Raw genomic sequence first — 102,602 nt, forward strand, 5'->3', positions numbered from 1 at the left:
CCTCACATATATTCTTTTTGCTAAGTCTTTATTAAGTGCATACTTACTATTATCTACCATGATAATATAATTAACACCATCAAAGAAAAATAATTTTACTTTTTTTCCTTTCACAAAACCTAAGTTTGAAAGGTGAGTTTTTATTTCATCATTTCCCGCTATTCTAATAACTTCTGCTTCTTGATCATTATTTAATAATGTAATTGGCATATCTTCCTTCTTTCTATATACTTGCTATTTATTTTCTATTATTTCAAAGTAATTTTAATTATAGCTTATAATTATATGTTTTACATAATAATAATAGTTAATATCAGCAATTCTTTAAAAAAGAAATTAACTTTAAGCTAGACTTGTGAAATATTTTTATAAATTATAAAAGAATAAAAATTATGTAAAATACTGATACAAATTATCATTATCTTCGAGATTATTATACAACTAAATCTTGATATTAAATATCATTATATTGGTTTTGTTTTATTTTTTGTAAATATATATAAATTTTTTTTGTTTTGAGTATGTTTTTTGAAAAATTAAAAATTTTTTATTCCTATAAATTAAATTTTTGCAAAATAAAAACTCCTAAGAAATAAATTGAAAACAATTATTTAAATAATAATACAGACTGTTGACAAACTAAAATTTTAGCCATTTCGACCAGATAAATAACCGTTGATTTCGGTTGTTTATCCCGATTCATCGTGTGCAACGAGTGGAGAAATCTCATGAGATCTCTCCATGCGTTCGTTTCACTCACACTAAAACACCTTTGCTTCGCAAACTCATTCGTGATTTATCACTTAGTTTTAGGGATAAATGTGCAAAATCAATGCACATTTATCTAGTCGAGATGGGTTGCAGCGTAATTTTATTTTTAAATTAACAATAAATTACTAAACTGACTTTGTCTACGCTCTGAATTACTTAAATAATAATATTTTTTTATTTTCTTAAGAGTTTAACTTTTTTTATTTAAATTTTAAAAATAATTGAAAAATTTGATTAATCAGCTGGAAAAACCGAGCATAATATAACCCCATTTCCCAAATGAACACCTATAACTGGAGTGATATCAATCACATCAAATTTTTCCGCTTTTTCTATCTCTTCTTTTAATCCTTCTTTTAAAATTTCTATTTCCTTATCACTATCTCCACCACCAATTATAAGATGGTAGGAAGGATATTTTTCGCACAATTCCTTTAAATATTCTATAAAAAGTTTATAGGATTTTTTCTTGCCCTTAACTTTTTTTAGAATCTTGATTTCTCCCTCTTCTATACATAAAATCGGGGAAAATGAAATAAGATTTGCAAGTTTTCCTATTGTTTTTGGAAGTCTTCCACCTCTTGAAAGGGCATCAAAGTTTTTTACAACACCACTTACATTACAATATTTTAAATTTTCCTTAGTTTTTTCTACTATAAAATCAAAATCATAGCCTTCTTTTGAAAGTTCAGCCGCCTTTATTATTGGATAAATTGCTGCAGTTGTAGCTGTATCTGTGTCGATAATTTCAATCTTAACATCATCTTTGTCAGCCGAAAAAATTTCTTTTGCCAAATTCATCATTTGGTTCATTCCTGAAAATTTCTTGGTCATAGAAAAACCTATAAAATTTTTATAACCCTTGTCATACTCCTCTTGCAAAATTTCCAAAAAATTACCAATCGACGGCGTTGAGGTCCTTACCCTATCCTTGCTTTTCTTAAATTTTTTAAAAAATTCTTTCCTAGAAATATCTACTAGGTCTATGTAAGATTCGTCTTTAAAATGTATATTAAAAGGAAGGATTCTAATTTCATATTTATTTGCCAAATCAAGATCAATATTGCATCCTGAATCTGCTATTATTTTTACGTTCTTCATATTAACTCCAATTTATATATTATTTACCATTAATTAAATATATATATTTTTCAATCTATAATTACAGCTTTTTATCACTATACTTTCATCATTTCTTAAAACAATTTTTATAATTAATTTTCCTACTAGCTTTCATCTTTTTTATTTTTTTCAATATCGAAAGCTTCTCTAACTTCAAAAAATACTCCAAGCATCAAAGAAATAATTGAACCAACAAGAGCCCCAAGTCCTGGTGAAAATATCAACATAGAAAGTCCTGTGATTAATATAGTAAAAACAGGCTTTAAGCCGATAGATTTTCCCAAAATTATTGGTCTAAGTATTTGATTTACCAAAAAAGTCAATACAAATAAAATCGCAATAGAGATAGAAAGTTTAACATTTCCCATAAAAAATAAAATTACAGACCAAGGAATAAGAATAATCCCACTTCCCAAAAATGGCAAAAGATCAACTAAGGCTATCAAAAATGCAATTAAGATAAAATATTTAATTTTAAAAACGCCAAGGCCAATTGCCAAAATAACAAAATTTATTATAGATGAAAACAAAAGGGCTTTGATCAAATCTTTTAAAGCAAGACCAGTCGCTTTCAAATATCTTTTAAAAAATTCTTTTTTCATTTTCCCTTCCTTATATGTAAGAAAAATTAGGGTATTTATATTATACTAAGAATAAATTTTTGAGCAATTTGTCAAAATAGAAGAGGTGAAATATGAAAAAAGCAATAAAAATAATCTTTTCAATTTTAGGAATTTTTCTTTTAGGATTTATGATCCTTTTATCCTATCTTTGGATAAGAGAATATAGGCCAGAAAAAATTGAAAATTTAAAAGTTCAAGGTATGGGTAAAAAAACTCCAGAAATTGGTGAAAAATACAAAATAATGACTTGGAATATTGGCTACGCTGGCCTTGATAAGGATACGGACTTTTTTATGGACGGAGGAAAAATGGTTTTTCCGATAAATAAAAATCACGTGGAAAAATCTCTAGATCATATAATAAAATCAAGCGAAAAAATAGACGCAGACATCAAATTTTTTCAAGAAGTAGATTTAAATTCAAAAAGAACCTATCACATGAATCAAGTAAAAAAAATTAGAAAAAATTTGGGTGGAAACACAAGTTTTTCTTTAAATTTTAAAGCAGATTTCATTCCATATCCAATCCCACCAATGGGAAAAGTCGAATCAGGAATAATGACCCAAAGTGATTTTAAAATAAAAAAATCAAAAAGATATCAACAAGAAATCCCCCACAAATTTCCAACAAGACTAGTAAATCTAAAAAGAGCCTTCAACCCATCCTATATAGACATAAAAAATTCCGACAAAAAACTTGTCATAGTAAACGTCCATCTTGATGCTTACGAATCTGGAAACAAAGGAAGAGTTGCCCAAACAAAAGAAATAATAAATTTTATAAACAAAGAATACAAAAATGGAAATTATGTCATAGTTGGAGGCGATTTCAACCAAGAACTTACAGGAATTCACAAAAAATTGCCAAAAGGAATTTGGAATCCAAGTCCTTTCCCAGAAAAAATGCTAACAGAAAATATAAAATTATATTGTGATAAAAATGGAAAAACATCAGTAGTAAACGACAAAGCCTATACAGGAAAAGACGCATATCTTTCAACAATAGATGGATTTTTGGCAACGGATAATGTAGAAATAAAAACCATAAAAACCCAAGAAAAAGAAAATTTCCAATACTCCGACCACAATCCCGTTGTTATGGAATTTATTTTGAAATAAGGGATAAAAGTTTTGCACTTTAATTTAAAATAAAAACAAGAGATCTCTCGACTTCGCTCGAGATGGGATTTGTTTATATTTAAATAATTACCAAAGTAATTTCAAAATTAAGAAAAGTATTTGATTATTAACATTAGATGTATTGAAATAAATATAAGCAATTTTATACTGATATTGGGTAAGTTTATAAAAACAATAATTAAAGGAGGTATTATGGACTTTATTGAACTTGTTAAAAGTCGTTATTCTTGTAAAAATTTTAGTGAAAAAGAAGTAGAAAAAGAAAAGCTGATCTTATTCTTGAAGCTGGAAGGCTTGCTCCTACTGCCAAAAATATGCAGATACAAAGAATTTATGTTGCAAAGTCAGACGAAGCACTTAGAAAAATTGATGAGCTTACTCCTTGTAGGTATAAGGCTCCTCTTGTTTTGCTTGTGGCTTTTGATGAAAGCGAAGCTTTTGTTTATCCTGGAGAAAAATATAATTCAGGCATAGAAGATGCCACAATAGTAGCAAGTCATATGGTCTTGGCAGCAGCAAACCAAGGCGTCGATTCTTGCTGGGTAAATTTTTTTGATCCAGACAAGGCTCACGAAAAATTTTCATTGCCAAAAAATGAAAAAATAATCGCAATGATAGATTTGGGCTATGCAAACGAAGGAGTAAAACCTTTAAAAAATCATTATAAACGCAAAAATATAGATGAAACTGTGAAATTCATTTAAAAATTTGATTTAAAGATACGGAATAATTTTCTGTATCTTTTTATTTTAAAAATACGAGAAAAATCAAAAATAAGCTCCTATAATATGGCAAATTTTTTATGTTATAATATAAATGATTATATTTATTACTGTAGAAAAATTAATTATGATATTTTTAAAAAATAAAAAGTGATTATAGAGCGTGTTGAGTATGCATATAGAAAAGGTTAGGAGAAATAATGAAGAATATAAAAATCGTGTTCTTTGACATCGACGGAACACTTGTATCTCTTGATAAAAACGATATTTCAGAAAAGTCGGCTTTTGCTTTGAATAAGCTTAAGGAAAAAGGAATTAAAATTTGTATAGCGACAGGTAGAGCACCAATTCAGATTCCAAAATTTAGGGGGATTGATTTTGATGTTTATTTAAGTTTCAACGGATCTTTGGTTTTTAATGAAAACGAAGATATTTTCAAAAATCCTCTTTCAAAAAATGATATTTTTACCCTACTTGAAAATGGAAAAGCTATGGATAAGCCTTTGGCTGTTGCAAGTAAGGAAATTTATGCTTGTAATGGTACAAATCCTGATTTGGAAGAATATTTTTCCTTTGGAGGAAGTCAGCCAAAAATTTATGAAAATTTTGAAGAAATTATAGGAAATGAAGAAATTTACCAAGCAATTTTGCCAATAAAAGAAAATGAATACGAAAAAGCCATGAATAATGTTTTGACAACCAAAATCGCAGCTTGGTGGGATAGGGCAGTAGATTTGATTCCAAAAAACGGTGGCAAAGGAAAAGCAATCGAGGAAGTTTTGTCATTTTATAATATAAAAAAAGACGAGTGTATGGCTTTTGGTGATGGAAACAACGATTTAGAAATGTTTGAAGCAGTAAAATATGGAATATGCATGGAAAACGGATCAGATGATTTAAAAAATATTTCCTATGATGTGTGTAAAAGCGTAGATGATGATGGGATTTATTATTATTTAAAAGAAAAAGGATTGATTTAGTTGGTTTTGTGGTGTAAATATTTTTATTATAAGAATTAAAAAAAAATTCAAAATCATTACGATTTCAAATTTTGATATAAATAAAATTTTCAATATTTTTACAACAAAAAAGGTCTTGATGTTAATTTATATATCAAGATCTTTTTATTGATTATAATTAAGATTTTATGGATTTTTGATACTGTCCATAAGATTATTCATTGGGTTTCAAAATTTTTCTTGCATTTTCTTATGAAATATACCAAATCGATAATATTAGAAATTTTTATTATTTATTGATAAAATATCTCTAAATAAAATAATTAGTTAGACTCCTTTATCCCGCACCAAATCAAAAAAGGTGGAAACACATTTCAATACATCTAATGTTATCAATCAACTTTTAAATACTGACTTTTTTAGGATTTGTAGGGTATTTCAATACATCTAATGTTAGTAATCAACAAGAAGAATTAAAAGGCGTATAGATTTTCTTACATTATTTCAGTACATCTAATGTTAGTAATCAACCAAAAACAAAAATGGAAAGACGAAGACAGAGCCTAATTTCAATACATCTAATGTTAGCAATCAACTTTAATCTTAATAATGTAGAGGCTAATCCTATAACATTTCAATACATCTAATGTTAGTAATCAACGTTTTTTAAGTCCCGATGGTGTAAGTCCTAATTCTTTATTTCAATACATCTAATGTTAGTAATCAACAGTTTTGCACTTTCAGCACTTCCATCAGCTTCAAGTATTTCAATACATCTAATATTAGTAATCAACCTAGTAGGTATTTAAAAAAGGGCAGTCAGTGTGCAGTATTTCAATACATCTAATGTTAGTAATCAACCTTATGCTGTTAATAATAATGATGTTATTGTATTTCAATACATCTAATGTTAGTAATCAACAAAAGGCAAGGGAAACACTTGGAGATAAAGATGGTGATTTCAATACATCTAATGTTAGTAATCAACCATTGCTGAGGGTGCTGTAAGGGCAGGTAAAACTGTATTTCAATACATCTAATGTTAGTAATCAACTGTAATTTATGGCTAGAAAAGTCAGAGGTATAACAATATTTCAATACATCTAATGTTAGTAATCAACAAAGTTTGTACGAATATTAAATTTAGTCCAAGAGTATTTCAATACATCTAATGTTAGTAATCAACTATAAATTAAGGAGCTATTAATGTTATATTTATTATTTCAATACATCTAATGTTAGTAATCAACGATGAGTTACACGAATATAAAAATGCCAGCAAATAATTTCAATACATCTAATGTTAGTAATCAACATAAATAGGGATTTAAAAAATTACATAGTAATAGATACATTTCAATACATCTAATGTTAGTAATCAACACCTATATTTCTTTTTTCGCAGTTAGTTACAACTTGATTTCAATACATCTAATGTTAGTAATCAACCTGTGAACTCCCTATAAAAAATTTGTGACGTTTATGATTTCAATACATCTAATGTTAGTAATCAACATAAGAACTAATATCAATAATGCTAATTGGTTTGAATTTCAATACATCTAATGTTAGTAATCAACCAATATAAAATACACACTTTAAATATACATCCCATCAATATATTACCCATTTTATGAGATTTTTTGATTTTTTACCAGCTATTTCTATTTTTTTCTTTTCTTTGTTTTTTCAAATTCTTTTATTTTCGCTGGTAATTATATTATTACATCTTCTTCAAGTGATTTGTATTTTCCTATTGTTTCTTCTTCGAAAGTTTCTTTGTTATACATTTTTATTATTGTTACAAAGTCTTCTTCTTTTTTTATTGTTTTTTCAATTTCTCTTTTTAGAGCAATAATTTTTGATGGGCTTATTTCTCCTCTAAATACTGAATTTTGGTGGTGAGTTAAATATTTTTTGCAGACTTTAAATACTTTATTTACTCTTTTTTCTCCAACATCATAGAATAGAAATATATAATTGTAATTTTTTGCCACTAATATTTCCTTTCTAATAAATAAGGTTCGAATTCTTTGTCTTCTAGTATATATTTTATTAATTTATAGCAATCTAACTTTATTTGTGTTTGATAGCTTACATTTCTTTTTAATTTTTCATTTTTAAATTTTGTTTCTATTCTTTTTTCAAAGGCTGCTATAAATATTTTCTTCCCCTCATCGTTTAGGATGCAATAATTTTGCTCTTTTAAAAAATGATCTTCTACTCTAATTTTTCTATTATTTACTAAATCAAAAATTGTTTTAAATACTAGTATTGGCTTGAATGCCTCGCACATATCTAGGGAAAGAGAAAATCTTGATTCACTCGGCTCGTGCAAATAACTTATGGCTTGATTTAAGTGGGTCCTGTAGATTGCTGTTATGGTTTTTGTGTATAAGAGTGAATTTCCAAATGATATTAGGGCATTTATTGGATTATCTGGAGGTCTTCTTACTCTTTTGTTTAAAATAAAATCTTCATTTAGAAAATATTTGAAAGAATCATAAAATCCTTTCCAAATTTTTCCTTCTATATACAAAATTTGTTTTATGTTATTTGATTTTTCAAGCTCATTTGGAATTTCATTTTTTAGATAATCAAGGAAAGTTTTAACTTTCTTTTTATCATGTTTATAGTAGTGATATAGAACTTGATAAATATTTTTCCCTATCGCTTCTACAATTTTTTTAGCTATTTCTATTCTTTTTTCATTATAGGCTTCCACTTGTTTGACTAAAAGTTTTCCGCTTATGTATTTTTCTCTTGGATAAAATGTTCCTGAATAGTTTCCGTAATAATTGAAAAAATGTAGAACTATATGCTTACTTGCAAGAAAATCTAATAATTTTGTATTTATTGTCGTCTCGCTTAGTATGTAAAGCTCTCTTATGCTTTCTATGGGTATATAAATATTTTTTCCATTTACCCTATAAACTAAAGAATTATCTTTTCTTTTTATTTGTCCATCTGTTAAAAGATATTTTGTTCTTCCCATACTTTCACCTAGATTTTGCAATATTCATAATAGGCACATTTTGTGCATCCTTTTATTTTTTTAAATTTTGGAATCTCTTCTTTTGAAATAAATTCTTCTATTTCTTTAAGTAATTTTTCTAGCTCTTTTTCTTTTTTATGGTCCAAGTCCAGATATTCTGTTTTTTTGCCTTGATTGTTTTCAACAAATTCTAATTTTCCTTTTTTGATTATTCCTTTTTTCTTCAATATATAAAGATAATAGTAAAGTTGCCGTCTGGCTGCTTCTTTATCTGCATCTGATTTTTTGATTTCTACTAAATATTTATCTGTAATTTTATCAACCACTATATTGTCTATTTTTATTTCAGCATTTTTCTTGTTTTCGCTTTTATTTAAGTGGATTTCTTTTCCAATTTTCACAAGTTCGCTGTTATCTTCGAAATTTAACTTGTTGGCAAACAAATAGCACTGTCTTTTACAATGAAAATAATAATTTATTATTGTTCCATTCATATTATGTCCCCAAATTCATCATTTCCATCTTTATAATTTAGTCTTTCCTTGTAAATATATCTTTCCCCATCTTCTATATAAACAAGATTTCCTATTATGCCGTTGGCTGTTTGTATATATTTTAAAAAATCTCTTTTTGAAATTCTGTAGATAAAGTCTGACATTTGAGCTTTCTTTTCTGAAAGTTTTACAATTTTTTCGCTATAATCCATGTCTTTATTTTCAATAAGCTTTACATATTTGTCCCAGATTTCAGATCCCCTTATTTCTTTTCCACCTATCTCTAAATTTCTACTTAAAAATAGATCAAGCATTTGCCTATTATCATCTATCAGTTCCATGTGTTTAGATATTTTTTCGAAATTTAATTTAATAAGGTCTTTTTCAAAATTTATATAGGCATATTCGTCCCTATCATTTTTTGCTTTTTGTAATTTTAGGGCAAAATATCTGGAAAAATCTTTTGTTTTAAGATCATCTCTCCTATCTTTATTTCTTAATGTCAAAATATCTTGGGCGTTTTTATAAATTTTCTTTTCATCTGCCATATCAAAAAAATATGCTACAGCATCATTTTTTAAAGCTGACCTTCCAATTCTTCCCAAAAACTGTTCTTCATTTTCAAGCATAGATATATCTTTATAGCCAATGTCCATATCAATATCAACACCTGCTTCTACAACTTGACTTGCAATTAATATAGTTTTTTTATCAATTTTTCCACTTATTTGTCCAATGACTTGGGACTTTCTTTTTAGATTATCATCACCTGTTAAGATTAAAATATTATATTGAGCGAAAAGCTCTTCTTCGTTTAAGATTTTAAAGAAATTTTCTGCATCTTTTTTCCTTATAAATTCAACCAATACTTTTTGGCGATTTCCTATATTCTCTTCCATATGATTTAAAAGATGGTTATAATCAATTTTTTCCAAATCCAACAAATCATAATTTATTTTAACCCTGTTTTTAAATAAAGGTTCATCAAAAATTTCTCTTGGATTTTTAATTAATTTTCCTATATTTTTCTTTTTATCATCATCTAACAAAGCCGATAAATCTGGAAGAGTTGCTGACATTATAATTATTTTTAAATTAAAAATCTTTGCATAAATCTCCAACATTTCTATAATTTCATTCCACAAATCTTCTCTATAAGCTTGGATTTCATCCAAAACAATGACAGAATTTGTAATTTGATAAAGACCAAAAATATTCTTTCTTTTATTTGAAAAAAGCGTATTAAAAAGCCCTACATTAGATGTGATTATAAAAGGAGAGTGGAGAAACTGTCTATCGAGGAGAGATTTTATATAATAATCCCAATCTTTCATAAAATCATCATCTTGGCCTTTTCCAATTGGAGTAATGGAATTTATTATAGAAATATTTTCTTCAATACTGGTTTTTTTATAATATTTTAAGAGAGTATTTTTATTTTGTTCCACTAAAGTATTAAAGGGATAGGCATAGATTATTTTATTAATCTGATTATTTAATAATTTGAAAGATAAATTCATAGCAGTATTAGATTTGCCCGATCCTGTAGGAACTTCTAGGAAAAATATATTTTTGTCCCTTTCTTCTTCCAAATTTTTTTCTGCATTTAGGAAAATCTTTGTCCTAAGGTCGTTTATATTTTCTTTTTTCTCATAAAACTTACTTTCTTGGCTTTTTCTAATATTTTTTATGAGTTTTGAATTGTTATATATTTTTATAAGGTCATTTTGATCTATTTTTTGAAGCTTTGTCTTATATCCATTCATATAATCAGTTGTAGCATAAAAGTCAGCTGCAACTAAGATAGAGTAGATTAATCTTGTGTAGATGTATATTTCTTTGGATTTTGATTTTTTGAAATCTATATAAGAAGAATCCATATCAAAATCATAGATCAGATCCATAATTTCATTAAATATTTCTTCAAAATCATCAAAAAATTCTTCCTTTATATTCTTATCTTTTCTTAAATATTTTAAAGTTTTATAAAATTTACTTCTTTCATCAATAAATAAATCAAAAAAATTATGGCTTGCATATGAAAAATCAGACAAATCACTATGGTGCCTTGAAATTATAAAGGCATTTAAAAAAATAATATAATAAAATTTTTCTTTTAATTCATCATCAATTTTTAAATTTCTAATTTTCCCTACACAAATATAAACATAAATAAATGATGAAAGTATAGAATGTTCTCCTTCTATTCCCAAATCTGTAAGATCTATTTCGAAATTTTTTAATTTATTTCTTTGAAATCTCGAATTTATCTTTCCTAAATCATGAAACAAAATTACTGAATCTATTAGATCTTTAAAATAAGTATATCCATCTTTTTCATCAAAAATACTTAGGAAAAATCTTTCAAAGACTTTTCCCAAGTTTTTTTCATCTAGAATTTTTTGGTAATATCCAAAAGTTTTATTAATATGGTCTTGTAAATTTTCTTTACTATTTCCTACCCCATCTATGTGACCTAGGTATTGATCTGGATTTTTAACTATAAAATCAAGCTTCATAAATTCCTTCTTCACTGTAAAAGACAAGTTTTAAATTATTATCTATATCTTTAAATATTACATTTTTATCTGATTTTTTCCTAACTTCTCCATTACTTGCCAAGGTTTTTTTTCTTATATATCTTTCAGTGTCTTCTTCTAAGAAAAATGGAAGATTTTCTTCATATTTATAAATCTTACTTTTTAACCTTAGTTTAAAATCTTCAGCTAAAAATAGAGAATCTATAATATTTTCATCACTTTTTCCTATATCAACTATTTTACAATTACTAATATTTGCCATGTGATCATTTGTTCCAAGATAAGGAGTAAATATTGTTTTTTTATCTAAAATATATTCTTTTATAAAGTCACTTTGGTCATTTTCTAATAAAATATAAATTAGCCATGAAGGATTTTCTAGCCAAACTTGTTTTACTATTAGATTTCCACCTTCTTCGTTTGAAGCAAAAGCTGTAGAATTATTAAATATTTGCAACTTCTTATCAAAAATTCCATCATTTCCCTCTGGAACTATAGAAATTTTAAGGTCTTTTAATTTTTTATAAAATTCAGGATATTTTTCCCTGTCCTTTTCGTTATAGCCCTTGTATCCAAGAATTGCTCCCAAAAGTCCAAGAAGGGCAATTCTGTGAATTTGCCCATAAGTATAATATAGATAAGTATTTACATCTGGCTGTTTGAAAAAACCTGTTTTACCACTTAATCTAAATCTCAAAGCTTTCATATTAAGCCTCGATTTTTTCTCTTGTGTATATATTATAAATTTCTATATTATCTGGAAAATCAACCAAGTCTATTTTTTCATTATCGTAATAAATTTGAATTTTTTCTATATCATCTCTTTTTTCTAGAATAGTTTTTCCTGTAAAAATTATCTTATCCTTAAAGTTTTCTTCAGAATTTTTTTCAAATTTAATATAATTTGCAATACTTGGAAGATAAGTATCTAATTTTGTTTCAACAAACATAGAAAATTCATTATTTGCTCCTTCTTTTGCATTTGTAGCATAGGAAGTTGCAGAATCAGTTGCAGCTAGTTTGAATTTTTCATAATCTTCGTCGCTATATCCCTCTGTAACCCCCAATTTTTTGTAATCATCATAGGCTTTTGGATTTATTACAAAAGAATAGAAATAATGAGCTTCATCAGATACAATTTTATTTCCCAAAGTAGAATTTTGAGCTTCTTCTCCTGATTTACTTTTTTCTTTTGCATTAGGATCTCTAAAAGGAGATAAGATTTGTTGAACTTGAGCCCTGCTATCTTCATATTTGTTCATTCCTTGTGAAATTTGCACAGCTCCAGTTATTGAAATATTATTTCCTTTTTCTGCAAAAGTGGCCCCGAAATTTTTTACATCTGTTGCTAAAAATAAATTGGTCAGAATTTTTTCGGATTCACCAGATTTTATTTCTGTATCAAAAACTTGTTCATACCTTTCCTTTAAAGTTCTAGGCATCAAGTTTCCCTTATCTCCTATGGTATAACTTTTTATATAAATTACCTTCTCGCCTTGTTCAGACCATTTTTTCTTCATTGTGTATTTTAAAGCCTTATCTGATCCAAAAATTTCACCTGAAGACAAAGATTTTGGAAATCCTGAAAAATCTGCATTCCAATTTGCCATCTTTGATCCTATACCAATAATTCCATAAACTCTTTTATTAAGCTCTGTCATTTTCTTCTCCTTCACTTAGTTTTTTTCCATAAAGATATGATTCTCCTAAAAATCCCGCTGTTATCCACCTATCTTCTGCCTTTTTATTATCAAATTTATGAACAAGTATTTGGCTTACAGTCCTATTAAGCCTTACATCCTTGGCGCTAATATTGTGTGCATAAGTTACAAGCAAATGTTCTAAGTTTTCAATTATCCTGGAAGTTTTTTGTCCACCCAAGAAATTCCTAATAAAGGTTAAATTTTTATCGCCAATATTTGAATAATTAAGCAATTTTCTCAAAACTTGTCCTACAGCAAAGAAGATTTCCTCGTCACCTTCAAGAGAAATATCTCCAGCTGATTCCAACTTTCTTTTCATATTTTCTTGAAAATCCATATAATTTTCCTCCTTTTTTTCAAAATATTCTTTCAAAGATAAATAATAATTAAATTGTGTTATAGCCTTGGTCTTGTAATCATTTACAAGAGAATATTTAATAGAATCTTCCAAAAGTCTATCTAAAATCCTAACTATTTCTTTATTTTTATTATTTATTATGGCAAATTCCAAGCTTTTCCCATAGTTTAAAATTATCATTTTAAAATTCAATTCTTTTATATTCAAATTCTCCAAATTATACTTATTTCTTTGGTAGTAATTATAGAAAAAAACTGAATCTATTTTATTTAAAAGTATATTTTTTTCAGTAATAAGTCCGTACTTTTCTTCCCTTTTTGAAAAATCTTCGGCTTTAGCATTTTCTGGCAAATACTCTTCAATGTATTGGTTAATTTTAATTTCTATATCATCAAAATCTTTCGAATAAATATTATAATCTAAGATAGCCGCCTCATTTTTTTCAGGATACAAGAACAATTCAAAACCTATAAAATTTTTATTTTTTTCAAAACTTATTTCTTTATTTCCTGTATTAAAATATATTCTGTTATTTCCTCTTTTTACAGATGATGAAAGGTAAGAAAAAAATAAATTTTGTAATTTTGCCATATCTGCACTTATTAAATAAGGTTGTTTTACCTTTCTAGATAAATTTTCTAAATAAGGCTTTTTATCATTTATTCCTAAATTATCATCAGAAACTCCGTAAGTTTTGCCATTTACTTCTATATTATATTTATTCTTATTAAATAAATTTGTAAGCAAATACCTATCTTGCTCTCTTTGGTAAGCTTTTTTTGTTTTTTCTTCATCTTCATATATAAAAAATATTTTGAAATAATCTTTTGAATTTTCATCAATATCAAATAATTCTTTCTTGTCAATGTTTTCAATAAGCCACTTCTCGATTTTTTCAGCTTCTTTTACATTTACAGGTTCTAATTTTTCTTCATTTTCCAAATAAAGATTTTTTGCTCTTTTATCCTTATATTTTTTGAGAGGATTTTTTAAAACCAAAAAATACCTTTCAATAGCCTCATTATTAATCTTATCTTCATAAGAATTTTCCTTGAAGAAAAAACTATAATAATTAGAACTATGAATAGCTTTTTTATTGTCAATACTTTTATTCATGTTTAAGAGATTGGAATTAAAATCCAAATCTCTAATAAAAGAATAATTTAAAGGCTGATTTTCGATTTTCTTTTCTTTTTTATCATATTTTATCTTAAAACTTGGGCTAACCTCCCAATCTCCTTCGTCTTTCATAGTAACAAGATAATATTTACCATCTTTAGGAATATACCCTCTCATAACCATGTCAGGATCTTCGTCCAAATTCTTTTTAAAAATCTCCAAACATTCTTCTAGCACATAATCACCTCCTAAATTAAATATTTGTATCCCAAAAATCCTGCCCCATAAGCTGCATTTTCACTAAATGTAACACCAAGAGCAAAATAAGCTAATTCCTGACTTCTCTTATCCATATTAATTTCAAGCTCAAGCTTATCGCCCAAAAGTTTTATATTTTTAAATTTAAAAGCGATTGGCCCTTCATTCAAAAATTTAAGGCTTGTATAAAATTTCCCCTCTTCTACATTTTCATCAATGAAAAATTTGTATTTTTTAATTAAATTGTCTGTAATTCTCTTTTCAAATTCTTCCAAAGTCAAATTATCTTTCCAATATCCAAAATCATTTTTTATTATTATAGGATTTAGGGTAAATAATTTTGAAATTGGTGATTTTGGAATTACCCTAACATCAACAGTTAAATTTTTGAAAACCTTATCCTTATAATCAGAAAAACCATGCAAAATATAATTTACAAATTCTTCATCAACTGATCTAATTCTGTACTGATAGACCATGTTTTTTTTGTAGAACTTTTTTATTGGATAAAGATTGTCGTGGCAGTAAGACTTATAATTTTTAGCTTTGTGCATATCTAAAAATTTTTCATTTTCTGACAAATAAGAAATTATTGCTTTTGAAATAAATTCCAAAGAATCTGACGAATCAATATCTTCTAGTAAGAATGTTCTTATTTTCAGTTCATAAATTTTCATTTTTCACCATCCTTTTCTTAAATATTTCAAACTGATTACTAAAAATAATAATAAATTTTACATCTCATGTTAATAATTAAACTCGTATGTATTTAATTTTTTAATATTCAAAATTTATCAAATTAATAATCAACTTTAATAATATTTTACCCATCATTTAACTAATATCTCATTATTGAATTTTATATTGTTAAATTCAAAATAAAATAATATAATACCCCTAGAGATAGTATTTAAGTTTTAAAACTATACTCTTTTACACCATTATATTTAATTTTTAAAAAAACGAGCTTATATATTTAGTGAGACTCAAAATAATTTGTAATTTGGCAAGGATTTTGGTTTTTTTTTGTATAAACTTTTTCCTTGCTTTTTTTTAGGAGATTTTATGGAAATTGAAATGTTAAAAGGAAAAATTCATAGGGCTACTGTGACTCAGGCTGAACTTAACTATGTTGGATCCATTACTGTTGATGAAGTTTTACTCGAGGGTTCTGGAATTAGAGAGTATCAAAAGGTTCAAGTAGTCGATATTAATAATGGAAATAGACTTGAAACTTATACCATTGCCGGTGAAAAAAACAGCGGAGTTATTTGTTTAAATGGAGCTGCTGCAAGACTTTTTGCACCTGGTGATAAGGTAATAATTATGGCTTATGCCTCTTATAGTGAAAAAGATTTGGAAAATTATAGTCCAAAGGTTGTTTTTGTTGATGATGAAAATAAAATCAAAAAAATTTCATCTTACGAAAAACACGGAACTTTGTTGTAGATAATTTTAGTGGTGTAATAGGCTATCTCTAAATATTTTTAGAGGAGAAGAAAATGAAAGTTATCAAAAAAATTGATGAATTGAGAGAGATTTTAAAGGAATTTAAAAAAGAAGGAAAATCCATCGGCCTTGTTCCTACTATGGGATTTTTGCACAAGGGCCATGCAAGCCTAATTAAAAAGGCTGTCGAAGAAAATGACATCGTTGTTGTTTCTGATTTTGTAAATCCAATCCAATTTGGACCAAATGAGGATTTGGAGGCTTATCCTAGAGATATAAATGCTGATAGCAAATTGTGCGAAGACTTGGAAGCTGATTTTATTTTTAATCCAGACCCAAGCGAAATGTACCATGACAAAAAAGCCTTTGTTGATATTGAAGGTCTTTCTGATAATTTATGTGGATCAAGAAGGGAAGGACATTTTAGGGGAGTTTGTACAGTTTGTACAAAATTATTTAATATTGTAGGACCTGACAGGGCATATTTTGGACAAAAAGATGCCCAACAACTTTCAATTATTAAAAAATTAGTTTTCGATTTAAATATTCCTATTGAAATTGTTGCTTGCCCAATCGTAAGAGAAGATGACGGACTTGCCATGTCTTCAAGAAATACTTATCTTTCCGCTGACGAAAGAAAGGCTGCTCTTTGCCTATCAAAGGCAATTTTTGAGGGAGAAAAAATGGCAAAAGAAGGATCAAGCGTAAAAGAAGTTTTAGAAAAAATGAAAGAGATAATTTCATCAGAAAAACTTGCAAAAATAGACTACATCAGCGCCGTTGACCTTGAAACAATAAAAGACGTAGATAATTTTGACAAAGATACATTGGTTGCCATAGCAGTTTATATTGGAAAAACCAGATTAATTGATAATTTTATTTACGAGGTCTAAAGATGGAAAAATTTTCAAGAATTTCAGATAAAATAACTCAAAATATCGGTTTAATTATTGTAATATTTTCAGTAGTAGCTTATTTTGTACCAGATTATTTTTCTTGGATGACAAATTACACCACAATTTTTCTTGCCCTTGCCATGTTTGGAATGGGAACTTCAATCGAAGCTGATGCTTTTAAGAAAATTTTAAAAAATCCTAGGGATATTTTTATAGGAGCTTTGGCACAATTTACAATTATGCCCCTACTTGCTTGGATTTTGGCTGTAGGTTTTGATGTAAACAGAGATATAGCTTTGGGAATTATTCTTGTTGGTGCCTGCCCTGGAGGAACTGCATCAAATGTAATCACCCACATAGCTGGAGGAAATGTTTCAATGTCAGTTTCAATGACAATTTTATCAACCCTCCTCGCTCCAATTGTCACACCTTTTTTGGTATATCTTTTGGCAGGAAGATGGGTTGAGGTTTCAATTTTCGCCATGTTTAAATCAGTTGTGACAGTCGTTTTAATACCAGTTTTGATGGGAATTTTCGCAAAAAAATTAAGCCCCGAAAAAATGGAAAAATCAAAATCAATTTTCCCATTAATATCATCCCTTGCAATTATTTTAATAATTTCAGGAATAATTGGAGCAAATGCAGAAAAAATTGCAAAATCTGGACTAATCGTCTTATTAATAGTAATGATTCACAATGCTTTAGGACTTTTGTTGGGACTTGGCGTTTCCAAATTATTCAAAATGGATTACGACAAGCAAACAGCCCTATCAATCGAAGTGGGAATGCAAAATTCCGGCCTTGCTATCCAACTTGCAACAGCAAATTTCGCCCTAAACCCACTAGCAACCCTCCCAGGCGCAATTTTTTCAATCTGGCACAATATTTCAGGTTCAATTTTTGCATCAATTAGAAGAAAAGACGTAAAAGAAATTGCCCTTGCTAGGGAAAAATAAATATAAAAAAAGATGAGGAAATTAATCCTCATCTTTTTTTATATTTCTTGTCTTTGAGAGTTTCCTCTTATGTCAACTTCTATTATTTTTTAGGCTCATCATTCTATAGCCGTAAAAATATTTGTTAGCTTTGCTTTTGAGCATGAGTGGTTTGGAATTATTTGGATTTTTTGCCAAACTATAAATCACTTTTATATTAATTTATTAAATAATTAAGATTTAAAATAAAAAGGATTTTTTCTATTTCATCCTAGCCTTATCCCAAATATCAAGATAGGATTTGTAGAAAGAAAGATCTTGGACAGTTTCCAAAACTCCTAAATAATTTCCGTCCTTATCCCTAACTGCATAGTAGGTCACAGCGTGGTCATTGCCCTTTATGTTTTTTATGATTTGAAATTTATCCTTGCTTCCTTCCTTAAATTCACCGATAAGCTTTCTTACAATTGGCTCAACTTGTGGTGGGTGGCATGAATAAACTTCTCTTCCTAAGGATGTTTTTGCCCTTTTAAAAATTTTTTCACCCTTTATATTATTATAATAAGCATTTATATCATTTTTATCTACAAAAGTTATCTCAATTTCTAAAGTATCAAGAAGGGCCTCAAGCTCATCAACTTTCATCTTTCCCTTAGAAAAATAAATATATCCATCCATAGAATCTTTCTCATTGTTTGTATTTTCTCCATCATCCCAAATTTCTTTTTTGATTATATCATCAGGATAATCTTTCAAATCCTCATAAAGTCCCAAAAAATCTTCATTTGAAATCACATCTTCCATCAAAGGATACAAGATATTTTCTTCCTTATAAGTCATCTCCCTTGCTCTTTCAAAAGTCTTTTTCAATTCATCAAAATCAGATTTTTTGAAAGCTCTTTTGAAATTTTTAGAAATTTCTATATCCACGCCCCACATAATTTCAGATGGACCTGGCTTTTTATAATTTTCCTTTAACAAAGGATAAATCAAATCTCCCTTTTTCCTATAATGTGAAGTGATTTTATTAGATATATCCTTAATTTTTTCAAAATCTTGGCTGTTTTCTCCTAAATCGATAAGTTCTTTAATTTTTTCATTTTCCAAAAAGAAAAACCTAAGAGGATGACCAGAAATATTTATTAATTTCAAATCCTTTCCTTCTTCACTTTCAGTTTTTCCATGAAAAAGTGAGGAATGTACATCACAAAGCCTTTGGACATCAGCCCTATCAACTCCCCCTTCAAGAAGAGCTTCTTCAGCATCCATAATTTCAGAAGATGAAACATTTTCGAAATTTTTTACAAAATCTTTTCTAACACTTTCAAGGTCTTCTCCTTCTGACAATCTTTTTACATAAGATTTAATGAGTTCTCTCCTATTTTTTACCTCTAAATCATCATAAGAGTTAATAATTTCATAACCCAAATCTTCTAATTTTTTGTCAACATTATCAATTCCAACCATCTTTGCTCCGCGCCTAATAGACATTTTTTTGCCCATAGTTTTAAGCATAAGGGGATTGGAAAGATTTTTAAAACCAAGATCTATAAGATCTTTTTTCAATTTATCATCACGATTAACTAAATCATAAATCGCCTTATTAATATCAATTTTTTTCGCCATAATATCCTCCAATATTATTATACTCTTCAATTGATAATGTCTATTATTTGCATAAAAAAGAAGAAATTTACTGATATCTAATCTTTTCTATCTTACGATAAAAAAAGACCAAGCAATATTGCTTGGTCAGAGACTGTTGACAAACTAATCCTCATCTTTTTATTTTATATTTCTTGTCTTTGAGAGTTTCCTCTTATGTCAACTTCTATTATTTTTTCAAGCTCATCATTTCTGTAGCCGTAAAAATAATTTGTTAGGTTCGCTGTTGAGCATGAGTGGTTTGGGATTATTTGAACTCTTTGTCCTACTTTTAATCCCTTTTTATCATCTTGAACTTTTCCTACTTCTTCTGATAGGGATTCTATCAAACAATTTTCATGTCCAACTATAACTCCATGACCCTTTATTGAATCATTTCCATGAGCTCCCTTATCAAGTCCCAAACATTTTGCTCCTGCATCTATCATAAAGGTATTTTCTCTTGGATTTGATGTAACTGATGCCAAAACTCTTAGGGCGCAGTCTTCTTCTTTTGCAATTCCCAAAGACATTTGGATTGCATCCAAAAATACATAATTTCCTGGATGAAATACATTTATTGTATCATCTTTTACAGCTTTTAAATATGTTGGAGTTGATCCTGAAGTCACATATTTTATTTCATATCCTTCATCTTCCAAAACTTTTTTCGCATAAGCCAAAGTTTCGATTTCATCTTGCACAAATTTGTCCACTTCTTCTGGAAGAGAGGATGAGTAAACATGACCTGGGTGGGATGAAATTCCTACAAAATTTAAGTTTTTAAATTCTTTCATTTTTTCGGCAAATTCTAGAATATTTTCTTTTTCTATTCCAAATCTATTTAAGCCACAATCAACAATTATAGTGTAGTTGATTTTTGCATTTTCTTTTTTAGCTTTTTCGTTTATTAATTTTCCTGCTTCTAGGTTATCGATCCTAACTATAAAATTAGATTTTTTGGATAAATTTATAATTCTTTCTATGGCAAGTTCATCTGAAACTGGATAGGCATACATAATATTTTCAAATCCAGCTTCAAAAGATTTTTCACACTCGTCCAAAGTTCCACACAAAACTCCACTAGCCTTATTTTCTTTTTGCATTTTTAAAATTTCGCTTGATTTGTGTGTTTTAATCATTGGCCAAATTTCTTTATTATTTTCTATTGCCAAATTGTGAAATCTTTTTATATTATTTTCTAAAGCATCAAGATTTAAAATTATTGATGGGGTTTTTAGTTCATTTAATTTCATATTTTTCTCCTATTAAAGAAGTATTAATTTTAAAATAAATACAACTGCCAAACCTGTTAGGGCTTGAAGGACTGATGCAACTGAAAATGATTTGTATCCAAGTCCTGTATCAATATCTAATGTTGATGTTGCTACCCAGAAGAAATCGTCGTTTGCATGGAAGATCATTGATCCACCAGATGCACATGCAAGCATTGCAATAACGAGTCCCATTGGACTTGAAATTCCCAAAACTCCTAAGATTGGTGCAAGCATACTTGCTGCTGTTACCATGGCAACTGTTCCTGATCCGATTGCTGTTCTAAATATTGCTCCAATTATAAATGGTGCAAGGATTCCTATATCAATTCCTGAGAAAAAGTTTATTAAAATATCTTGAAGGGCTGATGCTCTTAATATTCCACCAAAAGCTCCACCTGCTCCAACTATTAAAACAATTTGTCCTGCAGTTTTTAAAGCTTCACCAAATCCACCATCAAATGTGTGCATTTCTTTGTCGTCTTTGTACAAATTTTTGTAGGAAATAAAGGCAATTACCATTCCTATTAATAAAGCTATCATTGGCTCGCCCATAAATCTGATTATTTCTACCAAAGTATTTGAGCTTTCTGAATCTTTTGTAAGCATATCTGCAACAGTTTTTACTAACATCAAAATAATTGGCAAAACAATTGGTGCAAAGGACATAAATACTGAAGGTAATTTTTGATTTTCGTCAATTTCTATTTCATGTTTTGGTTCAATATAATATTTTTTTCCAATAAAATCTCCATAAAAATGGGCAACCAGCATTACTGGAATTGAAACTAAAGCACCAAAGGCTATTACATAACCCAAATCTGCCCCAACAATTCCTGCAACTGCAAGTGGACCTGGTGTTGGTGGAACAAACATGTGGGTTGCGTGAAGACCCATGGTCAAAGAAACTGCCATGGTTGTCATGGAAATTTTTGTATCTTTACTAATTCTTTTTGCAATTGGTGCAAGAAGAACAACTGCCGCGTCACAAAAAACTGGAATTGATACAAAATATCCAGTAATGGCAAGTCCCAAAGAAGCATGTTTTTCGCCTGTGATTTTCAAAATTGTTTGAGCCATAGTTTCTACAGCACCACTTTTTTCAAGCAAAAATCCTGTAACAGTCCCGATAGCTATAACAATTCCTATTCCTGCTATAGTTGATCCCATGCTTTCTTGAAAAGCATTTAACATATCCGCCAAAGGCATGCCAGAAATTATTCCAAAAGAAAATCCAGCTGCCAAGAGGGCGAAAAATGGATGTAATTTTAATTTTACAGTAGCAAATATCAAAATAAATAATGATAAAAATAGGGCTACTAAAGTTAAAGTTGTACTCATTATATCCTCCAATTATAAGTGAACTTTTAAATATTCTTCCATTATTTCATTTGGCACAAGTTTTCCACCAGTTGCCCAGGAAAAATGATTTATATTTTCTTTAATATCAAGCAAATTATTTTCTTCTAAATATTTTTTACTAGCTTCATATTCAAATAATTTTATTGGTCCTTCAAAAGCAGAGCAAGCTGAAGGTTCAATTTTTATTCCTTCGCTGTCATTTAAATCTCTCATATAATCAAATAATTTGTTGTCATTCATTGTGAAAATTCCAGAAATTATTGGTTCCATTACTTTTCCAACAAAACCTGATGGCCTTCCAACAGCAAGTCCGTCCGCTTCTGTTTTTCCATCAATTCCAAAATCTTGAACAGATATATCTCCGTTTAAGCCTGTAGCCATTCCAATTAACATACATGGAGCGTGAGTTGGTTCAATGTAGAAAATGTGGCAAGAATCTCCAAAAACTTTCTTCAAGCCGAAAGAAACTCCACCTGGTGAGCCACCAACTCCACAAGGAAGATAGAAAAATGCAGGATGGTCTTTGTCAACTTTTATTCCTTGGTCTTCTATTTGTTTTTTAATTCTATTTGCAGCAACTGCATAGCCCAAAAATAGGGTAGAAGAATTTTCATCATCAACAAAATAAGAATTTGGATCTTCGTCAGATTTTTTTCTACCAAGCTCAACTGCTTTTGTAAAATCTCCATCATATTCTACAACCTCAGCGCCCTTTGATCTTAACAAGTCTTTTTTCCATTGTTTGGCATCATTTGACATGTGAACAATAACTTTAAAACCTAAAGTTGCTGAACTAATTCCAATAGATAGGCCAAGATTTCCAGTAGATCCAACTTGGATTGTATGTTTTGAGAAAAATTCCCTAAACTCATCACTTGCCAAAATTCTATAATCATCATCTTCTTTTAGCATTCCAGCTTCCATTGCAAGTTTTTCAGCATGATATAAAACTTCATAAATTCCACCCCTAGCCTTAATTGATCCAGCTACAGCCAAGTGAGAATCCATTTTCAAATATAAATTTCCTTCAAGAGAAGTTTTTTCCTTTAAAACTTTTTCCATATTAGGAATTTTTTTAAGAGGAGATTCAATAATTCCATTTGTCTCTTTAGTATCATCAAAATATTCCATTAATAAAGGAGCAAACCTTTTTAACCTAGCCTCTGCATCTTCAATATCTTTTTCATCAAAAGGAAAATTGTCCCAAACAGCTTCTCCTGTTTTTTTCTTCTTATTAATCCAAACTGTTTCCTTTTGGTTCGCAACATCTTTTAAAACTGGTTCCTTTTCAATAAATTTACTAATATCCATAATTTCCTCCTTTTCTTTAATTATATTAAATTATGTTTAATTTAATTTAATATTATCACAAATGAAAACATTGTCAAGAAAATTATTGAGAAAGTCAAATAAAAAAGTATGTGGTATAATAATAAAATAGACTAAATTAGAAAAGGTGATTAAAATAGATAAGCTAGGTTCAAATATAAAAAGATTTAGAAATGAAAAAAATTTATCATTAAAAGAATTAGCAGAAGAAATTGATGTGTCTTTATCAATGCTAAGCCAAATCGAAAGCGGCAAGGCAAATCCTTCTTTAAATACATTAAAATTAATATCAAAATATCTAGATGTACCAATGTTTACCCTGTTTATGGAAGAAGATAAAAAAGCAGCCTTGGTTGTGAGAAAAAAAGATAGGATTAGAATTACAAGCGGAAAATCCAACTCAAAAGAATACCAACTAAGCTATGATTTACTAAGTCCTGACATGAAAGGTGAAGTTCAACTTTGCGAAATGAAATTATCCGGATTTCAATACAATTCAGATGATTTTAATTTTCACCAAGGAGAAGAAGTGGCAGTTTGCACCCAAGGAAAAATCGAAATAATTTTAGAAGAAGAAAATTATTTGCTTGATACAGGAGATTCAATAAGAATCCCAAGCGGCAAAAAACATAGGTGGAAAAACCCAGCAAAAGAAGATTGTGCAATAATATTTGCCATAAGCCCACCAATTTTTTAATTAAAAAGGTCTTATATAAGCAAAATCATTTTGCAAATATAAGACCTTTTTAAATTTTAACAAAATTACTTAACAAAATTTTTCAAAACACCAATATTTTCAATTTCCATTACAATCTCATCGTCTTTCTTCAAAAATTTTTTTGGATTGTGTGCCATTCCGACTCCTGATGGAGTTCCTGTTGCTATAATTGTTCCTTTTTTTAAGGTCATGACTTCTGACAAATTTTCTATCATTTTATTTACTGGTAAAATCATATTTTTTGTAGAATTTTCTTGTCTGATTTCTCCATTAATTTTTGTACTTAGCTTCAAATTGTCATAATCAAAATTTCCATCATTAATAAGTATGCAAGGCCCCATAACTGATGACCCATCAAAACTTTTCCCGTAATACCATTGTTTATACTTGGTCTGAAGATCTCTCGCTGAAAGATCGTTAAAAATAGTAAATCCAAATATATAATTTTTCGCCTCATCTGCTTTTACATTTTTACAATCTCTACCAATTATTACTCCTAATTCGATTTCGTAATCAAGACATGACGTTATTTTTTCATTTAAAGGAATATTTTCATCGTTTCCAATAATTCTATTTGCTCTCTTAGAAAAATAAATTGTATCAACGTCTTTGGTAAAATCTTTTTTGGAAACAAGCTCCACCTCGTCTTTATGGTCTGTATAATTCATGCCCACACAAATTATATCTTGTTTTGGATATTCTATTGGGCTTAAAATTTTATAATTTTTATTGACCTCTTTTGCCTTTGATAAATCAAGTTTTAATAAATCAATTCCGGATGATATAAGATCATTTATATCATTAAAATTGTATCCCAAACTTTCTAGCAAATATGCTTTTTCTTTTTCTTCAATTAAAATTTTTTTATGATTTTCTATTTCTACATAAAAAACCTTCACTATACTCCCCTATCTGCAAAATCTAAATTTAAATTTTGAATTTTTATTATATCTTCTAAAATTTCTTTTTGTTCCATAAGAACTTTTGCTATTTCTTTTTCTGTATTTTCTGTCTTTCTAAACATAGGATAAGTAGCTGACATAGCCGCCTTTATTTTTCCACTTTCTCTAATTGGAACGGCTACGCAAGATGTATTCATTGTGAATTCTTGATTTTCAACTGCATATCCAATCTGTCTTACTTTATGTATATCTTTTATTAACTCATCTACATTGCTTATAGAATTTTCCGTATATTTTACAAAATCATAATTTTTGTATTTTTCAATTATTTCTTGATCGCTAAAACCTGACAACAAAGCTTTGCCCAAACCAGTATTTATGGCAGGTATTTTTTTGCCAACTGAACTTACAATTTCTATATTATCGCTAGCATTGACTTTCCCTAAATAAAAAACCATGTAATCATCTAAAACACCAAATTGTACAATTTCTCCTATCCTATCAACAACTATTTCCATTTGTTTTATAATTGTAGATAAGCAATCAAGGTGTCCAGAATATGACAAGCCTAACTGAAAAAGTTTAAAGGATGCTACATAGCATCCTTTATCATTTTTTTCTAGAAAATTAGTTTTTTCCAAGGTTTTTAAAATTGGACTTAATGTGCTTTTTGGTATAGCCAGTTTTTTTGATATATCTATTAATGAAATTCCATTCTCATAATTATTTACTAACTCAAGAATTCTTACAACCCTTAATGTGGGATTGTGTAATTTTTCAACCATGATGACCTCACCTCTCATGGTCTATTATAACACAACTATTTTATTTGTTCGTATTCTTGAACTACATCTTCCAAAATTTTTCTACCTTTTTCATAAATATCTTCTGATAGTTGATTATATGGAAAAATTGATTTTGATGAAATATCAACTCCTCTTACTCCCATCAATCTTTTAAATAAGTGTGAAAAATTACTATCAAGGTCATACAAAGGCATTAATTTGTGAATTAAACTTGATAATTCATAAACTTTTTCAAAATTTTTCTCTTTTGTAGCTTTAATTAAATCAGCCCATAAATCAGGAACTAGATTAGCTAATGCACCAATACAACCAGCTCCGCCTGTAGTTAAATTGTACAAAAATTGATCATCAAAGCCTGAATAAACTTTTGTGTTTTTACCTTCTGTACTTCTTAAAAGCCTATTAGTATGGAGAGGATCCATAACAGAATCTTTCAATCCAACAATATTATTATTTTCATTTACTAATTTAGCATAAGTATCTCCAGAAATTGAATATCCACTTCTTGCTGGGAAATTATAAATATAAATATCTCCATCAACTTTTTTAGCCAATTCATTATAATAAATGAACATTTTCTCATCATCAGTTCCAAAATAATATGGCCCAATAACCATAACTCCTTTGTAACCGATTTTTATAGCCTCATTACTAAGCTTAACTGTATCCTCAAATGATGGACAATTACTACCAAAATACAAATCCACTCTACCATTTGTATAATCATAATAATCTTTTGCAAATTGCAACTTATCTTCATAATCAAGTACGGTAAATTCCCCAGTACTACCAAGGACAAGAATACCATCAACTCCACCATTAACAAGAAAATCAATAACTTTTTTATTCTCCTCAAAATCAGGCTTCTCATTTTCACCAAAAACCGTAACAACTGGCACTATTATTTCACACATAAATTCCTCCTAAAATATATTCTAATCTCCTAAAATTTTTATTTTAAACGAAATTGGCTCCTCTTTGAATAGCAAGTTCAGTATATCCCAAAGTTTCTGCCTTAGTCAATTTACCATTACAGAAATCAATCATTTCGTCAAAATATTCATCCGCCAATTCTTCCATTGTTTTTTCTCCGTATATAGTTGGACTTGCATCCCAATCCAGGTTATCTGACATAGTCTTTGCAGTTTCTCTATTTCCAGTTATTTTTACAACTGGAGCTATAGGATTTCCTGTAGGTGTCCCTCTACCTGTAGAAAATACAACTATTTGACATCCACCTGCAATCATTCCAGCAACAGATGATGGATCATTTCCTGGAGTATCCATTATTACTAGGCCTTCTTTTGTTTCTAATTGTTTTGAATAATCATAAACACCATTAACGGTTGTAGTTCCACCTTTATGAATACATCCTAGTGATTTTTCTTCTAAAGTTGTCAATCCACCCTCTTTATTTCCAGGAGATGGGTTTCCTTCTCTTACTTCTTCTCCTGTATTTTTTATTATGTGATCTTCAAATCTATGAACTATATCATAAATTCTTTTTTTAACTTCATCATTTTTAGCTCTTCTTGCCAAAATATGCTCAGCTCCTATAAATTCTGTTGTTTCACTTAAAACAGTTGTACCGCCATTTTCAACCATTTTGTCTGATAAATTTCCGATTAAAACATTTGATGCCAAACCACTTGTAGGATCTGATCCTCCACATTCTGTTCCCATAATAAGTTCAGAAATTGGAACTTCTTCTCTTCTTAGCATAGAAGCTTCTGCTGCAAATTCTTTTGCATATCTTGTAGCCTTTTCTATCGCTTTTAATGTTCCACCTTCTTCTTGGATTATTACAGATTCCATTGGTTTATTCGTTCTTTTTTCAATTTCTTTTTTTACTAAATTTAATTGAGCATTCTCACAACCCAAAGAAACTAAAACAGTAGCATAAATATTAGGATTTGCAGCAAATCCTGCCAATGTATCAAGGGTATACTCAAAATCTTTGCCTAATTGAGAACAGCCCAATTGCATATTAAAAGTAACAGCTTCTCTAACTTGACTTGCAATTATTCTAGTTGTATCAGATGCACATACTGAACATGGTAAAACTAAAATATGATTTCTTATCCCAACTCTTCCATCGCTTCTTTTATATCCCCAAAAAGTTTTTGTCATTTTATTTCTCCTTTTATTCTATAGCCTCAAGATCTTCACGACGACCTTCAGTGTTATGATCATGAACATGTTCACCAATTTTTATTTCTTTTATGGCAAATCCTATATGTTCTCCATATTTTATTACAGGTTGTTCAATTTTTATATTTTTAATTGCTATTTTATGATAGATTTTAATATCATCTAAAGCTTTCAAGCTTTTTATTTCTCCATCCAAATCTTTGTATTCAATAGTTTCACCTTTTTTTATAGGTTCTATAGCTACAATTACATTATCTTTATCATTTATAATTACAGAATTTATCATATCATTCTCCTAGTCTTATTTTGCTTTCCAATCTTTTTTGCTAAAGTCTTGTCCTTGTAGTGGATATTTAGGGCATCCGTATTTTTTTGCCCACCAAGCTGTTATTATAGGTATTAATATAGCTGTCATAACTGTAGATGCCGCAACTTGAGTTGTTGCTGCTGTAACATATGGTGCCCAACTTGCATCAATTGATGCTACTACTGCAGGTACAGCAATCGCATTTCCTGCAGTTGATGAAACAGCCCAACCTGCATAGCCAGGTCTTTTATTGAAAATTCTATCACACAAAACCACAAATGGCCCACTAATACAAACTGTGATTATACCCAACAGTATTCCAGGAGCTCCTCCAGCAACTATTCCCTTTACATCAATACCAGCACCCAAAGTAATACCAACAAATGGTAAAAGTAATCCTATACCTGGCTCTAAAAATTCGCTCATTTTCTTATCTATATTTCCAATTATCATTCCAAAAATTATAGGAACTATTACTGCTATTAGAGAAGTTATAGGAATTTGTGCTAAACCACTAGCTCCCAAAGTAACCAATGTTAAAAATGGTCCATCATTTATAGCTAACAAACTCATTGCTGTTTGATCAACTTCATCTCCATACTCAACATTTAATGCCAAATACATTGAACCATTTGAATTTGTTATGGCACTTATTATTGCAAGAGTTGTAAGTCCAAAAATACCTACCATACCAAAAGCTTTTCCTACAATTATTCCTATGATAGCTCCAATGACATATTTAGATAAAAGTAACACACCACCTCTTCTTACTACTTCCGCTAATTCTTTAACTCTTAATTGAGCTCCCATACAAACTAATTGAACACCCAAAACAGCTGCTGTTCCTGCACTAGTAAAAACAGCCGTAGTAAATGATCCTATTTGTAACATATCTGGGAAAAATGTATTTATAAGAGCTGATAGAAACATTGGCACTATCATCATTCCCGCCGGAACTTTTTTTAAAAATTTTAAAATCATAATTATCTCCTATTATTATATTGATTTTACATAAATACAAACATTTTATTACTTAGTAAAATTTTCTGTTCAATAATATCACTCGTTGTTTACTTATATAGAAATATTTTTACATTTCTTATTAATTTAAATATTTTTTAGTTTCATATATAAGTATAGCTACTTTTCTAACTTTCTAATATTATAAATTTTTGGTAAGTCATAATATTTTATGCAAGTATGCTCAGTATCTCCTTCCATCTTAAATTTAAATTGGCCTTTTTAAATTTGTTCGTATTTGCGTTTTCATATGTATATACGTATTATATTTATATAATAACTCACTTTGAAATCGATGTCAAGCATTTTGATTAATTTTTTCTGCTTCATTTTGTATTATTAATTTAAAAATAAAATCTAAAGAAATAACAAGCCCTCACTATTTGATTTTTTTACTAGTGAGGGCTTTATTATTAAAAATTAATTAATCAAAATAATAGAAACATCATTAACATTTGTTACTGTAGGTTCTGTTATTATGAGTTGATTTTTGCATCTTAAAACTCTATTTTAAACGATACTCATACTAAAATAGTATATTAAATATTTAGAATTTTTATAAAATAAAAATGTATCAGTCCAAAAAAGAACTTGATACATTTTCCAGTATTTTTACATAATATCCTATTAGATCAAAGCTTTATCTTTCAATTTTTCTTCTAACCTATCTAAATTTTCTTTTAGCTTTTCTTTAGGTAGGCCTAGGTTAATTCTTATATAATATTCTGATTCTTTTCCATAATCAAGGCCGTCTGCTGCCAAAAATTTTGCTTCGTGGATTAATTTTATGAAATCATCGTGGCTTATTTCTAGGTCTTTATAGCTAAGCCAGGCCAAAAATGATGATTCTAGATTAGCAAGTTTGAAGCCTTTTTTATCTTTAAAGAAATCTTTTAATAAGTTATAATTTTCCATTATAACTTTTTTCATTTCTTCTTTCCAAGCTTCTGCCTTTTCAAAGGCTGCTTTTGTCGCTACCATGCCCAATACATTTGCTCTTTCTATTCCTCTTGATAGGTTTGTTTGGACAAATTTATCGTATAAGTCTTTATTTTCAATTATTATGTTTGAGCATTGAAGACCTGCTATGTTATAAGTTTTTGATGCTGCATGGCAAATTATTGAATTATCTTTTCCATCTACTAAATTTCCGTAACAAACATGTTCATATCCATCATGTATTACATCTGAGTGTATTTCATCGCTTACAACTATAAGATTGTTTTCTTTTGCTATTTTTGCAATTTTTTCTAATTCTTCTCTTGTCCAAACTCTTGAACCTGGATTGTGAGGATTTGATAGTAAAATTAGTTTTGCTTTTTCATCTTTTGCTAATTCTTCTAATTTGTTAAAATCAATTTTATAGTTTCCATCCTCATCAATAAGTTTGCAGGTTGATAATTTTCTGTTTTGCATCTCAACAACTTCATAAAATGGTGGATATACTGGTGTAAATATTATTACTTTTTCATTTTCTTTTGTATATGATGCAACTGCTGTTGATAGGGCTGTTACAATTCCAGGAACTGTTACTATGGCCTCTCTTTTTGGTTCGTAATTATAATTTTTCTTATAATAGGCTAAGCACACATCTAGGTAGTCTTCTGTTATTCTAGAATATCCAAGCACATGGCTGTCTACATATTTTTTTATTTCTTCTCCTATTTCATCAGCAAGCTTAAAGTCCATATCAGCTGTTGTCATAGGAACAACATCTGATTTTTCATCTAAACCTACGCTTTTTAAACATTGGTATTTGCTTGCTTCTTCTATAAGTCTATTGTAAGTATCTTTGAAATTATACATCTATTTTTCCTTTACTATTTCTTTTGCCATATCTCTCATCTCTTTTGTCCATCCAAAAATTCCTCCTGTATGGATAAATAAATGATTGGCGTTTTTGTCGAACTTGTTTTCAATATTAGAAATAAATCCTTCAAATGCTTTTCCTGTATAACAAGGATCAAATAATATTCCTGTTTTTCTTGCTATATCTAGATAAAATTCTATATCTTCTTTTCTAAATTTAGCATAGCCAGGTCCTATAAATTTGTCATTTATATAGATTTTTGAAGTATCAATTTCATCTTCGCTATCTTTTAAAATTTCTTTTACTTTTTTTATAAAGAATTCTTCACTGTTATTTACAGATATGCCATGAATTTGCTTTTTACCAGCTGATAATTTTTCATTAGCATGATAAATCCCTGCATATGTTCCAGCTGAACCAATTGCAAAAGTAATTGTATCAAACTTTATATTATTTTCATTTTCGTAAGTCAAAATCTCTTTGTATTGGTCAAAATATCCTTTTGATCCAAGATAATTGGATCCTCCCATAGGAATTGTATATGGTTTTTTTCCTATTTCCAAAAGCTTAGCTTTAATTTCCTTTATTGATTCTTCTACATTATTTGTAAATATAATTTTTGCTCCAAAGGCCTTATCCAAAAACAAATTGCCTTCAAATTCTTTTTCTTCGCCTTCTAGTACTAAATAACAATCTAGTCCATACATAGCAGAAACTGCGGCGGTAGCCCTGGCATGATTTGATTGAACTCCTCCACTTGTAATTAAAACATCACATTTTTTATCTATCGCATCATATACTAAATATTCCAATTTTCTTATTTTGTTTCCAGAAACTTCTAAACCAGAAAAATCATCTCTTTTTATATAAATATTTGTCCCATAATAATCAGACAAAGTATCTATTTTATAAATTGGTGTTGGAAAGTTTCCTATTTTCAATTTATTCATTTTTTAATTCACCTTTTTCTATCCAATCTTTTCCTTCAACTATTCTTGCAACCATCATAGATGCTATTGCATCTCCAGATGCATTTAACATTGTCGCTCCTGCATCTACCAAAAATCCTATAGTAGCTATTATTGGAAATGCCTCTTGAGGAAAACCAAATAATGAATATAGAAATAAATACTAATGAAACTATTATTGTAAATATTAGGTTTAAAATATATCTTCTAATAGCTTTAAACTTTACGTTTTCTCCTTAAAAATAATCCCGATTATCAATAATGCAATTATTTCTATCAATTTAAAAAATCGGAAGATTATCTTTTTCTACTATTTTAATACTCCATTATAATATTTCGCTATTAACAGTATAGCAACATTTAATATTATTGTAAAATAACAAGACACCATATATTATATAAATATTTACACAAAAAAATCAGGGACTCGCCCTGATTTTTATTTTTTTATAAATAATATTTTTTGATTACATTTAGATTATCATCTAATTCGTAAACTAGTGGTTGTCCTGTTGGAATTTCTAAATCCATTATGTCGTCATCTGAAATTTTTTCTAGATGTTTTGCCATAGCTCTTAGTGAGTTTCCGTGTGCTGCTACCAAAACTGTTTTTCCATCAATTAAGTCTTTTGCAATATTGTCTGTATAAAATGGAAGACATCTTTCGAGTGTTACTTTTAAATTTTCTGCAACTGGGATTATATCTTTTGGATATTCTTTAAATCTATCCTCACTTGCTTGTGCATTTGCTTCTTCTTCTGATAGAGCTGGTGGAAGTGTATCGTATGATCTTCTCCAAATATGAACTTGTTCATCTCCGTATTTTTCTGCTGTTTCTTTTTTGTTTAATCCTTGTAGTGCTCCATAGTGACGTTCATTTAATCTCCAAGATTTTACAACTGGAACATACATTTGGTCAGAATATTCAAGGGCAAAGTTACAAGTTTTGATTGCTCTTTTTAAAATTGAAGTATAAGCTATATCAAATTTGATTCCTGCTTCTTTGATTTTTCTTCCAGCTTCTTTTGCTTCTTCAACTCCCTTGTCTGATAAATTTACATCTACCCATCCTGTAAATTTATTGGCAAGATTCCATTCACTTTGTCCATGTCTTACGAAAACTAGTTTTTTTGTCATTATCTTCTCCTCATTTTTTCCTTTTTTTCAAGCTGTTTTTGCTTGGCTTTCATTGACTCGTTCTTTTCTTCATCAATATTGTCAATCCAAGTAAGGGCGTTTGCTGTTCCCTTGATTACACATTCTCTTGGATCTTCTGCAATTTTTACATCGATTTGAAGTCTTTCATTGATCCTTTTTGCAAGACCCAATGTTAAGGCTCCACCGCCTGTTAAAAATATACCCCTTTCGTACAAATCTGCAGCTAATTCCGGTGGAGTTTGCTCTAAAACATTTTTTACCCCATTTATAATTTTATCAATAGATGGAAGCAAGCATGAATAAATTTCTCCGACTGGAAGATATATTTTTGAAGGAAGTCCATCGTCAATAAGTCTTCCGACAACTTCGATTGAATCTGTATAATCAGCTTCTTGGGCTTTTATTTTTATCATTTCTGCACTAGCATCGCCTATAAGCATTCTATATCTTTTTCTTATATGGTCTTTTATATTATTGTCAAAAGTATCTCCAGAAATTTCTATAGAGTCACTTGTTACAATTTGTCCCATAGAAACAACAGCAATATCAGAAGTTCCTCCTCCAATATCTATAACCATATTTCCTTTTTCATCTGTAATATCTATATCAGCTCCAATTGCTGCTGCAAGAGGCTCATCAATTAAATAAACTCTGTGAGCTCCTGCGTTTTCTGCAGCTTGAAGGACTGCTCTTTTTTCAATTTGAGTAGCCTTACTTGGAACACAAATCAAAAGATCTGGCTTGAACAAGGACCTATCTAAAGATTTTTTCAAAAAATATTTTAGCATTTCTTCTGTTGCATTAAAATCTGCAATAACTCCATCTTTTAAAGGCTTTAAGGCAATTACATTTCCTGGAGTTCTTCCCAAAATTTTCTTTGCATCTTTTCCAACTGAAAGGATTTTTCCAGTAAGAGTATCTTTGGCTATAACTGAAGGTTCTTCTAGGCAAATTCCCTTATCTTCTACAAAAACTAGGACTGATGCTGTTCCCAAATCTATTGCGACACTTTTTCTAAACCTTGACATGGACTCTCCTATTTATTTTTTAACTTGTCAACTTGGTCTAATTTTTCCCAAGTAAAATCTTCATCATTTCTTCCAAAGTGTCCGTAAGCTGCAGTTTTTTTGAAAATTGGTCTTTGTAAATCTAATTTATCAATTATTGCTTGAGGTCTAAAGTCAAAAACTTCCTTTACAATTTCTGCAAGTTTTTCATCTTCATATTTTCCTGTTCCAAAACTATCTACGTAAATTGATAGAGGTTTTGCAACTCCGATTGCATAAGCTACACCAATTTCACATTTTTTGCAAAGACCTGCTGCCACCATATTTTTGGCTGCATATCTTGCCATGTAAGCTGCTGATCTATCAACTTTTGTGGCATCTTTTCCGGAAAATGCTCCACCACCAGATTTTGAATATCCACCGTAAGCGTCTACAATTATTTTTCTTCCTGTAAGTCCAGAATCCCCTTTTGGTCCACCAACTACAAATTTTCCTGTTGGATTTATATAAAATTTAGTATCATCGTCGATGTATTTTGGATCAATAACTTCCTTGATTACTTTTTCAATTATATCTTTTTTGATTTGTTCAAGGCTTACATCTTCTGAGTGTTGGGTTGAAATAACTACAGAATCTACTCTTTTCAACTCTCCATCATCATATTCAACTGTAACTTGACTTTTTCCATCTGGTCTTAAATAATCTAGAATTTTTTCTTTTCTTACATAAGTTAATCTTTGTGCAAGTTTTTGAGCATAAACAACTGATAAAGGAAGATATTCTTCGGTTTCGTCATCTGCATAACCAAAAACCATTCCTTGGTCTCCTGCTCCGATTTTGTCATACTTATCATTTGTAGATTTAAAATCCATTGAGTCGTTTACACCTTGAGCTATATCAGGAGATTGTTCAATCAAAGAAGTTAAAACTGCTACGTTTTGATAATCAAATCCTAATTTTGGATCATCATAACCAATTTCTCTTATTGTATCTCTTGCTATGCTTTCTATTGGTGCGTAAGCTTTTGTTGAAATTTCTCCAACAACTAGAACAAGACCTGTTGTTGTTACACATTCACAAGCTACTCTTGAATTTTTATCTTGTTTTAAACATTCATCTAAAATCGCATCGGAAATTTGGTCGCAAATCTTATCTGGATGTCCTTCTGTTACTGATTCTGAGGTAAATAATTTTTTCATTTTTTAATCCTTTCTACAATTTAAATTATAAATTTAATTTAATCGATCTTTTCTAATAAAACCACAGCTCTTGCTTCAATTCCCTCTCCTCGTCCTGTAAAAGAAAGTTTTTCTGAAGTTGAAGCCTTGATTGATACATTTTCCGGGTCTGTTTTTAAATGTTTTGCCAATTTCTTTTGAATTTCTTCTCTTTTTGGTGAAATTTTTGGAAGTTCACAAATAATTACCGTATCTAAGTTTCCAATTTTATAGGATTTTTCTTCCATTAATTCTACGACCCTATCTAGAAGTTTGATTGAATAAATATCCTTAAACTCATTGTCAGTGTCTGGAAATAAATTTCCAATATCAGGAAGGTTTAGGGCTCCCAAAATTGCATCCATTATGGCATGAACCAAAACATCTGCATCTGAATGGCCCAAAAGTCCTTTTTCATATTGAAATTCTACTCCACCCAAAATTAGTTTTCGATTATAAACTAATTTGTGAACATCATATCCTATTCCAATTCTCATTTTAATCCTCTAAAAAACCTCTAGCAAATATCAAATCTTCTGGTGTAGTCATTTTTATATTTGAATATTCGCCTTCGACTACCTTTATTTTTTCTTTACTAAATATTTCAAAAAGCTGGCTATCATCTGTTATTGTAAAACTACTTTGTGTATATTTTTGGTAAAAATCCAAAATCATATCCTTGTCAAAAGCTTGAGGAGTTTGAACATTATAAACTTCTTTTCTAAGTGGTGTTGTTTTTACCATTAAATTTTCGTCTACGATTTTCACCGTGTCTTTTGATTTTACTGCACTTATTACAGCCTTATACTCTTTCAAATTTTCTATTACTTTTTCAAATAATTCCTTGCTTGCAAAAGGTCTTACCCCATCGTGGGTTAAGACCAAGCTTGAATTTTTATCTACAGCTTTTAGGCCCTCGTAGGTTGAAAGTTCTCTTGTTTCTTTTCCAAAAACATAGGATATTTTCTTTTCATATTTTTTTAAAATATCTTTCAAATAATTTTCGTCTTCTTTTCTTATTACTACAATTATTTGGTCAATTTTTTCAAGAGTCACTATTGTATCAAGGCTAATTTCTAGAATTTTCCTGCCCATAATTTCTATGTAGGGTTTGGCCTTGTCAGATTTCATCCTAAGTCCGTTGCCCGCTGCCGTAATCACTGCAGATATTTTTTTACCATCTATCATATTATTCCTTTGCTTTTACAAATATCATTTTTCCAGCCGATGTTTGTAAAACACTGGTTACTGTTGTATTAATTTTCTTTCCAATCAAATCTTTTCCATCTTCCACAACAACCATAGTTCCATCTTCAAGATATCCAACTCCTTGGTTTCTTGATTTTCCTTCTTTTATAACTTCAATTTCCATTATCTCTCCAGGTAAAACCTTGGTTTTCATTGCATTTGCCAAATCATTTATATTTAAAACTGTAATTCCTTGAACATCTGCAACCTTATTTAGGTTATAGTCATTGGTAAAAATTTTTGCTCCACTTTCTTGGGCAAATTTCAAAAGTTTTGAATCAACTTCTTTTATTTCTGGAAAATCTTTTGAACTAATTTCAAGATTTATATCCTTATTTTTTTTAATCTCTTTTACAACATCAAGCCCACGTCTGCCCCTTTCTCTTTTCAAATCATCGGGACTATCGGCTATGTGTTGGAGTTCTTCTAGGACAAATTCTGGTATTATAAGTTTTCCTTCAATAAAATTTATCTTTATAATATCCAAAATTCTTCCATCGATTAAAACTGATGTGTCGATTAATTTTAAGGAAGTATCTTTTGAAATTTCTTTTTTATTTTCTCTTCTGTTTGATATTTTTACTTCTTTTACTTTTTGGAATATTTGAGGGTATTTGTCTGGATATTTTGATGCAATTCTCCAACCCAAAAGTCCAAAGCCCAAATAAATAATAATGGATAATAGCACAAAAATCGAATTACCAACTACTGGTAACGACAAAGAGCTTAATGGTTTGGTTGCAAGAAAGGCTAAAATTAAACCTACAATTACCCCGCTTATTCCAACTGCCACACTAAGAGGCGGTAAGTCCTCCAAATATTTTTCTAATTTCATAAATACATCTTCCATCATTTTATAAATAAAACCTGATAGAAAATAAAATATGCCTGCAAATACTAAAGCTATTAGAACATTAAGTGTAATGAAAAAAACAGAACTATCTATTGTAAAATCCACAACAGATAGTACCAATTTTAATACAGAAATGCCTAGAATAGCTCCGATTACAGAAAACATAATTCGAAATATTCTATTTAACATTATCTTCTCCTATTTTTATAGTCCGATTGATTCATCAATCATTTTCTCAGCCTCATCTTTTTCAAGAGAGCCTGACATGACTAGCTCACTAGCCATAATTCTTCTCGCCCTATTCAAGAGCTTTTTTTCCGTTGTTGAAAGTCCCTTGTCATCGTCCAAAGCAACAAGGTCTCTAACCATAACTGCAATTTTGAAAATATCTCCAGTTTTTAAAATTTCTTGATTTTCCCTGTATCTTAGGTTCCAATTTGAATTTAAATCTTCTGGGTCTTCTTCTAAAATTGCAAGTATTTCTTCCCCTTCTTTTTTTGATATAACATCCCTAATATTCATTTTATTGATATTTGCTTTTGGAATTGATATATCCATGTTACCTATAGGCATTTTGAGTATAAAATATTCTTTTTCCTCGCCTAAAAATTCTTTGGTTTGTACAGAATCTATTATCCCAGCGCCGTGCATAGGATAAACTATTTTATCACCGATTTTAAACATTTTGACCTCCTAGGTTCTCTCTATTATTATAACCTTTTTTGGTCAAATAGTAAAATCAAATAATTTTACAGTATACTACCTCTATATTCTTTTGTCAATTAATTTTTTGTTAGAAATCAACTCCTTGCTATCTTTTGAAAATCCAGTCCTGAGTTTAACTGCCCTGTTTAAAACTTTGACTTCACTTTTTTTGTAAGATCCGCCAAAATCTCCGTCCAAAGTCCAATCAATTTTTTCATCACTTTCAACTTTAAAAACAGATCCTGACCTAAAAATTATATTGTCATTTTCTTTTTTGCTTCTAAGTCCATCTATAATTTGGTTTAATTCGATAAGGCCTTTTGGTTTTTTTATCAAAACAGCTTCAAAAACTCCATCATCAAGGCCGATATTTTTATTATAAAAATTATTAAAGCCCCCAACTGAAACAGAATTTGTCGCCATAAAATGGATAAATTCTCCTTCAAAAACTTCATCATCAATTTTTATTTTCGCCTTGTAGGATTTTAAATTTGATACAGTTTTTACTCCTTCTAGAATATAGGCAAATCTTCCAAAAATATTTTTCATTGATTGGTCAGTTTCATAGGAAACTTGGGCGATTGATCCGAAGGCTGCAACGTAGGTGAAAAATTTAGAATTAAATTGCCCCACATCCACATCCATGACCTCGCCTTTAATCGCGTACTTGGTTGATTTTTTTATATCGGAAGGAATTTTTAATGATCTTGCAAAATCATTAGTCGATCCTGTTGGAATGTATCCAATTATTGAATTTTCTTTTGCTTTTAATAAACCCGATACAACCTCATCCAAGGTTCCATCGCCTCCACTTACCAAAATTTCATCATAATCCTTGGCAAATTCTTTGACCTTTTCTCTGGCATCATTTGCTTTTTGAGTTGCATAAACTGTAGGAAAATAAGAATTTTTGCTAAAATATTCGACAATCGAGCTTAAATGATTTCCTATAGTCCTTTGCCCACTCATTGGATTATATATATATAATATTTTTTTCATTTTATCCCTCAATTTTGTAAATAATATATCTACATTTTACTAACTTTTCTTCATTTTTAAAGTATTCTTTGGTCATATTATTTTATATTGTTTTCATTTTATTTCTTAACGTGATATACTTAAAATTGTTATTATATAAAATATAACAGAAAAAAAGGAGTAAAATATGGAGAAAAATAATACGAGATTTATAGTTGAAGGAGGAGTTTCAATCGCCCTTTCCTTTATACTTTCATTTGTGGTTTTATTTAAAATGCCACTTGGTGGTTCAGTAACTCTTGCATCAAGACTTCCAATCGTGATTTTTGCAATAAGATGGGGAGTAAAAAAGGGAATTTTGGCAGCAGCAGTTTTAGGAATTTTGAATATGATTTTTGGTGGATATGTAATTCATCCTGCCCAAGCTATTTTGGATTATATCCTATCCTATTCAGCAATTGCCCTTGCAGGTATTTCTTTTGGAGAAAGCAAAAGCAAATTTTCTTATATCCCTTCAATAATAATTTCTTATTTAGTAAGTGGAGCTTTCAATGTTATTAGTGCTTTTATCTTTTTCAATGATATGGCTACAGCAAGCGCTGCAGGATTTAATAATTTTACCTTGTATGCTTTCGCATATAACTATTCATTCTTATCAGTAGATGCTTTAATTTTGATAGTGGTATTCTTATTAATTTTTGATAGGTTAAAAGCTTATTTAAATAAACAAAATTAAAAGACCGTTTTGCATTCAAACTGTTGAAATTTTTCTTAATAAAATTATAATTTATTTAGTAAAAACAAAACCCATCTCGAGCGAAAGTCGAGAGATCTCAAGAGATTTCTAGGCTCACTAATTTTCTCGAAATGGGTTTATTTTTGTCAAAGTCTTAGGCCATAAAAAGGTCTTTTTCAAATCATTTTGAACTTGATTCTACAATTTCTAAATTTCCTTTAAATGAGTAGGTTTTGGCGTAATTTGTGATTATAAAAAAATCTCCTTTTTTTATTGGATATTTTTCATCATCTACTATGATTTCCCCACAGCCTTTTATTACACTTTCTAAAATATAAGGATCTTTTCTTTCAAATGAAATTTCTTTTTCTACATTTATTTTTTTCACTGTAAAATACTCATTTTTATACAAAATTTCTGTATTTTTCCCTAAATTTTCGTGGATTTTTTCTGTATCAAGACACTTTAAGGCTTTTTTTGATTTTTCTAGGTGTAAATCTCTCTTATTTCCATTTTTATCTTTTCTATCATAATCATAAAGTCTGTAGGTTATATCTGATGCTTGTTGGATTTCTAAAATCAGACTTCCTTTTTTTATGGCATGAACCATACCAGCTGGGACTTTAAAAAAATCTCCTTTTTTTGAATCTTCAACTTTTAATAAATCTTCCCATTTTTCCTTATCTATTAAATCAAGGGCTTTGTTTTTGTCCTTTGTTTTTAGGCCGTAAATTATTTTTGCTTGATTTTCATTTAAAATATACCAGCACTCGCTTTTGCCATAGGAATTTTCTTTTTTTGCCATTTCATCATCCGGATGAACTTGGATTGATAAATCATCATTTGCATCTATTAATTTTATCAAAAGAGGAAAATTTTCTTTTTTTTCATTTCCAAAAAGATCTTTGTGGTTTTGGTACAAAAAATCTAAATTTTCTCCCTTATATTTTCCGTTTAAAATTTTTGATGGAAAATCTTTCATAGCAGAAATAGCCCAATATTCTCCTATATTTTCTGATTCAAATTGGTAGGGAAACTCTTTTTTTAGCCTAGCTCCTCCCCAAATTTTTTCTACAAATTCTCCTTTTAAAAATAATATTTTTTCCATAAGTCACCTCTTTTTCATTATACTAAGAAAAAAATAAAGCCCAAGGATAAAGCTTGGGCCTTTTTCTATGCTACTGTTAGTTTGTTTTTGTGGAAGAAATTTGTGAAAAATATTTGTACCACTGATACTAATATGTTTAAAATAGTACCTAGTCCCATCACTCTTGTCAATTCCTCTACAGTTTCCACATTGCTTAAATAGAAACCAGTTTGTATTTGGCTTGAGCTTTTTGATACATCTATTGAGAATGTTTCTAAAAATTTCACTCCAAATGTTAGGCCTAAAATTGAAATTACTATTGTTATCAAAATAAAGACTACAACCGGTCCGAATTTTCCTAAATCTTTGAAAGTTTTGCTTGATCCAATGCTTATTGACGCCAAAATTCTTGTAAGTGTTGCAAGAAGGGAAATTAAAAGCGTAATAATAAACACAATTATAGTTTTTGATGGGACTTGGCCTAAAAGTGTTTTTATTTGCTCAAATATTTGGCTTATGTCCTCTCCTCTTGCTCCTGTTGTAACGAAAAAGAATCCGAAAAATTCTATCAAAAATACAAGGCCTGCAAGTAAGGCAATAATCATTATATTTAAAATTCTTGATGTGGTTATATCTTTTGATTTTACAGGAAGGACATCATAAAAGGCAGCTTCTTCGCCATAAAACTTTTTATAATCATTTAATATTACTATTATCATAGAAATAGCAAAGGATGAATACATAACAAGCATCGAAAGAACTGTTATAAAATCCATAAAGGCTGAGTCTAAATATGAATTTACATAATTTAATACGACTGATAAAATTAAAGGAATTACCATCCAAGGAAAGATATCCCTAATATTTTCTTTTAATTGGTGTTTTAATAATTTAGCCATTGAAAACCTCCTCGAAATATTCTTCAACTCCCATCTTGTGTTTTTCTCTCAAATCATCAATATTTTCTTCCAAAATAATTTTTCCGTCTGATATAAAAATAACCTTATCCAAAAGTCTTTCGATTTGGCTAATCAAATGAGTTGAAACAATCATAAGACCATCAGAATCAAAATTATCAATTATAACATCCATAATTTTTTTCCTACTAGCAGGATCAATTCCACTCATAGGCTCATCCAAAAGATATAGATCGGACTTTCTTGAAAGAGAAAGAGCAATTTGAACCTTATCTTTCATTCCTTTTGACATATTTTTTATTTTCATATTCATATCAAGTTTGAAATCTCTAATTATTTTTTCAAATTTTTCCTTGGAAAAATCTTCAAAAAATTCGCCATATAAATTTGAAATTTTTGTTAAATCATATGATTTGTCCAAAGGAAGGTGGTCTGGTTGGTAGGATACAAAAGATTTTGTAATATAATTTGGATCTTCTCCACCAATTTTTACCTCACCCTTATAATTTTTTTCAAGACCAGAAAGAATCCTAAGTAGGGTTGTTTTTCCCGATCCATTCGGTCCCAAAAGTCCAACAATTTCACCTTTTTTTAGTGACAAATTCATCTTATCTATAACAATTTTATTTTTATAAGATATAGTCAAATTTTTAATCTCTAACATTAGTCCACCTCCCAAAATTTATCAAGACCATCAAGAGCATCTTCTTTTGAAATTTTTAAATTTTTTGCATTGTTTATAAAATCTTCACAAATTATTTCAAAAGCATTTTTTGATAAAGATTTGATCAAATCCTCATCATCCGTTACAAACCTTCCAGCTGTCCTTTGGCTTTTACAAAGACCTTCTCGCTCAAGCTCAGCCAAAGCCCTTTGGACAGTATTTGGATTAACCTCATAAAGCTTCGCCAAATTTCTTACAGAATCAATTTTTTCGCCAGCTTTCCAAATTCCACTTGAAATTTTCGACTTAAAATCTTCCAAAATTTGAAGATAAATAGGTCTATCATTATCAAATTCCATTTAAGCCTCCTTTTTTTCAATCGCTTGGCCAATAGTTAAACCTAAAAGCATTCCAATAGAAATCCAATATCCCATATCATCGAAAAGACTTCCAAAAGCTGCTCCAAAAACTATTCCAAGCCCTATTCCTTCTGCCAAATAATTTCCATCATTTTTTAAATTTTTTTCTTTTTCATTTTTATAGTTTTTGTCCAATTTTTTTATCAAAAAAATTAAAGAAATTCCTAATAAAATTATTGGAAAAATTATTTTTAAAATTTTCATATTCTCCCTTTTTGTATTTCTGTATTATTGTACCACTTCCTTAATACAATAATATTATAACCCCTCTTTTTATTTTTGTAAAGACTTTTTTTAAAATTTTAAAAATCCTTGATTTTAAAAGCTTTTAGATGATTTTTAAATAAAAAAATTTAAAAAATTATAATTTTTACCTAAATTTTACAAATAATTTCAAATTATTAAACAAAACTTTCCTATTATTTACTTGAAAGAAAAAACAAAAAATATCACCAAACATTTTGGTGCTCTTCCTTATTAATTGTGTTTTTCTTTTGGAAATATTTGATTTAATCCCTCAATTACAAATATTTCATATTTAATCTTGCATTGATTCAGGATTGCAAGATTGAATGAAGTGTAAACTTCTCTTAATACAAATAGCCTTTTGCAAAGAATTTTTTCAAAAGCCTCTTTTTTGTAGAATCTCCACTTAAAAAAGGTCTTAGGATTTCTCCTAAGACCTTTTTGTTTTTATTATTTTATCTAAGACTTACTCTACCAAATGCTGATTTTATATCTAAATCTAGATCTGACTCTTCTGGATCGGTTGAAACTTGATAGCCGTCTTTTGTTTGCAATTTATTTTTAAATTTTTCTGCAATTGAATAAGATGATGACTTAATCAAAGCTTTTATGTTTTTGTTAAATTCATTTGTATCAATAACTACTGATCCAAATTGAGTTGCCATATTTAATTGTTTTGCATCAATAATTTTGAAAATTCTGATTGATCCAGCCTTTGAAGCTAGGTCTACATTTTCCATATTCAATCCATCAATTCTTATAGATCCATTTACAACTTCTACGTTTGCATTTTCACCTGAAACATTTGTAAGATAAACTGATCCATTTACATTTGAAACTTCAAGATTTCCATTGGTATTTCTAATTTCAATTTTTCCATTTGTATTTTTTAGGTCAATGTTTCCTGCTGTATTTATAAGGGTAAATCTTGCATTAGTTGATTCAATATTATTTTCCTTAAAATCAACATCACAAATTTCAACTTGACCATTTATAATATTTACATCAAGTTTGTCGTAAATATTTTTACCCAAATATAATTTTACATTTGCACTCGCATCCAAAGACCTATAATTTTCATTTACATTAATAATAAGTTTATCTTCAACAACGGCAATATTTAGATAATCATTTTTTTGGTCTTCCTTGTTTTTGAAAAATACTTTCTCTTCAATCATGATGTGATTTTCTTGAGCTCTTTGAATATCCAAAGATCCATTTATAAGATTTATTTCAATTTCATTGATATCATCATCAATTTTTGTTTGATTTTCAGCTTTTTGAGAGTTTATGTGGTAAATATTTGGAATATTTACACTATCAAGGTCTAAATCAAAGTCAAAATTTGAAATAGTTTCGCTAGTTTTTTTCATAACTTTTTCAAAAGAAGTTGATAATTTGTCGATAAAACTTTCTTCGTTGTTTTTTGCCTTATCTTTTCCAACAGCTTCCAAAAGATCGCTTGCTTGATCAACAGTAATCTTTCCTTCTTTTAACATATCTAAAATCATTTTCTTTTCTTCATTCATCTTTTAGCTCCTTTAAAAGTTCACTTGCTTGGTCCGGAGTAATTTCTCCACTATTGACCATGTTCAAAATATCTATTCTAGATTCTTGCTTATCTATTTTTCCACCAAGTTTTTTTACAAGCTTGTCAATTCTATTTCTAACAGTCGGGTAAGATATTCCCAAACTTTCACCAACGTCTTTTATACTTCCACGCTTTTGTAAAAAAAGTTCAATAAATTCCAAGTCTTCAACATCAAGCCTTTGGAATTTTCCCATTTCAAATTCTCCACTAACTTCAGTTAAACATGAATTACATTTATAAGATGTGATGACCAAGTCACCACCACAATTAGGACATTTATTAATCAAAACCCGCCTCCTTTATAAAATAAGTATACCACCCTTTTAATTTTTGTAAAGTCATTTTTTAATATTTTTAATATTTTAATTGTAAATCTTAATTAAATTAATATTTTGTTTTAATTAAATAGTTTTGAAAATTGATTTTTTAAATTTCCCCAATAAAAAAGACAAAAGAAATTCTTTTGTCAAAATTTATATAATATTTTTTAAACCAAGTCTTTTGCCCAGTGGCTTTTTAGGCTTCTTAATATCCAAATAATTGTGTTTATAACTATAGAAAGATTAAAGGTGAAATTTAGTAAAACTATAATTTTGTATAAATTGTCGTTTTTTATAAATTTAAAAGGATTTAAAAATGAAATTAGGGCAAATATTAAAAACACTCCCATCCATTTTATAGCCGTTTTTACATTTTCCTTGTAATCTAGGAAAACAAAATGTCTATTTTTGTATCTTTTTATAAAATTATCTCTTTTTTTCTTATAAATTTCCCTATCTTGTCTTTCATTTTTTATAAGAGCAGCATAATAAAAAATCATATCATCATAAGTTGATGAATATTTTCTTAAAGTCATGCATTCTTCTTTAGAATAATCAAGGTCAATTATTTTTTTTGTAATGTTTGCCTTTGATTTATAGGAAATTCTTTCTTCTCTTAATTTTTTTAAATTTTCAATATTTTTTTCATTTTGAATTTTTGATAGAGTTTCATCTTCATATTGGATTATTTTCTTTCTAATAATAAAATAAAAGCCTAATAAAATTAAAAATACTAGAATTTGCCCTGCAAATACCAAAATAAAATTACTTGTATTCAAATTTGTAATAAATAGCATTACAAAACTTGGCAACAAAATTATTATTATGGCAAATATTAAAAATTTTATAATACTTCTCATTTTTCTTCTCCTTTTAAAAGGTCCTCGTAATATTTTTTTAGAATTTTACCAACATTTTCTATAGATTTTTCTTGGGCTATTTTGTAGCTCTCGTTTTTTAAAGAAGGTAAGCTTTTTTCTAAAATTGATTTTATTTTTTGGTAAAATTCTTTCCCGTCTTTCGCCTTGTAAATTTCTTTTCCATCTTCTAAATTTTCATAAATTTCTATATCCCTGATTATTATATCAGCCTTAGTTGAAAGGGCCTCAAGCAAAACTATACCCTCTGTTTCTTCAAAGGTTGGAAATATATATAAATCTGAACCTGAATAGGCTTCTCTTAATGATTCTTGATCAACATATCCTGGAAAATGTAAATTTTTTAAATCTGTTTGGACAGCTTTTTTAATTTTTTCTGGAACAAGCCTTAAGTTTAATTCTCCAAACCAAACAAATTCATATTGGGGAAGTTTTTTGGCAAGATTCACAAAATCCAAAATTCCCTTTCTTTCAATAAAAAGACCCACAGAAATAATAGATTTTTTATTTTTATCAAGCCCATATCTTTGGTAAAAATTTTCCCTATCTTCTTTTTTTTCCTTCCAAAAATCAAGGTCAATTCCATTAGATACAACTTTAATTTCTCTTCCAATTTGATATGATTCTAAAATATTTTTAGAATATTCAGTTGGAGTAAGGATTAAATCTCCTTTTTTATAGCAATAAATAAGCCATTTTTTAAAAAGTGGTGCAAGTTGGTTTGATAAAATAAAAGAATTTTCAAAATCTTCCTTAGTAGAATGGGCATGGTAGACAATTTTTTTCCCTTCTTTTTTTGCCTTGGTCGCAAAGGATGCGGATTTTGGAAAAACTGTATTAATGTGACAAATATCATAATCATCATTTGGATCTAAAGTATAGGAAACCCCAGCAAGGTCTAGGGCTTTTTTTTGGTGGTCAATTGCCTTGCCAACACCAGATTCTTTTACAGTTTCATAATCTTCGTTATATATAAGAATTTTCATTTATCCTACCCTTTTTTATTGCTTCTTCATAAAGATTTACGCAATTTTCTCCAAAAGAATCAATAGAAAAATTCTCAAGAGCATAAGCTCTTGCATTTTTTGAAAGCTCTTCTCTTTTTTTTCTGTCAGAAAAAATAATTTCTAAATCTTTTTTAAAATCATAAAAATCTTCATATTGGTAGCCGTTAAAATCATTAATTATTACATCATTTAAGCACAGGTCTTTCCTACAAATTGCCAAAGTCCCGTTGCTCATAGCCTCATAATAAGTAAGCCCTTGAGTTTCAGACTGACTTGCAGAAACAAAAGCATCCGCCATCCTGTAATAATTATTTACTTCCTTGGGCCTGACCATACCTGTAAAATGAATTTTTTTACCAGTTTTCTTGCCATAAGATTTTAGATTTTTCAAATAAGGACCACCGCCAACAAGGATAAATTTTAGTTTTTCCATATCAAGCCTGTTGTAAAAATCTATCAGTTCCTCAATATTTTTCTCCTCAGCGAGTCTTCCCAAATACAAAATAATTTTATCATTTTCATCAAAGCCATAATAATCTCTTAATTTATATTTATCATCAAGTTTTTCTGGCATTTCAATTCCAGTTGGAATTATTTTTATTTTTTCATCTTCAATATCATAAGATTTTAAAATTTCCATAGTTTTTTTGCTAGGTCCAATTATCATATCAACCCTATCAGCAATCGCCTTAGAAAAAACAGAAATTACTTTTTTGCCAACTTTTTTTGATGGAGAAAAATAATGAGTATAATCTTCATAAATTGTATGATAGGTGTGGATTAAGGGACAAGATGCTTTTTTGGCAATTTTTGTCGCCATCATAAAAGTAGAAAATTCACATTGAGAATGAACAATATCTGGTTTCCAATTTTTTATTTCCTTTATATATTTATTTCTTAAAGTTGCAGAAATTCTTGCCTCAGGATAAATTTTTCCAGCACCAAGACTTCCTATATAATAAACATTTCCTTTTTTATAACTTTCAGTAGAATTTGAAAGAGTCAAAACCCTCACATCAAATCCATTTTTTTCAAGATATGATTTTAAATTTAAAATTGATCTTACTACACCATTTACGACAGGATAATACCAGTCAGATGTAATTAAAATTTTCACACAATCACCTCTTTTGCTAACTTAACTTTCTTTATTATAAACCTAAAAAGTCTACTAATATTGTATGCAAAAAGTAAATATTTTTCAATTTATGTCAATTGGGGTATATTTTATCTAAGCTATTAAAAGAAAGGGTGATAATTTGGGAAATTTAATAGTTGGTGATGTACTTTTATTATTCTTTTCAATTTATGTAGGAATATTTTTCAAAAAATTTCACACAGACTATCCAAAAATGAGAGTAGGTTTTCACATTTGGGAAGTTTGTTACAATAAAGAATGCTGGGAATACGGAAATAATTTTGCAGGAAATCTTTCAATAATTCTTGGAATAATTTTATTTGGTATAATTTATCCCATAATTTTATATTTCAAAATAAAAAGAAATATATGCGTAATCCTTCTAATTCTTTTTACCATCCTTTATTTTATCCTTTTATTTACAATTTTAAGATATCATATGAGAAAAAAATTTAATTTAAAAGATGAAAAAGATGATGAAGATAAAAAATAAAGCTATTTTACTTTTGTAAAATAGCCAAGAATGTCGACAAACTCAATTTACACACATTTCGAGCGAACGTAGTGAGTCGAGAAATCTCATGAGATCTCTCCATGCGTTCGTTTCACTCACACTAAAACACGTTTGTTTTACAAACTTTTTCGTGTTATCACACTTGTTTTAGGGATGATTGTGCCAAATCAAGGCACAATCATCTAATCGAGATGGGTCAGAGATTAATTTAATTCTAATTACTAATTATTTTTTATAATTAGACTTTGTCTACGCTCTGAGCTATTTACTTTTGTAAAATAGCTTTTTATTTTTAAAAAATTTAATCTTCTTCTTTATCTATATATTTTCTTTTTAATCTTATAGCTGATGGGCAAGCTGCAACTCCACCTTCGCCTGTTTCTCTTAGGCTTGCTGGAAGAGCATCTCCAACTTCTTTTAAAGCTTCTACCGCTTCATCAAATGTTACCAAAACTTTTACTCCTGCAATAGCCATATCAGCTGCAGAAAGTGCGTTTATAACTCCTGATGCATTTCTAATATTGCAAGGAAATTCTACCATTCCTCCGATTGGATCGCACACAAGACCCATGATTGATAAAAGTGCAATTGAAGCTGCATCTTCCATAACGTCAATATCACATCCTCTTAAATAACAAATTGCCGCTGCACACATGGCTGCTGCAGAACCACACTCAGCTTGGCATCCGCCCTCAGCTCCCGCAAAAGTTGCATTGTCAGCAATAATTTGTCCAAATTCTGTAGCAACAAGCATGGCTTTTATCAATTCTTCATCAGAATAACCATATTTTTCGCGCATAGCCATTAAACTTGCTGGAACAATTCCTGCAGATCCTGCTGTTGGGCTTGCTACGATTTTTCCCATTGAAGCATTAACTTCTGATGTAGAAAAAGCCATAGCCATAGCCTTTGTTGGCAAATCTCCCATTATTGTATCTTCTGATAGAAAATAATTGTTCATTGATTTTGCATTTCCACCAGTCATTTTTGTCATTGACATTAATTTTTTATCGAGTGCTTTTTGTGAAGAATCTTTCATAACATCAAGAGATTTTTGTAATAAGGCAAAAACTTCTTCTTTTGATTTTTTTGTAAGTTCCATTTCATCTTCAAGAGCAAGCTCCCAAACTTCCTTGTTTTCTTCTTTTAATCTATTTTTAATATATTCCATTGTTGTTTTCATAAATTACCCCAAATATTTTATAAAGTCAAAATTCTTTCCAGCTTCAATTTCCTTGTAAACTTCTTCTTCCAAATCTTGGTCTAATTCTACAATTAGCATAATTGTGTTGCCCTTGTTTATAGTTTTCATATTTTTAATATTATAATTGTGGTCAAACAAAACATTTGAAATAAAAGCTATCATCCCTTTTTGTTCAGGATAGGTGCAAATAATTGTAGGATTTTTTCCGTTATATTCTACTTCATTATCCATTATTTGATTTACCATTATATTTCCACCACCAATTGAAGATCCTCTCAATTTAAAATCGTGGCCGTCTGGATAGTGAAGAACAATTTTTACTGTATTTGGATGAACATCTCCCATATCTTGTGGAATAAAATTATAAGAAATTCCCGCTTCATCTGCTATTTTAAATGAATCTCTCAATCTTTCATCTTCTGGACCAAAGCCCAAAATTCCTCCGACCAAAGCCCTATCTGTTCCGTGACCTTGATAAGTTTTTTCAAATGATCCGTGCAAATAAAAATCTACTTTTGTAAATCCTTCTCCACCCAAATCTCTTGCGATTTTTGCAATTCTGTTTGCTCCTGCAGTGTGGGATGATGATGGGCCAATCATTACAGGCCCAATAATATCAAATACTGATAAATTTGCCATTATACTCTCCTTATTTTTGAAATTTCTTCTGGACTATCTATTATAAGATTTGGCTTTAAATTTTCAAGAATTTTTCTTTCCCTAAAACCCCAAGCACACCCTACAGTAAATACTCCCGCATTTTTACCGCACTTCATGTCGACTTCGCTATCTCCAAAATAAAAAATATCCGAATAATCGACTCCAAATCTTTCTTTTATTATATACATACCCTCAGGTGAAGGCTTTCTTTCTACATCTTCTCTGTATCCTAAAATAAAATCAAAATAGCCTTCTCCAAAAATCTCCCCTATAACTTTTTTGCAAGTAGAATCTGGTTTGTTTGAAAAAGCAACCAAAATTTCGCCTCTATTTTTAATTTTTTCAAGCTCTTCTACTATTCCATCGTAGGGTCTTGTAAGATAAGTTGGATTGTCATCGTATCTTTTGTTATAAAAATTTAAAATTTTTTCTCTTTTTTGAGATTTTTCAAATCCAATATAATCAAGAGTTTTTTCAATCAAAACTTTTGGGCCGTTTCCTACAAATTCCCTAATTTTTTCTGTGGGAACTTGGCTAAGACCAAATTTTTTTAAAGTTTGGTTTATATTATATGATATGGAATCAATTGTATATAAAAGAGTTCCATCTATATCAAAAATATACATTTATATTCTCCTTTTCTTGCTAGCTTTTGCCAAACCATTATTACTATACCTCTTATAAGTGGTATAATAAAAACAATATGTGAAACAAAAAACAAAAGGAAGGAAAATATGCAAACAAGAAGAAATTTATCCATGCTCAGTGATTTTTATGAATTCACCATGGCCTATGGATATTTTGAAAGTGGAATGAAAGATACGATTGCAGTTTTTGATGCATTTTATAGAAAAAATCCTGATGAGGGAGGATTTTCAATTTTTTCTGGCTTAGATGATATTATTGATTATGTAGAAAATATTCATTTTGACGAGGAAGATATTGAATATTTTAGAAAAAATACAAAATTTTCAGAAGAATTTTTAACTTATTTAAAAAATTTTAAATTTACAGGAGATATTTGGGCTTTTCCAGAAGGATCAGCAATGTTTCCATCTGAACCGATTGTTACTGTAAGAGCTCCAATAATTGAAGCACAAATTTTAGAAACTTATTTGCTTCTATCTTTAAATTATGGATCTTTGGTTGCTACAAAAACAAACAGAATTGTAAGGGCTGCAAAGGGAAGAACTGTAATGGAATTTGGGGCAAGACGTGCTCAAGGACCTGATGCTTCTGTAAAAGGAGCAAGATCTGCCTTTATAGCTGGAGCTCCAATCACATCAAATACTCTTTCAAGTCAAATGTATGCTTATCCTGCTGGAGGAACTATGGCACATTCCTGGGTTCAATCATTTGATTCAGAATATGAGGCATTTTTGGCTTACGCAAAATTATATCCAGATAACTGCATTTTATTAATTGATACCTATGATGTTCTAAAACAAGGTTTGCCAAATGCTATGAAAGTTTTCAAAGAAGTTTTAGATCCTTTGGGAATTTCTGGAGGAGTTAGGATAGATTCAGGAGATATTGCCTACCTATCAAAAGAATGTAGAAAAATTTTGGATGAAAATGGATACAAAGATGCAAAAATTGTTGCAAGCAATTCTCTAGATGAATACAAAATAGAATCCCTTCTACAACAAGGAGCAGAAATTGATTCATTTGGAATCGGCGAGAGATTAATAACAGCAAAATCTGATCCTGTTTTTGGTGGGGTTTATAAACTTGTTGAAATTGAGGATGAAAAAGGCAAAACCGCAAAAATAAAAGTATCAGAAAATGTAGAAAAAATCACAACACCAGGTTTAAAAGAAGTTTACAGATTGTACGACAAAAAAACCGGCAAGGCAGAAGCTGATTATATAACTTTAAAAGAAGAAGTTGTTGATGAAAATAAACCACTTGTAATTTTTGATCCACACTTTACATGGAAGATGAAAAGAATGGAAAATTATGAACTTAGAAAAATGCAAGTTCCAATTTTTGAAAACGGAAAAAAAGTTTATAATTCTCCAAAAATCGAAGAAATAAACGAATATTGCAAGTCTGAAGTGAAATCCTTGTGGGATGAGGTAAAAAGATTTGACCAACCTCACAATTATTACGTCGATCTTTCTCACGATTTGTGGAATTTAAAACAAAACCTAATAATGAAGGCTATGAGCAAATAATGATAGCCATAATTACTGGAGCAAGTTCAGGCATTGGCTATGAATTTGCAAGGCAAATTGACAAAAAAAATTATGAAGAAATTTGGCTAATCGGAAGAAGAGCCGAAAAACTTCAAAATTTATCAGAAAAATTACAAACAAGGGCAAGAATATTTGCCCTTGATTTGTGTGAGGAAAAATCTTTTGAAATTTTAAAAAAAGAATTAGAAAATTCAAATAAAAAAATAGGACTTCTAATAAATTCAGCAGGCATGGGAGAAAGTGATTATTTTAAAAACACAAGTTTTGATAAAGATATGAAAACTTTGGACTTAAATATAAAAGCCCTTACAGCAATGACAAAAATTTCCCTAGATTTTTTCCAAAAAGACGGAACAATTTTAAACATAGCCTCATCAGCAGCCTTCATTCCACAAGCAAAATTCGCCCTTTATGCTGCAAGTAAGTCTTATGTATTATCATTTTCAAGGGCTATAAGACGCGAATTTAAAGATATAAAAATTTCAGTTTTATGCCCAAACAGGGTAGAAACAGAATTTTTAAAAAAATCAAACAATAATTCGTCTGGAATTAAAAATTTAGGAAATGAAAAGCTAGAAAAAATGGTAGGAAAAGCCATAAAAAAAATGGGCAAAAAAGACCTAATAACCACCCACCCAAGCGCAAAAATTTTATTAATAATTTCAAAAATCCTCCCCCATTCTTTTATAATGTGGGTTGAGAAAATCTTCGGGATGTATTAAATAAAAAATAATTAAAAACAAAAAGAGCCAAAAAGGCTCTCAGAGCGTAGACAAAGTCTAATTATTAAGAATTATTAGTAATTTAGAATTAGATTAAGATCTAACCCATCTCGACTAAGTGAGTGAAACGAACGCATGGAGAGATCTCATGAGATTTCTCGACTCACTACGTTCGCTCGAAATGGGAAAATTTTTAGTTTGTCAACAGACTGAGAGCCTTCAAGGCTCTTTTATTTTCCAAAAACATCAGAAATTACTTCTTTTATATTTTTCATCTCTTTTATTTCTAGATTTTTGTATTCTTTTTTATCTATTTGAGATTTTCCTATGTAGGCTTTTTTGTAGCCTAATCTTTCAAGCTCTTTTAGTCTGGATTTTATTTGTGGAACTTTTTTCAGCTCTCCTGTTAGGCCCACTTCTGCTATAAAAACTGTTTTATTGTCGACTGGTTTTTTTAAATACGATGAGGCGATTGAAATCATTATGGCAAGATTTACTGATTGCTCTCTCATTTTAAGTCCACCTGTTGCTTTTATTATTACATTTTCATCAAATAAATTTATTCCAGCTCTTTCTTGTAAAATAGAAATTAAGGTATTTAAATCATCTTTTCTTAAGCTATCTCCAATTCTTTGAGGATAAGGCATAAATGATTTTGAGACCAAAGATTCTATTTCAATTTCCAAAAGCCTACTGCCTTCTTTCATCACAGAAATTGCCGATCCCTCGATTCCTGAATCTCTTTCTGTAATAAAATATTCTGATGGATTTGTAATTTCGATTAGGCCCTCTTCTTGCATAGAAAATAATCCAACTTCTCCTGTTGGACCAAACCTATTTTTTGTGCTTGTCAAAAGTCTCAAATCATCTTCGCTTTCTCCATCCAAAACTAAAACCGTATCAACCAAATGCTCCAAGGTTCTAAGCCCTGCCATCTCTCCCGATTTATTCATATGGCCTACCATAATAAAGGCCCTTTTTTTATCAGGATTTTTGGCAAGTTCGACACATTTATTTGCACATTCAATGGTTTGAGTAGGAGATCCTTGCTTGTTATCAAATTCGTTTAAGGCAAAAGTTTGGATCGAATCTAAAATTATTATATCTGCATCTTTTTTCTTTATTTCAATTTCTGCAAGATCCATTGAATTTGTTGATAAAATCCAAATATTTTGGGAAATTTCTCCAATAATCCTATCAGCTCTCGCCTTAATTTGAGATTCACTTTCTTCGCCAGAAACATACATAACTTTAAATCCATCTTTGGCATAAGACGAAGATAATTGTAAAAGCAGAGTTGATTTTCCAGCTCCTGGTCTTGCCGTTAAAATTGAAACTGAATCTTTTACAAGTCCGCCGCCTATTGCCCTATCAAATTCTTCAAAAGATGATTTTATTCTCTCGGACTCATCAAGTTTTATTTCTTTTAATAATCTTGCTTGGTTTTCAAAATCAAGGGAAATGGAATTTTTTGATGAAGATTCTTTTTTTATGGTTTTTTCAATCAAAGTTCCCCATTTCCCACATTCTGGGCATTGGCCCGCCCAAACATTTTGAACATGGCCACAATTTTTACATTCAAAAGCTCTTTTAAGCTTTGCCATTAATCTCACCTAGGGCATAATTTACAGAAAATTTCTCGCAAGCTTTTTTTGGATCTTCCTTGTAAAGTTTTTCAAATTTATCTCTCAAAACTTCTTTTTCATCCATCAATTTTTCTATTGGGAAAAGATAAGTTTTTTCATTTTCATCAAGCCCATCTTTTGCAAGAGAAATAAAATATTTTATCCATTCACAAATAGTTTTACCCTCATATTTTGCATAAAGTCCAAGCTCTTTTGCTTGTGATTTTAAATTTTGACAATTTTCATAGGTCATATTTTTAAAATCATCTCTTAATTTATTTAGATTTTCTTCATTATAAAATAATCCCTTGATTAAGGCAGGGAAGGAAAGATTGTAAGGGTAAGGCACTGCATCAGGCATCCTTATTTCTATATATTTTTTAACCCTAACATCTGGAAAAACTATGGAAAGAGCGTGGAAAATCATCTCATCTGAAAAGTCTTTGTCCATTATTTTTTCAAATTTTGTATCTCCCTTATAAATATCTTTTCCATTTTCGTTTATGAAAATTATGTCTGTATTTAAAATTTTTTCTGCATATTTTTCGTAAGACATATCCTCATCAAAGGCAAATTCATAAAGACCTGTCCTATTTTTATCACAATATTCCCAAATTTCTTGGCGAAGATTTTTGTTTTCGTATGGCTCTCCTTGAAAAATATAGGCGTTATCATAAAGAGTATACATAAAAGGTGCAAGGGCATTTGCCACGAAAAATTTCTTTTTAAAATCTTTTTCAGAAGAAAAATCTATGGCAGATTGGACGCTTGCTGTTCCTCTCATCATATTTAAAGCATATTTTCCGCCAAATTCTCTGAAATATTTTTGCATATATTTGTACCTATCTTTTGGTATAATTTTAAAATCCATTATTTTTGATTTTGGATGATAGCCCAAAGTTTCAAGGTATTGGTTTTTTTCTTCAAAAATCGGAATAATTTCTCCCATAATTTTTTTATAAGATTCATCCAAATCTTTTATATTTTTCTTGGCATCAATTGCTAGCTCAAATTGACCAGCTGGCTCAAGATTTACAGCTATATCATTTTCTCTAAGGCCAAGGATGTATCCATCGTGTTCATTAGTTACAGAAAATCCCTTTTCCTTTAAATCTTTCAAGGTAGATCCAACGCCTTTTTCTCCAAAATAATCGTAAGAAAAAAGCTCATCTTTATCTATCACGAAATGTTCCATTTCTAGACCAACTTTAAAATTTTCTTTTTGGCTTTCGCCAGATTTTATATATTCGACAATCTTGTCTATTTTTTCTTTATAATTCACAATATCCTCCACTTTCTAGATATCTTTCTCTAACTAATAATATACCCGATTTTTTATAATAATTTGACTTTATATTGAGTCTTTAGTATTTCAAATTTTTCAAAAATTTCGACAGTTCAAATAATAAATAATGAATCTTTAAACTTATAAAATTTTAAATATTTTCCTTTACTTGTATTTTATTTATTTAATGTATAAAATAAGTATAAGAAAATAAGATTAGGAGGCCCATATGAAAAAGAAAATTTCTCTTGTCTTTGCCCTTACTTTTTTGCTTTCATCTTGTGGTGGCAGCATGGTTAAGGTTAACCAATCTGAAATTGCACAAAACGAGGCAAAATTGGAGGAGAAAAACAAGAAAAAAGAAATTGAAAAATTAGAAGAGTCAAATGATAAAACAAATGAAGATAAAAAAGAAAAATCTAAGAAAAAAACTAAAAAGAAAATAAAATTAGACAATGAAGATAGTGATAAAAAATCTAAAGATAAATCTTCTGAAGAAAAAAATTCCAAAAATAAAGATAAGGAAATAAAGAGAGTTTATCCTGACGATAAAAAAGAAGAAAGCAAAAATCTTAGCCCAGCTCAAAATAGCAAAAATTCTTCTTCAAAAAACGAATCTTACCTAAGTTTTAGAAATTCTGATACTTCTGATAAGTCTGGGAATTATCCAGAACTTTTGAAAGATTTAAGTGGTAAAAAATTTAGATTTTCATCGGAAGCTGGCGGTTGGCAAACTGTTTTAACTTTTTCTGATAATGGATATTTTACTGCAAAATATGAAGATTATGATTATGATTCTGTGGCTATTTGTGAATTTAACGGGAAATTTTCCGTTGATTCCAAGGTAAATGACACAGCCTATATTTTTAGGCTTGATAAGGCAGATATAACAAGTCCTGTAAATACTGAAGAAGTTAAAAATATAGGTGGAAAAAATATGACAGTAAGATATGTCGACCTTCCTTATGGATTTGCTGTAAATAATGACAGCGACCATTCTTTCCAAGGAAAATTCTCACTCTACCTTCCTCTAAGAAAAAGATCTGAAATGAGCGCTGAGGTAAACGAGTGGCTGGATATTTCTGGTGAAAAAAATGTAGAAAAAGATATAACAAGAATTTACTTGCTTATAAACAACAAAACAATAGATACTTTCAGAGAACAAGTAAATTAATGAAAGCTTACTACAAAAAAGAAAATTTTATTTTTGAAATAGAATACGACAAAAAAATTCAAGCTATAAGAATAGTCGAAAAGGAAAAGTCTGGTCAAAAATCCAAACTAACAGATTTTGCCTTTAAAGAAATCTCTAATTTTCTTGACGGAAATTTGGAAAAATTTTCCTTTGAAATTGACCCTCAAGGCACAGATTTTCAAAAAAGTGTCTGGAAAGAAATCGAAAAAATCCCCTACGGAAAAACATCAACCTACAAGAAAATTGGTGAAAAATTAAATTCAAAAGCCTACCAAGCAATAGGATCAGCCTGTGGAAAAAACCCAATTTTATTTAGGATTCCCTGCCACAGGGTCCTTGGGAAAAATAATCTGGGCGGATTTTTCTACGGCCTTGATTTGAAGAAAAAATTATTAAAAATGGAAAAATCTTGCAAAAGTTAATTTTTGCAAGATTTTTTATTTGGATCAACCATATTGTATGAATCTCTAACATTTCCAGATTTTTTTAAATTTTCAAACATTTTAAGAACATCCCTTGACTCATTTAGTTTTTCCGTTGAAGATTCATAGTCCTTATTTTCAAAAATTTCCCTAAAATAAGAAAATTCATAAAAATACAAATCTCTTTCTTTTTTTATGTCGATAAATTCACTCTTTCCATCTTTAAAAATTTCTATTTTTTCTGCTTCTTGGATATTTCCATAAACCTTTATATAGCCCTCTTCTCCTTGAATTATTATATAATTTTCACTTTTACTATCCTTGGCGTTAGTAAATGATACTGAAAAATTTCCATAAGAAATAAGTCCAGAGCCAGAAATATCAACACCATAATCATTTATATTTCCAAAATAAGAAAATTCTTCTCCCATTCCAAAAAGTTCATAAATCAAATGAAGATTATAAATCCCAAGATCTGCCAAGGCTCCTGCTGAAAACTCACTTTTAAAAATATTTTCAACAATTCCCGCCTTGTATTTATCAAATCTTGATGAATATTGGGAATAATTAATCATACAAGTAGAAATTTTCCCAATTTGTCTCAAAAGATTTTTCAATATACCAAGGCTTGGTAAATATTTTATGGAAATCGCCTCAAACAATAATAAATCCTTCTTTTCAGAAATTTTTATTAAATCATCAAGTTCTTTTGTATTTGTAAAAAATGGCTTTTCACAAATTACATTTTTATTTGCCAAAAGACACATTTTTGCCTGCTTATAATGCAAAGAATTTGGGCTTGCTATATAAACAAAGTCAATATTTTTATCTTCAAGCATTTTATCAAGATTATCAAAAGATTTTTCTGCCCCAAATTTTTCTTTCAAATAATCCGCCTTTTCGATAGACCTAGAATAAGCTCCATAATAATTGTATCCGTCCATTTTTACTACAGTTTTTAAAATATTTTCAACTATAAAATTTGATCCGATTGTTACAAAATTAATCATATAACCCCCTATTTTTTACCCTTATATAAAAAATAATTATAGAAATAAAATAGCAAAAGATAAACAAATACATTAAAGAATATTTTGTAAATATAATTCCTATTAGTAAATCAATTAAAAATGAAGGAAGCATGGATTTAAAATAGGTCAAACCAATGTATTTATCTCCAATCATTGATTTTGGATATTCTGTAAATATAGGCTTATTATGAAATAACAAAACTATATTCTCACTTGCTAGTGTTGCAAGAATTAAAATCAAAATATCAAAAAAATCTTTGATATTTACTAGTTTATATTTTAACAAAAAACTAAGTAGAAAAACTAAAATTACTAGCATAGTCACAAGAATAATTGCAAATAAATTTTTACTTAAAATATATGATAGGATATTATTTTTATCAAGTTTTTTCTTATCCTCAAAATAAATTTCATCCGAAAGACAAACTTCTCTAAAAATAAGAGAGGTCAAAAGTGAAATTGAAAAATAAAATAAAAATATTAGTCCTCCCCCATTTATCAACAATTTCAAAGATAGATATACCATAGCCAAAATTGTAAAAATAATAAATATTAATTTTTCATCAAAATATTTTTTGAATGTATCTTTAAAAAACATAAAGCCTCCCAATGAATTTCTACCCAAAATTTGGGTAGATAAATACAAGGAGGGACTATGAAATATTTTCTATTATTAGGTTTAATAGTATGGATTATCGTTATAAAATCCATACAAAATAAAATAATTATTAAGACCATGTTTTTACCAATATATTATTTTATTTGCCTTGGACTTTTTTTGATTTTATTTTTAATAATTTATAAATATTCTTTTACTTTTCTAGATTTTTCCATAATTTTCTTGGTAAGCTTTGGATTTTTCTTATCTTTAAAAAGTCAAGGACTTACAAAAAATTCTATTATTATTTTTGAAAATATTTTTCCTTTTTTTAAATCTATAAAATTTGGCGATATAAAAAATATAGAAACAATAAAAAATTCAAAATATCCAAAATGTAGAATTTGGGCTTATGGAAATTTTTATGATTTTTACTTTAAAGATTACAAATATATAGTGATTTTTAAAAATATTTTTGAAAATTACATAGATCATAAAATTTAATCTAGTATATGATTAAAAATCTTAAATTTAAAGCCTAGGTAAAATAAGTTAGCATTATACAAAATATAATTCAGAGCGTAGACAAAGTAAGTTTAGTAATTTATTAATAATTCAAAATAAAATTAGGAAAAAATCCATCACGACTAGATAAATGGGCATTGATTTTGCACATTTATTCCTAAAACTAGTTTGATAACACAGAAAAGTTTGCAAAGCAAAGGTGTTTTAGCGTGAGTGAAACGAAGGCATGGAGAAATCCCATGATATTTCTCCGCTCGCTCCACCAGGTCAAAATAGGCAATTTTTTTTACTTTATCAACAGTCTGCATTATACAAAATATAATTTTATTTTACATAAGATATAAATATATAATAAAATTTATAAATTTCAACTATGTAAAATAAAAAGATTAGTTCAAATTTTAAAATTTTTCTATTATTGTCTCGACATTATCAATTCAAATAAAACAAATTTATGTGATCAGAATTCTTATATTTAAATGAATAATTTTTTACAACAGACATTTATTTTTATATTTTACACTAATCAGTTAATAAAAAACTTTTATAATTTTTAGTTTTAACCATAAGCTCAACATTTATTTTCATAATGATTTTACAAGTTTCATTTTTCCAAATATCAAATTTAAAATATAAGTTTTAAAAATTTAATAATAGAAAAAATTTTTATAGCTTAGATTTTAAAGTTTATCCCTATTCATATTGATTTCATTGGTTTTTTTATATTTTCGTAGAGAAGTTTCTTCATCCATTTATTTTAAATTTTTAGAAAATTTTAAATGATAATGCAAATCATTCTTGACATTTGTTATTTTTATTGCTAATATTTAGTTGTCGATAGTTAATTAACTAAAAATACAAATCTAAAAATTAAATAATTAAGGAGAATAAAATGAAAAATAAAAAATCACTTAGTTTAATTGCCCTTTTATCTTTGGGCCTTGTTATGACAGCTTGTCAAAAAGATCAAAAAAATGATGAGACTTCAAATTCAAATGTTTCTCAAGAAATGAAAAAAGATGATGCTTCAAATGTAAGCGATTCTTCTTCAAATATTGAAGAGAAAAAAGAAGACTCAGCAGAGGTAAGTCTTTCTGACTGGGAAGGCGAATGGAATGATATGGGCGGATATCTTGAAAAAGATGAAGTTCAAAATGCTTTTAAAACTTTAGCTGAAAAAGAAAAAGTTGATGAAAAAGAAGCTAAGGAAAATTATTTAAAGAAAAGAAAATGTGATTTTGGTGGTCTTGAAATAAAAGATAATAAAATCAAATTCTTAAAAGATTTCCCTGATAAAAAAGGTGAAGTTATCGGTGAGAGCGAATATAAATATGTTGAAAAACAAGAAGTTGAACATGGTGGCCATAAATTAGAATGGGATATTTTTGAAGCTGTAAATGATGATGCGCCTTATAAATTTATTCTTATGATGCCAATTCACGGAGAAGAAAGCCTAACACATTTCCACATGAGATATGGCGATGACAAAGATAAATTATTAAAAGATGAAGGTTGGTTCCCTACTTTTGTAAAACCAAACACAACTGATGCACAAATAATTGATGAAATTACTGAATAGATTATGTGGGTTGAAATTTTTCAACCCTCTTTCTAAGGAGGAAGAATGAAAAAAAGATATATAAGTTTTTTTGTTTTCTTACTTTTTCTCTTTAGCTCTTGTGCAAAAAAGAATGAGCACTCTTCTGATAAACCTTTGGTTTATACTTCTTTTTATCCTGTTTATGAAATGACAAAAATGATTGGTGATGACACAATAGATGTAAAATCTTTTATGCCCCTTGATAAGCAACCTCACCTTTGGGAACCAAGTCCTAAGGATATGAAAAAACTTGCAAAGTGTGATCTTTTGGTTGTAAATGGTGCCAATATGGAACCTTGGCTTGATAAGGTTAAGGAAAATTTACCAAATCTTGATATTTTAAAATTATCTGATTCTGTTGACCTTATTACTTATAAGGGTGCAGCAGCTATCGGTGATTTTCAATACATGTCCAAAGTAAATTTAAAAAAGGGGAAAAATAAATTTGATTTTGGCCACACTCATGAAGATATGATGAGGGTTGCTTTTATAAAAGATGATGGTACTCGCGGAGAAAATTTGGTAAAAAAATGTAAAGATATAATGAGCCAAAAGGGAGAGTTGATTCACCAAAAAGAAACTTTCGATCTTGAAGAAGGAAAGGTTTATGGACTTGAAATGGGACATGAATCTGGAGAAATTTTCTTTAATATTCCAAAAGATGGAGATTATATTTTTATAAGTGATAGGATAAGCGAAGACCTCCTACCATATAATTTGGTTGGAAGTGATGGTAAATTTTTAAAAGATGAAAAAAAGGAAGAGCCTTTGATGGAGGGCTCATCTTCTGGATTTGATAAAATAACTTATGATCCCCACTCATGGTTATCCATTACCAATGCAAAAAAATATTTGAATGCTATCAATGAAAAATTAACCGAGAAATATCCTAAAAACGAAAGAATTTATAAAAAAAATAAATTAAAGTATGTTGATAAACTTACTGATATTGATGCAAAATATAAAGAAAAATTCTCAAAAATTGATAAAAATAACAGAAATTTCTTGGTAATTCATTATGCCTATGCTTACATTGCAAGAGATTTTGATTTGTTTCAATATCCACTACAAGGATTAACTAGCTTAGAAAATCCTAGCCTTAAAACTATAAAAAAAGCCATAGACTTTTCTGAAAGTAAAAATATTTCAACAGTTTTCTATGAATTTGGACAAAATCCAAAGCAAGCTAAAGCTTTAGCCGAAGAAATCGGCGGAAAAGTATCCCCTCTTGCCTCTATGGAATATGTGAATAAAGAGCAGGAAAAAAACAAACTTAATTATATTGATCTTATGGAGATGAATCTTGAAAATCTCTACAAATCAATGACCGAGGAGGAAAATAATGAAAGCAGTGTCAATTAAAAATTTGAATTTTTCTTATTCACAAACCCCCGTTTTAAAAAATTGCAATTTGAATGTTGATATTGGAGAATTTACGGTAATTCTTGGCGGAAATGGGTCAGGTAAATCGACTTTAATAAAGCTTATGCTTGGAGAATTAAAAAAGAATAGTGGAGAAATTAAAATTCTTGGAAAAAATATTGAAGATTATGTTTCTTTCAAAGAAATTGGCTATGTCCCACAAATAAATATAGTAAATAAAATTGCCTTTCCTATAACTTGCCTTGAGCTAGTTTCATTAAATCTTTATGAAGAATTTGGTTTTATTAAAATTCCCAAGAAAAATCATTACCAAAAAGCAAAAGATATATTAAAAAAAATGGGCATGGAAAATTATATCAACACTCCTGTAAATGAGTTGTCGGGAGGTCTTGCTCAAAGGGCAATGATTTCAAAAGCTATGATAAATAATCCAAAAATTTTGATTCTTGACGAACCAACAGCAGGAGTTGACAAGTATTCTAAGGAGCATTTTTTTGAAACAATAGATTTTCTTTCAAAGAAATTTAATGTAACTATAATTATGGTTACTCATGAATTAAAAGAAATGGAATCTTTAAATATTGAAATGACAAAATATGAAATGATAGAAGGGAGTTTAAGAAAATGCTAGAATTTGCTTTTATGAGAAAAGCACTTATTTTGGGATTTTTACTTTCTATTATGATTCCTATAATAGGAATTGTAATGGTAAATAGAAAAACTTCCATGATAGGTGATGCCCTATCTCACACAGCTCTTGCTGGGGTTGGGATGGGCCTAATATTAGGTTTTGATCCACTTTTAGGATCTTCAATCGTATGTGTTGTCGCTGCTTTTTTGATAGAATTTATCAGAAAAAAACTTCCCCAATATGGTGATATGGCAACAGCCGTTATAATGAGCACAGGGTTAGGGATTGCAGCTATACTTTCAGATTTTGCTCCTGGTGGAAATTCTTTTGAATCTTATCTTTTCGGTTCAATTTCATCAGTTACAGACAGAGATATAATAAATACAAGTATTGCTTTTATTTTGGTTTTATTATTAGCTACTTCAAGATACTCATCCCTCTTAGCTATAGCAATAGACCCAAATACAGCTAGACTTTCAGGAGTAAAAGTGAAAAGTCTAGATGCATCTTTTACCCTCCTTGCTGCAATAACTATAGCTTTATCTGTAAAGATAATAGGAGCTCTAATGGTAACTAGCTTAATAGTTTTACCAGTAGCAACTGCTTTAATTATTGCCAAAAGTTATAAACAAACATTTTTTATTACAATTACACTTGGAATTATTTATATGATGCTTGGCATTATTCTAAGTTATCAATTCGATATAAAACCAGGAGGATCAATTGTTATAAATTCAATAATAGGTATGCTCACCTTCTTTGTTTACAAAAAACTAAGAAGATAAAATATGTAAATTCTTCTAATACAATTTTTACAATTTAAAATTAATAATTTCACCCAAGCGTCATATCAAATACCAATTATTCTTGGGTGAAATTTTATTTATCCTTCTTTAAAATTTTTTAATTACTTTTATAATTCCAATATTAATATTTTTTATTTGTAAATAATTTTTGATTTTATAATCTAGTCACTTGTTTGATTGTAAAAAAATATATATAATTCAGAGTTTATTACAATTAAATTTATTTCATTGAATTTTATTTATCTAGATGATAAAATTAAAATATATTATGTGAAAATTTTGTTGATTGGAGTGAAACTCATGAAAAAAATTATTAAGAAAATATTAATTTTAATGTTAGGCCTTGCTGTTGGTGGGGCAATCGCTTTTTATCAATTTAAGGGAAATGATGGAAATAGTATTTTAAATAAAAAAGACGGAAGTGTTGATACGACAAACGCTGACATAAAAGTTGAAATCAGTGGATTTGATGGATATGCCAAGGCAAAACTTTCTAAAAATGAAATAGAAAATTTGGATGTTGAATCTTTTAATGATGAGTATTCTACTGATGATATTCTTGATAGCCTTGATGTGAGTGTCAATGCTGATAAAAAAGAAAATCTTTCCAATGGTGATACCATAACAATTACCATGAATTTTAAAAATAAATCTGACCTTAATATTGATATTAACAAGAAAAAACTTGTTAAAAAAATAAAGGTTAAGGGGCTTAAAAAAATTGTAAATTCTTTGGATGATTTTCATGAGGATACTCTTGATAGGATGAATGCTGACGCCAATAAAATTTTGGCAGAAGATTATAACGATCCAAAAGAAGGAACTAATCGTAGTTTTTATAATGGTGATAAGGTTAATTATGAATTTACTAGAATAAATATTTTTGAAAAGAAACTTTCTGAATAAGAAATTATGGAAAAAAATAAATTCGACAACCAAAAATCTTATTCAATAGCCATGATATATAAGGTTAAATTTGATGAAGTTAAGGATACAGAATACGATTCAGATTCCGAAAAAAGAATAATTACCAAAAAGGAAGAAAAATCAAAATATGTTGTTTTTGTTTTTGATAAAATCCAAGCAAATAACGGAGGAATAATTTATTCAACAAACAAATCCAATGTTTTTGATAGTGAAGAAAAAGCAATAAACCAAGTAAAATATGACGGCTTTGAATTAGTAGAGATAGAAGAAGATGAAAAAGCAGAAAGTAATGATAATCAAAATTCTAATGAAAAGGAAGATGATTCTTCAAATAAATAATTGATTGTCTTTTAAGGAGATTTATGAAAATAAAATCAAAATTACTCTTCCTCTTATGTCTGGTTTTTATTTTTACTGGCTGCAATTTTTTAAAAAGTGAGAAAAGTTTTAGTGATGAAGAAATAAAAAACGATGCCTTTGTGATGTATAATCCCAAGGGAAAAAAGGAAGAAAGTGTTGAAACTTACAAAAAATCTATGGCAAAAGATCTTTTTGAAACCACCTATGCCTATAAAATTTATGAAAAAAAGAACGAAAATCTAGAAAAAACCAGAAATTATATTATGGAAGAATGTGTAGATTATGCCAATAATTTGTATTTCATTTATAGTCAAGATCTTGATAAAATGAAAAAAAATGAAAGTATAAAGGCAAATCTTCCTAAAGAAAACGGTAAAGATTTTAGGAAAAAAAGTCTTTATAAAACTCAATTATTGGCAGTTTGTGATACATCTTCAAGACTTTATTATGCAATAAATGATTTAAAGCTTGTAAATGATTTAATGGGAAATTCTTATGATGATTTGAAAATTTATGCCAAAGATTTTGTAGAAAAAAACGGGGAAGATTTGTTAGATGAAAATATGAAAAATTATGGCTTAAAATACAACCAAAAGTCCAAAGAAATTATAGAAAATCTAATAATTTCCTATCTCGATGAATTCAAAAATGACATCCCCCACAAAGACGGGAGCAATGAAAATATAAAAATCGAAAAAGAAGTAAAACTTACAATGAAAACTCTTGGCATTTCAAATTATTTTAAAGATTTGAAAAAAGCTCTAAGAGAAGTTTACAGTGAAGATTAAAAAAATAGGCTTAAAATGATTTTTCATTTTAAGCCTTTATTTTTATCCCAAAACCTCGGATTTTTCTCTTGTTTTTTCTTTTTTGTTGGCAAAATTTATTTTTCCTTCTTTTACTGTAAGATTTATTACCATATCTTTTGATAATTTTCCTTCCAAAATTTCTTCTGCCAATTGGTTGTCGATTTTGTTTGTTATGTGACGTTCAAGTGGTCTTGCCCCGTATTCTTTTGAAAATCCGCCTTCTGATAGTAAATCAACTACTCTCTTGTTGTAATTTATTTCTATTCCAAGATTTTTAAGTCTTTCTTTTGTTTCTTCAAGTAAAATTTTTGTAATTTCCTTGATGGCGTCCTTATCAAGAGAATTAAACATTATTATATCGTCAAGTCTGTTTAGAAATTCTGGAGCAAAGGCATTTTTTATAGCCTTATTTATTATTTCCTTATTTGAATCGTCAATTTCTTTTTCAACATCTCCCGTTCCAAATCCAATTTTTGGATTTTGATTTAAGGATGAAACTCCAACGTTACTGGTCATAATTATAATTGTATTTTTAAAATCTACAGTTCTTCCTTGACCGTCTGTCAATCTTCCATCATCAAGAATTTGTAAAAGTAAATTGAAAATATCTGGGTGGGCTTTTTCAATTTCGTCAAATAAAATTACAGAATATGGATGCTTTCTTACAGCTTCTGTAAGTTGGCCGCCTTCTTCGTAACCAACATATCCTGGAGGAGATCCAACAAGCCTTGACACAGCGAATTTTTCCATATATTCACTCATGTCCATCCTGATTAGATTATACATATCTCCAAATAAATTTTTTGCCAAAGATTTTGCAAGATATGTTTTTCCAACTCCTGTTGGCCCTACAAAAATAAATGAACCTATTGGTTTTTTTGGATCTTTTAATCCGACTCTTGCTCTTTTTATAGCATGAGAAATTTTATCAATCGCCTTATCTTGACCTATAACTTCTTTTTTAAGGTCAATATCAAGGTCCATATATCTTTGTTTTTCGTCTTCTGTCAATTTTGTTATTGGAACTTTTGACCAAGATGAAACAATTTTTGCAACTTCATCAAAAGAAATTTTTAAATCTAATTTGTTTTGGTCTTTTTCTTTCTCAAGTTTTTCACGTGCTTCGTTTATTTGATCTCTTAGACTTGCTGCTTTTTCGAAATTTTGCTCATTTATTGCTTGGTTTTTTTCTTCAACAAGCTTATCTAAAATTTCTTTATTTGAAACTTGGTCCTTGTTTTCCTTGTAATTTTTGATTCTTTCTTTTGAACAAGCCTCATCAATTACATCAATCGCCTTATCTGGCAAAAATCTATCTTGGATATATCTTTGAGATAAATCTACAGCAGCTTTTATTGCATCACCTGTAATTTCTACCTTGTGGTGGTCTTCGTATTTGTCCTTTAATCCTTCAATGATTTTTATAGTGTCATCTTTATTTGGCTCTTCAACATGGACTGGTTGCATTCTTCTGGTTAAAGCCTGGTCTTTTTCTACGTGTTTTCTATATTCATCAATGGTTGTAGCACCAATAATTTGAATATCGCCCTTGGCAAGAATTGGTTTTAAAATATTTGCCGCATCCATAGATCCTTCGCTTGCTCCAGCGCCCAAAACCATATGAAATTCGTCAATAAATAAAACTACATCATCCCTATCTTCAAGCTCTTCAAATAATTTTTTTAATCTTTCCTCAAAATCTCCACGATATTTGGTTCCTGCAATCATGCTTGCAAGGTCAAGAGATACAATAGTTTTTTCCTTCATAACAAAAGGAACCCTTCCATCAACAATTCTTTGGGCAAGTCCTTCAATTATGGCAGTTTTCCCAACTCCTGGATCTCCAATTAAAATCGGATTGTTTTTTGTTCTTCTTAAAAGAATTTGAATAACTCTTTCAACTTCATCTTCCCTTCCAATAACTGGGTCAATTTTTCCTTTTTCTGCCAATTCATTTAGATTTTTGGCAAATTTTTTAAGATTTTCACCCAAACTATTAGAAGAATTTGAAGATTTTTCTTCATTTTGCAAGCGAATTAAATTATCTCTGATAATTTTTTTATCAAGACCTGACAACATAAACATTAAATTTGTAAATGAATCATCGTCATTTAAAATTGCAAGAAGAACATCTTCCTCGCTTGCAGAAACTTTTTTTCTTTTTTGGGCAAAAAGTCTTGCTCTATCCAAAATTTGTCTTACTTTATTAGAATATTCCTTTGCAGGCCTTACTGCAGATCCCTTGCCAATATTATTTATCACAATTGATCTTAAAAGTTCGTAATTTGCACCGGCTTCTTCCAAAGCCTTTGTCGCAAGAGAACCAGTTTTCATAAGGGCCAAAAGCAAATGTTCTACACCTATATAATCATGGCTAAGAGAATATGATTCTCTCCTGGCAAGTCCAGTTAGCCTATTTAATTTATTGTTTTCCATTATCTAGCCTCCATATATGAATTTAAAAATTCATATCTTTCACTGTCGCGGTTTCCCTTGTACTTATCCTTTGTAATATTAAAAATTAAATAATCAATTTCTTGATTTGATAATTTTGTCTTAAAACCCAAAACATTATATTTTTTTAAATCGTAAAGACAATTAACCATAGCAGTCATTGTTTTTAGGTTTTTATTTTCCAAATTATCTTCCAAAATTTTTATAGAATCCTTTATATCTTCATCATTTAAACCATTCAAAGATTGGAAATCTCTCCTAAACCTTCTCTCATTTCTTATAATTATATCGAGATTATCTTCAAAATCTTCCAAATATTCATCCATTTTCTCCCTATAATTTCCGAAATTTTTCAAAATATAAATATCGTCATCATAGGATTTAAAATATTCTGGAACAAATCTTGCAAGAAAAATTCCCTCGTGGGCAAGACTTGATTTTAAAGTTAAAAAGGCTTGAGTGTTATCCAAAAGCCCAAATAAAAACAATTTTAGCCTTATCTCAATTCCGCTTCCAGAATTTCTTCCAAAACTTGTCAAATATCCATATTGGGGAGAAAAGGAAAAATCAAATTTTTCATCCAATTCTTTTTCAATTTCCATAGACCTTTCATAGGCAAGTTTTAAATCATCACCAAAATTTGAAATATTTATAGAAATATGGTCGCTGTCATTTATAACCAAAATATAATCATCTTTAAAAACAAGGCCAATCACAGCTTCCTTGTTTTTAGAATCAGGAGAAATTATCCCTGCATTTATGAGTTTGTTCAGGGTATTTTCATCTATCTCATCAAGAAGTATAAGCTCATTTCCATAAATTCCCCTAAATTTTTCAACAATTTCTAGAGAATCTTTTTCCGAAAGAGTAACAGGAAAGTTATATCCTTCAATATTTCTTTTCAAAGATAAGTTATTTTCAAGTATTATGTCCTTGTAATAATCTATCAATTTCTCACCTTCATATTTAATTCATCTATTTTTTCTTTAAGATCTTGAGCCTTCTCAAAATCTTCAATTTCAACTGATTTTTGTAATTCTTCTTGCAAGTTTTTAATTTTTATTGCCACTTCCCTGAAATCTCTTTGTTTTCTTGGGAATTTTCCATCATATTTTTTCAAATTATTTACGGCCTTTAAAATTTCACCCGTAAGTTTTTTGTCAATTTCATAGCAATGTGGACAACCAAAAACTCCACTTTTTATATTTGTAAAAGAATTTCCACACTTTGGACAAGCTTCTTTTTTTAATGATGAAAAATAATCATAGGAAAAATTGTTTTTTGAAATTTTATAATCATAATAAGAATCAATGATTTGATCAAGACTTGGGACAAATTTATCAACCAAGCTCTTCCAATCAAAATCATTTATATCAAGATTTTTAAAATTTCCATCTTTAATATCTTCATCCAAAAGAAGATTGCCATCACCTTTAGATAATTTTTCCATACATTCATTACACAAGTGGAAATCATGTTCTGTGCCATTTATTATTGCTTTTACGGTTACATTTGCCTCGTTATCGCATCTATCGCACTTCATATTTAACTCCTTATTAGAAAGCTTAGTAAAATATTTTTTACTATATCATGCCTTACTAAATTTCTCTTATTTTTTTCTACATTCATAAGGGACTTGTCAAGGATAGCGTAGACTGCAATTCCCAATTCGTTTTCGTCCATATATCCCTTGTTAAAAAGTTCTGTAAAAAAACTTTTCGCCCTTTCTTCTGTCAATTCTTTATCTAAATTTTTAATAATATATTTTATATAATCGTCTTCATCTTCAACTATAGTAATAATTCTTATAAAACCGTTGCCGCCTCTCTTGCTTTCTATAAGATATCCATTGTAAGGGGTAAATCTTGTTGAAAGCACATAATTAATTTGGCTTGGTGAACACTCAAATCTTGTTGCCAAATCATTTCTTCCGATTTCAACAAAACCATCTTGAGTATCTTCCAAAAGAGTTTTTAAGAATTTTTCTATATCAGACGTTAGTCCCGCCATAGATTTACCTCAATTTCTTTGACTTTCTCTGACCTTTCAACTAATAAATAAAGATTCCTATGAATCTTATTTTTATTGTACACTAAAATAGTATAGATTCAAGAATCTTAAAAATTAATGAAAAATAAATAAAAAAACAAGGCCAGATATTTTAAAATTTAAAATAAATAGCCTTGATAAATTTTTTAATCATCTCGTCTGTTTCCAAATAAAATCCAAAGTCTTAAAAATTGAAGGGCAGTTGATAAGGTTGCTGCAACATAAGTTAAGGCAGCAGATTTAAGCATATCTTTTGCATAATCATTTTCAACTCCAACAAGCATGCCAGATTCGTCCAAAACTTTTAAGGCTCTTCTTGATGCATCAAATTCTACAGGAAGAGTTATAATTTGAAAAATTAAGACAAAAGAAAATAAAAATATTCCAATGCTAACTAATTTTCCCATAGAAAGAAAAATTCCCAACAAAATCATAGGAAAAGATAATTTTGATCCAAGATTTACTGCTGGAACTATATAAGATTTTATTTTCAAAGGAATATAGCCTTCCTTAAATTGGATAACGTGACCGCACTCGTGAGCTGCAACTGCAAGAGATGCAATTGATGTGTCTGTCATAGAAGTTTCCGACAAGGCAATTTCTTTGTTAACAGGATTAAAATAATCAGACAAAGATCCCCTAACTTTTTTAATAGAAATATCATTGTAAGAATTTGTAGACAAAATATATCTAGCAGCATCAAAACCTGTTATAGATTTTTGAGTTTTTATTCTTTTATACTTATCAAATTTTCTTTGAATGTTAGCTTGAGCAAGACTACTAATAAGAAGTCCAATCAAAACTAGAACATAAGTTCTGTCATAGTAAAACATAATTTTCTCCTTTTATTTTTTTCAATATACTACAGGGATTTTTTATTTCAATTTGCAAAAAATAAAATGCAAGGAAATTAGAAAATTAAAATATAAAAATAATAAAAGAGATCTCTCCACTCCTTACAGTCGGTCGAGATGGGTGAAGGTTTTATTTATTTAATTCCTAAAGTTTTATTTTTTCTTTTCTCTTGATTTTTATTGATATAAGTGCAATTTATTTTTCTTAATATAGGTGACTATTATTTAATTTGATTATTTATTTTTACTTAATTACATCCATATCAATTAATAAATCTAAAAAAGCACAAACCCATCTCGACTAAAAGAGCAAAGCGACTGCGTGGAGAGATCTCTTGAATTTTTTTGCAAACACTCAAATAAAATCTATGAAAATTTTTCCCAAAATAAAAAGACCCATCATGGGTCTTTTTATAATATAGAAAAGAATAAGTTAGTCCTAGTTTTCTATAGGGAAAACTATAAGGAATTAATAATGAAAAACCTAGCTATTTACTAGCTAATATTATTATAGCATGATTTGATAAAAATGCAAACTTTTTTTCACAAATTTTATATCCTTATAATTTCAATGTTTATCTGTTAAATTTTCGTTTTCCTAAAATTATTTTATTTGTATTTGTCTACTTCTTTTTGAAGTTTTTCTGCGTGCTCGCTGTCTCCCAATAAAACCAGGGTGTCATCTTTTTTTATTTTCCAATTTGTATCTGGATTTATAACCATTTCTCCATCTCTTTTGTAAGCTATAACCATCATTTTATATTTTTTCCTAAAATCTGATTCTATCAAATTTTTTCCAATTATTTCTTTGAAAGCTTTTAATTCTAGCATAGAATAATCATCTGAAAAATGGAAAAATTGAAGGAGGTTTGATCCTGCTATACTTCTTGCAAGTTTTTCTCCCATATCAATTTCTGGAAATATTATTTGGTCCGCTCCAATTTTTTTCAAAATTCTTGCGTGATTTTTTGAGGTTGCTTTTGCTATAATTTTTCCTACATTGTGGTCTTTTGCAAAAAGTGTTGCTGCCATTGAAGCCTCAAGACTTTCTCCTGTTGCAATTACTGCCACATCAAAATTTCCCATTCCCAATTCTTCAAGAGCCTTGTCATTTGCAATATCACATTGAACAGCGCTTGTAACCTTGCCAGAAATATTTTGAACTAAATCATAATTCTTATCAACCGCCATTACTTCCATACCATCTTCAAAAAGTTTTGTTGCAACTCTTTCTCCAAATCTTCCTAGTCCTAAAACTATTACACTTTTATCCATTTTTTTCTCCTAACCTATACTTATATTTGCTTCTGGATATCTTATATATTTTGTCTTTGATTTAAGCCCAATTGAATAAGCCATAGTCATTGGGCCAATTCTTCCCAAATACATACTTAAAGTTATCATAATTTTTCCAATATTTGAAAAATCTCCGGTAATTCCCCTGCTTGCTCCAACTGTACCAAAGGCTGATGCCACCTCATAAGCAATGTCCAATACTTTGAAATTTTCGCTCAATGATAAAATAAAAATAACTAAAAATATTAGTGTTAAATAAACCATTATAATTGCAAGAGCTTTTCTGATTGTCTTTGAGTCAATATGTTTATTAAAAATTGTAACTTCATCTTCTTCTTTAAAAATTGAAATTGTAGATAAAACCAAAACTCCAAAGGTCGTTGTTTTTAATCCTCCGGCTGTTGAACCAGGAGATCCTCCTATAACCATCAAAACAATCAAAAGCAAGACGCTGGTGTCATGCATTTGATTTAATTTTACAGAGTAAAATCCTGCAGTTCTTGCAGAGATTGATTGGAAGGCTGATTGCATAATAGAATTTTTAATTCCTTCTTGGTACAAAACTCCTCCAACTTGTATTTCAATCAAATAAAAAGCAAGAGTTCCAATTACTATAAGAAATCCACTGATTATCAAAACCAATTTGGCGTGAGTAGATAATTTTTTGAAAGATCTTTTTCTAAAAATTTCTGCAGTAACCATAAATCCAAGTCCACCAATCACAATCAGGCTCATTAGAGTTACATTTATCAAATTATCATTTCTGTATGGATAAATTGAATCTCCCAAAAGATCAAACCCAGCATTACAAAATGCAGAAATTGAATGGAAAATTGAATACCACCACCCCTTTGCCATACCAAAAATTGGCACAAAACGAAGGGATAACAAAAATGCTCCCAAAAATTCCACCAAAAATGTAAAAACCAAAACATACTTAAATAATTTCATAATTCCTTGAAGGGTGTCAATATTTAATTGTTCTTTTAAAATTTGCCTTGATTTTAAGCCGATTTTTTTTCTTAAAAGTAAGGGAAAAAGTGTAGCCAAGGTCATTACACCCAGTCCCCCGATTTGAATTAAAAATAAAATCAAAAGATGACCGTAAGAATTCCAATGTTCTGCCGTATTTACAGTAGTAAGTCCTGTTACGCAAGATGCTGAAGCCGCTACAAAAATTGAATCAATTAAATTTGTAGGCTCTCCACTTCTTGTAAAAATTGGCAAAGATAAAATACATCCACCTGTTATTATTAAAATTGCAAAACCCAAAGTCAAATACAAGGGTGGATTTGAAGTAATCTTATCCGATAAATTTTCCAAAAAATTTTCATTATTTTTTCTAATATTTTTCATTTTATTTCCTTATATAAACTAATAAATTAAAGCTTATTTTAAAGCCTATCTCATCTAATTTTATACCCTAGATTATAAATGTCAACTAAAATACAAGGACTTTACAAATAATTTATTTTTTAATTTTTAAATTTTTTTGGGTATAATTTTAGCAAAGAAAGGGAATTTTTATGAAAAAATATTATTTTAAGGAAAAATTTTTTAAACTTACAGATAAGTATCCAATTTTGGATGAAAATGGAAATGAAGCTTATTTTTTTGACCAAGATTTTAAATTTGTAGGATATCAGGCAAAATTAAAAGATATGGAAGGAAATGTTTTGTTTGATATTTCCAAAAAAATACTTTCTTTTCTCCAAACTTATTATGTGGATTTTTATGATGGAAGCCATATGGAAATAAATCAAAAATTATCTTTTTTAAAAAGAAAGGTCAACGCTTTTTATGAGGGAAAAGAATTAAATTTAAGGGGCAATTATCTTGATCATGATTTTGAAGTTTATTTTAAAAATGATTTGATTGCAGAAATGAACAAGAAATTTTTTGCCTTTACCGACCAATATGAGCTTACGGTTTATGACGAAGATTTTACTTTAGTATTAATTGCTCTTTGCCTTTGCATAAATGAAATGAAAAACAGGGATGATGCGGCTGCATCTAGCAATTAAAATTGATTTTTCCTCTATTTGATATATAATTATATCAACAAGAGGGAGTAGCTTAATTATTCAATCGTCATTACGGTTTAACCCGGTTGAATAAACCATCTGGTAGCAAGACTTTTGGCGATTTGCCAGAAGTCTTTTCTTTTTGTAAAGAAAAAATAAAAATTTAAGGAGGTAGGAATGGACTATTTAGGTCAAAAAAATGAAATTGTAAAAAAACTTGACTCTGATAGCTCAAGGGGTTTATCAAAAGATCTTGCGGCTAAACGTCTTGAAGAAAACGGCCCAAATAAAATTGAATCCAAGAAGAAAAAATCTCTTGGCAAAAAAATCGCCGAGCAAATCATTGACCCAATGGTAATTTTATTGATAGTTGCATCAATCGTATCAGCCTTTACGGGAGATAAAATTGAATGCGTAATAATTATTGCCATTGTTATTATTAATGCAATTATGTCAATTATTCAAGAAGGAAGAGCTGAAGATTCTGTTGAGGCCTTGCAAAAAATGTCATCACCCGAGGCAAGTGTCATTCGTGATGGAAAAAAAGTAAAAGTTAAGGCAGAAGACTTAGTTGTTGGAGATATAGTTGTAATTGAAACTGGAGATATAGTTCCAGCTGATATGCGTTTATTAGAATCATCAAATTTACAAATCGACGAATCTTCTCTTACTGGAGAATCTGTAGCAGCTGAAAAAGATTCTGAAGCTATTTATGAAAGTGAAGTGGGAATTGGTGATAGGGAAAATTTTGCTTTCTCATCAACAATAGTAACTTATGGTCACGGAAAGGGAATTGTAACTCAAACTGGATCTGATTCAGAAATGGGAAAAATCGCTTCAAGTCTTCACCAAGTTGAAGATAAGGATACTCCTTTACAAAAACAACTAAACAAATTGTCAAAACTTTTGGCAATTCTTGTAGTTGTTGTTTGTATAATTGTATTTATTGTTGGATATTTTAGAACTGGCGATTCCTTATTAGATAATTTAATGGTTGCAGTTTCTCTTGCAGTTGCAGCAATTCCTGAAGGACTTACTGCAGTTGTAACAATTGTTTTATCAATCGGAATGAACAGAATGGCAGAAAGAAAAGCAATTGTAAAATCCTTAGTTTCTGTAGAAACACTAGGCGCAACAACAGCAATTTGTTCAGATAAAACTGGAACTTTGACTCAAAACGAGATGACCATCACAAAAATTTGGACAAATGAAAAAGAATATGAAGTTGAAGGAAGCGGATACGAACCAAAAGGTCATATAAAGCTCGATGATGAAAAAATAGAAGATGAAGAAAATATAAAACTTCTAATGAAAATTTCAACTTTGTGTAATGACGCCGACCTAACTCGTGAAGATAACCAATATAAAATTATAGGCGATCCAACAGAAGGAGCCATGCTTACATTTTCTGAAAAATGGGGAATTGTTCAAGAAGATTTGGAAGAAAAACACCCAAGACTTGAAGAAATTCCATTTGATTCTGACAGAAAAATGATGACAACCTTCCACAATATTGAAGAAAATTATAAGGCAATGACAAAGGGCGCTCCGGATATAATTATTTCAAATTCTTCAAAAATTTTATTAAATGGAGAAGTTGTAGATTTTACTGAAGATTTAAAGAAAAAGGCAATGGATGAAAATAAAAATCTTGCCAAACAAGCTCTTCGTGTAATGGCTTACGCCTTTAGGGAATTTGATTCAATAAAAAATGAAGAATTAACAAGCGAAAATATAGAAAGAGATATGGTATTTGTTGGACTTACTGGAATGATAGATCCACCAAGACCAGAAGCAAAAAAGGCAGTTGCAGAATGTCACTCATCAGGAATTGATGTTGTAATGATTACTGGAGATTATTTAGAAACAGCCTTCGCAATAGCAAGAGACTTGGGAATTGCAGATTCCAAAGACCAAGCTATCGAGGGAAAAGAATTAAATAATATGACAGATGTTGAAATTAGAAAAATCGCCAAAGAAAAAAGAGTTTTTGCAAGAGTATCTCCACAAAATAAGGTTCAACTTGTAAATGCCCTTCAAGAAAACGGCGAAATAGTTGCCATGACAGGAGACGGAGTAAACGATGCTCCAGCAATCAAAAATGCTGATATAGGAATTTCTATGGGAATTACAGGAACTGACGTTGCAAAAGATACAGCAAATATGATTTTGGTTGACGATAATTTTGCTACAATTGTAAATGCAGTTGAAGAAGGAAGAATAATTTTTGCAAATATCAGAAAATTTGTTTCATTCCTACTTTCATGTAACATTGCAGAAGTTTTGATTGTATTTTTGTCAATTTTATTTGGCCTACCTTCTCCACTTACACCAATCCAATTACTCTGGTTAAACCTAGTAACAGATGCTTTCCCAGCACTTGCCCTTGGAGTTGAACCAGGAGAAAAAGATATAATGGAAAGAGATCCAAGAGATCCAAAAGAATCAATAATTTCTGGAGACTTAAAAAATTCACTAATTGTTCAATCACTGGCAATTACATTTTCAGTTTTAATGTCTTATATAATCGGATTAAAATTAATCTTCCCAGGAAATATAGAAGGAGCTCACACAATGGTTTTTGCAACCTTAATTACAAGCGAGCTTTTGAGAGCATTTTCTGTAAGAAGTACAAAATATACCCTAAAAGAATTGGGAATAGGATCAAACAAGCAATTAATAAAAGCAAATATCCTATCATTCGCCCTACTTTTAATAGTAATGTATGTCGGACCATTAAGATATTTATTTGAATTAGAATTAATAACCTGGCAATGGATAATAATTCTAGCCCTCGCCTTTATCCCATTGATTTTAGGAGAAGTTCACAAAATTAGTGCGAGAAAAAATAAATAATTTTAAAAAGCAAGAGTTTTAATTCTTGCTTTTTTTTGATTAATTAGTATAATGTAATTGACAAAAAGTTATGACAATATAAATGATAATCACAAAAAAGCAGGAGGGCCAACTCCTGCTTTTTTATTTCGGGCTAATTATCATCAAAATATCTATCTAGCCACTTGCAGGTAAAATGACAAATTATTCCTGCCAAAATAGATATTATTAAAGTTATGACATAATCTATGATAATCACCCCCTAACTGTTACCAGTTTAGGTTGACGATAACAAAAATATTATATCATAATTTTTATTTCTCAGTTTTAGCCTAAAAATTTTCATTGATTTTTTATTTTAAATAAGTATATTGTTTTTGAGTAAAAAAATATAGATTCATGAAATCAAAAAAGCAGGATGACAAATCTTGCTTTTTTCTTATGTCTTAGTATAATGAAAATGACTAAGGAACATATAGTTCATTGTAAGACTAAAAAAGCAGGAGGGCCAACTCCTGCTTTTTTATTTGGCTAGTTATCGCAATTGTCATTGGCATCTAACCATTTACAAATAAAATGATCAATTATATTTGTCAAAATGCCAATTATAAAGGAACATATAATTTTCATTGCAAGCACCTCCATTCTGTTATCAGATTGGATGCGATAACAATGTAATTATATCATAATAAATTAGAGGTGGATTTATGAGAAAAAAAGAAAAACAAAAATATTTTATGAAAAAACTTCACGAAATTTACAATGATAAAAGTTTAAATTTAAGTAAATCTTGTAGGAAAAAAATTTTAGACCAATATAAAGAATTATCAAACAATAAAACAAATATAAATTATGCATCATATAAGCTCTATCCATATTTAAGAGATGCCCTTTATGACAATAAGGATTCAAAACTTTTAAGTGATTTTATGAAAATTATTTTGAAATATAGGTGGAAGGCATATTTTGCAATGATTTTACCTACAAAATTTTAATTTCAAAAAAGCAGGAGTATAAATTCCTGCTTTTTACAACTTAAAAATAATTCCAAACAAAGCCCCCATCCCTATTATTAATAGGGGATGGATTTTTTTGTATTTTCTTAATAAAAATAAAAATCCTAGGAACAAAACAAGCTGGATTATTTGAAATAAGTCTAGAAAATTTCCTGTTTTTTCATATAATTTTACATTAAATAAGGAAATTACCATTACATTTAACATAGCTCCCAAAATAAGTCCTGCTGTTGATGGTCTTATATATTCAAAGGCGTTTTTTACAGTAAGAGATGTTTTAAATTTATCGAGAGATCTTGCTATTATCAAAATTATAATTACTGCTGGCAATATTAATGAGAAAGTTGCAAGAATTGCTCCGGTAATTCCATAGGCCTTGTATCCTGCAAAACTTGCCACATTAATTCCGATTGCTCCAGGGGTTGATTCTGAAACTGCAATCATATCTAATAATTCTTCACTTGTAAACCAATCGTAATTTTCTGCCATTTTTTGTAGGAAAGGAAAAGTTGCCATTCCTCCTCCAATTGCAAATAGTCCTGTTTTGAAAAATTCCCACATCAACCTAAGCATATTTTCCTCCAAAAAGAATTCCAAAAATTCCACAAGCTATAACAATAATTATGGGTGAAATAGAAAATATTCCAATAGCAAGAAAGGTTAGGAAAAATATTAAAATTTTTATTTTTGTATCAGCGGTTTTTTTTACCATATTTATTACTGTATTTAAAACTAGAGCTGAAACTGCAATTCTAATTCCAGCAAAGGCGTGTTGGATTATTAATAAATGGGAAAATTCTTTTAAAAAATTTGCAATAAGAGTAATTATTATTATTGATGGACTAATAAATCCTAATGATGCAATTATTCCTCCCAAATTTCCCTTTCTTTTTCTCCCACAAAATGTAGAAGTATTTACGGCAATTATTCCTGGGGTTGTTTGACCGATTGCATAATAATCTAAGATTTCTTCTTGACTAATCCATTTTCTTTTGTCGACCAACTCTCTTTCTAAAAGCGGAAGCATGGCATAGCCTCCCCCAAAGGTAAAGGCTCCTATTTTAAAAAAAGTTAAATAAAGTTCTAATAATATTTTCATTTTAAATTTCTCCTTTTATTTATTATAGCACAAGAGGTTAGATTGGCTAAATCACTTGATTTTAAGCTTTTTTGAAGTACGATTATTTAATACGACTGATAAAATGAAAGGAAATTTATGAATTTAACTTTATCCAATTCTTACATAAATTATTTAGATGAAATTAAAAATTTATACATAGAAGCTTTTCCAAAATCTGAAAGAAAACCAATGGATCAAATTATAAAAGTTTGCCAAAATGGTTTTGGAAGAATTATTCCAATTTTACTTGATGATGAATTTGTTGGAATGTTTATAACTTTAGATTCCAACAAGGATGATACTCTTTTAATTGATTATTTTGCTATAAAAAATGATTATAGGGGTCTAAGTCTTGGTTCAAAATCATTAGAACTTTTGAACAAAATGGAAAATAAAACCATAATTATTGAAATCGAACCTTGTTATAAAGAAGCTGAAAATTTTATCCAAAGAAAAAAGAGAAAAAAATTTTATAAAAATCTCGGTTTTAGGCAAACCGATATAAATATTTCCTGGTTTGGGGTTGATCTTGAATTAATGAGCCTTAATAAAACCATAAATTTTGACCATTATATGTCTTTATTGACTTCTATTTTCCCAAAATCATACATTGAAGAAAACATTAAACTTGCTTAAATTTTAAGGAGGATTTATGAAATTATTATTTGACTGTGACGGAACAATACTTGATTCCATGCACATTTGGCTTGAGCCAATCAATAGACTTTTAAAAGAATATAATTATGATTTAACAACTGAAGAAAAAGGACAAATGGAAGCTCTTCCCTTTGATGATACTATAAAATGGTTAAATCAAAATGTCTGTACTGACAAAAGCGAAAAAGAAGTTTACGATTATTTTTCAAAAACAATAGAAGACGCATACAAAAATCACCTTCTTCCAAAAGACGGAGCTGTAGAAATTTTGAAAAAATTGAAAGATGAAGGCTATGATATGTGCATTTGCTCATCAACTGACAAATTCCACTTGGTAAACGCCCTTAAAAGACTTGACTTGATAGATTTATTTGATTTTATTTTAACTCCAGATAAATTTCCCTACAAAAAAAGCGATAATGAGTACTGGCAAAAAGCCCTAGACAGTTATAAAATCGAAGCAAAAGATGCTGTTTTATTTGACGATGCCCTCTATGCCGTAAAGGCTGCCAAAAAACTCGGCATAAAAACCGTAGGAATAAAAGACTTCCCACACAATAAAAATGAATGGGAAAAAATCAAAAAAGAAGCAGACATGGTAATTGATGATATAAAATATATAGATATGGAAAAAATTAAAAATCTATAAAAATTATAAAAATAACCATCAAAATGTGGTTCAGACTGTTGACAAGCTAAAATTTTCCCCATTTCGAGCAGATAAACAACCGTCGGTTGAACTGACCCCCAAAAGTTGGACTTAAAAATCAACTTAAGGAGGTCAGTTTTTTAATGGCAAAATACAAAACAGAATTTAAGATTAAAGTAGTAAGAGAATATCTAGAAGGAAATATAGGCTACAAAGGATTAGCAAAAAAATACTCTATCCCAGATCATTCTACTGTTAGAACTTGGGTTAATGCTTATGAATCTAGAGGTTATGAAGGATTAAAATTATCAAGAAAGAGTAATAGTTACTCTTTAGATTTAAAACTAAATGTAGTAGACTTGTATTTATCAGGAGAAATGTCCTATCAAAGCCTAGCAAATGAATTTAAAATCAACAATCCATCCATGATAGCTAGATGGGTAAAAGAATTTAGAGAAGAAGGAATTGAAGGACTAAAAGCAAAAAAGAAAGGTATCCCTTCAATTATAAATAATACAGATAAAAATAAAGATATAAAAAACAAAAGTAATAAAACAAAAAAAGAAATAATAATAGAAAAACAAAGAAAAATAAATTGAAAATCTTGAAAATGAAGATAAGAAATTCTAAAAAAAAAGATTCAATTCTCTCAAATGACACAGGAAGAAATAGACAGATATCTGAAGTCATTAGATCACTAAGAGATAAATTCAAACTGAAGGACTTGTTGGAATATTTCAATCTAGCAAAATCAACATACATGTATTGGCAACAACGTTTAGACAGACCAAACACAGATGAGCAAGTAGAAAAGAAGATACTAGAAACTAGAAAAGACAATCCAAACTATGGATATAGAAGAATAACAGCAACGCTAAGAAAACAAGGACTATTGATAAACAAAAAGAAAGTTCAAAGACTAGTACAAAAACTAAAACTTCAAGTAACAAGTTTCTCAAGAAAAACAAGAAAATACTCATCATACAAAGGGACAATAGGAAAAGTAGTAGATAACAAAATAAATAGAAAATTTAAAGTAGATGAACCATACACATATATAACAACAGATACAACAGAATATAAGTATCAAGAAAAAGATAAAACAAGAAAATACCAAACAAAAAAACTTTATCTAAACCCATATCTAGACATGTATAATGGTGAAATCATAAGTTATGAAATATCAAAACAACCAAGGCTAGAACCAATACTAAAAGCCTTAGACAAAGCAATAGAAATAACAAGCACGAACAATGATAAGAGGATATTTCATTCAGACCAAGGATGGGCTTATCAAATAAAACAATATACATCAAGACTAGAAAAAGAAGGGATAATCCAATCAATGTCAAGAAAGGGCAATTGCCTAGATAACTCCCCAATGGAGAACTTCTTTGGGATACTAAAACAAGAAATCTACTATGGCAAAAAATTCTACTCATATGAACAGTTAAAAGAAACACTAGAAGAATATATCCTATATTACAATAAAGATAGAATAAAAGAAAAATTAGGATATTTAAGTCCAATAGAATATAGAAAGTTAAATGCAGCATAAAAATTCCACCCCTAGGGGTGGAAAGTAATAAAATAATACCAGAACAGGTAGTTTACTAGTTCTGGTATTAGGTACAACTTTATGGGGTCACCACAGGTTTCGGTTGTTTATCCCGATTTATCGTACGTAGTGAGTCGAGAAATCTCATGAGATCTCTCCATGCGTTCGTTTCACTCACACTAAAACATATTTGCTTTGCAAATGTATCCGTGCTTTCACACTTAATTTTAGGGATAAATGTGCAAAATCAATGCACATTTATCTAGTCGAGATGGTACGTAGCGTAATTTTTATTTTAAAATAAAATATTATCTACATTCATACTTTGTCTACGTTCTGAATCACCAAATGGTGGTTATTTTTTTGAAATTTTTTACAAAAATCTTATCTAAAATCTGCGAATTTTAAATTCTTTTTCATTTTCTTTTTCAAAAGATAAAGGGATAATAAACCCTTTATTATTGATGTTATGGTCATTGATAACCAAATTCCCAAAACTCCAAAATATGGAATTAATAAAAATGAAATTGGAATTCTTGCTGCATTAAAAATTACAGAAATTGCTGATGGTGTTCTTGTATCGGATAGGCCTTGGAAAATTCCTGTAGATCCAATTTCTAAAGACATCATTAATTGGCTTGCTGAAAGAATTGCCAAATATTTTGCCCCCAAATTTATTGTTTCTAAATCTCCTGGCACAAAAACTTTGAACAAGTGATTTCTAAAGCCAAAAAGAATAATTGTTGCAATAATTCCTATAAAACCTACAAGTTTTAAACTTTCTTTTACTCCTTTTTTCACCCTATCAACCAAACCTGCCCCATAATTTTGGGCAATAAGTGATTGGATAACCGCTTGACAACCCTCGGTTGTTTTCCAAGAAATTGATTCGAGTTGGCTTCCTATAGAATAAACCGCAACAGGTTTTGGTCCAAATCCAGCCATAAGTTTGTTCAAAACCATGGTTATAAGAGCATGAATTCCACTGATAAATGAAACCGGAAGCCCAAGTTCAAAAATTCTTTTTTGCCATTTTGTAGACAAAGTGAAATTTTCCAAAGAATCTTTTATTACTCCATCTTTTTTCTTCATGACAAATAAAAAAATTAAAAATACTGTTGCTTGGCCCGTAACAGTTGCAAATGCAGCTCCTCTTATTCCCATAGGAGGGATTGGTCCAAAGCCAAAAATAAAAAGAGGATCCAAAATTATATTGAGGACAAGTCCAATTGTATTAATTTTAAAAGGAGTTACACTTTCTCCAATCGAATAAAAAGATTGGGAAAATATTGGATTTAAAAAAACAAAAATATAACCCAAAGCTGTAATTGAAAGATAAGCATTCGCAAAATCAGAAACTTCCTTTCCTAGCTTATAAAAATCAATAATATAAGTTTTAAAAGTTAGGATTAAAATTATGTAAATTATTGCCGTAATACTTCCTTGTATATATCCATTTTGCAAAATTAAAGAAGTAAGTTTTTTATCTTTTCTCCCATAGGCTTGAGCCGCATAAACTCCTCCCCCAATTTTTGCAATCAAGGACAAGGCTTCGGCAATCCAAGCCAAAAAATATGAAACCCCAACGGCAGCTACAGCATTTGAACCAATTCTACCAATCCAAATCATATCAACCAAAGTGTAGGCAATTTGAACAAAAGCAGTAAGAGTTAAAGGAATTGATAAAATTATCAAAGATTTCCTGATATTTTCTTTTGTTAAATCAATATTTTTTCTTTTTTCCATAGACCCTCCTTTATTTTAATTTAAATCATTTTATCAAATTTGGTAATTTTTTTCTATAATATTTTCTTCTAATCCCCTAAATTTTACGAAATTTAAATTATTTTGTCAATAACTGTCAATTTATATATTTTGACAAACAAAAAAACGCCCTTTTATAAGAGCGTAATTTGAAAAATTATTCTATAATTAATTTTGTTTCAGGATCAAATAAATATGATTTTTCCATGTCAAAGGCGAATTTTGTAGTTTCTCCAACTTTTGCTTTGGTTGATGGGCTTACTCTTGCTGTTATTTGGTCTTCTCCTAGGTCAAAATATAGGTAGACTTCTGCTCCCATTAGCTCGTAAACTCTAATTTTTGCATCTATAATTGCTTCTTTATCTGCTTTTTCTAAAAATTCTTCCTCGTCATATATTGATTCTGGTCTGATTCCAAATATAAGTTTCTTGCCTACATAATTTTTTTCAACTAGAAGATCTGCTTTTTCTTTTGGTAGTTTTAATTTTAAATGGTCGTTTTTAACGTAAATATCTTCGTTTTCTTTTAAAACTTCTACGTCTATTAGGTTTATTTGTGGTGATCCTATAAAGCTTGCTACAAATAAATTTTTTGGATGGTCGTAAAGATTTTGTGGTGTATCAATTTGTTGGACTACTCCATCTTTCATTACAACGATTCTTGTTCCAAGTGTCATCGCTTCTGTTTGGTCGTGGGTTACATAAATCATTGTTGTTCCCAATTTTTGGTGGAGTTTTGAAATTTCTATTCTCATTTGAACCCTAAGTTTTGCATCGAGGTTACTTAAAGGTTCGTCCATCAAAAATACTTTTGGATTTCTTACAATAGCTCGTCCCATCGCAACTCTTTGCCTTTGTCCACCTGATAATTGTTTTGGTTTTCTTTTTAATAAACTTTCTATTCCCAAAATTTTTGCGGCTTCTTTTACTTTTTTGTCAATTTCATCTTTTGGCATTTTTTTGATTTTTAAAGAAAATGCCATATTATCGTAAACTGTCATGTGGGGATAGAGGGCGTAGTTTTGAAAAACCATGGCTATATCCCTATCTTTTGGAAGAACATCGTTTACAACTTTATCGTCTATTTTTAATTCTCCTGAACTGATTTCTTCAAGTCCTGCAATCATCCTCAAGGTTGTAGATTTTCCACAGCCTGATGGGCCAACGAAAATTATAAATTCCTTATCTTCTATTTCCATATTAAAATCTTTGACAGCGTGAAATCCGTTGTCATAAATTTTATTTATATTTTTCAAACTTAAATTTGCCATTTTTTCTCCTTTATATCAGAATTTACAGGGTAAATTTTAATATTTCGAATTTATTTTCTATATTTTTCTATAATTTTTTTCAAAAATTCTTCTTTTTCTTTTAAATTTTCCATTGAAGTGAATTTGAAGGACCAATTTTTTTCATCTAAGGTTGCTGGTGTGTTGATTCTTGCTTCATTTCCCAAGCCCAAAATATCTTGGAGGGGAATTATTACATATTCACTATCTCTTCTCATGGCAAATTCAAAAAAATCTTCTGCTGTATTTTTGTTTTTTATACCAAGTTTTTCAAATAATTTTCTTATATCTTCTCTTTTTTCTTCACTCAATCCCTCATACCAATCCATTAGGGTCTTGTTATCGTGAGTTCCTGTGTAGGCTACTGAATTTTCTGGGGCGTAAATGTATTCTTTTTCTTTTGGCTTTAAAAATTCTTGGATTATAACCATGCCTTTTAGGTCAAAATAATCTCTAAGTTCATAAACTTCTGGTCTTATTTCTCCCAAATCTTCTGCTATAAATTCTACATCTTTTAATTCCTTTTTTACTTTTTCAAATAATTCATAGCCTGGTGCAAGAAGCCACTCTCCTTTGATTGCCGTTTCTTCTTTTGCATCAATAACCCAATAGGTATCAAAGGCCCTAAAATGATCTAGCCTTACTATATCGTAAAGTTTTCCGTTATAGGCAAGCCTATTTATCCAAAATGAAAAATCATCTTCTTTTATTTTTTCCCAATTATAAATCGGATTTCCCCATCTTTGTCCTGTTGCTGAAAAATTATCTGGTGGAACTCCAGCTATTGATTTTGGATTTCCTTCTTTTGTAATTTGGAAATATTTTTGATTTTCCCAAACATCAAGGCTATCAAGTCCAACATAAAATGGAATATCTCCAACAATTTTTATACTATTTTTGTTAGCATATTCTTTTAAATCCATCCATTGTTTGTAGAAAATATATTGAAGAAAAATTTCATAATTAATTTTATCTTGGTAAGGGGTCAAGTCAAATTTTTTGTCAATAATCCAATTCTTCATCTCATCTGGCCACTCGTTCCAAGATTTTAAGTCATTTTCTTTTTTTAGGCTAATAAATACTCCGTAATTATAGACAAAATCAAATTTTAAAAATTCTTTGTAAGACTTATCTTCATAGTCCTTATTTTTTTTGAAATTTTCATAGGCTATTTTTAGATATTTTCCCTTAAATTCTCTTACAAAATTGTAGTCAATTCTTGATTTTTGCTCTAATTTTTCTGGTTTTTTTTCAAGAAGTCCATCTTCATACAAAAGTTCTAGACTTATATAAATTTCATCTCCTGCAAATGAAGAGTAGGGTTGGTAGGGAGAATTTCCATATCCTAGTGGATTTAAGGGCAAAATTTGCCACATATCAAATCCTGATTTTTTTATTATATCTATAAAATCATAGGATACTCTTCCAAAATCTCCAATTCCATGATCTCCATTTAGACTTTGAAGGGGTAGTAAAATACCTGCTTTTTTCATTTTTACTCCTTTTTATTCCTTACTAACAATTCGTGCTGTAGTTTTTCCAATAAATAAATCAGCATCAAATTCTGTTATCTTTTCATATGGTTTTTTCTTTATTATTTTAAATAAATCTTTTACAGACTTATAGGCAATTTCTGATGCAGGTTGGACTATTGTCGTTATTGGTTTTAATAAATATTTATTTGTTTCAAGTCCATCAAAACCTACAATCGAATAATCTTCTGGAATCTTTTTTCCAAAATCATCTATTGCCTTGATTGCTCCCATTGCAACTGTGTCAGATATGGCAAAAATTGCTGTGCATTCTATTTTTTCTTTTACAATTTTTTTCCCAATTTCGTATCCATGTTCTAAGGAGTAAGGATTGACTCCTTTTTTGGGAGGAAAAATTAAATTTTCATCAAATTTTAAGCCTTCTTCTTCAAGTGCTTTTTTATAACCCATAAGCCTTAACTTTCCTATACTTTCATCGTCTATTCTTGGTGCAATAAAGGCGATTTTTTTGTGGCCAAGACCTATCAAATATTTTACTATTTTTTCGCTTTGAACTAAATCATCTATGCCCAAACAAGCTGACCTATCAATTTCTAAATCCTTATTTATTATTGTTGTCATGGTAAAGGGAATATCTAGAGCTTCTAAACTTTTCCTATCATTTACAAAATATCCACCCAAAAATATTATTCCCTCAGGTTTTAAATTTTTTACAACCTTGTGGGCAATTTCAACCTCATTTAAATTTTCTTCTACCTTTTGTAGGGCAAAAGTGTATCCTTTTTTTGTAATTTCTTCTTCAAGGACTTTTAGCATAGGAGTAAAAAATGGGTTTGTGATTCCCTTTATGAGAACAGCTATAGTTTTTGTTTTAGTGATTTTTAAATTTCTAGCGTTTTGGTTTGGGACATAGCCCAAATCGTCAATAGTTTTTAAAATTTTCTCCTTGGTTTCTGAGCTTATTTCTTCGCCATTATTTATGGCTCTTGAAACTGTGCTCACACTCACACCACAAATAGATGCTATTTCTTTTATGGTTACTCTTTTCACTTTCTTATCCTTTGATTGCTCCTGCTGCAACTCCTTTTACTATATGTTTTTGCATGGTCAAATAGAATACAATAACTGGCAACATACTAAGAACAAGCATAGCCATCATAGCCCCCAAGTCTTTATTACCGTTACTTCCTACAAGCATTTGAATTACAACTGGAATTGTTTTGTATGGTGTGCTTACTCCAATTACAAGGTAAGGAAGTAGGTAGTCATTCCAAATCCACATGGTATTTAAAATTGCAACTGTAATTGCTGTTGGTTTTAAAATCGGAAGAATTATATAGAAGAAATGTTTTATTGGCGAACATCCATCTATCATTGAGGCCTCTTCGATTTCTATTGGAATTGATTTTATAAAACCTGAAAACATAAATACTGAAAGTCCACTTCCAAATCCCAAATATAAAACAACCATACCAATTGGATTGTTTAAATGTAGAAAGTCTGCAACTTTTATAGTTGGAAACATAACCATTTGGAAAGGAACTATCATTGAAAAAACAAACAAATAATAAATTACTTGTGTGAATTTATTTTTAACTCTTGTCAAATAATATGCAGTCATCGCTGATAAAAGTACAACTACAAAAACTGAGATTATTGTTATAAAAAATGACCAACCAGCTGCTTGGAAAAATCCTGTTCTTGCAAGTCCTGAAACATAATTTTCAAGACCTGCAAAGGATTCTCCTTTTGGAAGGCTAAATGGTGAATCGCTTATAAAAAATCTTCCCTTGAAAGAATTAATAAGAATAAAACCAATAGGAAATAGGAAAATTCCTAATAGAACCAACATTATTACAAATAAAATTGAATTTATAGTTTTCTCTTTCATTTAATGTTCCACCTCTTTTTCTCTGGTAACTCTGATTTGAAGATAGGCAATGGCTGCTACTATAATAAAGAAAATAACCGCTTTTGCTTGTCCAACTCCTTCAAATCCATTTCTTGAAAACATAGTGTCGACTATATTCATAGCAAGCATTTCTGTTTTATACATAGGAGCCCCCGCTGTCAAGGCAAGGTTTTGATCGTATAATTTAAAACTGTTTGTCAAAGTTAAAAATGTACAAATAGTAATTGATGGCATAACCATAGGAATAGTAATTGATTTTAAAGTTTGCCACTTGCTTGCCCCATCAATTTCTGCAGCTTCAATTAAGGCTTGTGGGACATTTTGAAGTCCTGCTATATAAATTACCATCATATAACCAATTAATTGCCAATTCATAAGGATAACCAAGCCCCAAAATCCATATTTTTGATCTGCCAAAAGTGTTTGTCCAAATTTTAATAAAAATGAATCAATCATAACTTGCCAAGTATAACCAAGTACGATTCCACCGATTAAGTTTGGCATAAAAAATACAGTTCTAAATAAATTTTTCCCTTTAATTTTTCTTGTAAGAACGACAGCTAGGGCAAAAGCTATAATATTTATAGAAATTACACAAACAATTGTAAATAATACTGTAAAAATAAAAGCTCTCCCAAACCTTTGTCCACTTGAAAAGGCTGTTACATAATTTTGAAAACCTACAAACTCAGAATTAAAAATTGTGGTAAATTTTGTAAAAGAAAGTCCAATTCCCAAAATAAAAGGAATGATAAAAACAATACAAAATACTAAAAAAGTAGGTAATACAAAAAATGGGAAATATTTTTTCAATATTTTTTCCATAAAAACCTCCTTTATGGATTTTTTAAAAAAAGTCTGAATGTAGAAGTGATTTTTAAATCAAACCAGCATACATTCAGACTATTATTTTATCTAAATAGATTATATATAATCTTTGTGGCTGCAAGTGTTTATTTTTCTACAGCAGCTTTTTCATCTTTCCAAGTATTAACGAAAGCATCTTTTACTTCATCCCATTTCATTTCTCCAGAAGCATATTGTCCTAGAGCTTGACCAAAGAAATCTTTGAAAGCTTGACTTGGGAATGATGTAAAGTTCCAGTCAATATTGTATAAGTCTTCATCAGACATATATTTTACAACTTCTTTTGCGAGTGGATCTGATGGTTGGTCTTTTTCTTCAAATGTATCAAATGGTGAAATGAATCCAAGATCTTTTGTTACAAATTCTTTTCCTTTTTCAGATGTAAATAACCAAGTTAAAAATTCTTCTGTTGCTTTTTGGTCTTCTTCACTAGCTTTTGAGTTTACAGAGAAGAAGTTTTCAGTTCCAATACAAATTCCTTGTTTTTCTTCGCCCTTAACACCTGTATAAACTGGTAAAAATTTAATATTTTCTTCTTTTACCTTATTTCCATTAACTTCAGAAATTTGGCTCCATGCCCAGTTACCATTTTGAACAAATGCTGCTTTTTCAAGTGCAAATTCAGCCATAGAATCTGTTACAGCTTTTCCTGTTAAAGCATTTGCTTCAACTGTAGAATTCTTTATATAAAGATCAAAGATATTTTTGAAATTTTCAGCATATTTGAATTTAACTTCATCCATATCCTTTACCTTGTTGTCTTTATATTCATAATAAATTGGTAAGTTTGCAAGGTGAGTTTGCCATCTCCAGTCTTCACCTGGTTTTAAAGATGTACAAGCAAAAGCACCATCAATTCCAAGATCTTTCTTTTTAGCTTGCATATCCTCAGCAACTTCTTTTAATTTTTCAAAATTATTAATCTCATCAACGCTTTTAATTTTTGCACCGTCAAGACCAATATATTTTTGTAAGATTGCATCGTTGTAGATTATTCCATATCCTTCAACTACATAAGGAATACCAAAAACTCCATCCCCATCTTTAACAGCAAGTTCTTTGTCAATAAGATGTTTATAAAGCTCAGAATCTTTCAAATCTTTTGTATAATCTTTCCAATTTTGATAGCCAATAGGACCATTTATTTGGAAAAGAGTTGGAGCATCTTTTTTAGTAATTTCTGCTTTCAAAGTAGATTCATAAGTACCACTTGCGGCAGTTACAACTTTTACAGGAACACCAGTTTCATCTGTATAAGTTTTTGCAATTTTGTTCCAAACTTCCTCAACTTCAGGTTTAAAGTTTAAATAATAAACAGAACCTTTTGCACTTTCTCCGCTTGCTGCGTTAGAATTGTTGTCAGCATCATTTTTTTGTCCACAAGATGTAAGAGTAAGAGTAGATGCTAGCACCAAAGCAGCTCCTAATAACGTTTTCTTTAATTTCATAAAAATTTCCCTCCATTTTTATTTTTTCCTAACCAAAAATAATTTCAAAAGAAAGCCCTAAAAATTTTTTCATATTTCTCTTATTTTTTTTGATTTTAAAATTTACTTTATAAAAAAATAAGGCAAACTATTTTCGGTATCGTTTCCGTAAATTCACTATATCATATAAAATTATAAAAATCAAGCTTTTTTTAAATTATTTTTTAAATTTTTTCCAAAAATAATCCTCTATTTTAAAAGATTTCTTAAAGCTTTTATATTTTAATACAAAAAATTTCTAAACAAATTCTATTTATTTTTAATTTTCAAATGAAATTTCATAACATTTTCCTAAAAATTTTTACTTTAAAACAAAATTAATCCAAAATTTATAAATTTCTTGATTTAATACCATGCAGTAAGCTCTTATAATAGGAAATAATTTTTTGGACAAAACTATTTGAACTTAATAATCTATGATTGATATTTTAATATAATAAATCATGAAAACTTGCAATCATAATAATAGCAAAACCAATCATCATTAAATTTTTAAAAAAATACTCGCTTTTACTAAGTTTTTCTTTTTTTATAAAAGTTTTATAAACCATTCCAAACAAAATCATACTTGAAAATATTGCATTTGGACCGCTAGTGTCTAGTTTTTTTATCCGCGATATTATCATTACAAGAATATACGCAAGGCTTGCTCCAATAATTTGAAAATTTACTGTCCTATCCTTCATTTTTCTCTCCCAAATATTTTTCTGCTAATTCCAAATGATATTTTATTATTCCAAAATCAACTTTTGAATAAGGACCAATCTTTCTAATCAAATCATAAGACCCATCATCTTTAAATTCAAGATAAAATTTTTGTTGGTTTAAAGCTGTTGGGGCAAGTTTACAAAATTCTAAAATTATCCTATTTTTTTCATTATCAAATTCTTTTATGTTTGATAAGATATGATCATCTTTAGATTTATGAATATTTCCCTTTTCATCCCCATAAGCAAAGGCAATAAGGCAAAGTTCTTTTTCATTTTTATTTATTTTTGCCATAGACTTTCCATGAGTAAGACCAACCCAACAAGTGCTTAGGCCCAAGTTTTCTAAATACAAAAGCAAATCTTGTCCAAAATATCCAATTTTTTCATCCAAATCCGAAGATTTTTCTCCAACTAAGCTTATATAATTATTCGCATTTTTAAAAGATCCATAGGTGAAAATTTTTGATTTAAAACACTTAGGCTCATCAAAAAAGACTTGAAAATTGAGCCCTACTTTTTCATTAAGGATTTTTACTTTTTCCTTAATTTTATTCTTTTTTTTCTCTTCAATTTTCAAATCTTTAAATTTTCTAACAGAATGCCTATTTCTAATTAAATCTAAATAATTCATATTTCCTCCTTATAAATTTTTACCCTAACAAGTCTTATCTATTGATAAAATATTAAAGAACAAAAAATCCACCTTAATTCGATTAAAATCCTATGTTTTATCAAATCAAGATGGATAATTAATTTAAAATATTATAAGAAATTGTATCCCATTACCATAGTTATTGGAAAAGCTAAAATTAATAAAATATTCAAAAATGACAAAATTATATTTTTATTTTTTATAGAAAAAATCATTCCTATTATCCCCAAAATTGGACAAATGAAAATAGTTGCAAGTCCAATAGGTCTTAATCCATTTCCAAGCATAAATTCCAAACTATGGACTGGTAAAAATAAAGATATAAGCCAAATCGCAAGTCCCAAAATAAATACAGGTATTTCTATTTGTTTTTTCATATCATCCTCCTATATATTAAAATACTACCCGAATAAAATCCAATAAAACTTCTTTATAAATCTTTTGATTTTATTTGCAAATAAAAAAAGGAGCTTTAACTCCTCAGAGCGTATACAAAGTCAGTTTAATAATTCATTAACGATTTAAAAATTAAATTACGCTAAAACCCATCTCGACTAGATAAATATGCCTTGATTTGGCATATTTATCCCTAAAACTAAATGCGAAAGCACGAAAAAGTTTGCGGAGCAAATATGTTTTAGTGTGAGTGAAACGAACGCATGGAGAGATCTCATGAGATTTCTCGACTCACTACGTTCGCTCGAAATGGGTGAAAATTGAGTTTGTCAATAGTCTGAGGAGCTTTAACTCCTCTTATCACTTTATCCTATTTTTTTCTGGCAAATATTTCCAATATTTTTTTGGCATATTTGAAATCATAAGTTTTTTGTTTTTTCGCTCTTTTATGGAAATAGAATCATAAAATCCTATCCATAAATCTTTGAAAAATTTCTCTTCATCGCTTTCTTCTATAGAAAGATTTAAAATTTCTACCACTTCAACATTTCCAAAAATCGAAATAAAGGCTTTTTTTCGATTTTTATCGTAAATAATAAATTTTTCCTTGGGCATTCTTTCCAGAAAATGCCTTGAAAGATCTTCCAAAATATAGTTATGAGATTCGTATTGAGCAAATAAAAATCCTTCTTGAATTTCCCTAAATCTCAAAAGCCCCTTTAAAGCATGGGCTTCACTTGTATAATTTTTTATCATTTTATTAAAGGCTATGGCGTATTTGTTGGTTGAATTTATAAATTTTTCACCCTTTAAAAAGATAAGCTTAATTAGCCTTGCGATTATAGTCTCCTTATTTTTATAATCAGATTTAAAGGCTATTTTTATTTGATAAAAAAATTCTACAGAAAAATTTTTCTTTATAGAATCTTCCACCCTTTTCGCCTTTTCAAAATCCGTTTTGATTAATTTTTGGTCAAGAAAAGAAATTTGATCTTTTTCATTTTCAATTTTTATTTTAAATAGGTCCTTGTAAGAGATAAAAACCGCCGTCAAAAATCCCTCAAATGACCCATCATATATAATAATTTTCATATTTTACCCAAAAAATGACAACTGCTCAAAAGATTTTGGGTCAGAAAGGCTCATCCTATCCTTCAAATCTTTTTGGTTCTTAAATTTTATACCTTGGTATTTGCCGTTGACTGTAATAAAATTCCTGGCTTTTTTTACAGAAATGTTTAAAGCTTTTAAGTGGTAATATTCAAGTTTTCTGTATTTTCTTGCATTTACAATTTTTCTCGCGGAAACTCTCCCAATTCCTGGAATTTTCATTAAATCATAGAAGCTTGCCTTGTTTATTTCCATAGGAAATTTTCCAATATTATTTATAGCCCAATCTGTCTTAGGATCTATTCTTAGGTCAAAATTTTTATTTTCTTCATTTAATAAATCTGAAGATTTAAAGCCATAAAATCTCAAAAGCCAATCAGCTTGGTAGATCCTGTGCTCTCTTAAAAGAGGCGCTTTTTTTACATCTTTGGTAAATTCACTTTTTACAACCGGAACAAAAGCTGAATAAAAAACCCTTTTTAACGAATAAGCATCATACAAATTTTCTGCCCTAGTCACTATATCAAAATCACTTTCTTCAGCTGCTCCGATTATCATTTGAGTTGTTTGACCCGCTGGAAGAAATTTGGGCGTGTGCCTGTATAATTTTATTTCATTTTTTCTTTGGACGATTTTTTCCTTGGCATAAGTCATAGAAGATTCAATTTGCCTTATAGATTTTTGGGGAGCTAGGATTTTTAGAGATTTTTCTGTAGGAAGCTCTACATTTATACTCATCCTATCAACCAAAAGCCCCATTTTTTTGACCAAATCAGAATCAGCCCCCGGGATTGATTTCATGTGAATATAACCATTATAATGGTATTCATTTCTCAAAATATCCGCAGTTTTTATCAAAAGCTCCATTGTATAATTTGGATTTTTTATTACCCCAGATGATAAAAATAAACCCTCAATATAATTTCTCCTATAAAAATTTATAGTAAGATCTGCAACTTCTCTTGGACTAAACTCTGCCCTCTTTGTGACATTTGATGACCTATTTATACAATACTCACAATCATACACGCACTTATTGGTAAATAAAATTTTTAAAAGAGAAATACACCTTCCATCCTCACTCCAAGAATGACAAATACCAGAAACATGGCCATTGCCCAAACCTTTTGAAGAATTTTTCCTATTAGATCCCGAAGAAGAACAAGACACATCATATTTAGCAGCATCAGTCAAAATCTCCAACTTTTCTAAAATGTCCATAGCCCCTCCTTCTTTTAGACTCTTAATGTCCTATAATTATATAGGAATTTTTTAAAAATTTCAAGAAAAATAGAGGCCATAAGCCTCTTTAATATTTTTATCTTAATTGAAAATTTATAAAAGATTTAATTCCTTCTTTATATAACACTATAAAATTTTACTTTCTATCAATTGACATAAAAGTAAAAGCAAGTCTATAACCTGAATTTATGGATAGGTTCATTGAATCTATGTGGGAAAATTGACTTGCTGTAATTGGCAACACTTCTTTATTATTTTTTAAAATTTCATAGGTCATATTGTTTAGCATATAAGCCATAATTTTCTTATATTTTTGATCTTTGGAAAATTTTTGACAGGAAAATTCCCAAAAATATTTAGAATTTTTGCTAAAAGATCCCAATCCTATTAATTTTTTACCATCATAATAGGCATAGGCAAATTTCGAATTAAAATAAGGGTCATCAAAATCAAATACAAATTTATATTTTTTGTATTTTTCAGAATTTTTAAGGTCGATTTTTTCAAATTTAAAGGGACCTTCAATTTTTTTGAAATTTTTATTAGGCTCAAATACTGGACCATAATTTACAATTTTTTGACCATATTTTCCAATGATTTTAACTATTTTATAAATATTTTCATATTCAAAAAACCATTCTGATGGAAAATCTCCCAGTTCATTTTTTAATTTTTCTAAAAGTTCTTTATTATCCGACTTTACAATAAGATTTTTTCCACAGCCAATTATAGAAGTTGGATAAAGATTGTAGGTCAAGGATTCTTCTTTAAATTTCATATTTAAAAAAATATTTTTATTTTCAACTAAATCATCATTTTCTAAATCAAAGTCGTAAAGAATTTGTTTTTTTGTTAAATTTCTCATCTTTTTTCTCTTTTCTGCTTATGTAATTGAATTTGACATCTTTTTTTATCTATAATATTCTATAAATAGAGAAAAAGAAAGGATTTTTTATGAAAACAAGTGTAATTTTTATAGTAATTTTAATAATAATAGCAATAGTAAATTTCCTTTTATTGTCAAAATTCAGTTTTGGTGATGATAGGGATAGGAAAATTTTTAATAAAACCTGCTCTCACACCCTAATGGCCTTTATAATATATCTTTTACTTGATATGATTTTACCTTTTACAAATAATACTGATTCTTTTACAAATCTTTTTGTAATTTCTTTCTTATTTTTGATCAATCAACTTGTCTATAGGAAGAAATTCTCATAATTTTTTAATATAAAAATCAAAAATTTAAAATTTGGAACAAAAAAAATCGACTTTAAACTTTCTTTACAATTTAAAGTCGATTTATTTTATATGTCCACTAGCACAGCTTTCTGATTTTGGTTCAATCACTCTTATGTCCTTTCTCTTTTCATATTTAAATTTTATATATTAAATATCTCAGCACTTTGACAATTTTTGTATATTTTTTTATTTTATGGGAAAACTTCCTCCTAACAAAACTTTTATCTATTCAATTGTTAGCTTGCTTTTTATTTAGTCTATAAACAAATCTTTTAGAAAAATGTCAGATGGCTCTACTTTTACAATTAATTTCCACCACTTTTTCCACGAAAACCTATATTATTTGCTTTTTTTAAATAAATCTCCACAATTGTAAAGTTGTATAATATAAGATTTCAGATTTTAAATCCATTTAAATTCTTATAGCTAAATACCTTTATAGTTTTAAAATCTCTTCTATATTACTATAAATTCTAAGCTTTTTTATATCCATGCTAGTGGACTATCAGAAGTATTATCTTCTGTTATTATAATGATACCCAGTGAAATCGATTCTAAACATTATTTTAAAAATTTTTTTAATTTTTTTGAAATTTTTTAATAAATTTCTTTTTAATCAAATTTTATTTTTCCTCCTTGTTTTAATCTATTATTCTGCTTTTTGATAATTTAAATATTTTAATTTTTTTATGAAAATGAAAGATTTTTTTGTAATAATATTTTAGAAAGATAAGCTATTTTCTTAAATTTTTCTTATAAATTTTTTGAAAAATCTCCTAATTTTTAAGAAATTTACTAATTCCAATAAAGAAATAAAGAACAAAAATTATTTTTGGTAACGTTTGTCTAATTCCTTTTATTGTTTTATAATATGATTTGGAGGTACACTATGAAAATATTTAATAAATTATGTGTTTTTGCACTTAGTGCAGTATTTTTATTTACTGCTCTTGCCTTGCCTGCAAAGGCTTGTACAGGCGTTATAGTTGGTAGTGATTTGACCGAAGATGGTACTACAATTTTTGGTCGTACAGAGGATTTGGAAGTAAACCACAACAAGGTTTACAAAATCAATGAAGCTGGTAAGTACAAAAAGGGAGAGAAACTTGTAGATGTTTCTTATGCAGAAAAAGGTGGATATGAATTTGAACTTCCACACGATTCTTATCGTTTTACATCAATAAGCGATACTACTCCAGAATATGGTTATTTTGATGAAGCAGGTTATAACGAAAAAGGTCTTATCGCTGATATGACAGTTTCTGCTTCTGCAAATGAAGATATTCAAAAAGTTGACCCATATCTTGACGGAGAAGAAGAAGGAAAACCTATAGGAATTTCTGAAGCTATAATGACAACAGTAATTTTATCAAGTGCAGATAATGCTTTGGATGCTGTAAAATTATTGGCTGATGAAGTAGCTACAAAGGGAGCAGCTGAGGGAAATGCTCTTGTAGTTTCTGATAAAACTGATTTATGGTATGTAGAAATTTATTCTGGTCACGAATTTGTTGCAATGAAATATCCTAAAGATAAATTCTCAGTTTTCCCTAACACATTCTGGCTCAATGAAGCAGAACTTACAAAGGGCGAAGAAAGTGATAACTATATAATGAGTGAAGATGAAAATTATCTTTATTCAAAGGGAATTTTTGAAACAGCTAAAAAAGCAAATACTTTCGAAGGAAATGAAGATGAAAGAGTAATTGATCTTGCAAAATCTTATGCAGAAAAAGAACTTTCACCATCAAACCGTTCAAGAGTTGCATCTGGAATCAAATTCTTAAATCCTGATTCAGATATTGATATGAAAACTGAAACTTACGAATTTTTACAAGATGCTGAAAAATCTTCAATTTCAGTTAAAAACGTAATGGACTTTACAAGAAACAGACTTGAAAACTTTGATATCAAAGCAAACGATAGGGGAAGAGATGATTCTTATCCAATAGGAAATAGAAATACTATGGAATCACACATCTTCCAAGTCGGAGAAAATGCAGAAGCAACAAATCCTGGAATAATGTGGTTAACACTTGGTTCACCACTCGTTCAACCATACGTTGCTTATTATCCAAACCAAGAAGGTTCAATCGATAAAGTTTCAAACGAAACAAACGACCCAGACAAAGAAAATTCACACTATTGGTTGGCAATGGATACCTTACACATGGTAGAAGCAAACAGAGAAGACTTCATGAAAGATATCACTCCAGAAATCGACAAATTTGAAAAAGATCAAATAGCAAATACAAAAGTTTCCGGAGAAAAAGATCCAACAGAAAAGAACAAGAAAGAAGCTCAAAAATCATTTGATTTATTAAAAGGTTTCAACAAAGATCTTGAGGAAAAATACAAAGATTACCTAAAGAAAAACGACTACACCTACACCTTCTACGGAAGAAGAGCTACTGAAAACTTCACAGATACAACAATGGATGTCAAAAAAGACACAAGCGATAAAGCTTTGAATCTACAAGTTACACCAGATGAAGATGAAAAAGGTGGAAAAATCGAAATAGTAGACTCTTACGGAGAAGCTGTAGATAAATTAAATAATCCAGTAAAAATCTCAGTTCCTAAAAAAGCCTTTGAAAAAGAAGTTGCATTCGGATCAAAAGATGACAAAATTGATGTAAAAGAAGAAGACGACAAGTACGTATTTGAAACAGAAAAATCTTCAATAAAATACCAAGAAGAAGGAAAAGAAGAAGAAAAATCTGAATCAAATGAAAAAGCATCTTCAGATTCATCAAGTAATGAAGAAGGCACAAAAAAATCAGAAAACAAATCAAACAAATCATTGATAATAATAGCAGTTGCAGTAGTAGCAGCAGTTATAGCAGTATTTTCAAGAAAAAAGAAAAACTAGAAGATAAAATAAAGTAAAAGTTAAAAATCGTATTGGAAAATCCAATACGATTTTTTTATAAAAGAATTTAAAATTTATTTTAGAAATTAAATAATAAATCAATCGGCTATATCAAAAAAAAGCAAAGGAGATAGGCAATTGTAAAAGTAAGCAAAATATAAAAATATAAGGAAAATATTCCAATGAAAAGTTAAATAAAATATCCAAATAAAACCAAGAGATCTCTCGACTTCGCTCGAGATGGGTAATTGATTTATGTGCTCTATGCCTTCGAATTGTTATAATCTCTCTAATATTAATTTTAAAATCCAAAAAGATAATTAGAAATCATAAACATAATTAAAGATAGATAACAAAAAAATAAACTTTAGTAATAAATCAAGCACACGATAAACCCATCTCGACCAGATAAACAACCGTTGATTTCGGTTGTTTATCCCGATTCATCGTGTGTAACGAGCGGAGAGATCTCATTGGAATATTTAGTAAAATAATAAAATATAACGAAGAAATCCCAATGGAAAAATAAAAAAAATCCAAATAAAACCAAGAGATCTCTCGACAAGGCTCGAGATGGGCTATTAAGTTATGTATTTAACATCTTCGAATTGTTATAATCTTCTCTATATTAATTTCAAAATTTAAAATATAAAATGAAAAAAATAGATAATTAAAAGATATGAACTTTAGAAAAAATAAGCGCATCCAAACCCATCTCGACTAAAGGAGCAAAGCGACTGCACGGAGAGATCTCATAGTAAAAGTAAGTAAAAATAAAAAACCTCCCCATAAGGGAGATTTTCCATATAATTTTTATATAAGGTCTAAGGCTTGGTTTAAATCTTCTATTATTTCGTCTGCATCTTCTAGGCCTACTGATAGTCTGATTAAGCCTGGGGCTATTCCTGCTTCTTTTAGGGCTTCTTCTGTGTAGGTTGAGTGGGTCATTGTTGCTGGATGTTCGATTAGGGTTTCTGCATCGCCCAAGCTTACTGCTAATGAACATAGTTTTACGTTGTTCATTACGCATCTTCCTGCTTCGATTCCGCCTTTTACTTCGAAGGTTACCATTGCTCCGTAGTCTTTCATTTGTTTTTTGGCTACTTCGTGGTTTTTGAAATCTTATAGGCCTGGATAGTATACTTTTTCTACGTTTTTGTGTTTTTGTAAGGCTTCTACAACCTTTTTGGTGTTTGCTACGTGTTGTTTCATTCTTACTTCGAGGGTTTTCATTCCTCTAAAGATTAGGAATGCATCGTGGGCTGATAGGACTGAGCCTGTGAAGTCTTTTTGGCCTACTAGTCTTACTTGGGTCATTAATTCTTTTGATCCGCATGAAAATCCTGCTATTACGTCGCCGTGTCCGTTTAGGTATTTGGTTGCTGAGTGTACTACTATGTCTACTCCTAGTTTTAATGGATTTTGTAGGTATGGGGTTGCAAAGGTATTGTCTGCTATTACTAGGGTATCTTTTGAGTTTTCTTTTGCTAGTTTTACTACTTCTTCTATATCTATTACGTCGAGTGTTGGGTTTGCTGGTGTTTCTAGATATACTATTCTTGTGTTTTCTTTTAGGTGTGTTTTGACTTCTTCTAGGTCTGTCATGTCTATGAATTCTACGTCTATGTTAAATTTTTTTATTTCGTTTAGGTAAGCAAATGTACAGCCGTAAAGTGTTCCGCATGCCAGAATATGATCGCCTGCTTTTATGAATGGCCAGATTGATGATGTGATTGCTCCCATTCCTGATGATGTTGATACTGCTGCTTCTGCTCCTTCAAGGGCTGCTAGTTTTTTTTCTAGGGCATCGTTTGTTGGATTTCCTAGTCTTGAGTAGATAAATCCTTCTTCTTCTAGGGCAAATCTTCTTCCGCCTTGTTCTGCGTTATCGAATATAAAGGTTGATGTTTGATATATTGGTAGTCCGAGTGAACCGTATGTATCCTTTATTGCGCCTGCATGTACTGTTTCTTTTACAAAATCTTTTTTTGTTTTCTTTCTTATTTTTGATCTAAAA

Annotated in this window: 99 protein-coding genes, 3 pseudogenes and 1 CRISPR repeat array (1 of these 103 only partly in view); of the genes and pseudogenes, 30 read left to right on the forward strand and 72 right to left on the reverse strand. The window is 29.2% G+C overall.

Annotation, left to right across the window (positions count from 1 at the left end; all coding sequences use genetic code 11):
• From BN3265_RS00310 to BN3265_RS00320, 3 genes are all read right to left on the reverse strand, one after another.
• Window positions 1–210, reverse strand: partial view of a FeoA family protein gene (locus tag BN3265_RS00310; protein WP_049689996.1) — the 5' portion only. The gene continues 9 nt to the left of window position 1, outside the view; 210 of the gene's 219 nt are visible here — the first part of the coding sequence; its start codon is at window positions 208–210; the stop codon falls past the left edge of the window.
• Between the two features lie 795 nt (window positions 211–1,005).
• The gene (locus tag BN3265_RS00315; protein WP_058989606.1) at window positions 1,006–1,872 is read right to left on the reverse strand and encodes a DegV family protein; all 867 of its coding nucleotides are present in this window, start codon (window positions 1,870–1,872) and stop codon (window positions 1,006–1,008) included.
• Window positions 1,873–1,997: 125 nt separating this feature from the next.
• Window positions 1,998–2,495 carry an AI-2E family transporter gene (locus BN3265_RS00320; RefSeq protein WP_058989607.1) on the reverse strand — a complete coding sequence of 166 codons (498 nt, stop codon included), beginning with the start codon at window positions 2,493–2,495 and terminating at the stop codon, window positions 1,998–2,000.
• 92 nt (window positions 2,496–2,587) lie between these two features.
• Here BN3265_RS00320 and BN3265_RS00325 point away from each other — a divergent pair, with 92 nt between their 5' ends.
• The 3 genes and pseudogenes from BN3265_RS00325 to BN3265_RS00335 all read left to right on the forward strand — a co-directional run bounded on the left by BN3265_RS00325 (window position 2,588) and on the right by BN3265_RS00335 (window position 5,357).
• Window positions 2,588–3,634: an endonuclease/exonuclease/phosphatase family protein gene (locus tag BN3265_RS00325; RefSeq protein ID WP_058989608.1), complete on the forward strand. Its 1,047-nt coding sequence runs from the start codon at window positions 2,588–2,590 to the stop codon at window positions 3,632–3,634.
• A gap of 213 nt (window positions 3,635–3,847) precedes the next feature.
• Window positions 3,848–4,359, forward strand: a pseudogene (locus BN3265_RS00330) (nitroreductase family protein).
• Between the two features lie 218 nt (window positions 4,360–4,577).
• On the forward strand, window positions 4,578–5,357 hold the full coding sequence (locus tag BN3265_RS00335) for a Cof-type HAD-IIB family hydrolase (protein ID WP_058989609.1): 780 nt from the start codon (window positions 4,578–4,580) through the stop codon (window positions 5,355–5,357).
• Window positions 5,358–5,707: 350 nt separating this feature from the next.
• Window positions 5,708–6,916: direct repeats of the CRISPR family, unit length 30 nt; unit sequence ATTTCAATACATCTAATGTTAGTAATCAAC.
• Window positions 6,917–7,051: 135 nt separating this feature from the next.
• Here BN3265_RS00335 and cas2 read toward each other — a convergent pair.
• The 8 genes from cas2 to BN3265_RS00375 are packed head-to-tail and all read right to left on the reverse strand — an operon-like array spanning window position 7,052 to window position 15,480.
• The gene (cas2, locus tag BN3265_RS00340; RefSeq protein WP_058989610.1) at window positions 7,052–7,333 is read right to left on the reverse strand and encodes a CRISPR-associated endonuclease Cas2; all 282 of its coding nucleotides are present in this window, start codon (window positions 7,331–7,333) and stop codon (window positions 7,052–7,054) included.
• A complete protein-coding gene (gene cas1b, locus BN3265_RS00345; protein WP_058989611.1) occupies window positions 7,333–8,331 on the reverse strand; it encodes a type I-B CRISPR-associated endonuclease Cas1b in 999 nt (332 codons plus the stop codon). Before cas1b ends, cas2 begins: the two co-directional genes overlap by 1 nt.
• 8 nt (window positions 8,332–8,339) lie before the next feature.
• Complete coding sequence (gene cas4 / locus BN3265_RS00350; protein WP_058989612.1) at window positions 8,340–8,825, reverse strand: CRISPR-associated protein Cas4; 486 nt, start codon at window positions 8,823–8,825, stop codon at window positions 8,340–8,342.
• Window positions 8,822–11,344, reverse strand: coding sequence for a CRISPR-associated helicase/endonuclease Cas3 (locus BN3265_RS00355; RefSeq protein ID WP_058989613.1), 2,523 nt, complete (start codon window positions 11,342–11,344; stop codon window positions 8,822–8,824). The genes cas4 and BN3265_RS00355 overlap by 4 nt, the downstream gene beginning before the upstream one ends.
• The gene (cas5b, locus tag BN3265_RS00360) at window positions 11,334–12,071 is read right to left on the reverse strand and encodes a type I-B CRISPR-associated protein Cas5b (protein ID WP_058989614.1); all 738 of its coding nucleotides are present in this window, start codon (window positions 12,069–12,071) and stop codon (window positions 11,334–11,336) included. The genes BN3265_RS00355 and cas5b overlap by 11 nt, the downstream gene beginning before the upstream one ends.
• Window position 12,072: 1 nt before the next feature.
• Window positions 12,073–13,026, reverse strand: a complete 954-nt coding sequence (locus BN3265_RS00365; RefSeq protein ID WP_058989615.1) for a type I CRISPR-associated protein Cas7 — start codon at window positions 13,024–13,026, stop codon at window positions 12,073–12,075.
• Window positions 13,013–14,782 carry a hypothetical protein gene (locus tag BN3265_RS00370; protein WP_058989616.1) on the reverse strand — a complete coding sequence of 590 codons (1,770 nt, stop codon included), beginning with the start codon at window positions 14,780–14,782 and terminating at the stop codon, window positions 13,013–13,015. Before BN3265_RS00370 ends, BN3265_RS00365 begins: the two co-directional genes overlap by 14 nt.
• A gap of 11 nt (window positions 14,783–14,793) precedes the next feature.
• Window positions 14,794–15,480: a CRISPR-associated endoribonuclease Cas6 gene (locus BN3265_RS00375; RefSeq protein ID WP_058989617.1), complete on the reverse strand. Its 687-nt coding sequence runs from the start codon at window positions 15,478–15,480 to the stop codon at window positions 14,794–14,796.
• 388 nt (window positions 15,481–15,868) lie between these two features.
• Between BN3265_RS00375 and panD the strand changes: the two genes are divergently transcribed.
• The 3 genes from panD to BN3265_RS00390 are packed head-to-tail and all read left to right on the forward strand — an operon-like array spanning window position 15,869 to window position 18,104.
• Entirely contained in the window at window positions 15,869–16,252 is a 384-nt protein-coding gene (gene panD / locus BN3265_RS00380) for an aspartate 1-decarboxylase (RefSeq protein WP_058989618.1), read from the forward strand.
• A 53-nt stretch (window positions 16,253–16,305) separates the two neighbouring features.
• On the forward strand, window positions 16,306–17,145 hold the full coding sequence (panC, locus tag BN3265_RS00385) for a pantoate--beta-alanine ligase (RefSeq protein ID WP_058989619.1): 840 nt from the start codon (window positions 16,306–16,308) through the stop codon (window positions 17,143–17,145).
• Between the two features lie 2 nt (window positions 17,146–17,147).
• Window positions 17,148–18,104: a bile acid:sodium symporter family protein gene (locus tag BN3265_RS00390; RefSeq protein WP_058989620.1), complete on the forward strand. Its 957-nt coding sequence runs from the start codon at window positions 17,148–17,150 to the stop codon at window positions 18,102–18,104.
• A 240-nt stretch (window positions 18,105–18,344) separates the two neighbouring features.
• Here BN3265_RS00390 and BN3265_RS00395 read toward each other — a convergent pair whose 3' ends face one another.
• The 4 genes from BN3265_RS00395 to dsdA form a co-directional block, all read right to left on the reverse strand.
• Window positions 18,345–19,709: a DUF438 domain-containing protein gene (locus BN3265_RS00395; protein WP_058989621.1), complete on the reverse strand. Its 1,365-nt coding sequence runs from the start codon at window positions 19,707–19,709 to the stop codon at window positions 18,345–18,347.
• A 164-nt stretch (window positions 19,710–19,873) separates the two neighbouring features.
• Window positions 19,874–20,983 (reverse strand): alanine racemase, encoded by a 1,110-nt coding sequence (locus BN3265_RS00400; protein WP_058989622.1) that lies wholly within the window; start codon window positions 20,981–20,983, stop codon window positions 19,874–19,876.
• A 12-nt stretch (window positions 20,984–20,995) separates the two neighbouring features.
• Window positions 20,996–22,342 carry a GntP family permease gene (locus tag BN3265_RS00405; protein WP_058989623.1) on the reverse strand — a complete coding sequence of 449 codons (1,347 nt, stop codon included), beginning with the start codon at window positions 22,340–22,342 and terminating at the stop codon, window positions 20,996–20,998.
• 12 nt (window positions 22,343–22,354) lie between these two features.
• Window positions 22,355–23,674 (reverse strand): D-serine ammonia-lyase, encoded by a 1,320-nt coding sequence (gene dsdA, locus BN3265_RS00410; RefSeq protein WP_058989624.1) that lies wholly within the window; start codon window positions 23,672–23,674, stop codon window positions 22,355–22,357.
• Window positions 23,675–23,819: 145 nt separating this feature from the next.
• On the opposite strand from dsdA, the gene BN3265_RS00415 reads away from it, so the two are divergent.
• Complete coding sequence (locus BN3265_RS00415) at window positions 23,820–24,389, forward strand: helix-turn-helix domain-containing protein (protein ID WP_058989625.1); 570 nt, start codon at window positions 23,820–23,822, stop codon at window positions 24,387–24,389.
• 65 nt (window positions 24,390–24,454) lie between these two features.
• On the opposite strand, the gene BN3265_RS00420 is transcribed toward BN3265_RS00415, so the two are convergent.
• From BN3265_RS00420 to BN3265_RS00495, 17 genes and pseudogenes are all read right to left on the reverse strand, one after another.
• Entirely contained in the window at window positions 24,455–25,309 is an 855-nt protein-coding gene (locus BN3265_RS00420) for a fumarylacetoacetate hydrolase family protein (RefSeq protein WP_058989626.1), read from the reverse strand.
• Window positions 25,309–26,097 (reverse strand): IclR family transcriptional regulator, encoded by a 789-nt coding sequence (locus BN3265_RS00425; protein ID WP_058989627.1) that lies wholly within the window; start codon window positions 26,095–26,097, stop codon window positions 25,309–25,311. Before BN3265_RS00425 ends, BN3265_RS00420 begins: the two co-directional genes overlap by 1 nt.
• A 35-nt stretch (window positions 26,098–26,132) precedes the next feature.
• Window positions 26,133–27,032 (reverse strand): dihydrodipicolinate synthase family protein, encoded by a 900-nt coding sequence (locus tag BN3265_RS00430; protein ID WP_058989628.1) that lies wholly within the window; start codon window positions 27,030–27,032, stop codon window positions 26,133–26,135.
• 43 nt (window positions 27,033–27,075) lie between these two features.
• Entirely contained in the window at window positions 27,076–28,248 is a 1,173-nt protein-coding gene (locus BN3265_RS00435) for a UxaA family hydrolase (RefSeq protein WP_058989629.1), read from the reverse strand.
• A gap of 13 nt (window positions 28,249–28,261) precedes the next feature.
• Window positions 28,262–28,555: a UxaA family hydrolase gene (locus BN3265_RS00440; RefSeq protein ID WP_058989630.1), complete on the reverse strand. Its 294-nt coding sequence runs from the start codon at window positions 28,553–28,555 to the stop codon at window positions 28,262–28,264.
• 15 nt (window positions 28,556–28,570) lie between these two features.
• The gene (locus tag BN3265_RS00445) at window positions 28,571–29,557 is read right to left on the reverse strand and encodes a 2-keto-3-deoxygluconate permease (RefSeq protein WP_058989631.1); all 987 of its coding nucleotides are present in this window, start codon (window positions 29,555–29,557) and stop codon (window positions 28,571–28,573) included.
• A 666-nt stretch (window positions 29,558–30,223) separates the two neighbouring features.
• The gene (locus BN3265_RS00450) at window positions 30,224–31,402 is read right to left on the reverse strand and encodes a MalY/PatB family protein (RefSeq protein ID WP_058989632.1); all 1,179 of its coding nucleotides are present in this window, start codon (window positions 31,400–31,402) and stop codon (window positions 30,224–30,226) included.
• Complete coding sequence (locus tag BN3265_RS00455; RefSeq protein ID WP_058989633.1) at window positions 31,403–32,356, reverse strand: 1-aminocyclopropane-1-carboxylate deaminase/D-cysteine desulfhydrase; 954 nt, start codon at window positions 32,354–32,356, stop codon at window positions 31,403–31,405.
• Window positions 32,349–32,519, reverse strand: a pseudogene (locus tag BN3265_RS09710) (cation:dicarboxylate symporter family transporter); the annotation flags it as partial. The pseudogene BN3265_RS09710 and the gene BN3265_RS00455, both read right to left, overlap by 8 nt.
• A gap of 302 nt (window positions 32,520–32,821) precedes the next feature.
• Window positions 32,822–33,511 carry a 2,3-diphosphoglycerate-dependent phosphoglycerate mutase gene (gene gpmA, locus BN3265_RS00460; protein WP_058989634.1) on the reverse strand — a complete coding sequence of 230 codons (690 nt, stop codon included), beginning with the start codon at window positions 33,509–33,511 and terminating at the stop codon, window positions 32,822–32,824.
• Window positions 33,511–34,560: a rod shape-determining protein gene (mreB, locus tag BN3265_RS00465; protein ID WP_058989635.1), complete on the reverse strand. Its 1,050-nt coding sequence runs from the start codon at window positions 34,558–34,560 to the stop codon at window positions 33,511–33,513. Before mreB ends, gpmA begins: the two co-directional genes overlap by 1 nt.
• Before the next feature lie 8 nt (window positions 34,561–34,568).
• The gene (gene metK, locus BN3265_RS00470; protein WP_058989636.1) at window positions 34,569–35,738 is read right to left on the reverse strand and encodes a methionine adenosyltransferase; all 1,170 of its coding nucleotides are present in this window, start codon (window positions 35,736–35,738) and stop codon (window positions 34,569–34,571) included.
• A 38-nt stretch (window positions 35,739–35,776) separates the two neighbouring features.
• Window positions 35,777–36,253 carry a 2-C-methyl-D-erythritol 2,4-cyclodiphosphate synthase gene (gene ispF, locus BN3265_RS00475; protein ID WP_058989637.1) on the reverse strand — a complete coding sequence of 159 codons (477 nt, stop codon included), beginning with the start codon at window positions 36,251–36,253 and terminating at the stop codon, window positions 35,777–35,779.
• Between the two features lies 1 nt (window position 36,254).
• Window positions 36,255–36,944: a 2-C-methyl-D-erythritol 4-phosphate cytidylyltransferase gene (ispD, locus tag BN3265_RS00480; RefSeq protein ID WP_058989638.1), complete on the reverse strand. Its 690-nt coding sequence runs from the start codon at window positions 36,942–36,944 to the stop codon at window positions 36,255–36,257.
• A gap of 1 nt (window position 36,945) precedes the next feature.
• Window positions 36,946–38,046, reverse strand: a complete 1,101-nt coding sequence (locus BN3265_RS00485; RefSeq protein ID WP_058989639.1) for a PIN/TRAM domain-containing protein — start codon at window positions 38,044–38,046, stop codon at window positions 36,946–36,948.
• Window positions 38,047–38,061: 15 nt separating this feature from the next.
• Window positions 38,062–38,541: a CarD family transcriptional regulator gene (locus BN3265_RS00490; protein ID WP_058989640.1), complete on the reverse strand. Its 480-nt coding sequence runs from the start codon at window positions 38,539–38,541 to the stop codon at window positions 38,062–38,064.
• An 81-nt stretch (window positions 38,542–38,622) separates the two neighbouring features.
• Window positions 38,623–39,561, reverse strand: a complete 939-nt coding sequence (locus tag BN3265_RS00495; RefSeq protein ID WP_058989641.1) for a diacylglycerol/lipid kinase family protein — start codon at window positions 39,559–39,561, stop codon at window positions 38,623–38,625.
• Window positions 39,562–39,727: 166 nt separating this feature from the next.
• On the opposite strand from BN3265_RS00495, the gene BN3265_RS00500 reads away from it, so the two are divergent.
• Window positions 39,728–40,276, forward strand: a complete 549-nt coding sequence (locus BN3265_RS00500) for an energy-coupled thiamine transporter ThiT (protein WP_058989642.1) — start codon at window positions 39,728–39,730, stop codon at window positions 40,274–40,276.
• Between the two features lie 181 nt (window positions 40,277–40,457).
• Here the strand turns inward: BN3265_RS00500 and BN3265_RS00505 are convergent, their stop codons facing one another.
• The 10 genes from BN3265_RS00505 to BN3265_RS00550 all read right to left on the reverse strand — a co-directional run bounded on the left by BN3265_RS00505 (window position 40,458) and on the right by BN3265_RS00550 (window position 48,522).
• A complete protein-coding gene (locus tag BN3265_RS00505; protein WP_058989643.1) occupies window positions 40,458–41,384 on the reverse strand; it encodes a type I phosphomannose isomerase catalytic subunit in 927 nt (308 codons plus the stop codon).
• A gap of 65 nt (window positions 41,385–41,449) precedes the next feature.
• Entirely contained in the window at window positions 41,450–42,262 is an 813-nt protein-coding gene (locus tag BN3265_RS00510) for a hypothetical protein (protein ID WP_058989644.1), read from the reverse strand.
• A complete protein-coding gene (locus tag BN3265_RS00515; protein ID WP_058989645.1) occupies window positions 42,255–42,944 on the reverse strand; it encodes an ABC transporter ATP-binding protein in 690 nt (229 codons plus the stop codon). The genes BN3265_RS00510 and BN3265_RS00515 overlap by 8 nt, the downstream gene beginning before the upstream one ends.
• Entirely contained in the window at window positions 42,944–43,303 is a 360-nt protein-coding gene (locus BN3265_RS00520; RefSeq protein ID WP_058989646.1) for a GntR family transcriptional regulator, read from the reverse strand. The genes BN3265_RS00515 and BN3265_RS00520 overlap by 1 nt, the downstream gene beginning before the upstream one ends.
• Window positions 43,304–43,567 (reverse strand): glycine zipper domain-containing protein, encoded by a 264-nt coding sequence (locus BN3265_RS00525; RefSeq protein WP_058989647.1) that lies wholly within the window; start codon window positions 43,565–43,567, stop codon window positions 43,304–43,306.
• A gap of 497 nt (window positions 43,568–44,064) precedes the next feature.
• A complete protein-coding gene (locus BN3265_RS00530) occupies window positions 44,065–45,138 on the reverse strand; it encodes a DUF4097 family beta strand repeat-containing protein (RefSeq protein ID WP_058989648.1) in 1,074 nt (357 codons plus the stop codon).
• Complete coding sequence (locus tag BN3265_RS00535; protein WP_058989649.1) at window positions 45,131–45,487, reverse strand: DUF2089 domain-containing protein; 357 nt, start codon at window positions 45,485–45,487, stop codon at window positions 45,131–45,133. Before BN3265_RS00535 ends, BN3265_RS00530 begins: the two co-directional genes overlap by 8 nt.
• Window positions 45,488–45,687: 200 nt before the next feature.
• Entirely contained in the window at window positions 45,688–46,380 is a 693-nt protein-coding gene (locus tag BN3265_RS00540) for a hypothetical protein (RefSeq protein WP_058989650.1), read from the reverse strand.
• Window positions 46,377–47,384 (reverse strand): LTA glycolipid anchor biosynthesis glycosyltransferase, IagA/BgsA family, encoded by a 1,008-nt coding sequence (locus BN3265_RS00545; protein ID WP_058989651.1) that lies wholly within the window; start codon window positions 47,382–47,384, stop codon window positions 46,377–46,379. Before BN3265_RS00545 ends, BN3265_RS00540 begins: the two co-directional genes overlap by 4 nt.
• The gene (locus tag BN3265_RS00550) at window positions 47,365–48,522 is read right to left on the reverse strand and encodes a glycosyltransferase (RefSeq protein ID WP_058989652.1); all 1,158 of its coding nucleotides are present in this window, start codon (window positions 48,520–48,522) and stop codon (window positions 47,365–47,367) included. Before BN3265_RS00550 ends, BN3265_RS00545 begins: the two co-directional genes overlap by 20 nt.
• 142 nt (window positions 48,523–48,664) lie before the next feature.
• Between BN3265_RS00550 and BN3265_RS00555 the strand changes: the two genes are divergently transcribed.
• Complete coding sequence (locus BN3265_RS00555) at window positions 48,665–49,036, forward strand: SdpI family protein (protein ID WP_058989653.1); 372 nt, start codon at window positions 48,665–48,667, stop codon at window positions 49,034–49,036.
• A 322-nt stretch (window positions 49,037–49,358) separates the two neighbouring features.
• Here BN3265_RS00555 and sdaAA read toward each other — a convergent pair whose 3' ends face one another.
• Genes sdaAA through BN3265_RS00570 form a run of 3 tightly spaced genes read right to left on the reverse strand, consistent with a single transcriptional unit; the run spans window position 49,359 to window position 51,547 of the window.
• The gene (sdaAA, locus tag BN3265_RS00560; RefSeq protein ID WP_058989654.1) at window positions 49,359–50,240 is read right to left on the reverse strand and encodes an L-serine ammonia-lyase, iron-sulfur-dependent, subunit alpha; all 882 of its coding nucleotides are present in this window, start codon (window positions 50,238–50,240) and stop codon (window positions 49,359–49,361) included.
• Window positions 50,241–50,243: 3 nt separating this feature from the next.
• Entirely contained in the window at window positions 50,244–50,900 is a 657-nt protein-coding gene (gene sdaAB, locus BN3265_RS00565; RefSeq protein ID WP_058989655.1) for an L-serine ammonia-lyase, iron-sulfur-dependent subunit beta, read from the reverse strand.
• Window positions 50,900–51,547: an HAD family hydrolase gene (locus tag BN3265_RS00570; protein WP_058989656.1), complete on the reverse strand. Its 648-nt coding sequence runs from the start codon at window positions 51,545–51,547 to the stop codon at window positions 50,900–50,902. Before BN3265_RS00570 ends, sdaAB begins: the two co-directional genes overlap by 1 nt.
• A 108-nt stretch (window positions 51,548–51,655) precedes the next feature.
• On the opposite strand from BN3265_RS00570, the gene BN3265_RS00575 reads away from it, so the two are divergent.
• Both BN3265_RS00575 and BN3265_RS00580 read left to right on the forward strand, forming a co-directional pair.
• On the forward strand, window positions 51,656–53,098 hold the full coding sequence (locus BN3265_RS00575) for a nicotinate phosphoribosyltransferase (RefSeq protein WP_058989657.1): 1,443 nt from the start codon (window positions 51,656–51,658) through the stop codon (window positions 53,096–53,098).
• Window positions 53,098–53,841: an SDR family NAD(P)-dependent oxidoreductase gene (locus BN3265_RS00580; protein ID WP_058989658.1), complete on the forward strand. Its 744-nt coding sequence runs from the start codon at window positions 53,098–53,100 to the stop codon at window positions 53,839–53,841. Before BN3265_RS00575 ends, BN3265_RS00580 begins: the two co-directional genes overlap by 1 nt.
• Before the next feature lie 230 nt (window positions 53,842–54,071).
• Here the strand turns inward: BN3265_RS00580 and radA are convergent, their stop codons facing one another.
• Together radA and BN3265_RS00590 are read right to left on the reverse strand one after the other, a co-directional pair.
• The gene (gene radA / locus BN3265_RS00585) at window positions 54,072–55,445 is read right to left on the reverse strand and encodes a DNA repair protein RadA (protein ID WP_058989659.1); all 1,374 of its coding nucleotides are present in this window, start codon (window positions 55,443–55,445) and stop codon (window positions 54,072–54,074) included.
• Window positions 55,432–56,748 (reverse strand): glutamate-cysteine ligase family protein, encoded by a 1,317-nt coding sequence (locus BN3265_RS00590; protein WP_058989660.1) that lies wholly within the window; start codon window positions 56,746–56,748, stop codon window positions 55,432–55,434. Before BN3265_RS00590 ends, radA begins: the two co-directional genes overlap by 14 nt.
• Before the next feature lie 232 nt (window positions 56,749–56,980).
• Here BN3265_RS00590 and BN3265_RS00595 point away from each other — a divergent pair, with 232 nt between their 5' ends.
• Both BN3265_RS00595 and BN3265_RS00600 read left to right on the forward strand, forming a co-directional pair.
• Entirely contained in the window at window positions 56,981–57,925 is a 945-nt protein-coding gene (locus BN3265_RS00595) for a hypothetical protein (protein WP_058989661.1), read from the forward strand.
• On the forward strand, window positions 57,925–58,368 hold the full coding sequence (locus BN3265_RS00600) for a methylated-DNA--[protein]-cysteine S-methyltransferase (protein ID WP_058989662.1): 444 nt from the start codon (window positions 57,925–57,927) through the stop codon (window positions 58,366–58,368). The genes BN3265_RS00595 and BN3265_RS00600 overlap by 1 nt, the downstream gene beginning before the upstream one ends.
• Here BN3265_RS00600 and BN3265_RS00605 read toward each other — a convergent pair.
• Window positions 58,365–59,378 carry a Gfo/Idh/MocA family protein gene (locus BN3265_RS00605; RefSeq protein WP_058989663.1) on the reverse strand — a complete coding sequence of 338 codons (1,014 nt, stop codon included), beginning with the start codon at window positions 59,376–59,378 and terminating at the stop codon, window positions 58,365–58,367. The genes BN3265_RS00600 and BN3265_RS00605 overlap by 4 nt on opposite strands.
• Complete coding sequence (locus tag BN3265_RS00610) at window positions 59,371–59,997, reverse strand: hypothetical protein (protein ID WP_058989664.1); 627 nt, start codon at window positions 59,995–59,997, stop codon at window positions 59,371–59,373. Before BN3265_RS00610 ends, BN3265_RS00605 begins: the two co-directional genes overlap by 8 nt.
• Window positions 59,998–60,054: 57 nt before the next feature.
• On the opposite strand from BN3265_RS00610, the gene BN3265_RS00615 reads away from it, so the two are divergent.
• The 8 genes from BN3265_RS00615 to BN3265_RS00645 all read left to right on the forward strand — a co-directional run bounded on the left by BN3265_RS00615 (window position 60,055) and on the right by BN3265_RS00645 (window position 67,017).
• The gene (locus BN3265_RS00615) at window positions 60,055–60,501 is read left to right on the forward strand and encodes a hypothetical protein (protein WP_058989665.1); all 447 of its coding nucleotides are present in this window, start codon (window positions 60,055–60,057) and stop codon (window positions 60,499–60,501) included.
• 913 nt (window positions 60,502–61,414) lie between these two features.
• Window positions 61,415–62,101, forward strand: coding sequence for a ZinT/AdcA family metal-binding protein (locus BN3265_RS00620; RefSeq protein WP_058989666.1), 687 nt, complete (start codon window positions 61,415–61,417; stop codon window positions 62,099–62,101).
• A 45-nt stretch (window positions 62,102–62,146) separates the two neighbouring features.
• Complete coding sequence (locus BN3265_RS00625; protein ID WP_058989667.1) at window positions 62,147–63,484, forward strand: metal ABC transporter solute-binding protein, Zn/Mn family; 1,338 nt, start codon at window positions 62,147–62,149, stop codon at window positions 63,482–63,484.
• The gene (locus tag BN3265_RS00630; RefSeq protein WP_058989668.1) at window positions 63,465–64,136 is read left to right on the forward strand and encodes a metal ABC transporter ATP-binding protein; all 672 of its coding nucleotides are present in this window, start codon (window positions 63,465–63,467) and stop codon (window positions 64,134–64,136) included. The genes BN3265_RS00625 and BN3265_RS00630 overlap by 20 nt, the downstream gene beginning before the upstream one ends.
• Window positions 64,130–64,921, forward strand: a complete 792-nt coding sequence (locus BN3265_RS00635) for a metal ABC transporter permease (protein WP_058989669.1) — start codon at window positions 64,130–64,132, stop codon at window positions 64,919–64,921. The genes BN3265_RS00630 and BN3265_RS00635 overlap by 7 nt, the downstream gene beginning before the upstream one ends.
• Before the next feature lie 321 nt (window positions 64,922–65,242).
• Entirely contained in the window at window positions 65,243–65,848 is a 606-nt protein-coding gene (locus tag BN3265_RS09610) for a hypothetical protein (RefSeq protein ID WP_245191066.1), read from the forward strand.
• A 6-nt stretch (window positions 65,849–65,854) separates the two neighbouring features.
• Window positions 65,855–66,208, forward strand: coding sequence for a hypothetical protein (locus BN3265_RS09615; RefSeq protein ID WP_245191068.1), 354 nt, complete (start codon window positions 65,855–65,857; stop codon window positions 66,206–66,208).
• Window positions 66,209–66,231: 23 nt separating this feature from the next.
• Window positions 66,232–67,017 carry a hypothetical protein gene (locus BN3265_RS00645; RefSeq protein ID WP_058989670.1) on the forward strand — a complete coding sequence of 262 codons (786 nt, stop codon included), beginning with the start codon at window positions 66,232–66,234 and terminating at the stop codon, window positions 67,015–67,017.
• Window positions 67,018–67,059: 42 nt separating this feature from the next.
• On the opposite strand, the gene BN3265_RS00650 is transcribed toward BN3265_RS00645, so the two are convergent.
• The 7 genes from BN3265_RS00650 to BN3265_RS00680 all read right to left on the reverse strand — a co-directional run bounded on the left by BN3265_RS00650 (window position 67,060) and on the right by BN3265_RS00680 (window position 75,047).
• Complete coding sequence (locus BN3265_RS00650) at window positions 67,060–69,474, reverse strand: ATP-dependent Clp protease ATP-binding subunit (protein ID WP_058989671.1); 2,415 nt, start codon at window positions 69,472–69,474, stop codon at window positions 67,060–67,062.
• Window positions 69,474–70,442, reverse strand: a complete 969-nt coding sequence (locus BN3265_RS00655; protein WP_058989672.1) for an ATP--guanido phosphotransferase — start codon at window positions 70,440–70,442, stop codon at window positions 69,474–69,476. The genes BN3265_RS00650 and BN3265_RS00655 overlap by 1 nt, the downstream gene beginning before the upstream one ends.
• Complete coding sequence (locus tag BN3265_RS00660) at window positions 70,439–71,035, reverse strand: hypothetical protein (protein ID WP_058989673.1); 597 nt, start codon at window positions 71,033–71,035, stop codon at window positions 70,439–70,441. The genes BN3265_RS00655 and BN3265_RS00660 overlap by 4 nt, the downstream gene beginning before the upstream one ends.
• A gap of 2 nt (window positions 71,036–71,037) precedes the next feature.
• The gene (locus BN3265_RS00665; protein ID WP_058989674.1) at window positions 71,038–71,502 is read right to left on the reverse strand and encodes a CtsR family transcriptional regulator; all 465 of its coding nucleotides are present in this window, start codon (window positions 71,500–71,502) and stop codon (window positions 71,038–71,040) included.
• 185 nt (window positions 71,503–71,687) lie between these two features.
• Entirely contained in the window at window positions 71,688–72,374 is a 687-nt protein-coding gene (locus tag BN3265_RS00670; protein WP_058989675.1) for a zinc metallopeptidase, read from the reverse strand.
• A 630-nt stretch (window positions 72,375–73,004) separates the two neighbouring features.
• Complete coding sequence (locus tag BN3265_RS00675) at window positions 73,005–73,670, reverse strand: potassium channel family protein (RefSeq protein ID WP_058989676.1); 666 nt, start codon at window positions 73,668–73,670, stop codon at window positions 73,005–73,007.
• A gap of 9 nt (window positions 73,671–73,679) precedes the next feature.
• On the reverse strand, window positions 73,680–75,047 hold the full coding sequence (locus tag BN3265_RS00680; RefSeq protein WP_058989677.1) for a TrkH family potassium uptake protein: 1,368 nt from the start codon (window positions 75,045–75,047) through the stop codon (window positions 73,680–73,682).
• Window positions 75,048–75,217: 170 nt separating this feature from the next.
• Here BN3265_RS00680 and BN3265_RS00685 point away from each other — a divergent pair, with 170 nt between their 5' ends.
• The 3 genes from BN3265_RS00685 (at window position 75,218) to BN3265_RS00695 (ending at window position 79,545) form a co-directional block, all read left to right on the forward strand.
• A complete protein-coding gene (locus BN3265_RS00685; RefSeq protein WP_058989678.1) occupies window positions 75,218–75,715 on the forward strand; it encodes an LURP-one-related/scramblase family protein in 498 nt (165 codons plus the stop codon).
• Between the two features lie 177 nt (window positions 75,716–75,892).
• Window positions 75,893–78,571 (forward strand): cation-translocating P-type ATPase, encoded by a 2,679-nt coding sequence (locus tag BN3265_RS00690; RefSeq protein WP_058989679.1) that lies wholly within the window; start codon window positions 75,893–75,895, stop codon window positions 78,569–78,571.
• A 686-nt stretch (window positions 78,572–79,257) separates the two neighbouring features.
• Window positions 79,258–79,545 (forward strand): hypothetical protein, encoded by a 288-nt coding sequence (locus BN3265_RS00695; RefSeq protein ID WP_058989680.1) that lies wholly within the window; start codon window positions 79,258–79,260, stop codon window positions 79,543–79,545.
• A gap of 33 nt (window positions 79,546–79,578) precedes the next feature.
• On the opposite strand, the gene BN3265_RS00700 is transcribed toward BN3265_RS00695, so the two are convergent.
• Both BN3265_RS00700 and BN3265_RS00705 read right to left on the reverse strand, forming a co-directional pair.
• Window positions 79,579–80,139, reverse strand: a complete 561-nt coding sequence (locus tag BN3265_RS00700; RefSeq protein ID WP_058989681.1) for a chromate transporter — start codon at window positions 80,137–80,139, stop codon at window positions 79,579–79,581.
• Window positions 80,132–80,665, reverse strand: coding sequence for a chromate transporter (locus BN3265_RS00705; protein ID WP_058989682.1), 534 nt, complete (start codon window positions 80,663–80,665; stop codon window positions 80,132–80,134). The genes BN3265_RS00700 and BN3265_RS00705 overlap by 8 nt, the downstream gene beginning before the upstream one ends.
• A gap of 117 nt (window positions 80,666–80,782) precedes the next feature.
• Between BN3265_RS00705 and BN3265_RS00710 the strand changes: the two genes are divergently transcribed.
• The 4 genes from BN3265_RS00710 to BN3265_RS00725 all read left to right on the forward strand — a co-directional run bounded on the left by BN3265_RS00710 (window position 80,783) and on the right by BN3265_RS00725 (window position 83,550).
• Complete coding sequence (locus tag BN3265_RS00710) at window positions 80,783–81,322, forward strand: GNAT family N-acetyltransferase (protein ID WP_058989683.1); 540 nt, start codon at window positions 80,783–80,785, stop codon at window positions 81,320–81,322.
• 16 nt (window positions 81,323–81,338) lie between these two features.
• Window positions 81,339–81,992, forward strand: coding sequence for an HAD family hydrolase (locus BN3265_RS00715; protein WP_058989684.1), 654 nt, complete (start codon window positions 81,339–81,341; stop codon window positions 81,990–81,992).
• Window positions 81,993–82,135: 143 nt separating this feature from the next.
• Entirely contained in the window at window positions 82,136–82,591 is a 456-nt protein-coding gene (locus tag BN3265_RS00720) for a helix-turn-helix domain-containing protein (protein ID WP_058989685.1), read from the forward strand.
• An 11-nt stretch (window positions 82,592–82,602) separates the two neighbouring features.
• Window positions 82,603–83,550 carry an IS3 family transposase gene (locus BN3265_RS00725; protein WP_148362997.1) on the forward strand — a complete coding sequence of 316 codons (948 nt, stop codon included), beginning with the start codon at window positions 82,603–82,605 and terminating at the stop codon, window positions 83,548–83,550.
• Between the two features lie 384 nt (window positions 83,551–83,934).
• Here the strand turns inward: BN3265_RS00725 and BN3265_RS00730 are convergent, their stop codons facing one another.
• The 13 genes from BN3265_RS00730 to BN3265_RS00790 form a co-directional block, all read right to left on the reverse strand.
• Window positions 83,935–85,296: an MATE family efflux transporter gene (locus tag BN3265_RS00730; protein WP_058989686.1), complete on the reverse strand. Its 1,362-nt coding sequence runs from the start codon at window positions 85,294–85,296 to the stop codon at window positions 83,935–83,937.
• 175 nt (window positions 85,297–85,471) lie between these two features.
• The gene (locus BN3265_RS00735; RefSeq protein ID WP_058989687.1) at window positions 85,472–86,584 is read right to left on the reverse strand and encodes an ABC transporter ATP-binding protein; all 1,113 of its coding nucleotides are present in this window, start codon (window positions 86,582–86,584) and stop codon (window positions 85,472–85,474) included.
• Window positions 86,585–86,634: 50 nt separating this feature from the next.
• Window positions 86,635–88,095, reverse strand: a complete 1,461-nt coding sequence (gene malQ / locus BN3265_RS00740; protein WP_058989688.1) for a 4-alpha-glucanotransferase — start codon at window positions 88,093–88,095, stop codon at window positions 86,635–86,637.
• 12 nt (window positions 88,096–88,107) lie between these two features.
• Complete coding sequence (locus BN3265_RS00745; RefSeq protein WP_058989689.1) at window positions 88,108–89,145, reverse strand: LacI family DNA-binding transcriptional regulator; 1,038 nt, start codon at window positions 89,143–89,145, stop codon at window positions 88,108–88,110.
• Window positions 89,146–89,149: 4 nt separating this feature from the next.
• Window positions 89,150–89,986 carry a carbohydrate ABC transporter permease gene (locus tag BN3265_RS00750; protein ID WP_058989690.1) on the reverse strand — a complete coding sequence of 279 codons (837 nt, stop codon included), beginning with the start codon at window positions 89,984–89,986 and terminating at the stop codon, window positions 89,150–89,152.
• Window positions 89,987–90,832, reverse strand: a complete 846-nt coding sequence (locus tag BN3265_RS00755) for a carbohydrate ABC transporter permease (RefSeq protein ID WP_058989691.1) — start codon at window positions 90,830–90,832, stop codon at window positions 89,987–89,989.
• A 128-nt stretch (window positions 90,833–90,960) separates the two neighbouring features.
• On the reverse strand, window positions 90,961–92,322 hold the full coding sequence (locus tag BN3265_RS00760; RefSeq protein WP_058989692.1) for an ABC transporter substrate-binding protein: 1,362 nt from the start codon (window positions 92,320–92,322) through the stop codon (window positions 90,961–90,963).
• 467 nt (window positions 92,323–92,789) lie between these two features.
• Window positions 92,790–93,047 (reverse strand): hypothetical protein, encoded by a 258-nt coding sequence (locus tag BN3265_RS00765; RefSeq protein WP_058989693.1) that lies wholly within the window; start codon window positions 93,045–93,047, stop codon window positions 92,790–92,792.
• The gene (locus tag BN3265_RS00770) at window positions 93,037–93,702 is read right to left on the reverse strand and encodes a nitroreductase family protein (protein WP_058989694.1); all 666 of its coding nucleotides are present in this window, start codon (window positions 93,700–93,702) and stop codon (window positions 93,037–93,039) included. Before BN3265_RS00770 ends, BN3265_RS00765 begins: the two co-directional genes overlap by 11 nt.
• A gap of 131 nt (window positions 93,703–93,833) precedes the next feature.
• Window positions 93,834–94,100: a hypothetical protein gene (locus BN3265_RS00775; protein WP_058989695.1), complete on the reverse strand. Its 267-nt coding sequence runs from the start codon at window positions 94,098–94,100 to the stop codon at window positions 93,834–93,836.
• A 379-nt stretch (window positions 94,101–94,479) separates the two neighbouring features.
• Window positions 94,480–95,211: a TIGR03915 family putative DNA repair protein gene (locus BN3265_RS00780; protein WP_058989696.1), complete on the reverse strand. Its 732-nt coding sequence runs from the start codon at window positions 95,209–95,211 to the stop codon at window positions 94,480–94,482.
• A 3-nt stretch (window positions 95,212–95,214) separates the two neighbouring features.
• Window positions 95,215–96,450, reverse strand: a complete 1,236-nt coding sequence (locus tag BN3265_RS00785) for a putative DNA modification/repair radical SAM protein (protein WP_058989697.1) — start codon at window positions 96,448–96,450, stop codon at window positions 95,215–95,217.
• A gap of 157 nt (window positions 96,451–96,607) precedes the next feature.
• Window positions 96,608–97,336 carry a hypothetical protein gene (locus BN3265_RS00790; RefSeq protein WP_058989698.1) on the reverse strand — a complete coding sequence of 243 codons (729 nt, stop codon included), beginning with the start codon at window positions 97,334–97,336 and terminating at the stop codon, window positions 96,608–96,610.
• 89 nt (window positions 97,337–97,425) lie between these two features.
• Between BN3265_RS00790 and BN3265_RS00795 the strand changes: the two genes are divergently transcribed.
• Window positions 97,426–97,692, forward strand: a complete 267-nt coding sequence (locus BN3265_RS00795) for a hypothetical protein (RefSeq protein WP_058989699.1) — start codon at window positions 97,426–97,428, stop codon at window positions 97,690–97,692.
• A gap of 910 nt (window positions 97,693–98,602) precedes the next feature.
• Window positions 98,603–100,585 carry a C69 family dipeptidase gene (locus BN3265_RS00800; protein WP_058989700.1) on the forward strand — a complete coding sequence of 661 codons (1,983 nt, stop codon included), beginning with the start codon at window positions 98,603–98,605 and terminating at the stop codon, window positions 100,583–100,585.
• Between the two features lie 813 nt (window positions 100,586–101,398).
• On the opposite strand, the pseudogene megL reads toward BN3265_RS00800, so the two are convergent.
• Window positions 101,399–102,589: pseudogene (megL, locus tag BN3265_RS00805) on the reverse strand (methionine gamma-lyase).
• Between the last annotated feature and the right edge of the window lie 13 nt (window positions 102,590–102,602).

This window comes from Anaerococcus rubeinfantis (assembly GCF_001487145.1).
In the GTDB taxonomy this organism is placed as follows: domain Bacteria; phylum Bacillota; class Clostridia; order Tissierellales; family Peptoniphilaceae; genus Anaerococcus; species Anaerococcus rubeinfantis.

Excerpts from the sequence above, each read along its gene's own strand:
- BN3265_RS00315 (WP_058989606.1), bottom strand. The coding sequence starts at position 1,872 with ATGAAGAACGTAAAAATAATAGCAGATTCAGGATGCAATATTGATCTT.
- BN3265_RS00320 (WP_058989607.1), bottom strand. The coding sequence starts at position 2,495 with ATGAAAAAAGAATTTTTTAAAAGATATTTGAAAGCGACTGGTCTTGCT.
- BN3265_RS00325 (WP_058989608.1), top strand. The coding sequence starts at position 2,588 with ATGAAAAAAGCAATAAAAATAATCTTTTCAATTTTAGGAATTTTTCTT.
- BN3265_RS00335 (WP_058989609.1), top strand. The coding sequence starts at position 4,578 with ATGAAGAATATAAAAATCGTGTTCTTTGACATCGACGGAACACTTGTA.
- cas1b (WP_058989611.1), bottom strand. The coding sequence starts at position 8,331 with ATGGGAAGAACAAAATATCTTTTAACAGATGGACAAATAAAAAGAAAA.
- cas4 (WP_058989612.1), bottom strand. The coding sequence starts at position 8,825 with ATGAATGGAACAATAATAAATTATTATTTTCATTGTAAAAGACAGTGC.
- BN3265_RS00355 (WP_058989613.1), bottom strand. The coding sequence starts at position 11,344 with ATGAAGCTTGATTTTATAGTTAAAAATCCAGATCAATACCTAGGTCAC.
- cas5b (WP_058989614.1), bottom strand. The coding sequence starts at position 12,071 with ATGAAAGCTTTGAGATTTAGATTAAGTGGTAAAACAGGTTTTTTCAAA.
- BN3265_RS00365 (WP_058989615.1), bottom strand. The coding sequence starts at position 13,026 with ATGACAGAGCTTAATAAAAGAGTTTATGGAATTATTGGTATAGGATCA.
- BN3265_RS00375 (WP_058989617.1), bottom strand. The coding sequence starts at position 15,480 with ATGAAAATTTATGAACTGAAAATAAGAACATTCTTACTAGAAGATATT.
- panD (WP_058989618.1), top strand. The coding sequence starts at position 15,869 with ATGGAAATTGAAATGTTAAAAGGAAAAATTCATAGGGCTACTGTGACT.
- panC (WP_058989619.1), top strand. The coding sequence starts at position 16,306 with ATGAAAGTTATCAAAAAAATTGATGAATTGAGAGAGATTTTAAAGGAA.
- BN3265_RS00390 (WP_058989620.1), top strand. The coding sequence starts at position 17,148 with ATGGAAAAATTTTCAAGAATTTCAGATAAAATAACTCAAAATATCGGT.
- BN3265_RS00395 (WP_058989621.1), bottom strand. The coding sequence starts at position 19,709 with ATGGCGAAAAAAATTGATATTAATAAGGCGATTTATGATTTAGTTAAT.
- BN3265_RS00400 (WP_058989622.1), bottom strand. The coding sequence starts at position 20,983 with ATGAAATTAAATGAACTAAAAACCCCATCAATAATTTTAAATCTTGAT.
- BN3265_RS00405 (WP_058989623.1), bottom strand. The coding sequence starts at position 22,342 with ATGAGTACAACTTTAACTTTAGTAGCCCTATTTTTATCATTATTTATT.
- dsdA (WP_058989624.1), bottom strand. The coding sequence starts at position 23,674 with ATGGATATTAGTAAATTTATTGAAAAGGAACCAGTTTTAAAAGATGTT.
- BN3265_RS00425 (WP_058989627.1), bottom strand. The coding sequence starts at position 26,097 with ATGGTTGAAAAATTACACAATCCCACATTAAGGGTTGTAAGAATTCTT.
- BN3265_RS00430 (WP_058989628.1), bottom strand. The coding sequence starts at position 27,032 with ATGTGTGAAATAATAGTGCCAGTTGTTACGGTTTTTGGTGAAAATGAG.
- BN3265_RS00435 (WP_058989629.1), bottom strand. The coding sequence starts at position 28,248 with ATGACAAAAACTTTTTGGGGATATAAAAGAAGCGATGGAAGAGTTGGG.
- BN3265_RS00440 (WP_058989630.1), bottom strand. The coding sequence starts at position 28,555 with ATGATAAATTCTGTAATTATAAATGATAAAGATAATGTAATTGTAGCT.
- BN3265_RS00445 (WP_058989631.1), bottom strand. The coding sequence starts at position 29,557 with ATGATTTTAAAATTTTTAAAAAAAGTTCCGGCGGGAATGATGATAGTG.
- BN3265_RS00450 (WP_058989632.1), bottom strand. The coding sequence starts at position 31,402 with ATGTATAATTTCAAAGATACTTACAATAGACTTATAGAAGAAGCAAGC.
- BN3265_RS00455 (WP_058989633.1), bottom strand. The coding sequence starts at position 32,356 with ATGAATAAATTGAAAATAGGAAACTTTCCAACACCAATTTATAAAATA.
- gpmA (WP_058989634.1), bottom strand. The coding sequence starts at position 33,511 with ATGACAAAAAAACTAGTTTTCGTAAGACATGGACAAAGTGAATGGAAT.
- mreB (WP_058989635.1), bottom strand. The coding sequence starts at position 34,560 with ATGTCAAGGTTTAGAAAAAGTGTCGCAATAGATTTGGGAACAGCATCA.
- metK (WP_058989636.1), bottom strand. The coding sequence starts at position 35,738 with ATGAAAAAATTATTTACCTCAGAATCAGTAACAGAAGGACATCCAGAT.
- ispF (WP_058989637.1), bottom strand. The coding sequence starts at position 36,253 with ATGAGAATTGGAATAGGATATGATGTTCACAAATTAGTTTATAATCGA.
- ispD (WP_058989638.1), bottom strand. The coding sequence starts at position 36,944 with ATGATAGATGGTAAAAAAATATCTGCAGTGATTACGGCAGCGGGCAAC.
- BN3265_RS00485 (WP_058989639.1), bottom strand. The coding sequence starts at position 38,046 with ATGTTAAATAGAATATTTCGAATTATGTTTTCTGTAATCGGAGCTATT.
- BN3265_RS00490 (WP_058989640.1), bottom strand. The coding sequence starts at position 38,541 with ATGTTTAAAATCGGTGATAAAATAGTTTATCCTATGCACGGCGCTGGG.
- BN3265_RS00495 (WP_058989641.1), bottom strand. The coding sequence starts at position 39,561 with ATGAAAAAAATATTATATATATATAATCCAATGAGTGGGCAAAGGACT.
- BN3265_RS00500 (WP_058989642.1), top strand. The coding sequence starts at position 39,728 with ATGGAGAAAAATAATACGAGATTTATAGTTGAAGGAGGAGTTTCAATC.
- BN3265_RS00505 (WP_058989643.1), bottom strand. The coding sequence starts at position 41,384 with ATGGAAAAAATATTATTTTTAAAAGGAGAATTTGTAGAAAAAATTTGG.
- BN3265_RS00510 (WP_058989644.1), bottom strand. The coding sequence starts at position 42,262 with ATGGCTAAATTATTAAAACACCAATTAAAAGAAAATATTAGGGATATC.
- BN3265_RS00515 (WP_058989645.1), bottom strand. The coding sequence starts at position 42,944 with ATGTTAGAGATTAAAAATTTGACTATATCTTATAAAAATAAAATTGTT.
- BN3265_RS00520 (WP_058989646.1), bottom strand. The coding sequence starts at position 43,303 with ATGGAATTTGATAATGATAGACCTATTTATCTTCAAATTTTGGAAGAT.
- BN3265_RS00525 (WP_058989647.1), bottom strand. The coding sequence starts at position 43,567 with ATGAAAATTTTAAAAATAATTTTTCCAATAATTTTATTAGGAATTTCT.
- BN3265_RS00530 (WP_058989648.1), bottom strand. The coding sequence starts at position 45,138 with ATGAATGAAGAAAAGAAAATGATTTTAGATATGTTAAAAGAAGGAAAG.
- BN3265_RS00540 (WP_058989650.1), bottom strand. The coding sequence starts at position 46,380 with ATGAGAAGTATTATAAAATTTTTAATATTTGCCATAATAATAATTTTG.
- BN3265_RS00545 (WP_058989651.1), bottom strand. The coding sequence starts at position 47,384 with ATGAAAATTCTTATATATAACGAAGATTATGAAACTGTAAAAGAATCT.
- sdaAA (WP_058989654.1), bottom strand. The coding sequence starts at position 50,240 with ATGAAAACAACAATGGAATATATTAAAAATAGATTAAAAGAAGAAAAC.
- sdaAB (WP_058989655.1), bottom strand. The coding sequence starts at position 50,900 with ATGGCAAATTTATCAGTATTTGATATTATTGGGCCTGTAATGATTGGC.
- BN3265_RS00570 (WP_058989656.1), bottom strand. The coding sequence starts at position 51,547 with ATGTATATTTTTGATATAGATGGAACTCTTTTATATACAATTGATTCC.
- BN3265_RS00575 (WP_058989657.1), top strand. The coding sequence starts at position 51,656 with ATGCAAACAAGAAGAAATTTATCCATGCTCAGTGATTTTTATGAATTC.
- BN3265_RS00580 (WP_058989658.1), top strand. The coding sequence starts at position 53,098 with ATGATAGCCATAATTACTGGAGCAAGTTCAGGCATTGGCTATGAATTT.
- radA (WP_058989659.1), bottom strand. The coding sequence starts at position 55,445 with ATGGCAAAGCTTAAAAGAGCTTTTGAATGTAAAAATTGTGGCCATGTT.
- BN3265_RS00595 (WP_058989661.1), top strand. The coding sequence starts at position 56,981 with ATGAAAAAGAAAATTTCTCTTGTCTTTGCCCTTACTTTTTTGCTTTCA.
- BN3265_RS00600 (WP_058989662.1), top strand. The coding sequence starts at position 57,925 with ATGAAAGCTTACTACAAAAAAGAAAATTTTATTTTTGAAATAGAATAC.
- BN3265_RS00605 (WP_058989663.1), bottom strand. The coding sequence starts at position 59,378 with ATGATTAATTTTGTAACAATCGGATCAAATTTTATAGTTGAAAATATT.
- BN3265_RS00610 (WP_058989664.1), bottom strand. The coding sequence starts at position 59,997 with ATGTTTTTTAAAGATACATTCAAAAAATATTTTGATGAAAAATTAATA.
- BN3265_RS00615 (WP_058989665.1), top strand. The coding sequence starts at position 60,055 with ATGAAATATTTTCTATTATTAGGTTTAATAGTATGGATTATCGTTATA.
- BN3265_RS00620 (WP_058989666.1), top strand. The coding sequence starts at position 61,415 with ATGAAAAATAAAAAATCACTTAGTTTAATTGCCCTTTTATCTTTGGGC.
- BN3265_RS00625 (WP_058989667.1), top strand. The coding sequence starts at position 62,147 with ATGAAAAAAAGATATATAAGTTTTTTTGTTTTCTTACTTTTTCTCTTT.
- BN3265_RS00630 (WP_058989668.1), top strand. The coding sequence starts at position 63,465 with ATGAAAGCAGTGTCAATTAAAAATTTGAATTTTTCTTATTCACAAACC.
- BN3265_RS00635 (WP_058989669.1), top strand. The coding sequence starts at position 64,130 with ATGCTAGAATTTGCTTTTATGAGAAAAGCACTTATTTTGGGATTTTTA.
- BN3265_RS09610 (WP_245191066.1), top strand. The coding sequence starts at position 65,243 with ATGAAAAAAATTATTAAGAAAATATTAATTTTAATGTTAGGCCTTGCT.
- BN3265_RS09615 (WP_245191068.1), top strand. The coding sequence starts at position 65,855 with ATGGAAAAAAATAAATTCGACAACCAAAAATCTTATTCAATAGCCATG.
- BN3265_RS00645 (WP_058989670.1), top strand. The coding sequence starts at position 66,232 with ATGAAAATAAAATCAAAATTACTCTTCCTCTTATGTCTGGTTTTTATT.
- BN3265_RS00650 (WP_058989671.1), bottom strand. The coding sequence starts at position 69,474 with ATGGAAAACAATAAATTAAATAGGCTAACTGGACTTGCCAGGAGAGAA.
- BN3265_RS00660 (WP_058989673.1), bottom strand. The coding sequence starts at position 71,035 with ATGAAGTGCGATAGATGCGATAACGAGGCAAATGTAACCGTAAAAGCA.
- BN3265_RS00665 (WP_058989674.1), bottom strand. The coding sequence starts at position 71,502 with ATGGCGGGACTAACGTCTGATATAGAAAAATTCTTAAAAACTCTTTTG.
- BN3265_RS00670 (WP_058989675.1), bottom strand. The coding sequence starts at position 72,374 with ATGTTTTACTATGACAGAACTTATGTTCTAGTTTTGATTGGACTTCTT.
- BN3265_RS00675 (WP_058989676.1), bottom strand. The coding sequence starts at position 73,670 with ATGGATAAAAGTGTAATAGTTTTAGGACTAGGAAGATTTGGAGAAAGA.
- BN3265_RS00680 (WP_058989677.1), bottom strand. The coding sequence starts at position 75,047 with ATGAAAAATATTAGAAAAAATAATGAAAATTTTTTGGAAAATTTATCG.
- BN3265_RS00685 (WP_058989678.1), top strand. The coding sequence starts at position 75,218 with ATGAAAAAATATTATTTTAAGGAAAAATTTTTTAAACTTACAGATAAG.
- BN3265_RS00690 (WP_058989679.1), top strand. The coding sequence starts at position 75,893 with ATGGACTATTTAGGTCAAAAAAATGAAATTGTAAAAAAACTTGACTCT.
- BN3265_RS00695 (WP_058989680.1), top strand. The coding sequence starts at position 79,258 with ATGAGAAAAAAAGAAAAACAAAAATATTTTATGAAAAAACTTCACGAA.
- BN3265_RS00700 (WP_058989681.1), bottom strand. The coding sequence starts at position 80,139 with ATGCTTAGGTTGATGTGGGAATTTTTCAAAACAGGACTATTTGCAATT.
- BN3265_RS00705 (WP_058989682.1), bottom strand. The coding sequence starts at position 80,665 with ATGAAAATATTATTAGAACTTTATTTAACTTTTTTTAAAATAGGAGCC.
- BN3265_RS00710 (WP_058989683.1), top strand. The coding sequence starts at position 80,783 with ATGAATTTAACTTTATCCAATTCTTACATAAATTATTTAGATGAAATT.
- BN3265_RS00715 (WP_058989684.1), top strand. The coding sequence starts at position 81,339 with ATGAAATTATTATTTGACTGTGACGGAACAATACTTGATTCCATGCAC.
- BN3265_RS00720 (WP_058989685.1), top strand. The coding sequence starts at position 82,136 with ATGGCAAAATACAAAACAGAATTTAAGATTAAAGTAGTAAGAGAATAT.
- BN3265_RS00725 (WP_148362997.1), top strand. The coding sequence starts at position 82,603 with ATGAAGATAAGAAATTCTAAAAAAAAAGATTCAATTCTCTCAAATGAC.
- BN3265_RS00730 (WP_058989686.1), bottom strand. The coding sequence starts at position 85,296 with ATGGAAAAAAGAAAAAATATTGATTTAACAAAAGAAAATATCAGGAAA.
- BN3265_RS00735 (WP_058989687.1), bottom strand. The coding sequence starts at position 86,584 with ATGGCAAATTTAAGTTTGAAAAATATAAATAAAATTTATGACAACGGA.
- malQ (WP_058989688.1), bottom strand. The coding sequence starts at position 88,095 with ATGAAAAAAGCAGGTATTTTACTACCCCTTCAAAGTCTAAATGGAGAT.
- BN3265_RS00750 (WP_058989690.1), bottom strand. The coding sequence starts at position 89,986 with ATGAAAGAGAAAACTATAAATTCAATTTTATTTGTAATAATGTTGGTT.
- BN3265_RS00755 (WP_058989691.1), bottom strand. The coding sequence starts at position 90,832 with ATGGAAAAAATATTGAAAAAATATTTCCCATTTTTTGTATTACCTACT.
- BN3265_RS00760 (WP_058989692.1), bottom strand. The coding sequence starts at position 92,322 with ATGAAATTAAAGAAAACGTTATTAGGAGCTGCTTTGGTGCTAGCATCT.
- BN3265_RS00765 (WP_058989693.1), bottom strand. The coding sequence starts at position 93,047 with ATGAAGGATAGGACAGTAAATTTTCAAATTATTGGAGCAAGCCTTGCG.
- BN3265_RS00770 (WP_058989694.1), bottom strand. The coding sequence starts at position 93,702 with ATGAATTATTTAGATTTAATTAGAAATAGGCATTCTGTTAGAAAATTT.
- BN3265_RS00775 (WP_058989695.1), bottom strand. The coding sequence starts at position 94,100 with ATGAAAAAACAAATAGAAATACCTGTATTTATTTTGGGACTTGCGATT.
- BN3265_RS00780 (WP_058989696.1), bottom strand. The coding sequence starts at position 95,211 with ATGAAAATTATTATATATGATGGGTCATTTGAGGGATTTTTGACGGCG.
- BN3265_RS00785 (WP_058989697.1), bottom strand. The coding sequence starts at position 96,450 with ATGGACATTTTAGAAAAGTTGGAGATTTTGACTGATGCTGCTAAATAT.
- BN3265_RS00790 (WP_058989698.1), bottom strand. The coding sequence starts at position 97,336 with ATGAGAAATTTAACAAAAAAACAAATTCTTTACGACTTTGATTTAGAA.
- BN3265_RS00795 (WP_058989699.1), top strand. The coding sequence starts at position 97,426 with ATGAAAACAAGTGTAATTTTTATAGTAATTTTAATAATAATAGCAATA.
- BN3265_RS00800 (WP_058989700.1), top strand. The coding sequence starts at position 98,603 with ATGAAAATATTTAATAAATTATGTGTTTTTGCACTTAGTGCAGTATTT.